We start from the raw sequence: 115343 nt of genomic DNA, 5'->3' as shown, positions 1-115343 counted from the left end.
AAATTTAAGGTGGTTTAATAATTCAGGGCTTAGCCTCGACAGAATGATCATTAGAAATGATACTAAAAAGGATTGGGTTGAGCAGGCGATTTATATTCAAGAGCATTTAACAGATGAAGTTATTGAAAAGGCGTTTTCTAAACTTCCAAATGAAATTGATAAAGAAAGAACTCAAAAATTAATTTCAATTTTTAAAGCACGTCTTTCTAAATTAACTGAATATGCTGAGGAGTATTATGATATATTAAATTCAATTTCTGTGCTTATAGCAACCGATAAAGATGACTTTATAGATGTGTATCGGGAAGAGGATGGGGAGACAAGAATCGTAATCACTCGAAATATACAAGGAGAGCGAAAGTATACCATAGTGGACAAAGTGTATAGTCCAAAAGAGACCCAGGAGGTATGGATCTATGGTTTAGGTGATGAAGATACCTTTACAGTATCGGGTCAACACCCAACCAAAATAAAAGTGAGATTGATAGGAGGGCATGATGATGATACATACTTCATTAAATCGGGCAAAAAGATAAGGGCTTATGACCATAGATCTATAGAAAATTCTGTCGAGCTTAAAAATGGAGGTAGGGTTGTGAGAACAGATGATTATGTCATCAATACCTTCGATAAGGATAGAAGTGTAAGCCATACCAGTTCATTTTTGCCGCGTATTGGTTTTAATCCAGATGACGGGCTGCTGTTTGGCGTACAAACTTCTTTTGGGTATAACGGGTTTCAGCTTAATCCCTTTACCTATAAACATAATTTAAGGGCTGGAATTTATACCGCTACCGGAGGTTTTGATTTTGGTTATGAAGGCGAATTTGCCAACATCCTTGGTAATTATAATTTGTTTACTAGCTTAGAATATTCAAGTCCAAATTTTGCCAGAAACTTTTTTGGTTTTGGAAATGGAACCGATAATCCTGAAGATGTTTTGGGCAGGGATTTTAACAGGGTTAAAATCAGAAGAGCAGAATTTGAAGTTGGAATGAGAAGGATCTCTGATTATGGCAGTACGTTTGAGCATAAGCTGTCCTATCAGAATTATAAAGTAGATAGGACCGAAGATAGGTTTATAGACATAATAGGTGATCAGCTTATTGCAGATGATTCTGATTTCTTTGATGCCAAAAATTTCTTTTCTTATCAGTCCTCATACCACTATCACAGCTTTGATGACGAACTCAACCCAACTAGGGGTATGGATTTCAAAGTTGAATTAGGAGGGACGATGAACCTCACCAACACAGATCAAATTTTTATTTTTCTGAATCCGCATTTAGAATTTTTTAATGCCTTATCAAAAAATAAAAAGTGGATTTTAAGAACAAAAGCCTCTTCTCAACTTATGTCTAATAACGATTTTGAGTTTTATCAAGGAGCAACTTTAGGTTCTCGAAATGGTTTGAGAGGGTTTAGAAGGGATAGGTTTATAGGAAAAGAAAGTCTTGTGGGTAACATAGATTTGAGATATAGCTTCAACGAGATCAAAACGAATGTTATTCCACTACAGTTTGGAGTTTTTGGAGGATTTGATGTGGGGAGAGTTTGGACGGAAGTCCCGGAATCTAGTCAGTGGCAGAACAACTATGGCATAGGCTTTTGGATCAATGGTGCCGACTTATTCTCGGGTACTTTCAATTTCTTTCAAAGCGATGATGGCTTTTGGTTCTCGTTTGGGTTTGGAGCCTCCTTTTAAACCACTTTCTTAATCACTCTTAAGTTATGTGAATAGCGGTTTGTATCCACATTGAAAATCCCGGAATGATCTATACGATCTATCCTCACCTGTCCGTGTGCATGGATAATATAGTTCTCTTTCATCATGATCCCCACATGAATAATTTTTCCTTCTTCATTATCAAAAAAAGCAAGATCGCCAGGTTCGCTTTCTTCAATAAAGGAAAGGGCTTGACCTTGTTTAGCTTGCTCATAAGCATCACGAAAAAGGTGGATTCCGCTAATTTTATAAACCATTTGTACAAACCCACTACAATCTATTCCAAAAGGAGATTTTCCACCCCATAAATAGGGTGAATTAAGGTATAACATAGCTGTATCTACGAGATCTCTTTTGGAAAAGTTATGATTATTGGCTCCATCAAATTTATGACCCAGTAGTTTGGATGCCTCGATAGAAGAACCAATACATACTGGCATCAAATGACCATGTTTAGTCGTCATTAAACTTAACAAGTCTGTTGAGAAGCTTCGAGTTGTGTTGAGATTTTCATAAGTAGTTTCATCAATTTCAAAAGCCTGCTTCACATCTAGCCAACCTTCGTAATCATCAAAAGCTATACGGATTTTGATCCATTTTAATTTGTTTTCGATCACCTCAAAGTGGTCCCCGTAAAGAAGTTGGGTTACCATTTCTGACGCATCGCTAGGCTCAGCTCTTACAGCCACCACACTTAGAGGACAAATTCCGTATAGCATCTTAATAAGTTATAAATAGATTAACGTTCCAGTACCATAGCTGAAGCACCACCACCTCCATTGCAAATCGCAGCAGCACCTAGTTTAGCCTGATTTTGCTTCATGACATTAATGAGTGTTATCAAAATTCTTACACCAGAGCAACCTAACGGGTGTCCTAGAGATACCGCACCTCCATGAACATTAACTTTATTGCTATCTAAACCGAGTAGTTTAGTGTTGGCAATTCCAACAACCGAAAATGCTTCATTAAATTCAAAGTAATCAATATCCTCTTTAGAAACATTAGCCTTTTTTAAGGCAAGAGGTAATGCTTTAGCAGGCGCAGTGGTAAAGCGTTTAGGCTCTTGTGCTGCATCCGCATAACTTTTTATAGTGGCTAATACTTCTAAACCTAACTCCTCTGCTTTTTCTTTACTCATTAATATTACAGCTCCCGCACCATCATTTATAGTTGAAGAGTTCGCTGCTGTAGCAGTTCCGTCTTTGCTAAAAGCTGGTCTTAAAGCTGGAATTTTCTCAAGCTTAATGTTTTTAAATTCCTCGTCCTCATTCATGATTTTAGGATCTCCCTTTCTCTGAGGAATTTCTACAGGAACGACTTCATCGTTAAATTTTCCAGCCTTCCAAGCTTCTGCACTTCTTTTGTAGGATTCTTTGGCAAATTCATCTTGTTCTTCTCTAGAGATATTGTGTTCTGTGGCACATAAGTCTGCACAAACTCCCATAGCATTTTGATCATAAGCATCTACAAGACCATCGCGTTGAAGTCCATCTACCATTTGGGCTGGTCCGAATTTTTGTCCTTTTCTTAGGTGAAGGTAATGAGGAATCATACTCATGTTTTCCATTCCACCTGCAACTACGATTTCGGCATCACCTAGCGCAATAGCCTGTGCTCCTTGCATCACAGCTTTCATCCCACTAGCGCAAACCTTGTTCACAGTTGTACAGGGTACAGAGTCTGGGATACCAGCTCCCAAAGCAGCTTGTCTTGCTGGCGCTTGTCCATTATTAGCCTGGACAACGTTACCCATTAGCACTTCACTTACTAATTCAGGATTTAAGTTTATTTTAGATAAAGCGCCTTTAATGGCAATTTCTCCAAGCTTAGTAGCTGGAATTGAAGATAAGCTACCAAGAAAACTACCAATTGGTGTTCTTGCTGCACTTACTATAACGATTTCTTTAGACATAATTAAAATTTTTAATTGCAGCGAATTTAAGAATTTAAAGCTAATCAGGTTTCAATTATTGAGACCTTAAATATATTTTTTGATATTCCATTTTTGATTTTTTTGATGAGGCCTCTGCTAAACTAAAAAATAAGAATGTATCCTAAGACTATATATTTTCATAAATTTGAGCAATCTTAAGCTATGAATAATCTTTTAGACAACTTATATAAGAACCAATCGATCATCTTTAAGTTTTTTCTTCTAGCTTTAAGTGTTTTTTTTATTGTTTATTTCTTTCCTACAGGTGGTCAATTCAAATACGAAATTATAAAAGGTAAACCCTGGCAATATGAAAATCTTTATGCTCCTTTTGATTTTGCAATTTTAAAATCTGACGAAGAAATTGCAGCTGAAAAATCAAAAATAAAAAAGACACATATTCCATATTTCAATTTTGATGTCTCGACTGCACAAGATGTTAAAGACAACTGGAAAGATAAAATTGATGCTTCAGAGGATTCCCTCATTAAAAGTAGACCTGTTTTAGAAAATTTCATCTCACAAACCATCAATCAGATATATGAAACCGGAATCAAAATACAAGATGATAGAGAACAAAATTCCAGTATCGCTTTCTTAATCAAGTCTAAGCAAGTAGAAGAAGTCCCTTACAACGATTTACTTACTCAGGAAGATTTGAAGCCTTTTCTAATCGATAAAATAGAAAGTTCCGATCTTTCGGAAGTTCGAAATTCAATATTAGAAATATTTTTTGAGGTTCTGAAAGTGAATGTAAGTTATGACCAGGATCTGAACGAAAAACAAATTCAGTCTAAGTTCGACCAGATCTCTTATACTAGAGGCAGAGTGACTAAGGACAGTAAAATTATTGCGAAAGGAGAAATTATAGAAGGAGAGAAATTAAGAATTCTAAAGTCATTGAAGCATGAATATGAATCTCAAAGTCTTGAATCGTCTTCTTATGTTGTAGTTATTACTGGCTATACTTGCCTCGTGGGCCTTTCTTTATTGATGCTACTTCTGTTCATTAGACAGTATCGACCAAATATATATGATAACAATAATAAGATCACTTTTATTTTCTTTAATATTCTTTTCTTAGTTTTCTTAACCCTCCTGGTTTTGAAGCTGGATACTGATTATATCTATGTTGTTCCTTTGTGTATATTACCACTAACGCTTAAAGCCTTTTTTGATGCTAGGCTAGGTCTTTTTACTCATATGATAACCGTGCTTATTTTAGGGCTAATTGTACCTGATAGTTACGAGTATATGTTCTTACAGATTATAGCAGGCATAGTCACTATTCTTACGGTTTCAGAATTATATAAAAGAGCTAACTTATTTCTCTCTGTGGTGCAAATAACACTCGTATATATCTTTGCCTACTTCGCTTTTAATATGATTAAGGAGGGAAGTATATCGGAAATAAATTATAATAATTTTATTTATTTCCTTTTAAGTGGTGTGGGTTTACTTTTCGTTCAGCCACTGATTTATGCATATGAGAAAATTTTTGGCTTGATTTCAGATTTGTCTTTACTTGAATTATCTGACACAAATTCAAAATTACTTAAAGAACTTGCTAATATCGCTCCCGGGACATTTCACCATTCATTAAATGTAGCCAACCTTGCAGAAGCCGCTGCAAACGAAATTGGAGCTAATTCGCTGTTGATACGTGTGGGTGCGCTATATCATGATATCGGTAAGATGAAAAATCCTATTTATTTTACTGAAAATCAGACCACCTCAGTTTCCCCACACGACGAATTATCACCAAAGGAAAGCGCTGAGGTTATCATAAATCATAGGCTCGAAGGAATAGAGATTGCGAAACGAAGAAACTTACCAGATCGAATAATTGATTTTATTAGGACTCATCACGGAACGACGACTGTTTATTATTTCTATACCAAGCAGAAAGAAGAAGAGGAGGAAGAGGATATAAATCCTGAAGATTTTAGATATCCAGGCCCAATTCCTTTCAGTAAAGAGACCGCTATCTTGATGATGTGCGATTCTGTTGAGGCGGCTAGTAAATCACTAAAAGAACCAAGCACTCAGCTTATTGATGATTTTGTTGAAAAAATTATTGATAAACAAATTCAGGAAGATCAATTTATAAATGCCAACATTACCTTCAAAGAAATTCAATCTATAAAAAAGATTTTAAAAGCAAAACTCAATAATATTTATCACCTCAGAATCGAATACCCAGACTAATATGAATTCAATAGTTATTGCCATTGATGGCCATTCTTCTACTGGTAAGAGTACAGTAGCAAAGAAACTGGCTAAAGCCTTAGAATATAAATATGTAGATACTGGAGCCATGTATCGGGCGGTAACTTTATTTGCTTTGCGTAACGGGTGGATACATGATGGAGAAGTCAATACTTCTCAATTGATTTCTTATCTTCCAGAAGTGAATATAGATTTTGAATATAACGCAGAAAATTTTTCCAATGATGTTTTTCTCAACGGAGAAAACGTAGAACAAGCTATTAGATCTATGGAGGTTTCTGAGAACGTAAGTTTTGTAGCTAAAATTGATGAAGTGAGGGAAAAGCTAGTTCAACTTCAAAAAGAATTTGGACATGAAAAAGGTATTGTGATGGACGGTCGTGACATTGGAAGCGTTGTTTTTCCAGACGCAGAGCTAAAAATATTTATGACTGCCACGGCACAAATTAGAGCCCAAAGACGCTTTGACGAGCTGAAAAGTAAAGGTGAGAATATTAAATATGCAGAAGTTCTTCAAAATGTGAAACATCGCGATGACATCGACTCCAATCGGAAAAATTCTCCACTCATACAATCAGATGACGCCATTAAAATTGATAATAGCGAATTGTCCCAAGAGGAACAGTTCAATATGATTTTAAAACTTGCTGAAGACAGGATTGAAAAAGCTTAACCCATCTTTAATATAAGATCGATTAGTCGATTAGAATACCCTCTCTCATTGTCATACCACCCAATAAGCTTGATTAAGTTTCCTCCAATCACGGAAGTCATGCCAGCATCAAACACACAGGAATAGGGATTGCCAACCATATCGATACTCACTAAAGGAACTTCAGAATATTGTAAAATTCCATTCAATTGCTCCTTCGCCGCTTTTTGGAATAAAGCATTCACTTCTTCAATGCTAGTAGATGTTTTGACATTGAGTGTCATATCGGTAAGGGACCCGTTGGGAACAGGTACTCGTATTCCACAACCACCTATAACATCGCTTAGATCTGGAAATATTTTAGTTAATGCTTTTGCTGCTCCAGTTGTGGTGGGAATGATAGATTGCGAAGCCGCTCTGGCACGTCTTAAATCTCGATGAGGTTTATCATGCAGACTTTGGTCTGATGTGTAGGAATGAACTGTAGTAATGTAAGCCTGTTCTACTTCTAATGCATCGTGAATTACCTTTAGCATGGGTGCCGCGTTATTGGTGGTGCAAGAAGCATTAGAAATCATAACATCCTCCTCTTGTAAAACCCAGTCATTAACTCCTAAAACAATCATTTTTACAGAATCATCGCTAGGAGGAACGCTTAAAATTAATTTGTTGGCTCCAGCATCAAGGTGATGCTGCAACTCACTTTTGGTTTTGAATTTACCGGTGCATTCTATGAGGGTATCCACATTATATTTCCCCCAATTTAGATCTTGAAGGGCTGGAATGTTGACGAGAGGATATATCTGATCTTCTACTACAATTCCCTCTTGATTATAAGTGACTTCAAAGGGAAACTGTCCGTGAACACTATCATATTTAAGAAGATGAGATAAAGTTCTAGCATCTGCTAAATCATTGATGGCTACCACTTCAATCTGTGGGTGCTCATACAATAAACGAAAAAGGCTTCGGCCGATACGACCAAAGCCATTAATTCCTACTCTTATAGTTTTATTCATCGTTACTCTAAATGTTTGTGAGCTTTGTAAGAAGACCTTACGAGAGCTGAACTTTCTACGTGTCTAAAGCCAAGCTCCTTACCAATAGTTTCGTACTTTTTAAATTGCTCTGGAGTAATGAATTCTTGAACTGGAAGGTGTTGTTTACTTGGTTGTAAATATTGTCCTATCGTTACTACATCCACATCTACACTTCTCAAATCTTTAAGGGTTTGGATCACTTCTTCCTCTTTCTCACCCAAACCAAGCATAATACCTGATTTAGTTCTTCTGATGCCTTGTGCTTTAAGATACCTCAAGACTTCAAGACTCTTATCATATTTAGCTTGGATTCTTACCTCTCTAGTGAGACGTCTCACTGTTTCCATATTGTGAGAAACTACTTCAGGAGAAACTTCTATTATTCTATCAATATTTCTTGTGTTACCCTGAAAATCTGGTATTAAAGTTTCTAAAGTGGTATTAGGATTCATTCTCCTAATAGCTTTTACAGTTTCTGCCCAAATAATAGAACCCATATCTTTCAAATCATCTCTGTCAACAGAAGTGACTACAGCATGTTTCACTCCCATGATTTTAATAGATCTGGCTACCTTTTCTGGTTCATCCCATTCCACATCTTCTGGTCTTCCTGTTTTCACTCCACAAAAACCACAGGAACGAGTACATACATTACCTAAAATCATAAACGTTGCAGTGCCTTCACCCCAACATTCTCCCATATTTGGACAGCTACCGGAGGTGCAGATAGTGTGAAGATCGTATTTATCTACAAGCTTTCTAAGATTTCTGTATTTTTTTCCCGTTGGTAATTTTACTCTTAACCACTTGGGTTTACCTGTTCTGGTTTTAGTTTTATTTTCTGTTGTTGTCTTTTTTTCTAGTACTGCAGTTTCCATATCATGCAATTTTGTACAAAGGTAAGAAATATTGTATAGTTAAACTTTGCATTGTAACTCTCTTAACCTGTAATTTCAAAACTCTAAGAGAAATTTAACCTCAGTTCATTTATTAAAAATTAAAGGGGTAATATCCTATGAATTTGAAGTCATCTATCTATTGAAGACCTTACAACGATTTTTGATTTTATCAAATCCTTAGAACTGAGAAATAAATCATTAAAAAGTGGCAAAGACTTCCAAAGATTACAAAAACGTGCCAGATGACATGATTAAAAGCCAAAGATGTTTTGACGTAAAAGTAAATACCGGCAGTGTAGAAAAAGCCTCCTATAACGAGCATTGTAAATTCTAGGTTCGTAAAGTTTATTATTACATTTGGAGCATCAAAGATGATAAGACACCCCATAAGTAAGTACAATACAAGAGATAGAACCTCAAATCTTCCAGTAAAAAACAGTTTCAAAAACGTCCCTACCAGAGCAAATGCCCAAACAGAATAAAATAGGAGCATACCATTCCCTTCTTTTAGCAATGTTAATACCACTGGACTGTAAGTTCCCGCGATAAGAATGTAGATGCTGATATGGTCAAGTACTCTTAATCTTCTTTTAAGTTTATTGTCTTCTACAAAATGGTAGGCCGTAGAAGTTGCATAAAGAAGAAGTATCGAAATGGAGTAAAGTATGAGCCCGTATTTCAATAAATCATTATTAAGATCTGCAGTGAATAACAAAACTATAATTCCAATTGCTGATAAAATAAGTCCAAATCCATGAGTGAGGGTATTCCAATACTCTTCTGAAGCGGTTTGGTTATTTCTCATACTTTATGTTATTTCAACCACAAATTTAGAAGATAAAGAAATTTAAATTAAAAATCTCAATAGAAATTTATCCTATTGAGATTTATGGACTACTCTGGATGAAGTTATTTAATTTAATAGGTGAAACATCCACAACGATCCCTTCTATATCGCTCTTTAGCTCTAAAATTGATCATAAATGAATGAATTCCACCATTATATTGAGCAAAAGTGGCTATGGAGGTGTCGTAGGCATATCCAGCCATGATTTGATCTGTGATTCTTAAGCCAACAAAGGCTCCAGCGGTTACATTATGTTCGTAATTGGCACTGGCATAAATCTTATCCTTGTAGTCCAAATTAAATGAAACCAAAGCACTGTATGGAGCTCCGTTAGCAACTCTAGCCAAAACAGTGGGCTGGAGGTATACTTCTCTTTCCAGCTCGAACCTATAACCTGTCGTTAAAAAGTAATTGGGTGTTGTGTTGGCTAAGGTATTTCTAAATTCATCGATATATTCAGTAGTTAGAAAATTTGGAATCGATAGACCTACAAAGAAATTATCTCTGTGAAGAAAAACACCGGTTCCAAATATAAAACTGGTTCTAGAGATATCACCAAAGCCATTTCCAAATTCATTTTGATCTTCAATGGAAAGTAAATTATAATCTATTGAATAATTGGTGCCTCCAAGCTTGATGCCTGTTGATAATAGCCAGTTTTGAGATAACCTGAGGTGATAAGCTATATTTCCAACAACTCTGTTTTCGGTGCTAGCCCCAATTCTATCACTCAGAATGTCAAAGCCAGCCCCTAAATTGGTGATGCCAATTCTATCGTGTCCTGTCACTATCAATGTTTCTGGTGCGCCATCAAACCCCACCCACTGTGAAGTATAAAATCCTGTAGCGCTATAACCATCGGAGCTGCCTGCATAAGCTGGATTGTACATCAGCGGAGCAAAAACAAAGTTAGATAATTTTACATCTGTCTGAGCTTGACTATAAAAACCAAGACTCATCACGAAAAGGAGCGTTATGTTTTTAAGTAAGTTCATCATCTGTTATTATTATCAATTTGCACATATCCTTTCTTAATGTCATTATTACATGGTGATCTGTAATTCAAAATGTAGAAATAAGTGCCAGTGGGTAAAGAATTAGACTGACCTATCGTACCACCAACATTAGATTCTCCACGGAATGTATTGTCAGTATTGTTATATCCTGTAGTTTCCCAAACAAGTTTACCATAGCGGTTATAGATCAGCATTTCATTATCTGGAAATAATTCAATATTGACGACATTCAAATTATCATTCAGGTTGTTACCATTAACAGTGATGTAATTGTTTACATCTAAAATACCATCGATGATATCCACTTCTACTCTAAAGGTATCGCTGCTAAGACAGTTTAAATCGAGATCAAAATTTCTAGCATAAAGAATCATGTCATCTGTAATTAAAAAATCATCAGATAAAGCTTCCTCATCCATTGGTGATAAATACCACCTAACACCCTGTCCAGAAACATTAATATCACTCACTGTAGGTGCATCTTCTCTACAAAACTCTTGGAAGGGTTCACCTGTAGGGGGATCGATTTCGTTGATAAACTCTTGATCGATTTCGATTTCTAGAGCAACGCTACAACCATTATCATCCATAACCTCTATGTCGTATGTGCCTCGTTCTAAATTTTCGAAAAGAAAGGTTGAGTCTCCAGGTCCAAAATTAGAGGTGTAGGGAGGAGTTCCTCCTTCTACAAATAGAGTAATAGTTCCATCGTCTACTCCAAAACAGTTTACCTGCGTAGTTTGGAAACTCACTTCAAGTTGCTCTGGTTCTTGTATTTCTACTTCTACTGTTTTTTCACATCCTATGGCATCATTTACCACTAATGAATAGATACCAGCCTCTAAATTGCTAAGGTTTGGTTCTGTGCTGGTGAAGCCATCTGGGCCTGTCCAGGAATATTCATAAGATACAATATCTATGGGTCTACCGCCTTCTACTTCTATATCTATAAAGCCGTCTACTTCACCAAAACAGCTAATGTTTTCATGACTAGCAGATATTTCTATTGGATTAACCCCTTCAATGTCTACACTAACAGTATTTTTACAATTGAATCTGTCGGTGATTTCTGCAGTGTAAGTCCCAGGAGCTAAATTATTGATTATTGCTCCATTTTGTCCACTATCCCAAATGACATCATAAGGAGGAGTTCCTCCTTCTATGTCAAGTTCTATAGATCCGTCCTGGTTAAAGGCACAAGTTTCATCATCAGCATCAACCTCAATTTCAATTGGATCTGGCATGATCAGTTCAACTGTTTCTGAAGCAATACAATTCAAGTTATCAAAAACATCCACAGTATATAATCCTGGCCCAACTCCTGTCAAATTCTTTTCAGTCGAAATCACATCATCCAACTCATTCTTCCATTCGTACTGGTAGCTGAGTTCACCAGAACCTGATTGAAAAGGAGTTCCGCCTTGTACATCGATCGTGATAAATCCATCAAACTCATCTACAAGATTCTGCACATTTCCACTGCCCGGTATTACAATTTCATCTGAACAGACGATAGCAGACTTATCTAATACCTCAATTTCTATAGGCGTAGGCTGAGTTATTTCAAACTGTCTTGCTCTTGGTGGATTACAATTATTTTCATCAGTAACTATAAGGGTATAAATACCTGCGCCGATATTTAAAAGATCTTCTGTATTTGCAAAAATGAAACCATCTTTTAACCATTGGTAAGAGTAATCTCCGGTTCCTCCAGTCACTGTAATTAGAATTTCACCTGTTAACTCACCATGACAAAGGATATCTGAAAAACTATCATCTATCACAACCAATTCATCAGGTTCTTCCATTTCGTAACTGAAGTTGTAAACACATCCAAAATTATCTGTGATTTCAAGTTCGTAGGTCCCAGGTCCTAAATTGAATATGTCTTCCTGGTTAGAGGTGAATCCATTTGGACCGGTCCAATTGAATAAATAGGGCTGGTTTATTGAAATAGGGACGCCTCCTTCTGGAGAAATCTGTATACTACCGTCATTCGCGCCGGAACAGCTGATTTGATTTCCATTATAGTCTGAAACAACTGCATTATCTACTATTTCAGAAGCTACTGTAATCGTAAATTCGGTTACATCATTTCCACACGGATCACCACCAAAAATGCTTTGAGATTCAACTGTGATAGTTGCTGTTTGAGTAACCCCTGATGTATTAACAGCAGTAAACTCTGGAATATTTCCAACTCCGTTTGCAACCAGACCTATCGCTGGATTAGAATTTGTCCAGCTAAATGTATGAAGCATTGAAGGAGCTGTTGTAGAGAAATTGATTCTCGGAATGATATCCCCTGTACACACCTCAATATTATCTATTGGATTCAATTCTGCAAGAGGAACAACATTAAGTCTAGCAGGATCAGAACGTAAAGGACCACAACTTGAATTACTGAAATTTACAATGACATAATAATAAAATTCACCTTCGGAAGCTGTAGGAGGTAAATAGGTCGCTTGATTGGCACCAGCAATTGGAGTTCCACCCTGATTACTGTTTTCATCGTTCTCGTACCATTGATAGGTTGGAGTGCCTATTGAAAAGTTGACATTTACCGACATTAAATCTGATGCACCTCCTAAACATACTTCTTGAGCCTGAGGCTGTTGATTAATAACAGGTTGTGGTTCTACTCTAATTCTTGCAGGATTACTAGTTACTTCACACCCAGAGGCATTTTGTGAAATGACCACATAGTAGAAGTTTGTACCAATTTGATTGGTTGGTGGTGTATAGCTGTTGGTTACGGCATTAGCTATTGGTGTGCCAGTTGTAGTATCTGCAGTATCATTTACGAACCACTGGTAATTAAGCTGACCTAAACCACCAGAAGCTTGAACACTTAGTGTATTGGATGTAGCCCCTAAACAAAGCTCCTGGTTATTCATTTGCTGTACATTAATGACTGGATCAGGAACGACTTCAATAGTGGATAACTGACTTGTGACAGGAGCACATTGAGTTCCTAGGGGTTCTACCACAACATAATAGAAGTAAATGCCTGGCGTATCAAAAACTGGTGGCTGATAACTAGTGTCTGTAGCCCCAGAAATAGGGGTACCGCCAGTAGTAGATGCATTTGTATTTTCAAACCACTGTATAGACGTAGTAGAAGTTTGACCATCTATGAGCGTTATGTTTAACGGTTGGGGTTGTCCTCCAACACAAATACTTTGAAGAGGTTCTGGTTCTTGTTCAATATCACCAGCTCTTTCTAAGGTGACTAATAAGGTAAAAGGTGTTCCTATACAGTTACCTGAAACAGGAGTAACCGTATATTCTAAAGTAGCTATGTCTTCGGTCGTATTAGTTAAATTTTGACTTATAGAGGTTTGAGGGTCAGTTTCCGCACTTCCGCCCGTTACGGCACCAGGTGGGCTGCTAATCGGAGTACCCCAGGTGTAAGTAGTATTGGTTGGCACTATATCACTTCCGTTAGTTACTGGTATCACCTCAAATGTTCCCCCTGTACATACGCTTTCTTGAATATTATTGATGAACGGGGTAGGTTCTACAACAACATTGATAAAAAAGGAATCTCCAGAACAAGAGCCACTTTGAGGCGTGACCTCGTAAGTTACAGTCACATCTTCATCACTAGAATTAATAAGCGTCTGGCTTATGCCATTAAGTGGAATAGTATTTTCAGAGGCTCCTGAAATTGCTCCAGGATTGGATACAACTGGTGTTGACCAGGTATATCTAGTCCCTATTGGAACACTATTAGGCGAAATGTTCTGAGGGTTCACCGTAAATGTGTCTCCACTACATATCACCGGATCATAGTCTCTTACAATAGGTCTTGGTCTTAAAGTCAATTCTACATCAAAAGGATCTCCTGAACAACCATTTACGGTTGGAGTTACTGAGTAAACTACAGTGACTACACCATCCGTTGTATTGGTGAGTTGTTGATCTATCGAACTTACTGGAGTAGTTTGTTCGGTTCCACCAGTGGCTCCCCCGGCTGGAGTAACCGTAGGAGCAGACCAGGTATATAATGTTCCAGCAGGAATTTGATTTCCAGCTAAAGCTGCATCAGGAATTATCGAGAAGGAGTCACCACTACAACGATCTACCGGGATATTTTGAACAACAGGTTCTTCATCAAAATTGATAGTAAGCGTAAATGGGTCTCCCTGGCAACCTTCGCTAGAAGTAGGAGTAATAGTATAGGTGATGGTAGCCGTGTTTGGCGTAGAATTGGTCACCGTCTGAGAAATGCTGGTTTGAGGAGTGAACTCCGCGGAGCCTCCCGTAATGGCTCCTACAGGATTACTTACTGGTGTCGCCCAGGTATAGGTAGTGCCAGCAGGTAAAATATTTCCACCCCCGTTGGTTGGTGTGTAATCGAAAGTACCTCCGTTACACAAGCTCAATGAATCATCTTGAATGGAAGGCGACGGATTTACAGTAATTGTAAAAGTTTCTGGAGGGCCAGGGCAATTTGTGGAGCCAGATTCTACCACTGGCGTAACCGTAACCGTTGCAGTTACGGGCGTATCGGTCAAATTTTGAGCTTGAAAACTCGGAAGATCTCCAGTCCCACTTAAAGGTGCTAATCCAATATTTGAATCTATAGACCAGTCAAATCTAGTGGTCACTAAAGTATTAGAAGAAGCAAATTGAATTTCAGGCTGAGTTTCTAAATGACACACTGTAACGTCTGAAATGGGATTGACCTGACCCTCTGGTAAGACTTCCAATTCAACAAAATCCGAGATTGGTGGGCATAAACCAGCTCCTGTGTTGGTAGTAATAGTAAGTGTAAGAGTACCCACAAAACCAACAGGTGGTGTAAAAGTGGTATTTGGATTAGTAGGATCTATAAATGTTCCACCTCCAGAAGAGGTCCAAGTAATGCCTGTAGCAGTTCCACCAAAACTTCCATTTAAGCCAATACTTTCGTCCATACATATTGTTTCATCACTTCCAGCATTTACTCTTGCTCCCGATTCTATTAAAACACTGTGAGTGTCACTTGCATCTGAACAAAATATTCCAGTATTGTCTGAAGAAAAAGTGAAGGTAATTGTTCCATTATAGCCTAGTGGCGGTGTATAGGTAGGATCTATAGTCTGATCACTTGGTGTAAAAATTCCACCGGGAACACTAGCAGTCCATATGCCATTTCCAGATCCACCAGAAATAGTTCCATCCAAAAGGATATCTTCATCAATACATGAATCTACAGGACCATCGGCCTGCACAACTGAAGGCGGTCTGATTTCGATATTACCAGTAAAAGTTCTGTCTCCACATTCGTTACTTACAGTAAGTTCGTAAGTGTAATTCCCAGTAGTAGTATAAGAAATAGTAGGATTAGGATTTGTGGAATTAGAAATGGAGGCTGGTGGCGAAGCTCCAAAATCCCAACTAAAAGTAGTCGGGGTATCCGAATAACAGTCATAAATGATAGGGTCAATTGTAAAAGGTTCTCCCTCACAAGCAATCACATCATCTAGTTCAGCTTTGGGTCTATCTTTTATGGTGATGATCCTTTCAAAAACATCATCTCTACAGTTTTCTCCTGGTAGAATGTCTTCAATAAACAATTCTAATCTAATCGTATAAATCCCAGGAGCAGCGAATCTAAATTCAGGCTCTTCATCATTGGGTCCGGTACCGTTTGCAAACTCCCATCCGGGTGAAATGGTTGGTGGGCAGTCTGGATTAGATTGAGAGACAGTCCAGGTATATTGCGGCGTAATTCCACAACCACTAGCCTGAGACGTATTATCTGTCGATACAATTTGATTACTATCTAAACAAGCTTCATCCTGACTTAACGTAAATTCTGAAATAACTTCAGGAATGATACAAATCTCCTTCGTGATACGACTTTCGCCACAATTATTTCGAGTGACCAACGTAATATTGTAAACGCCTGGAGTGTCAAAAACGACTCCAAGAACCTCAGAACCATCCGTCCAAGAAAACCAATCGTCTGGAACTCCATTATCGCTTCCTAGCTGTCCCCCAGCAATTGTAGTTCCTCCTACTGGTGCAATTTCCCAGTATCTTCCATAGTTACTATTACATCCTGCAGAGGTTGTATTTTCACCACCAAAAGAAATATCTGTGAAATTAACTAAAGAATTCACACAAGCAATTTCAGCTGGTCTTATGAAGTCAGCATCGGTAGGCTCAGATACTCGTATAGGACCTGTCGATAAAAAATTACCAGACGTATTACAAGGATTGGTCGCAGTAACTGATATTGAGTAAGAATTGGCAAATGGAGAGCCGTTAATTGTTGAAGTTACTCCACAAGAAGTGTCAGTAAATGTATGGGAAAAGGTTTCGTTTATTGGCGCTCCAAAGGGATAATCTTCTGAATTAATAACTCTTGGGGCTGAGCCGTCGTTGAAACTAATAGTATAAGTATTTCCAGGTCGGTTATCATTTACACTGAATGTATATTCATATTCATTGGGTAAACAATTATCATTTTCAGACAAGGTGATGCTGGGTGCTGGAGGTTCGGTTCCCACAAATACTCTAAAAGTGTTTGATTCACTTGTTCCGTTTGGAAAAGTGACCGTATAAGTTAAGGTATAAATTCCAGGAAAATATCTATAGGTTGGTGGAATTGTAGTATCGGTTTCTCCAGCTTGTCCCCACTCTATTAAAAAGGTGGTCCCGGGGGGATAGGTGGCTTGGTTAGGATCTTCAAACTCGAAAAAACCACTAGCAAATTGGTTCGTGGTACATCTTAAAAAGGTTTTTACTCCATTTTGAATATCGGTTGAATAACCACCTCCAACATTATTGATTTCTAAATCTGGCGGAGGAAGCGCTTTGGATTGATCTGAGAAAATTTCAAAGAAAGAATTGATGGATTCTTTAGCATGTGAAGGTTTTTGATTTTGCTGCAAATCGGTATTTGCAATCGCCATATCGTTTTCTGCATCAGAACTAGTATCGGGTATAGTAAAAACAACTAATCCAACTATTAGTGAACATCCAATAAGAAGTGTAGAGAGTAGTTTTGTTTTCATCCGCTGTAGTTTACTCAGATTATCTACGAGAAATAAATTTTAAGGGTTTGCTTAAAATTTAGAATTCATTTGTAGAACTTTAACTACAATATTAATAACAATAATTAATATACGAAAGCAATAAATATGAAATTTTAATTTTTTATTAAGAGAAGTTGTTATTTGTTATTTATTTGACTGATTAAAAACAGTTTGAGTCGTCTAAATTACAAATCATTAAAGTATAAACACAAGCAATTATAATATAAATATTTAAAATCTAAAGTAAAAAGTTAATTTTATTTACCAATCTTGATCATTAGAGTTTATGTACTTGTACAATTCAAGGTTTAAAGCATTAAAAAAATTGCTTAATAAGTTTCGGCTATTTTCTAGATCATTTTTAATAACATCATCTTTAATTAAATTGATGTTGTTGATCACATATAGCTCTGTGTAGTATTTATAACTTAAAGAGGTGACCTCAAATCGGTATCTATTATCTTTTAAAGATAGTTTTAACTGAAAATGGAGTTCAGTAGGTAAGTTCTTTATCTCGAAAAATCGATCTTCTTTGGCGTTAATTCTAAATGTATCGTTCTCAAATTCACTGTTTATAAGTGAGGTATCTGTAAAATAATTATCGATCCACATTTCGATATTACTTTTTAAATAGGATTTATCTTTTCCTGGAGTTTTAACTACAACGGCTCTTGGAAAATCATAAGTTTCAAAATCCAGTTTTGGTATCTGAGGAGTTTGAGCAACAGAAGCAACTGAAGTGAGTAGGGTAAGAATGAGAGTTAATCTGAAAATCATGAGAAGTAGTTTAAACCAAATTTAGCTATTATTTGATTTATACCGTCTCAATTTCTTATTAAGCTTAATTATTTAACGCCCGTCAATCTTGTGACAAAGCCTTTACCTTCATGGTATTTCCCTTCATCTAACTGAATTTCAAGTTCCTCACCTTGGATTTTAGTCATATTTTGAAAATCTTTTTCAAGCATCTGAAGAGTGTAAAGCATGTCTTGGTTTTTAGGACCTCCTGATGTATAGTGTTGAGTTAGTTGATTAGGATGAAAAGCTTCAAGGACAAGCCTTCCACCGGGTTTTAAGCTTTTGAAAATATTCTGATGGAATTGATGTCTCCATTCAGGTTGAAGATGTGCGTAAATAAGAACAACCAAATCATAAGTATTTGGCTGATAATTATAGTCTTGAGCAGTTGAAATACTGTAGTTGATAGAAAATTGTTTCTTATTACAGAGTTGTTCTGCTTTTCTTTTTCCAGCTTCAGAATAATCGAAGGCATCAACTTCCCAACCCATGTTTGAGGCATAACACGCATTTCTTCCTTCTCCTTCCATAGGAAACAATGATTTTCCGCAGGAGTTGATACTATCTAATTGAGATTTAAAAAAAGTATTGGGTTCTTCACCATATATAAAATCCTCTTTCTCAAACCTATCGTTCCAAAATTCTTTCATAATAAGTAGCGCTGTTCCTGATACTTCATCAGGAACAGCTTTAAGTTAAGGTTATTTATAATTCTTCATACTTGTTTCTAGATCTTTATCCCCAGAAATCATTTCAAAAGAAGTGTTTTTTGTGCGTTCAAGTTCAAGTGCGTAAACAAGTGCTTTTGCGACATCTTCTCGAGGTATTTGTCCCATTTTTTTTAGCTTTTTAGCAATTTCAACCTTTTCAGTGCCTCTTTCATTGGTAAGTCCACCTGGTTGAACAATGGTATACACCATTTCAGATTCCCTTAGAAAATCATCTGCAGCTTTTTTCGACTTTAAGTATTGTTCTAAGCCTTCAACAGCCTGAGGATTATCAGTACCCATAGAGCTCAGCATCACAAATTTCTGTAATTTGTAAGCTTTTGCCAGCTCAATAGCTCTTATAGCTCCATTTTGATCCACGGCGATGGTTTTTTCATCACTTGTATTTCCTCCAGATCCAGCGGCAAAAATAACTTTGTCCATACCTTTAAAGGCTTCAGAGAAATCCTCTTCTAAATCTCCAAGCCGTGTTTCAATTCCTTGATTTTCAAAGAAAGGTTTTTGTATGTCTTTTCTCACCATCGCAAAAGGCTTATGGTCTGTAGAGTCTTCTAAAATTTTTGAGACTAATCTTCCTGTAGTCCCATTTGCTCCTATAACTAATATGTTTTGCATAATCTTAAATTTATAACTCCAAAAATATGTTTTTGTAGATCGTTTTAATCTAATATGAAATTAAATAATGATTAACTTAAGTTAAATATTATTAAAATATTTAATTTAATAAAAGCCTAATTGAAGCGCGTATTCTTCAATTATGACATTGAGTTTTACATATAAGTATTTGTATTTAAGTGAATTATAATATAACATCAAATTTAATTTTGGGTGTTTTAACCTTAGCTTATTTAACTCTGATTAAAAATTCTGAATTCGAAATACCAAATAATTGTAACGCAAGCGAAATGATAACGTATTTATAATGAAGCAATTTTAATAAAACATGCCGGTGTGTTTACTAACCAATTAATCGAAGACTGTAAAAAAGGTAAGCGGAAAGCTCAGCTTAAGCTATATCGCAACTACTGTGATGCTATGTTATGCATTGCCAGGCGTTACCTTAAACAGCAAGATTTGGCAGAAGATGCAGTTCAAGAGGCTTTTATTAAAGCCTTTAAACATATTGAAAATTATAATGGAAATATCACTTTTGGAGCATGGCTAAAACGAATCGTGATCAATCAAAGTATAGATTACCATAGACAACTGAAGTATCACGAAGATATCGATAGTAATGTTTTAGATATAGCAGAGCAAGAAAGTAATTCTTGGAAGGTGAAAGCGCACATCTCAACAGAAGAGGTTCAAAACTGCATCGAGAAATTACCCGGAAAGCATGCCACCGTTCTTAAATTGTATTTGATGGAAGGCTATGATCATGAGGAGATCTGTGAAATATTAGGGATTAAGCCCAACAATTCAAGAATACTTCTTCATAGAGGAAAAAAATTATTAAAAGAAGAACTTAAAAAATTTGATCATGAAAGATTTGCGTAAAGATTTTGATTATGCATCCAAGTCTTTTAAAATGTCTAAAGGACATGAAAAGAAATTTGAGCAACGATTGCACAAAGAATTTGGATCAAGCTCTAAAAAGAATTTTAGTAAGTTTTACAAATATGCTGCTGTTGCCCTCATTGCTGTTTTGTCTACAATCTTAATGATTAATCAGACGTATATAGTTTCTGAAAACAGTGCTCAGAACCCTTCTCAGGAATCAACAATGAGGCTTGGTGATGTGTCAGCAGATTTAAAGACTATTGAAAACTATTACCTTACTTCTATAAAGCTGGAGTTAGCTACTTTAGAAACACCTCAGGATCATGAAGCTATGGTGAACAGTTACTTAGAAGAATTAAAGATCATTAATGATGCTTATAAAGAATTAGGACAGGACCTCAATGAATATGGCGTGACAGAAGAGATCGTCAATGCCATGATAGATAATTTACAACTTAGATTAGAATTGCTTCAAAATCTAAAACAAAAGTTGAATCATTTAAACAAAAAACAAAATGAAAACAATCTCGTTTATCAAATTTAGCTTGTGCCTCTTATCGGTCTTTTCTGCTTACGCACAAACTACGAAAACTTTTAAAGAAAGTTTTGAGGTGAATAAGGATGTAGAAGTGTTCCTTAATGTAGATGACGCTGAAATTACCATTGAAACGTGGAATAAGAACCGAGTAGATATTGAAGCTACATTTAGCATTGACATTAAAGAGGAAGACCTAGCCAATGAGATTTTGGAAAACACTGGGTTTGAAGCATTAGGTAATTCTAGAAAGGTTGAAATTTCTTCTGCTACGAAAAGCCCTCGATTTATGTCAAATAATATTTATTATGAAGAAAATGATAATGAAATCCTTACTGAAGATGTCAAAGGAATTGCACCACCATCGCCACCTTTACCACCACTTCCGCCTTCAATTAAGAATATAGACCTAGACTTTGATATGGAAAGATTCAATGAAGAAGGAAAGGCCTATATTGCTGAATTTCAAGAGGAAATTAAGGAAATGTTTAAAGAGTCTAACTTTAAGGAAGAAATGCAGGAGTGGAAGGAGAAGTTCAATGAAGAAATTGAAAAAAGTGGTTTTAAAGATTCCATAAGAGTCATGACTTATAGATTAAAAGAGCAAATGAGACCAGCTTTAAGAGAAATGAGAGAAAAATTAAATGAAGCAAGATCTGAATTACAGGAAGAAAGAAAAATTTTGAAAGGTTTACGTGCTAATCGAAAAGTAAAAAAGAAAATCATCATAAAAATTCCACGTGATGCTAAATTGGACTTGAATGTGAAACGTAGCCAGCTTAAAATAGCAAGCCTTAATGAAATCGATGCAAACCTGAACTACTCAGGTTTGCAAATTGATGAATTAAGAGGAGAAGCCTGTAACATTACGGCCAACTATTCTGATATAGATGTCACGAAAGCTAAGGCTTTAAATCTAAACTTAAAGTATGCGAAAAAGGTTCACATTGGAGAGGTCAATGAATTTGCGTCAGTGTCCAAAACGTCTAACTTAACTATCGATAGAGTTAATCAAAAAGCAGTGATTGAGGGCTCTTTTGGAGAACTGACAGTAAACAATATCAGTAAGGATTTTACATTTATTGATATTAATCTCAAGAACTCTACAGCAAAACTCAGCCTGCCTGATGTAGTCTATAATTTCTATATCAATTCTAAATCTTCAGAATTCGATTTAGCTTCAAAACTGAATTATAAAGTGAATGAGGCTTTCGACTCTAAAATCTATCAAAATAAAACTGCCTCACTTTCTTCTAAAACCCTCAATATTAAAGCTGATTATAGTACTGTGAACCTTAATTAATTGATCCACAGATACCTGTAATGTCACTTTTTATTAAAACATTAGACTTTAGATTATAGTTTACCTAAAGCTTTGACTTCTGTTATTTACCATAAACAGAGCATTCGCAAAAAACAGTTTTCCGTTTTCCCAGAACGATCGAAACATGACATCATCCACAAAATAGATAACACTACCGCGACCGAGACGTTGTTCTCCAAAAACTAAGGATTTGGATATCTTTTCAGCCGCTTTTTCACCAACAAAACCACTTAATCGACGGCTAGACTCATCCATATAGGCAACGTTAAATCCTTTATCTAAGTATTTATAAGCAGAAGAGCTTGTTTTTAAAGAGGCATAGGTATCTTGATAACCGAATGCTAAGGGATGGGTGTTATCCACTTTTACTTGAAAAATAGCTCCAGTGATATTGTTTTTAGTCCTTTCCATTTCACGATCAGCGTAAGGAATAAGCTTGTTGTTGGTAGAGTCTTTTTTGACTTCAACACTCTCTAAGCCAAACCCATCTTTTCCTTCAAAAAAAGAAACAGCATTAGCTAAAGCAATTACTTTTCCTCCATTTTTTATCCAATTGGTTAAAGAGTTTAATTGCTTACCTTTAAGCAGAGATGAGTACCTGCCACTTGGCAAAACCAGCACATCATAATCTTCTAAATCTATGCGGTTGAAATCATCTGTGGATACTGAGATGATAGGGTAGTTCAGCTCCTGTTCAAAGAAATACCAAAGCGAACCGTAGCTTAAAGATGACGTGCCATCTCCTCTTAATACAGCAATACGCTGCTTGTGGACTTTTTTCACGTCTGGGGATCCAAAATCTGTTCCTGAGTCTGAGAATCCAGTGGCAACAGAGGTGAGGTTCACACCCATCTCAAAGGCGGTATTGATGATTAAAGAATCCAAATTAGCTTGCTGATTGTTAGTCTTAGTAATGACTAAGCTTCCTCGTTCATAGGATTTCCCTTCAATTTTAAAAGGTTTGTTGGTGGCTCTTACTGAGATATCATGAGATAAAAGGCGAGCTAAAAATTTAGCATCATTCATGCTTTTCCAGGGCGCAACATATCCTACTGTGTTATCATTTATAAAAGCTTTATTAATTTCTTGAGCTTCAGATGTTGTTTCGATATTTCCATCTACAGTATAGATGTCGACGCCGTGCGCTAAAGCCAGATTCCAGGAAGTGATATCGTAGGTAAGAGGAGTAGATAAATTGGGATCTGCTTCAAATAAAACCTCTAACATTTTAGCTTTAGGTTGATTTGCAGGAAGAACTAAGGCATTTTTAGCATTGAATTTTTGGGAGGAATTGCTGAACATATGTTTTCCCTTTATCGTTTCCTCTGTTGAAAATTTAAACTCATACTCATGCTTACTAAATAGTTCGCTTAGTGTTTTCAGCTTTTGTGGATCACCTGTTAATACATAATAATCAAAACCGGGGGAGTGTTCGAAATAGGTTTTGAATTCTGAATTCAGTTCCTTAGCATTTTCAGAAGAAGTCTTTACAGTTGAAAGCCCGCTGACGACATGGTGCTTCACACGATCTACAAGAGTGAGTTCATAGTCTTCATCGGTATAAATACCAAGTCCGGCTCTCCCGTTTCCAGCCTGCTCATAAGTCATTCCAATCGCACCATTATAGGTAGGGTAGGTGTCTCCGTAGCTTGGATAAAATAAATCAAAGCGTTCACGAGTAAAATACGACCAGCTTTGATCATCAAAAGCTTCAGCATTATTTTTACCAATTCGGGTTTGAAAGTCTTTTTGGAAATCTGTAATAATATCATGATATGGTTTTGCTGCAGGAGCAAAATAATAGGGTGAATTGATTCCCTGTTCGTGAAAGTCTACGTGAACATGAGGCATCCAGTCATTATAAAGTTTAAGCCTTTGCTGAGTTTCTACCTGTGTGGCCCACATCCAATCTCGATTTAGATCGAACAGGTAATGGTTTGGTCTTCCACCCGGCCAGGGCTCATTATGTTCTACAGCGTCCTGGTAAGGGGAATATGGGGTCGCCTTCACTTGATTATACCAATTCACGTATCGATCTCTTCCGTCTGGATTCACACAGGGATCTATGATAACTATTGTATTTTCTAAAGTAGATTGGTGTTTTGTAATGAGTTCATAAGCAGTGACCATAGACGCCTCTGTACTAGAGGCTTCGTTTCCATGCACGTTATAACTTAACCAAACAACAGCTGTTTTCGAATCTGAATCCCCATCAATAATCCCAGTTTGTTTTAAATGATTGACTCTATGAGCTTCAACGGTCTCAAGATTCTTTTTTGAAGAGATTAATGCATAACTAAGGACTCTGTTCTCATTGGTTTTACCATAAGAAGAAAAATTAATGCTAGTACTATTATCGGATAAGTAATTGAAATAATCAACTACTTTATAATGTCTGGTAAATTCTGTTCCTATGGGATAGCCAAGAAATTCTTCTGGTGACTGAATTGTCGTTTGGCCCTCACAGATGCTTATCAAACCAATGAGAACTAATGCTAATCTAAATTTCATCGAGTGGAGTTTTGGTAAAAATAAAGCAAAACTCTAAACTCTGATGTGTTTAATAGATCAAATTATTTTTTTTGAAGGTCCCTTTGCTTAACTCTTACTTTTTCCATTTCAGACTTATGGTAATCCACTGGACTTCCAAAAGCCATCTGGAACGCCTGTTTGACAGATTTTGCTCTGGTCATGTCTTTAAAAAGGGCAATCCACTCATGAAACACAAGCATGAATGGGTTATAAGTGTTAATGGGTTTAGTAATCCCATACACAGGTTTTTCATCCTCTTCTTCAAAAGTGCCAAAAATCCTATCCCATATAATCAAGGTAGAACCATAATTCTTATCTAAGTACTTTTCATTCTTAGAGTGGTGAACACGATGATGTGAAGGCGTGGTGAATATATATTCGATAGGTTTTGGAAGCTTAGTGATGTACTCGGTATGAATCCAGAATTGATATAAAACCTCTAATTGATGGATAACCAGAAACACAAAAGGATGAAATCCCATCAAAATAACAGGCAAAAAGAAAACAATTTTAAGGTTTTGAGTCCAGGATAATCTAAAAGAAGTCGAAAGATTGTAATATTCAGAATTGTGATGGACAACGTGTGTAGACCACCAAAAGCGTTGTTCATGAGCAATTCTATGAGACCAATATCTTATAAAATCTAAGGCTAGAAAGCAAAGAATATAAGACCACCAAGTGTGAGGAATATAGAAAGGAGTTAAATTATAAAAAAAGAGAAAAAACGCGAAAACCCCAAGTTTCATCACACCATTCAAAAGAATATTAACTACTCCAATAAAAGTGGAAGCCATAAAATCTTTTCCCTCATACAGCTTTTTGTTCTGTTTATAGCTAAAATAAGATTCTAAAGCTACTAAAGTAAACATCACTGGTGCAGCAATCCAGATTATGGTTGTAAAGTCTAAATTGGCAACATCTTCGAGGCTTAATTTTACTTTCTCCATTTATTTTTTTTGCAAACATAATTAATGGAAGGTATTATCCTTACAAATTCATATAATTTTGTCAGAACAGGGTCAAATTTTAATGCATGTTTAAGTTTGTTCTCTTTAAATGTATTGATTAATCTAAAACAGCGATGGAATTTATCAAATCGGTTATTTGCTGAGCAAGCTCTTTTTTCTTCTTTTCTAATATGCTAGCTGATGAAATATTTGATGATTCAATGCTTACAGCAAAATTTGAAAGTGAGTTTGCACCAAGATTGAGAGCCGTGCCTTTAACTTTATGTGCTAATTTTTTTAAATGCTCTTCTTTATTTATTGTTTCCAATTCGACTAAAGCCTCAGATAATGTTTGATCTGCCAATTTGATAAGTTCATTATAAAATTCTTCATTATGGCCTATCATCTCCATAAGATGAGATTTATTCAAAGAATTCTGAAACATGGCAGCATTTTTATCTTTTAGAGGTTCTTTAATTAACTCTTTACTTTTATTAACTGAGTGTTTTGAAATAATTGTTTTTATGGCTTCCTGCAAGATAGGCTTGGAAATATAATCGTCCATTCCAGCCTCAAGGCACTTTTCTTTTGTTCCTTTTACAGTTCCAGCAGTAATAGCTATTATTGGAATATCTTTTCCTTTACGATGATTTCTAATGGCCTTAGTTAATTCATAGCCATTCATGTTGGGCATTTGGATATCTGTAAATACTAAATCTGGTAAATAGGTTTTAAATAATTGAAACGCATTGACTCCATCTTCCGCATCGTAAATTATAGCATCACTATAGATATTTTTCAAATATGATTTTATCAACTCCATGTTGATGAGATTATCTTCAGCAACCAGAAACTTCATCCCATTGGCCTCTTTTTCTTCAGCATTAATGTTATTGACTTTTGGTTGTAATTCACTTTTTTGTTTTTGTTTTATCAATATTTCAATTAAGTCTTTGCGTTTGATTGGTTTAGATAAAATTTGATCGAAATATTTAGTGACATCAGGATTCTTAATATCCTCTATAGAGCTGGACTTGCTGAGTAAAATGAAGTGTACTCCTTTAGCTTTAGAATGCGTTTTTAATCTTGATACAATTTCACAGGAATCATCTTTAGAACAGTCCTGGTCGATTATAATAACATCAGGAATAAAATTAATCATCTTATCTGCAACATGCTTAAGGTCGCTTACATGCTCAGTGGTAATGTCATAAGCATTTAAATGATAATGAATAGTTTCAAAATGTTCAACTGTGGTTGAAACGAGAAGCATTCGCTTAACTCCTTCAAGAGGTGAACTCTGATGTTTTTTAATTGATTTTGATTGTAGAGCAACTTTAAATGAAAAATGACTTCCAACCCCCAATTTACTTTTGAGCTTCAATTCACTTCCCATTAGATTCAATATTTTGTCGGTGATGGCTAGGCCTAGTCCAGTTCCTCCATATTTTTTAGTGACCGAGGTATCCTCTTGTATAAATGCATTAAAAATTTTCTTTTGGTTCTCTTTTGCAATTCCTATTCCCGAATCTTCGACTGAAAAGACCAAATTGGACAAATTATTGCTCTTGCTTTGAAATGAAATTCTCAGCTTTACAAAGCCTTCTTTAGTGAATTTTATTGCATTGCTAATTAGATTCATTAAAACCTGCTTTAATCTTACAGGGTCTATCCAAACATAATCAGGCACATTTTCTTCAACGATAAGCACTAATTCTAGTCCCTTTTTATGTGCCTCATACTTCGATAAATCTGAGACTTCCTCAACAATATCCAGAAGTTTGGTTTTAATCGTATCTAACTGTAATTTACCCGACTCTATTTTTGAAAAATCTAAAACATCATTGATAAGATCCAACAATATATTAGCAGATTGAAATACAGTACGCATATACTGATGCTGCACTTCATTTAGCGGTGTTTTCATCAACAAATCAGAAAATCCAATCACGCCATTTAGTGGAGTCCTCATTTCATGACTCATGTTGGCGACAAACTCTGATTTAGCCTTACTCGCTTTAATGGCTTCAGTTTTTGAGTTTTGGAGTTTCTGCTCTGTCTTTTTCTGTTCTGTAATATCTTGAAGTGTAGCAATTACAATGCGCCTTCCAGCTTCATCAAAATGAATTAATCCATTAATTACGGCCGTTATTATCTGTCCAGACTTAGTCTTGAGAACCTTTTCCATCGGACCAAATTTGGATAAGTTTTTCAGTTTATTAATTTCCTGCCTATCTTTTTTTGTAATGCTTTTTTCTGGAGTAATTGTCCAAATGCTCATTCCAAGAATTTCATCTTCTGTATATCCAACCATATCCTGCATGGCTTTATTGACGTCCAGAAATATACCAGATGCAAAATCAGTAATTACAATACCTACTGGTGAGAGTTCAAAAATATTTTTAAACTGCAGCACGTTTTGCTTTAAGTTCTTTTCAAGCGTTTTCTTTTCAGAAATGTCCTGATGGGTTCCAAACATCCATTCGGGTTGGCCATCATCTGTCCAAGAGATAACCTTACCCTTATCCAACACCCAAATCCAGTGGCCTTGTTTATGTTTTAGTCTTAATTCCTGCTGATAAAAATCTGTGTTTCCTTTAAAGTGTTCGTTTAAAGCATCATCACTTAATTTTAAATCCCCTGGATGGGTTCTTTTATTCCAAACATCAATAGAATTATTTAAAGGAATTTCCATTGTTGTATGGCCTAAAATCTCTACAAACCTTTTATTGAATGAAGCTTCACCAGTTTGAACGTTCCACTCCCATGTGCCCAAATTGGTAGCGTTAATGATGTTGTTAAGTCTACTTCGCTCTTGCTTGAGTTTCTCTTTCGTCTTTTTAACTTCAGTGATATCTTGAAAAGACCCGTAAATTCCAACACATTCTCCATCTACAATTTCAGGTTTTATATTAACCAAAGCCCAAATAGGCTTATTTTTAGCAGTGACCACTTCAAACTCTCCAGTATAAGAGGTTTTTTTCATTATGGAATCGATCACCTTTTCTGTGATTCGTTCCAAACTTTTTCCTTCTTTAAAAAACAATTTAGCTTCTTCGATGCTCGGTTGAACATGACTTTCAATTTCAGCAATTTCTTTTAAAATAGGTGTCCAAAACAATTCCTTTTTGAGGACATCATAACGCCAACCTCCAACTCTTGCAAGGCTTTCCGCTTCGCCAAAAAGATTATTGATGAGTTTGAGTTTTTTTTCCGTGTTTTTCCGGTCTGTATTTTCTCGAATCACGCAGAGAATTTCCGATTCTGAATTTTCCCTTTGAATGACAGTTACGTTCATGCTGAACCATTTTTGTACGCCATTTCTAATAATGTCATATTCAACAGGAATACTAGAATGATAGAGTTTACTAGCTTTAACAGCAAGCTCAATTTGGTGAATCAGCTTAGATGATAAATCGATTTCTCTTATAGTTTTGCCTATAAAATTTGCTCTTTCTAATAATAAATTCTCTTCTTTTCCATAAAACTCGATAAACGTCAACTTTTCATCCATAAGAAATACCATGTCTCCTGTATTGTTGAGCAAAGTTTGGAAGCGGCTCTTACCATCAGCAATACTTTCGTTGAGTTCATTTAACTCTAAGTGTTCTTTATGAGAGACTATTTTTTCCATTGCTTCAAGCGACAGGTCTTTAAGAACCCTTTTTTGCTTATCGTCTAGCTGTTTTGGTTTGCTATCGTATACACATATAGTCCCGATAGCATAACCATTTTCATCTATGATAGATTGTCCAGCGTAAAACTTGACGGAAGGATTTTTGGAGGCTAGGTATTTAATTTTTTTACTTGTTGATTTATCAACGTTTGGAATGACAGTGGTTTCTTCAGGCTGTTCTATCGTTAAATTACAAAAGGTGTCCTTTCTGGGATAGACCTTACCTTCCACATTATAACTGGATTTTAGCCAAAGCCTGTCTTTATCTACAAAACTTATATGTGCAAAAGAACAATCACAAATTGTGGCAGCAATTTCTGCTAACCTATCGAAACTCTTATCGTTTTTGGTGTCAATAATCTTATAACTATAAAGCGCTTTAAGCCTTTCCTGTTCCATCAAACTATTTTTATATAAATTTAAGATTTTAATGTAATTTGAGCAATAAATAAAAAAGCAATTAAAATTAATTAATTGCTTTGTGTAGAATTTAAAATTGTCTTCCTAAAATTAGATCGTTTGTAAGTTTTCGCTCAATGTCGTAATGAATTTTTTAATTGGATTCTTAATCATCATCGCCATCATGCTATTAAACTCTCCTTCGAAAATAAGTTGAACCTGAGAGCTTGTGTCATCAATAGGCTCTATAACTCCTTTAAGAGTGAAAGGTAACTTATCACTAGCAGCTGCCAAGATGACTAAATGATGAGGCTCTGTTTTTTCTAATTTTAATTTGATAGTGGGCATCCCTTTAAGTTGAAAAAGAAAGCTTTGCTCGTTGAGCATCTCAAACTTTTCAATGCTTTCTGGCATCAATTTTTCAAAATTTTCTACATTCTTTAGAAATTCAAAGGTTTCCTCTTGACTTTTATTGACTGTTTTTTTATCGCTTTCTATGTGCATCGTTTATATATTCCAGTTGGCAGGATCTTTCCTCCAGGTTTTTAATAATTTTAATTCGTCTTTATTTAAATAATTGGTTCTATAGGCCTCTTCTAAAAGAATATCATAATTGCCTAGAGTGTAGACATCTAAGTGTTCTTTCTTAAAAGCTTCCTCAGATTCTTTAAAGCCGTAGGTAAAAATAGCCATCATTCCTTTTATGTTGGCTTGTCCTTCTTCTTTTAAGGCTTTTACAGCATTAAAACTACTTTTTCCAGTGCTAATAAGATCTTCTATAACCACTACATTAGCATGCGCATCTAATTTTCCTTCTATTTGATTTTTTCTGCCATGTTTTTTAGGTTCTGGTCTTACATAGACAAATGGGAGACCTAGATAATCTGCAATTATAGACCCTATTCCGATAGCTCCTGTGGCTACTCCAGCAATGACGTCTGGCTTGCCAAAAAGAGTTTCTATTGGTTTTGCTAATTCTGCAACAATATAATTTCGAATTGGGGGATAGGATAATACGATTCTATTATCGCAGTAGATAGGAGATTTCATGCCACTTGCCCAAGTGAATGGTTCTTGTGCATTCAATTTAATTGCGTTAATTTGCAGGAGAAGTTCGGCTGTTTTGTGAGCTGTATTTTCGTTTAAAATCATGTCGCAAATGTATAAAGTTTTCGTGAATGATGTGCCAATTATATTGTCTACTCAGAAAAATATTGGTTCTAATTACACAAATATCCCAATAAAAAAGGCAAAAATCAAAAGACTAATCAAGCAGATTGAAGCCGGCGAGCTCTTATATTTAAACCTTTATCACAAGAAAGAAAGAAAACTTCTTAAGCATCTAAAAAAGCAATTAAAGGTTGTGAAAGCAGGAGGTGGTTTGGTCCTAAACCCCAAAAACGAAATACTTTTTATTTATAGAAATAAAAAATGGGACCTACCTAAAGGCAAGATGGAAAAGGGAGAAAGCATGGAAGAGACGGCTTTAAGGGAAGTTGAAGAAGAGACTCACGTGGAAGGTTTAGAGATTCATTCTTTTTTACAAATCACTTACCATATTATCAATAGGAATGATAAGTATAAACTGAAAGAGACACATTGGTATGAAATGAAAACAAGTTTTGATGGGAAGCTTATTCCCGAAACTTCAGAGGGTATCAAAAAAGCCAAATGGAAAAATTTTGAACAAACTCAAAAAGCCCTCAAAAAGTCTTATGCCAACATCAAATTACTTTTCCCTCAAGAATACCTAGTTCAGCACCCTAACGATAGGATAGGTTAAGTGTGCATATTCATAATACTTAGATTGCTTATGAATCCAATCTAATTGTGCATACCAATTGTTTGCAAAATCAGTATCTTTTTTCTTCTTTTCTTCAAATCTTAATTTAAGGGCATCATCATTTTTTAAAATTTCTAAAGCTAAATCCTCAAACACGTAAGGCGAAAAACCTTCTTTTTGCTGAAGAATGCTATCAAAAAAGTTCCAATTGAAAAATGAGTCTACTGCTATGGGCTCTAAAGTCTCGATGATATAACGCATACCTGGTTGGTCCACCTCTACAAAGACGTCTCCCTGTCTTACTGTTTTGTCTAAGGTTTTAGCACTTACTTTAGTGTTAGAATGGAGATAATGGCCTTCATAAGCAGAACTTCTTGTTTTAAAACCTTCAATTTTATATTGTTCGACCTGCATAACAGTATCTTCTGCAAAACGCTCATAACTAATATTATTCCACTTCAAAAGTTCAATAACATTGGTCCATTGTTGAGGTATGATATAGCCTTTAGCTATTCTTACAGAATCTGAGGCAGAAAAAGTATTGTAATATTGAGTTGGCCTTTCATAGGTTTGGTCACGATTGAATTTGATTCTTGGTAGTCCAGTGATTTCACTTGTCATGTTTTCGAGTTTATAGCCTAAAAAATTCATCTGCTTGTAGGTTGATGAATCTACTTTAAAATTAAGTGGGTAGTGCTCTGCGTCAGAAAACATATTAAAAGATGCTCTTCTTGTTTTTTGTATTTCACCTTTTTGTTGAGATGATACGTCAATCAGGGTTTTAAGCATCTCAAAAGTACCTTCAACACGTTTAGGATAGGGTTTTAGCATGTGGGTTTCTATCATTAAACCAAGTGTATTCCATAAGCTAGTGTAGCCAGAAGAATATCTGGGAGAATCATTAAACTGGGTAAAGCCTTTTTCAGGACTTTCATTAAAAACATTCACATAGGGTGTAATGGGCCAGCCTTTACTTAACAAATTTTCTTCAACTGAAGGAATAAATTTGTTTTCTAAATGTTTGCCAAGAGGCCCTCCCAATTTATTATATTGTGTAAAAAGGTGAGTTAAGGTGTATTGGTAGTCGGCGCCGTTACTCACGTGTGTATCCACAAAAACATCAGGTTGAACCTGATGAAAAATACTAAAAAATGATTTACTATTTTTAGTATCAGACTTAATGAAGTCACGATTTAGATCATAATTTCTGGCGTTTCCTCTAAAGCCGTAAGCTGCGGGACCATTTTGATTGGTCCTAGAATTAGAATTTCTATTGAGGGCTCCACCGACGTTATAAACTGGAATGGTAAAAAGTTGTACTCCTTCAGGAAGTGTCCAATCATTTTTGTACAAGTCTTTGAATAGCAACATAGTAGCATCAATCCCATCAGATTCTCCTGGGTGAATTCCATTATTGATCATTAATTTCAACGGGTTTTCCACTAATTCGGTAGGTGTAAACGTAACCAGATGCAATGGCTCACCGCTATCGGTCTCATAAATTTCTTCGATGCTGACCCTCTCATCCATGTCAGATAATTGCTTATAAAACAAAATAACCTCTTGATAAGTAGAGGTAGAGTCGCCTTTACTTCTTTCAAAAGCAATTGATGTCAACTCAGAGTCTTCATCAATTGATTTTTTTGAAGATGATGATTCGCAGGCTACTATCAACAGGATAATTAAAGAAAAACTGAGGCATCTAGACATTAGTATTTTTTTAAAATGATTGTTTATTTATTCAACTACATTTGAAATCCTAAAATTAAGCACTTGAAACAGTTTAGCATCATTATCTTTTTTATTTCTGGAATTTTTTTCACACAAGCCCAATCCGATACTACCAATCTGGAAGAAATTAGATTGAAAACCTCTTTGGATATTGAAAAGTCTTATCAATCTGCTTCTAATATTTCTCTCCTCGAACGAGAAGAACTTCTGCAGTCTAATCAAACTACTATCACCCCAATTTTAAATAAAATACCAGGTGTATACATGCAGCAAGGCGGTGTAAATACGACCAAAATCAATATTCGTGGAATTGGTGCCAGGGCTCAATTTGAAACTAACAGACTTAAACTTTACCTCAATAATATCCCGCTGAGCACAGCTAATGGTACTTCAATCTTACATGATATTGATTTAACGACGCTTTCTGGTGTTAAGGTGATCAAAGGGCCTCAAGCGACCAAGTATGGAGCAGGATTAGGTGGTGTGATTCAGCTTAATTCTGTTCTAGAAGATCATACTTATGCAAATTCTGAAATTCTCTTCGGTAGCTACGCTCTACTCAAGCAAAATTTTAGTCTAAATGTATCTGAAGGGAATAAAAAAGTAAACCTTACTTATAATAACCTGAGTTCTGGTGGATTTAGAGACAATAGTAACTACCAGCGAGAATCCTATTTTCTAAATTCAGAGTGGCAAATTTCTGAAGCTTCCAAGCTTCAATTAGTAGGGCAGGTTGTTCAGCTTAAGGGTTTTATCCCGAGTTCCCTAAGCAGGACAGATTTGGAAGAAGATCCCACACAGGCTGCCTTTACTTGGGGACAGGCTAGGGGATACGAATCTTACACCAGAGGAATATTTGGATTGAATTTTTCTACACAGCTTAGTTCTTCTATTACTCAAAACACTTCCGTATTTACAAATATTAGAGATGCGTATGAGCCCAGACCTTTTGATATACTAGATGAAAAAAACACTGGTGTAGGGCTAAGACATACTTCCGAAATTGAATTTAATCTTTTTGGTAGGTTATCCAATTTGACCTTAGGTGGTGAGTTTTTAAGAGATGATTTCGATGTCTCTACTTTTGATAATCTCTATCAGCAAAATGAAGGAAGAGGAGCATTGCAAGGTGATTTATTTTCAAACCTTTCTCAAGTTAGACAGTATATTGAAGGCTTTGTAACCCTAGATATGCCTTTGTCTAATCGTTTGGATGTAAAATTCGGTTTGGCGACCAATAAAACCTTTTATGATATTGAAGACTTATTTTCCACCCCAGAGAATTCTCAAACAGGGGAGTACGATTACGACCAGGTATGGCTGCCGAATCTTGTTGGAACTTATAACTTAAAAGAAAATCAAAAGCTAACTGCTTCTATCAGCAGAGGGTTTTCTGTTCCTACAGTAGAGCAAAGTCTTACAGAAGATGGAACTTTCAATACCAGGCTTCAACCAGAAGTAGGTTGGAATTATGAGTTAGGCTATAAAGCTAAATGGTTTAAAGATCAGCTGCTTACAGAAGTAAATGCCTATTACATGGATGTTCAAAACTTACTTGTAGCGAGAAGAGTAGCAGAAGATCAATTCGTAGGTATCAATGCAGGCTCAACCTCTCATCCAGGAATTGAGTTTTCCGTTAAATCTAATCTAAACATTCAGTCCTGGCTTACTATGCAGCCCTATTTCAATGGGAGCTTTAACTTTTATGAGTTTGATGAGTTCACAGATCAAGGAACTTCTTACGATGGGAATCAACTGACTGGTGTTCCTTCGGAACAGTTCAGCTTTGGGGTAGACTCACAAGTAGGAACTCATTTTTTCTTTTACTTCCAGACCAATGCCGTTTCAGAAATACCAGTCAATGATTCTAATTCAGTTTATGCAGAATCTTATGCCTTTTCCAACTTGAAAGCAGAATATAGATTGTCCCTTTTTAATGCTATTACGGCTCGGTTTAATTTTGGCGTTAATAATCTTTTTAATGAAAAGTATTCTTCCAGCATTGTCACCAACGCAGTTGGTTTTGGTGGAAGTGAACCCAGGTATTTCTACCCGGGCGAACCCAGAAATTACTTTGGCAGTGTAGGCTTACAGTATATGTTCTAAGTTTACTTGTTGAGGTAATCAATAGCTAATTGAGTCATGCTCTTGACGCCTAATAACATGCCCTCATCCTCTACCATAAAATCGGGGGTGTGATGCGGATAAGGCGTTTTGTTTCCTGGTTCCATTCCGCCTAAGAAAAAATAAAAACCAGGAACTTTTTCCTGGAAAAACGAAAAATCCTCACCACCAGTAGTAGCTTTAACGAGTTCAACATTTTCTTCTCCAGCAAGTGATTTTAAAGTAGGAAGCATTTCTGCTGTCAATTCTAAATCATTGTAAGTAATTGCTGTATTGTTTTGGAATTCTACTTCAGCATTTCCACCATAAGCTTTCGCAATTGCTGGTGCCATTTCTTTCATTCGGCTAATAACCATAGCTCTCATATCTGGATCCAAAGTTCTTACTGTACCAATCATCTCTGCAGTTTCAGGTATCACATTAAAGCGAGTTCCTGCTGTGATTTTACCCACGGTAATGACTGCTGGTTCCTTAACCAGTTCAGCCTCTCTACTGATGATGGTCTGCAGACCATCAATTATTTTTGCTGAAATCAAAATAGGATCAACTCCGCTCCATGGCGCAGATCCATGTGACCCTTTTCCTTTTACCTTAATTACAAATCGCTCCACGGCAGCCATGGTACCTCCGGGTTTGTATTTTATTGTTCCGACAGGTGTTGCAGAATTAATATGCAAACCAAAAATAGCATCCACATCGGGATTTTGAAGCACGCCTTCGGTTATCATTAAGCTGGCTCCTCCTTTCTCTCCAGGAGGTGGTCCTTCCTCTGCTGGTTGAAAAATAAATTTGACATTCCCATTCAGTAAGTGTTTGTTTTTGGTTAGTACTTCAGCAACTCCCATTAAAATCGCAGTATGAGTGTCGTGACCACAGGCATGCATGACACCAGTTTCAGTGCCTAAAAATTCAGTTCTAACTTCACTTTTGAAAGACAAATCGTTACGTTCAGTGACCGGTAGGGCATCAATATCGGCCCTTAACGCAACTGTTTTTCCCGGATTATCTCCTTTTAAAACAGCCACAACTCCAGTATGTGCAACTTCTGTGGTTACATCTAAGCCTAAACTCCGTAAATGTTTTGCAATCTTTTTCGCAGTCTCAAACTCTCTGTTGGACAGTTCTGGGTTTTGATGAAAATCATGTCTCCAGTCTATAACTTTATCCTCAATGGCCTCAATATCTTTTTGAAGTTGAGCATCCATTTGAGAGTTAGCCTTAATAAAAGAGAAAATACATAAAAAGCTGATGAGAAATTTCATAGTGTTTATTTTAAAAATTAATAAGCGTGTACCCATTTTTGTCTAATGTGATATGAGCAGACATGGCTGAAAGGGCTATTTTGACCTTAGGGTGAAGTTCCTGCTGGTCGACTGATCTGTGGTTTGAAGTCTGACCACATAAAATAATATCTACATCATATTCTGATAATACAGTTAAAAGATCATAATTAGGATTGATTAGATCTACTTTCTGATGATACTCTGCATAAGCAGAATGAGAAAGCAAATCAAATATTGCGGAGCCATGGACAATCAATGCAGCCTTTACTGAATTTCTTTTAAGATTTGACTTTTGATGTAATCTTAAAAATCGAGCCACAGTGACAAAGTTTTTATTCAATTGACCTTCCTTTTCAGCCTTAGTTGAAACATCAAAAACAGCCTTAATTTCTCGATTTAAATCCGTCTCAAAATCAGGATTTGAGATTTCATAAACAGGTCCGTAGTAATCTAAATCTGTAGTATTTTGTGAATAGCTATAAACGGTAGCTATAAGAAATAATATAAGTAAATTAGTTTTCATTGATCTATTTTGATTTTACTACAACCCCTTCTGGGACCAGACTCGAATAATCTCCGTTGTGTCTAATCACATCCCTTACGATAGAGGAAGAGATGTAACTTTTTCCGCTTGAAGTAAGAAGGAAAACAGTTTCTATCTTTTCTAGCTTTCTATTGGTATGCGCGATGGCCTTTTCAAATTCAAAGTCTGCAGGATTTCTTAATCCTCTTAAAATGAAATTGGCATCCATCTCTTTACAGTAATTGACAGTAAGTCCCTTGTACGTATCCACCTTAATTTTAGGTTCATTGTTAAATGTATTTTCTAAAAAAGCTTTTCTCTCCTCCAGGGTAAACATGTATTTTTTTTCTGAATTCACACCGATGGCCAAAATGATTTCATCAAATAAAGTAAGACCTCTGCTGATGATATCGTAATGTCCTATCGTAACCGGATCGAATGAACCAGGAAAAACTGCTCTTTTCATAAATTAAAATTTGCTCTAAGATACTTAAAAGTGATTTAGCCTTCAAAATTATCAATAGCAACTTCCACGGCATAGCTAAATAAACGTTGAAGTGAAATACCAGCTGCTTTAGCCTGCTGAGGTAATAAGCTTGCTTCAGTAAGGCCAGGGCAGGCATTGCATTCCAGAAAATGTGGTTGATCATTATGAAAAATAAATTCTGAACGTGTAAGGCCTTTCAGTTTTAAAAGTTTGAAAATTTTCACAGCTAAATTTTGAACTTCTTCGGTTTGCTCCTTGCTTAAATTTGCTGGGGTAATTTCCTGTGACTTACCCAGATATTTTGCTTCAAAATCAAAGAATTCATTTTCAGAAATGATTTCTGTTACAGGTAAAGCTTTCGCTTCTCCGTCAAAATTAATGACGCCAACGCTAACTTCGGTTCCATCCAGAAAAGATTCAATAATCACCTCTTCATCTTCCTTAAAGGAGTGTTCCAGAGCAGACATGATGTCTTCAACCTTTTTTACTTTGGAAATTCCGTAGCTACTTCCGGCTCGGTTAGCTTTTACAAAGCAAGGTAAGCCAACGAGGTTTACTATTTTCTCAGGATCAATGTCATCACCCTTATTTACATAAACATTTTTAGCAGTTTTGATCCCATGAGCTTTAAGTACAGAGATACAGTCTCTTTTATTAAAGGTTAAGGCTGCCTGATAATAATCACAAGCGGTTTGTGGAATCTTAAGGGTTTGAAGATAACCTTGAAATAACCCATCTTCTCCTGGGGAGCCGTGTATTGTATTAAAAACGCAATCAAAAAAGATGCTTTGACCGTTTATGGACACAGAAAAATCTGATTTATCTATCGGGATCTCTTCTCCAGAATCTAATTTTACAAACCAATTGTTTTTGAGTATGTGAGCTCTGTAAACGATGTAATTGGAGACTGATGATAAATGCTGATAAACAACCTCACCACTTTTAATCGATATATCGGCTTCGCTAGAATAACCGCCCATGGCTACGGCTATGGTTTTTGTCATGATTGAATTTTTCCTCAAATATAAGTTTTCAATTGAGAATTAGTTCTGGCAATTATCCCAGATAACATCCTTTGGAGGGTTTGCATCAAAAGTAATCGATTCTTTTTTGACGGGATGAATGATGGTCAAAGTTTTAGCGTGAAGATGAATACTTCCATCCTTATTACTGCGGTCGAAGCCGTATTTAAGATCACCCTTGATAGGGCAGCCTATGGCAGAAAGCTGACTTCGGATTTGATGGTGTCTTCCGGTTTCCAGGGCTATCTCTAGTAAATGATAATTATCTAGAGACTTCTTAATTTGATAGGAAAGAATAGCTTTCTTGGATTCAGGAACAGCATTGATATGGGCATAAGATTTATTCTGTTTTGTATTGCGTTTAAGGTAATGCTCGAGTCTACCAGACTCTTGCTGAGGCTTTTGTTTAACTACTGCCCAATAGATCTTTTCGGTTTCTCGATTAGCAAAAGCTTTATTGAGTCTGGACAATGCCTTAGAGGTTTTAGAAAACAGAACGATACCACTTGTGGGTCTGTCCAAGCGATGTACTACACCCAAATAGGCTTCACCAGGCTTATTATATTTATCCTTTAAATAGTGTTTCACGACCTCACTTAAGGGTAAATCTCCAGTCTTATCTCCCTGTACAATATCTCCTGGCCGTTTGTTCACGACAATTAAATGATTGTCTTCGTAAATAACCTTGAGATTCTTAGGAGTGGAGCGAGTCATTCATATTAGTTTGCTGCAATGTATTAGATATTATTGGATTTTTGAAATATCAATTTTAATTATTTAACAGCAATTAATAAAAAATTAGTATTTTATTAATATTGATTTAATACGCTTAATGTAAATTAACAAAAATTTAATTTTATGAAAAATATTTACTTAGTTATTACATTATTAACAGGGTTCATTGTAAATGCTCAAGGCCTATCAGGAGAATTTACTGTTGGAGATCTAGATTCTGATTACGAGACTTTTACACAAATGATCTCAGATCTTCAGGAGGAGGGAATCGGAGAAGGTGGAGCAACTTTTACTATAGTTCCAGGTTCTTATTCTGATGCATTAGTTTTTGAAGCCATAGATGGATTATCAGAATCTTCTCCGCTTATCATTACTGCTGAACCGGATACTGTATTTTTTAACATTATTGGTACATCTTCATCTTCTGATGCGGCTATTTCAGTTAATTCGTTAAGTTATATTACGTTTGAAAATATCAACATTACAGATATCGGGACAGCTGGGAATGAATTAGAAAGAGGATTTAATTTTGCAGGATCTGCTACTCAAGGGTGTTCTTTCATTACCATTAGAAATTGTTCAATTTTTCTTGGAACAAGTGGAGATAGACCTCTTTCTTCCACACGTGGTATTAGATTTACATCAGATGCCAATAGTCAAGAAGCGACCAATAGTAATAATCTAATTGATAACGTAGCAATAGATAATGTTGGGAGTGGAATTCAATTTTTGGCCTCTGCCGATTTTTTTGGAAGGGTTGATTTTGAAGATGAAAATAATCAAATTATCAACTGTACGTTCGGAAGTCTGGCCAGCCTGGGTCATGATGAAAGTAGTGGAGCATTTGCAATCAATACATTAGGTAATAAAGACATGATTATAAGAAATAATGTGATTGATAGCATAGCTAATTTAAATTCTTTTCCTTCTTTACCAGTAAGTACAAGTGGTATAAGTATAGATTCTGGATCTGGTGAAATAAGCCAAAATTCAATCAATTATATTGAAAGGGAAGGAACCCCTGGAAGTGTATTTGGAATAAGAGTAAGCACAATCTCAGAAGATTCTACAGTTATTTCCAATAATAAAATTTCAGGATTAGTGAGAAGTGAATTCGTGGGTCCAATTTCAGACCCCTCTATTTATCTTAACGGGATCTGGATTTTCGAACAAGATGGTAATGTAGGATTGGCAAGAGTACTTCATAATACAATTGTTCTCGATAGAGAAGATCCTGTAAGTTACCCTTCAGCTGCGATTCAGCTAAGAAGTGGTTCAACAGGACAGCCTCCAGCAGAAATTTTTAATAATCTATTAAGTAATTCAATTTCTACAACAGATCCTATCTATAGATCATATGCCTTAGTAGATGGGAATCTTGAACGAGGTATAATGGAAGCAGACTTCAATTTACTAGTGGCTGATGGAGACAATGGTTTTTTAGGTTCTATTGGAAGACGCTTAGGTGAAGAGGAAGTTTTTACTAACGATTTGGATGAGTTTATTTTAATTTCAGAAACTAATAACAATAGCGTGAATTTTATTCCTGAATTCGTGAATATTCAAACCAATGATTTCAGTATACCAAATGATGTGGTAAATCCTTTAGATTATGTGGTTCCAAGAATACCCGAAATTGATGTCGATATATTAGGGAATAATAGAGAAGTAGATGAAACCTACTTAGGAGCTTACGAAGGAACTGTTTTTTTATCTATCTCTTCAGAGCAATCTGACATCGAATTAAGTGTCTTTCCGAATCCTGCAACTAATTTTATTTCATTGGAAATTCCAAATTTAAGCAATGATGCTAGTCACACATTACAATTGTTTAATCTGACGGGTCAATTGGTATTTGAGAAATCAATTACTTCTGAATCCGAACTTCAAAATATCGAAGTCAGTAATCTGAAAACAGGATTATATTTACTTAAATTATCAAATAATGACCAAAGCTTAACTAAAAAGCTAATGATTAATTAATATCAAATCAACTCAATAAAAAAGAGCGCATTGTATTTAGCAATGCGCTCTTTTTTATTTTCAATTTTGATAGCCTAGGTTTGAATCACCCCCAAATTAAAATCTTTGGTAATCGGAGCATGATTGGCCACTTCAATACCATTAGAAATCCATTTCCTGGTGTCTAGTGGCTCTATGACAGCATCCGTCCACAACCGAGCAGCTGCATAGTATGGGCTGGTTTGCTCATCGTAATTATTTTTAATCTTATCGTATAATTCCTTTTCTTTCTCTTCGGTGATTTTTTCCCCTTTAGCTTTTAGTCTTGAAGTCTCAATAGAGAGTAAAACTTTAGCAGCAGAGTTTCCACTCATCACGGCCAGCTCTGCACTAGGCCAGGCAAAAATTAATCTTGGATCGTAAGCTTTACCACACATGGCATAATTACCAGCACCGTATGAATTACCAACTACTACGGTAAATTTTGGTACCACAGAATTACTCACAGCGTTCACCATTTTAGCTCCATCTTTTATGATCCCACCGTGTTCACTTTTACTACCCACCATAAAGCCGGTCACATCCTGTACAAACACCAATGGTATTTTCTTTTGATTACAGTTAGCAATAAAGCGAGTAGCTTTGTCTGCAGAGTCGCTATAAATTACGCCTCCAAACTGCATCTCACCATTTTTGGTTTTGACAATTTTACGTTGATTAGCAACAATACCTACAGCCCAACCGTCTATTCTGGCGTATCCAGTGATGATCGTCTGGCCATAGCCAGCTTTATATTCGTCAAATTCTGAATCGTCTATCAATCGCTCGATAATAGGCATCATATCGTATTGGTCGCTTCGTTTATCGGGTAATAAACCATAGATTTCTTTGGGATCCAGCTTTGGTTTTTTAGGTTTAACTCGATTAAATCCTGCCTTATCAAAATCACCAATTTTATCGATAATCCGTTGAATTTTGGTCAGTGCATCTTTATCATCGTCCGCTTTGTAGTCTGTTACACCACTAATTTCACAGTGCGTTGTCGCTCCACCTAAGGTTTCGTTATCTATACTTTCGCCTATGGCTGCTTTCACCAAATAACTCCCTGCTAAAAATATGCTTCCCGTTTTATCCACGATCATGGCTTCATCGCTCATAATCGGCAGGTAAGCACCTCCAGCAACACAACTACCCATAACGGCAGAAATTTGAGTGATTCCCATGCTACTCATCACGGCATTATTTCTAAAAATTCTGCCAAAATGTTCTTTGTCTGGAAATATCTCATCCTGCATAGGAAGGTAAACTCCTGCACTATCCACGAGGTAGATGATAGGTAATCTGTTTTCGATAGAAATTTCCTGAGCTCTCAAGTTCTTTTTGCCAGTAATCGGAAACCAGGCACCAGCTTTTACGGTGGCATCATTAGCCACCACGATCACTTTCTTTCCAGATACTTTACCGATCTTCACCACAACACCGCCGCCGGGGCAGCCTCCGTGTTCTTCGTACATGCCTTCACCAGCAAAAGCTCCTATTTCAATAGCATCAGACGCATTATCTAAGAGAAAGTCGATGCGCTCTCTGGCGGTCATTTTTCCCTTGCTATGGTGCTTTTCAATTTTCTTTTCGCCTCCGCCAAGCTTTACTTTTGCAAATCTGCTTCGCAAGTCTGAAACTAATAATTTGTTATGATCTTCGTTTTTATTGAATTTTATGTCCATTAAATATGTGCTATAAGATGAGTCGCTAAAATACAAAACCAAACCCATATAGCTTAATCGTTTTCGTCGACTCTTATTTTAAATTTCATGTTGCTGCGTATTCATTATAATTTTGAAATGACTTATTTAACTTAATTTAAACGTCTTAAAGCTTTTACAACTAATCTGTTATTCTAAATTTGACCTTTATTTGAAAGTGTGACCGAAACCCAACCCAAAAAGCGATCGATATTCAGAAGAATTCTTAAGATATTTCTTAGAATAGCATTAGCGCTTTTTATCATCTTTATTCTACTTGTACTTTTCATCAGAAGTCCATGGGGACAGGATCTGATTGTTGAAAAAGTAACCAACTACGTAAGCGATAAAATTGATACTGAATTTGATATCGGAAAGCTATACATCACTTTTTCAGGCAATGTGACTTTGGAAGACTTATATCTTGAGGATAAAAGCCAAGACACTTTAGTGTATTCTAAATACCTCGAAGCTAATGTACCTTTTAGGCCACTTCTGCTTGGTGATGAAATCAAAATAGACTTTGTAAACTGGAGAGGACTAAAAGCTAACATCAGTAGAGAAGATAGTATTCAGGGTTACAACTTTCAATACATCGTCGATGCTTTTGCCTCTGAAGAACAGCCTCAACAGAAAAATGATAGTTCCACAACTTCATTTTCAATTGGGAGTATTTCATTTTCAGACTTTAAGCTAAGCTTTGATGACCGAGTTATAGGGATTAATTCTGATCTTGATCTCGGTCAGCTTGAAATTGAAAGTAATGCAATTGATCTTCAAAATTCAAAATTTGATCTAGATCAAATTCATCTGAAAAATACTACTTTAAATTATACGCAATCAGCAACCACTGCACCTGAAGAAAATTCTGAAGAATCTTTACTACCTTGGATTCTAATTGAGGATTTGAGCCTAACCGATGTGACGGTAAATTACGAATCTATTCCTGATAAAACCACAGCAGATGTTTTTATCAACAAGTTTGATCTCAACGAGTTGGACGCCAATTTGAATGCTCAACAAATCACTTTAGATAAATTTGTCTGGAATGATAGTAATGTAAAGGTTGAATTAAATTCTACTAACCAAAGACAAGAGGATGAGAAAAGTACAGATACGTCAACAGCTGCTTTAAATTGGCCTAAATGGACTGTAAATATTAATGAGATTGATTTTGAGAATCATGATCTCGAACTGTTTCAAAACGATCAAAAGCCTGTTAAAGGTAAATTCTCTGCAGAAGCCCTAGCGCTGAGCTCTGTTTATCTTAATCTGACTGATATCCATTTTTCAAAAGACGAATCGCTGAATTTTAATCTCAACGACTTCCGATTTCAAGAAAAAAGCGGATTGAATTTGAAAGAACTTAAAGTCAATTCCAGCTTAACTTCAGAACAATTACTATTAGAAGGTTTACGGTTCGAGCTTAATAACAGTTTGCTTTATGCAGATTTGCAGGTAAACTACCAACAACTTCAGGCACTTCTCAATACTCCTGGGGCATCTAGTTTCAATTTAAATGTGAGCAGGCTTAGAGCCGACTTAAATGATGCTTTTGTATTTTCTGAAGACCTGAAAAAAAATCAACTTTTTCAACAATTATCTGTGCATCAATTTGACGCTAATTTTATCGCACAGGGAAATCTACAGCAATTGAAAGTTCCTGAATTTGATTTGGATTGGGGAGAATCCACCCATCTCAATTTTGAAGGTGAATTAATTAGTCTAGATGAGCCAGAAAGGCTAGGCTTAGACATAACAGCTTTCGAGGCAAATTCAACGCAGAAAGATCTATCCCGTTTTGTATCAGAAAAAGATCTTGGAATTGCATTACCTTCAGATTTGGCTTTAACTGGATCTCTTAGAAAAGATAGCGATAATTATCGAGTTGATACCCAGCTTAAGAGCTCATTTGGGCAGGTGCAGTTAAAAGGGTTTTTTAGAAATGACAATAATATCAGCTACAATGTTGATTTTGATATAGAGGCTCTAAAATTAGATCAACTGCTCAAAAATGATCAGCTTGGTAGTTTGAATATGCAGTTATCTTCTCAGGGAGAAGGCAATTCAATTAATGAATTGAATGCAGAATTAACTTCGAAAATCGATAGTGTAAGTTGGAAGGCTTACACGTTTTCTGGTCTAGAGATTAAAGGTGATCTTAAAAATGGGAAGGGCCAACTGGCCTCTGATTATAAAGACAAAAACCTTCAATTTAGTCTAGACTCCGAAATTAAATTAGATTCTGTTTCTCCTAGCGTTGATATGACTCTTAATCTTGAGGGTATTGCTGCTCAGCAGTTAGGTTTAACCAGAAAAGACATAAGAGCTAAAGTTTTGGCGAATATATCATTTCAAGGAAATACCAATCGATTTGATTTAAAAACTCAGTTGAAAGAAGGGCAAGTCGTTTATGATGACAGACCTTACTATTTGGGAGATGTTGATGTTTCTGCTCAAGTGGATAGCACAAGAACTAAGGCCTCTGTAACGAGTTCATTTTTAAATGGAGAATTAAAAGCTAATAGCGATATTGCTGGAATTACTGAGGCACTTCAGAATCACTTCAAATTATATACTAAAGACTCAACTTCAGTCAAAACAACTAAGACTCCGATCGATTTAGATTTAGAATTAGCTTTTGTGGATGTGCCAATTATTTCAGATGTATTTGTAGATGGGATTCAACAAATGGACTCTTTGCAGGTTTCAATTCATTTTCATGAAGCACAGGATGAACTAACCTCAAACTTAAATCTACCATATTTGAATTATAAAGATAATGAGCTAAATGGGCTCCAATTAAAAATTAATTCTAATGGAAAAAGCGCAAATTTCAATTTTGGCTTCGATAAGATCTCAGCAGGTCCTCTGGAAGTTGCAACAACTAAAGTGGAAGGTGTTTTTAAAGATCAGTCCTTGAACCTTCAATTGGATGCCTTTAAGGGGGATAAGGATTTTTTTAATTCCTCGGTGTCTGTAGAGTTTGAAGAGAATAACCAATACCGGATAAACATTTCACCAGAGGAACTCATACTCAATGGGACAAGCTGGAACATCTCGTCTGAAAATGAGATTATTTATCAAAAGGATAGTATAAGGGTAGATGATTTTAGATTGACCAGAAATAACCAGAGTATTCAACTGAGGGATGATTTAGAGTTTGAGAAAAATCATATTGGTGTTGTATTTGAGAATTTCAAGTTATCCACTATTACAAATTATTTAAATCCAGAGGAAAAAATAGCGGCAGGGAAACTGAGCGGTAGAGTTGTAGTTTTAGAGCCTTTAGTTACAAATGGTTTGATATCCAACTTAAATATTGAAGATTTGAAATTGACAGAAGTTCCTTTAGGGAATTTAGCTTTAAAGGCAGAAGCCAATTCTGAAGATGATTATCAGTTGGATCTTAGCCTAAATGATGCAGGTATTGAACTAATAGCTGAAGGTCTTTACCATACCAATGAAGTAGAAACCAATATCAATTTGAATTTTGATTTAAAAAAGCTGGAGATGAATACTCTTGAGAAGTTTGCAACAGACTTTATCCAAGAATCTAAAGGCAAGCTTGAAGGAAAATTAGAAATAAAAGGATCGCCAGGACAACTGGATTACGAAGGTCTTTTGGGATTCAATGCTGTTGAATTGAATCTCAAACCCCTTAATACATTGCTTCAGCTTCAAGATGAAACGATTAAATTGAATAATAATACAATAAATTTCGACTCTTTTACCATAAGAGACGTTAAGGGCAATACATTTACAACCGATGGTTCTGTTGATATTGAGAACCTAACCAATCCTGAGTTTAACCTGACTTTAAACGCTAAGGATTTTCTGCTTTTAGATTCCAACATTGAAGATAATGATCTTTATTTTGGAAAATTGATTTTTGATGCGGATGCGGATATCACTGGAGAACTTGACTTTCCAAAAGTTAATTTGGACCTGTCTATCAAAGAAGCTACTGATCTTAACTATATCATACCAGAATCAACAGCAAGCATAGATGAACGAGATGGTGTTGTGGTCTTTGTGAATAAAGAAAATCCAGACGATATTTTAACTCAGCGTGACAAAAAAGATTTTGAAGTGGTCCTTACAGGTGTAGATCTTGATAGTAGCATTAAGATTGATAATAAAGCTAAAGTAAAAGTTGTTTTTAATAAAAGATCTGGAGATAACGTCTTAGTTCAGGGAGGTGGGGATTTTAAATTTGATATTTCCAGAACCGGTAAGATGGATCTGGTAGGTAAATATAAAGTGTCTAAAGGAAGTGTAGAACTCAATCTTTATAATATCGTAAAGCGAAAGTTTAATATTGCCTCTTCAAGTTCAGTGACCTGGAGCGGAGACCCTTATAATGCCAAGCTAGATTTAAGAGCTATCTACAATATCGAAACCTCTGCCAGCGCACTAATGGCTTCTCAAACTGCCGGAGAAAGTGTCGCTGTACAAAACAGATACAGACAACAACTTCCATTTGAAGTCTACCTGGATGTTGGTGGAGAACTTACATCACCTCAACTCAGTTTCCAATTAGACATGCCAGAAAGCCAGAGAGGAGCAATAAATGGGTCTGTCTACGGGCGACTATCTCAAATTAATCAGCAGGAAGATCAGCTCAACAAGCAGGTATTTTCGTTACTTGTTTTAAATAGATTTTACCCTGATGCCGGGAGTGATGGAAGTAGAGGAGGTCCTGCAACAATGGCAAGAGATAATCTCAATCAGGCACTTTCAGACCAGCTCAATGCATTTTCTGATAAATTGACTGGCAATACAGGTATATCTTTAAACTTTGATGTGAATAGTTATACAGATTATCAAGGAAGCACCGTACAGGATAGAACTAATGTGGATGTCACTGCTCAAAAAAAACTACTGGATGACAGACTGGTTGTCGAGGCAGGTAGTTCTGTGAATGTTGAAGGAGGTCAACGACCGGGAGAAAGTCAATCTGTAGTTGGGAACGTTAACGTAGAATACTTGCTTACAGAAGATGGACGCTGGAAATTGAGAGGATTTCGCAAAAGTGAATACGAAAACGTGATCGATGGACAGGTCTTCGTTAGCGGTATTGCTCTCATTTTTACCAGAGAATTCAATAAATTTAAAGTCCTTTGGAACAAGGCTTACCGAGAGTCACTTAAAGAAGAAGAAATAGAGGTTAAAAACGAAAAAACTGAGACTGAAGATGATAAAAATTAAACAGGTATACATATCGATTACTTTTATCTCTGTAGTATCTGTTTTGATCACTTCATGTAGTGTGGAAAAATTCATCCCAGAAGATAAAACCCTCTACACAGGTTCTGAAATTGAGCTAAATAATAAGGAAGATAAAGACTATGATGAGCTGGAAGCTAGACTCAATTTAGCTATAGCTCGAAAAACCAATACTAAATTCCTGGGTATGCGACCTGGTCTTTATTTTCATTTTAAAGCTAATAGGGAAAAGCCTGGTTTTATCAACAAATTTTTGAATAAGCAATTTGGTGAAGACCCGTATTATTTCGAAAGTATCGACGTTGCAGGGGCAGAAAAGATCTTAAATAACCGGCTGGAAAACAGCGGTTATTTTGGGAGTATTGTCAGGTCTTCTATCCAAAGAGATTCATCGGATGTATCTACTTCAGTTGATTATACAATTGAATTGACTGAGCCCTACACCCTAAAGTCATATCAACTCAACAAAACCTTGGAAGACAGCTTAAGCATTTATAATGATATACAGGCTTCTTTAAAAGAAACTAAAATTGAAGATAACAGTCTCTTTAATTTTTATGATCTCAAATCAGAACGGGAACGCATAGACCAGTACTTAAAAGCAAGAGGTTACTATAATTTCAATTCTGATTTTTTAATTTTCGAGGCCGATACCAATGCCTATGAAAAAAGAAAATTTGATCTCTTTTTAAGATTTAAATCAGAAGTGCCAAAAAAATCACTGGTTCCTTATGTAATCGATGAGGTTAATATTCACCCCAATAGGAGCTTTACTGATGAGGAAAAAGCAAAAGATACATTAAACTACGAAGGATATAACTTCATACAGGATTCAGTATTCTTTAAGCCGAAATACCTCAAGCCCTATGTGCTTATAAAACCCGGGGACACCTACAGTCCAAAATTATCGAGTTATACCAGTAGGAGATTATCTTCCATCAGTACTTATAAATTTGTGAATATCGACTATGAAGAAAAAGATACTGTAGCAGACGAGCAGGGGAGAAGACATCTTATCTCCAATATCTATTTATCACCCTTAAATAAACGTTCTCTGAGATTGGAATTTCAGGCAGTTACAAAGTCTAATAATTTTACCGGACCTAATATTGGGGTAGTATATTCCAATAGAAACTTATTTAAAGGTGGAGAATTATTGAGGATTTCATTAAATGGAGGCTATGAACAACAATTTTTTGGAAGGACAGGAGACCAGGGGTTGAGCAGTATTCAGGCTGGATTAAATGCTTCTCTTTTATTTCCCAGACTTATTTTCCCTATAGACCTCAATGAAAGTTTTGAATATGCTATCCCCAAAACGAAAGTCAGCTTAGGTTTTGATCATCTTAATAGAACACAACTTTACACCTTGAGTTCTGTCTCTTCATCTTTTGGATACATCTGGGAAGGGAATAGCTACGTGACTCATGAGCTGAGACCTATTAATTTAGAGTTTGTTAGCCTCGGGAATACTTCAGAAGAATTTGAAAATATTCTTGATAATAACCCCTTTTTAAGACGAAGTTTTGAGCAGCAATTTATAGCGGGATTGACTTATAATTTCACTTATAATGAAATCAAAGACCAATCGACGAGTCAAGGTCTTTATTTCGGTTTCAATTACGATATGGCCGGGAACGGACTTAATCTTTTAGGTTCTGAAAATCAGGAAGGCAACAATGAATTTTTAGGCCTGGAGTACGCGCACTATTTTAAGGCAGACATAGATTTGAGGTATCATCTCAAATTAGATCAGAAAAGGCAAAAACTGGTCGCAAGGGTTTTCGCTGGTGCAGGACAACCTATGGGCTCAACAGAGTCTCTCCCATTCGTCAAGCAATATTTTTCTGGAGGTCCCTATAGCGTTAGGGCTTTTAGAATTAGGTCTCTGGGACCAGGAACCTTTTCTCCGGAAGATGGAAGCAATTCCTTTTTTGATCAATCTGGAGATATTAAACTGGAAGCCAATTTGGAATATAGGTTCCCTATTTCAGAATATCTTTTGGGCGCTTTTTTTGCAGACGCCGGGAATGTCTGGTTAGTGAATGAAAACGATGCCACACCAGGTGGGCAATTCAGTTCTAATTTTATAAATGAATTAGGGGCTGGATTTGGATTTGGTTTGCGAGTAGATATTCAGGGATTTGTGATTCGTTTAGATTTAGCAACTCCAATAAAAGAACCTTCTACCTCGTGGAATTTTGATTCTGCCAATCCGGTTCTTAACTTTGCTATTGGTTATCCGTTTTAAATTAGCGTTAACCCTTTCCAATGCTGAATTTAATACTGCTCTTTTTCATTCGGGAACTGTTTAGCTTTTACATCTTCGTTATAATTTTGAACAGCTTCTGTCATGATCGACTCTAAATCAGCATAACGTCTTAAGAATTTAGGGCTAAACTCTTTATTCATCCCTAACATATCGTGTGCGACGAGTACCTGTCCATCTACACCACTACCAGCTCCAATTCCAATTACTGGGATGTTGACGCTTTTAGCAACCTCCTCAGCCAGTTTAGCTGGTACTTTTTCTAAGACTATTGAAAAACAGCCTATTTTTTCCAGCATCAAGGCGTCTTCTTTCAGCTTTTGGGCTTCGTATTCTTCCTTGGCCCTTACGGTATAAGTTCCGAATTTATAGATAGACTGTGGAGTAAGGCCCAAATGTCCCATCACAGGGATTCCTGCTTTCAATATCCGTTTGATAGATTCTTTTATTTCGCTTCCTCCTTCCATTTTAACGGCATGGGCGCCACTTTCTTTCATAATTCTTATAGAAGACCTCAAGGCTTCTTTAGGATCACTCTGGTAACTTCCAAAAGGTAAATCTACAACCACGAGTGCTCTCCTTACTGCCCGAATGACCCCACAGGCATGATAAATCATCTGGTCTAAGGTAATTGGCAGAGTGGTCTCATGACCAGCCATGACGTTAGAAGCGGAGTCTCCAACTAAAATCACGTCAATGCCAGCTTTATCAACGATTTGAGCCATGGTGAAGTCATACGAGGTCAGCATGGAGATTTTTTCCTCATTGGCCTTCATCTCAATCAAGGACTTAACCGTGATTCTTTTGTATTCTTTCTTGGCTACTGACATAATTTTAATTTTATTTGAATGGCTAAATTACTTAATTTTAAACTCACGCTCAAAGATTTTAGCGTTGTACTATTCAAATTCACAACCTTATGAATATCATTCTTTTTGACGACCATCTTCGTTCTCAATTTCTACCCTTAACTTACACCAGACCAATTGCAGAACTGAGATTTGGAATTTTAACCCTAAAGGAAAAATGGGAAAACATCAGTCAAGCCAAACTATCTGTTAAAACAGAAGCTTATTTATCTAAAAAATATCCAGAAACGCTTCACCAAGAAAATACCTACGTCAATGCCAGATACTTAGCTTCTGAAGCCTTTCTAAATGAAATTCAAAATCTTGAACATGATGAAGTTTTAAAGCATGGGGATGTAATTTTAGCCTATAAGCTTCGAAGGGATGAGGAGTTAGATCTTAGCAAATTGAAAAGCACACAAGTTACAAACTCCGTAGATTCAATAACTCATATCACAGACTTATTTTCTAAAAATCATAAAGCCATCGAAGAGGATTTCGAACTGATAACGGCCAATAGAACTTCGCAACCTATTCCAGATACTGTAACTTGTTTCAATAAGAATCAAATTTTTGTAGAAGAGGGAGCAAAACTGTACAACGGTACGCTGAATGCCAATGAAGGGCCGATTTATATAGGAAAAGATGCAGAAGTAATGGAAAATTCTGCTATAAGAGGACCATTTGCCCTATGCGACCATTCCACAGTAAAAATGGGTGCTAAAATCTATACGGGCACTACTATCGGGCCGCATTCCAAAGTAGGAGGAGAGGTGAGTAATTCCATGATATTAGGCTACTCCAATAAGGGTCACGATGGTTTTTTAGGTAACTCAGTCTTGGGAGAATGGTGTAATTTGGGAGCAGATACCAATACGTCGAATCTGAAAAATAACTACGCTGAGGTTAAACTATGGGATTTTGAAACTTCCAGATTTAAAAACACAGGCCTGCAGTTTTGTGGCTTAATCATGGGAGATCACTCCAAGTGTAGTATCAACATGATGTTCAACACAGGAACCGTTGTAGGTGTAAGTGCTAATATTTTTGGAGCAGGATTTCCACGAAATTTTATACCCAGCTTTGTGTGGGGTGGGAGCCAGGGGACCATTACCTATAAACTCAATAAAGTATTTGAAGTTGCACAATTGGTGATGCAACGAAGAGGGCTTGAGCTTTCAGCTGAAGATCAACATATTTTAGAATATATTTTTGAAGATACCAAAGTTTATAGAAAAGAAGCCTAACTGAGTGTTCACTTCAATTTAGTATTAAATTTTACTAAAGCTTAGTTCATTAGACCCATTGACCTTTACTTTTGTTCATACATGAAAGTGATGATAAAAGAAAAGATCAATTCTATTTTAAGGAAGAAGTACGTAAAGGTTCTTGTAGATACCATCAAAGACTTTACCTCCAATGAGTCGATGAATTTTGCGGCGGGTACTGCATTTTACACCATTTTTAGTCTTCCTGCTTTTTTGATTATCATCTTAAACCTGGGAGCAAGCCTTTACAATAAGTCAGAAATACGGGAGGAGTTGTTTACCCAAATTACCAACCTTTCAGGTGAAGAAACGCGCAAGACGCTTGAAAGCATTTTAGAGAACTTTGCCATCAATTCAGATAACACTCTATCGGCGACCATTGCTATTGGCGTATTGATTTTTAGTGCGACCACGGTGTTTGTAAGCTTGCAAAAAGGCATTAATCACATCTGGCACATTAAGCCAAAGCCCAATCGGGGATGGTTAAAGTTAGCGATAGATAGGTTGTTGAGCTTTTCTATAGTGCTTGTGATCGGTTTTATTTTGATCATTTCTTTAGTATTAGATGCTATCGTTTCCTTTTCGTTTGGAAAATTAGATGGAATTTTTCCGGAAATCAACCTCAAGTTAATTTCCATTGTGGAAATCACTATCTCACAACTCATCATGATCGTTATTTTCGCTCTCATGTATAAAATCTTACCCGATGCCCGTGTGAAGTGGAAAGACACCTGGGCCGGAGCCATTATTACTGCCTTGCTCTTCATTTTAGGTAAATTCCTGATCGGCATTTATATGGGGACTAATGATTTAAGTTCTACTTACGGCGCCGCAGGGTCTTTAGTGATTTTACTGGTTTGGATTTACTATTCGGTGGTTATATTTCTTTTCGGGGCCCAGGTCACGTATTATATCGCCAAGAACATCGGAGGTGGTATCAAACCCAAATCCCAGGCGGTCAGGATTGAAGAACGAGAATTAGAAGCCTAATATCTCATTACTTTTTTTAAAAGTAAAACAAGACAAGATATAAATTGTCCCTTTTGTTTAATACAATAGTCATTGAAACACATTTCAGCTGACTTGAGGATTCATTTATATTAGGCATTTTCTCAATGACCTTTACTTTGTGATAGATTATAGCATTAAGGATAAAATAATAAAAACATGCGTTTATCCCGTATCTGTTTCAGATAAACGTGTAATTTTATATGGATATAACTTGTTGTAGCGCATTTGAAAATGACGACTTTCCAGGTAAATAACATTAGACGATCTTATCAAGAGAATCAAAACCTTGAGAAGGAATACCTTGACGTCCTGACAAACATGGAATGTGACTTTGTACTGGAAATCGATCGACAAAAGATATTAAGTGTCGTAGGTTGGAATTTGGTTGAGTTCTTAGACCAGTTAATTAAATGGAGAAATGACGGTATGACGACTTCTTTTCATTATGACTGTATGGACAGTGATGAAAACCTATTTGATCTGGAAAAAGAACATGATGGTTTCCATTTCCATTCGAGCTGGCAAGAAAATGGTAAAGCACGACCGTTATCTCGACACGAAATTTTGGATTTTATCGAACGACTGAAAACTGAAACCCTCGACAAAGTAAATCGCACCTTCAAGGTGGACCTGACCGCAATTAAAGAATTAGAAATGAAATAAAAACGCGCTACAACAACGCATATAGCTTATGGCGGGTGAACGGCTGCCAGCAAGGCTTTCGCTTCGTAGCCAGCTTTGGTTTCGATGGACAGGAAAGTGCTTCAAAACCGCCACAAGCCATATGCAAACCGTTGTGCCTCATTGAGAACAATAAACCCTCAAGAAAACATTGAGGGAGTTTTTTGAAAATATATGACTTAGAATTAGTCTAAATAAAAACACATCCATATCTTTGCGCAAAAATAAAATAACCTAATGTCAAAAATATCTGTATTAGCCTTACTGGTATTTTTTTTACAAATGGCCAATGTGCAAGCACAAAATTACGCCTCGGTATCAGGTTTTGTAAAAGACGCGAAAAATAACGGTATACTTGGTATTACGGTACTTTTAGAAGGAACTCAGACAGGAGCTGCTACGGATGAGATAGGGTTCTTTGAGATTAAAAACTTGCTGCCTGGCAATTATATTTTGGTTATCTCTGGCATTGGATACAAGCCACAAAAACGTGCTATTGCTTTATCACCTACACAAGGTTTAAACTTAGAAATAGTCTTGGAGGAAGATGCTCAAGGCTTAGATGAGGTCATCATAACCAGTAAAAGCACAGCAAAAGAACTTTCCGAACAGCCTATCACCATCAGTTCGTTAGCTACCCGACCCCTGCTGGCTCAGGCAATGGGTGCAGAAGAATTGCTCAAAACGACTACCGGAGTGGTAGTTCGTCAGAATGGGGGGCTGGGCAGCAATTTTAATATCAACCTCAACGGACTCACCGGGCAGGCGGTGCGACTCTACTTTGATGGCATTCCTATCGAAGTATTTGGTGGGGGCATTTCGCTCAATACCATCCCCATAGATGCACTGGAACGCATTGATGTCTATAAAGGTGTGATGCCAGTAGCAGTCGGTACGGATGCGTTAGGCGGGGGCATTGATTTAGTCCCGCTCAAAAAAGACATGGATTATCTTTCCACTTCCTACACAATTGGTTCCTTCAACACCCACCGCTTTACTTTCAGTGGCAATAAAAGATTAGGAGAAAAAATTTCATTGGCTACCCTCGCTTACTTCAACTACTCTGACAATGACTACAAGATGCGGAACATCCGCAACATCACCGAGCAAACCCTTCCCAATGGCAGCATAGTACCAGGTCCGGAGGAGATCATCGAAGCCAGACGCTTTCATGACCGGCACATTTCAGGGTATGCAGAAGCTACCCTGAGACTAAAGCAACTGAAATGGGCTGACCAACTGGAAATCACTGCGCTCTATTCCCAGCGAGATGATCAAATACAAAATGGTGCCTTCATTTCAAATACTTCTGTAGGAGAAGCCACTACTGGAGCACGCACTTTTGCTCAGCGCCTTGATTATAGAAAACAGCTTTTCAATGACAAACTAAGTCTTCGCTATTTCGGGGTGTTTTCTACCACTCGAAACGAAGTGAATGACAGCACCAGAATTTTCTACGACTGGCGCGGCAACCGCTTGCAAATTGTCAACAACGTGGGTTCGGAACTCTTCGCTCGACCCACCAGCCGTGTAGGAAACGACATTGGCACTGCACACCGCCTGATGGCTACTTACAAAATCTTGCCCAGTATTGATTTTACGGTATCCGAGTATTTTGGCTACGCCCAAATCAAAGGTGAGGATCCCATCGGGCCACGACTCTCAATAAACGGTGAACCGATTGACCCCAATACCATTCCTTCATCATTGACCAGGAATATAGCAGGAGCGGAATTAAAGGGCAGCTTTTTGGACAACCGACTCGTACCGGTTCTATTTTACAAAAATTACTTTTACAACTCCGAAGCCATTGACATTTTGGCGGTGAATTCCACGCAAATCCCGGTGCGTTCGGTACGTGCCAGTGAAAACGGTTACGGCATGGCATTGAAATATCAGATCTTTCCCTCCTTTTTTGTAAGAACGAGCTTTGAACGGGCGGTCAGGATACCGACCGAACGAGAAATCTTCGGGGACTTTGCAGCAATTCGCCCAAATTTCGAATTGCGCCCTGAAAAAAGTAAAAACCTGAACATAGGACTGCAATTTGAGCCGAAGATGAGCAATAACCGCTCTCTTTTTATTGGTATTGACGCCTTTATCCGCAACCAGGAAGACCTGATTCGCCCGGAGCCTTTTGGTTTCGAGAATATTATTTTTATCAATGAAGCCTTTGTAAGAGGGCGAGGCGTAGAGTTTGCCACGAGGTTTAGCCCCCTGAAAACTTTGAGCCTGAGCGGGAATTTTACTTACCAAAGCAATATCATCGAAGAGACGGGCAATCAAGTGCCCAATATCCCCCGTTTGTTTTTGAATGTGGGTGCGAGATATGCTTTTGAGGATGTCTTTGTCAAAGGCAATACTTTGGAATTATTTTGGAATTACTTCTTTACCGACCGTTTCAGTATCAACGAAGTAAATGACTTCAATACTGCCAATCCTACCTTCATCATTCCGTCACAAAATGTTCATAATACGGGGGCGGTGTATCGCCTAAGTGATGAAAAATGGTCTTTTTCTTTCAATCTTCAAAATGTATTCAATACCGAGGTCTTCGACAACTTCCGAGTTCCGAGACCTGGTATTAACTATAATCTAAAAATCAATTATTCACTTTAAATTTCAACACAATGATTCGTAAAATCACTTCAATGGCTATTGTAGCCACGCTGTTTTTCACCTTTTCAGCTTGCGAAAATGATGACCCTGTAAATCCTACCCCGAACGATAATCGGAAGTCCACCGGCTTTGTGGCCGTTGTCAGCACCTCAACCGGTTCGGCTATTGCTAAATATATTGAGGAACTTCCCGCGGATGGAGGCACCATTAACGTGGCTGAAAACGGAACAGATTTTCAGCAGTTTTTCCCGACATCTTTGGTTAATTCTGCGCTATTCATGAGACGTTCTGACGGTGCAGCTGGCTTCTCGAAGTATGAGGTCAATGGCAATGGTGAACTGATCGAAACAGGTGTAATTCCCACCGCTGCGGCCAGTTCTTTCCGAATTGATGCTCGAGATGCTGATGTAGGAGTCTTCCACGACCGAGCAAATCCAGACCAAATCACGGTGTTCAATCCTACCACGATGCAAATAACGGGAACGATCGACATGACCGCTGCACCAGTACCGGGTGATATCCCTCAGCGCTATCAAAAATTCTTTTTCAGGGGTAACGATGTTTTCGGATTTATCAGAGGTGAGGATGGCTCGGAATTTACCTCATTTGTAGTCCATCAAGCCAACTTATCAAGCAATACCTACGTGGGTAGCACCCAGCGTGATGGCAATGGATTTAGCTCCATTTCTGGTATTTCTTCCTTTGGACAAAATGTAATCGATGGTGCTGGTAACCTTTACATCGCAGATGCCGGAAACCTGAATGGTTCAGGCTTGCCTGCTTCCCTTAATAAAATCCCTGCAGGCAGCAATACCTTTGATGCTTCTTATCAGTTCTTCCCGGCTCAGGTTTTAAACCCAGCCAACTTTGCTTTACCAATATTTGACAATTTTTTCAGCATCGGTGGGAACAGAGCCATCGCTAAAGTAAATGCTGAAACACCTCAGGAGGTAATAGATATTGTCACAGCCGCAGGAGGCGTTCAAAACTTATCTCCGGACCAGCTTAACCAAGTCTTTGAAATTCTCTTTACAGCAGAATCTGCCCAATGGTGTGTACTTGACCTGGCGGCTAAATCCGTAACTCCTATCACCGGCATTCCTAATGTGGGAGCATTTTCGGCAGGCGGTACAGGCGGTAGTAGAGGCGGTAGTTTCCGTCACAATGGGGAGTTTTATCTGGCTGTACCTACTGCTGGCGAACAAGCCTATTACCGCTATAATGCTAATACAGGTTCGGCAAGTAAAGCTTTTACCGTCACCGGAGGAAATCTGACAGGGGTTTATAACCTTGCAGAGAATAATTAAGATTTAAAAAGAAAAATTATCAAGTAGGCGGTTCCTTGGGACTGCCTACTTGTGATAAACGTGACCATGTATTCGCTATCTATTATCACATCAGCTCTTTCTGTGCTATGCCTTTACTCGATTGCAAGGAAGGTAGAACTACAAATAAGTGGAATTATCCTTTACTTATCCAAGCGAAAGAAAACATCGCAGGTGCTTTCTGTTGTTTTTTTTCTGTTAAGTGTAATTTTCCTTTTACCTAAAGTAGGTATAGCCTCAGGTATCATCGGTGTAGTAGTGCTATGGACGCTTTTGGCGAGTTCTATTTTGTTATTGTTGCCGTTTAATTGGGTGAAAGCAAGCCATGTGCTGTCGCTTTCATCGGGCATTTTACTTATTGAGTTGGTTTTAAACTTCACCTAATATGCCGGCTAACAAAAAGTACCTGATAAAATCGGGCTGGGCAAAAGCCAGTAAGGTAATTGATGCTATTTTGGGCAGTTTTGTGGCTTCCATGGCACTTAAAGGCTTTATTGTTTATTTAAAACGTACAGAGAAAAAACGAAAAGAAAAACCAAAATTTATTGAACTCAAGCCATTGCTATTACGTTGGACCTATGGTATGCTTGCCTTTATTTTATTAATGATGGTGCTCGGGCTTTCATTTGGTGTTGTTGTTCCATCTTTGGTTGTTATCATAAGTCTTTACGGTACATTAATAGTTTTGCTTATTCGTGCTTTGGTTTTATTTATAAAGCGAAAACTATTTTCTAAAAAAGTAGTGATATGACCACAAAGGAACGCTTACATAAAATCAATGAGTATTTTTTAATTCCTATACTATTTGTAACAGGTACATTTTGTTTAATGGGATTAATTTATTTTGTTAATGAGTATTTTAAATCAGAAGATTATTTTAAAGATTATTTTCAGTTTGGTATAAAAGATATAGAATCGTACAAATCCAAAATGCTCAACTTTGTCAGTATATTAACAGGAACCCTGTTATTAAAGGCAATAATTATAAAATATTAGCACCGGATATTTTCAATAGTATTGATTATTATTCAAACATTAGTAATTGTTATTTTCATAAAACAACATTAAGTGGTCATTTTATGTTCCTTATTAGCTGTGATTTTTGGATACAGTACTTCAAAATACTTCCCAAAGGATGTGCCTTTTGTTTCGCATCTTAACTTGAATAAGACCATTAAAAATATCATAAGTGTTAGTCTGTATGGATTAGCGCTAATAATGTTTATTTTAGAATATGGAATTGCAACAGGCAGTTTGGTTTGGTTGTTTACTATAACGTTAATCTTGAGCCTAGTTATTTTAGCTTTACCATATAATACTAGACTAATCTTTACATTTCTAAGTATTGGACTAATTTTTTTATTAATAGATATGATAGGTTATGCCAGCTAATAAAAAGTACTTATCAAGTCCAGGGCAACGTGTGTTAAAAATCTCAGCCGGAATATTAGGTGGTTACTTGCTCACAATGCTATTTCATAATGCAATAGGAATTCATCTCAACTATAAAGGTGCTATTGCATTAACGAGCGCATTTAGCGCTTTCTTTATGTGGGTAGCGCTAATGATTTTTGCGTTTGTGAGCAAGAATGGTTGGAAGATTTGGGGCATTTATTTGGCGCTAATTTTAGTTTGTGGAATCATAATTTATTTAGGTTTATGAAATTAAAAGCTTTAAATCCGAGGTTGCACAACATTATATTCCATACGCATACAGTTGCTGGTATCGTCATTAGTTTTGCACTGTTTATAATCTTTTATGCTGGTGCTTTTGCATTATTTAGAGATGAATTATTCATTTGGGAAAACCATCAATCACGCTCAGTAAAAGTTGAAGAAGTTTCTACAGAAACAATACTAGATAAAGTAAGAGCACATTATCCAGATTTTAAAGAAAGTGGTCAAACAAGTATTGTCTATAATAGTAAAAGCCAACCTTACATACAATTTTATGCTGACTTAAACCCAAAAGATGATAAAGCCTACAGACGTATACGTGCACTTATAAATCCTGAGACTTGGGAAATTACAGACAACGAAAATCCTAAAACATCAGTTGGAGAAACCTTATATCATCTGCATTATTTTGACCAAATTCCTCAGTTTGGTATTTGGATATCAGGTTTAGTGTCGCTTTTCTTTCTATTCGCTATTGTTACTGGTGTTTTGGTACATTGGAAAAATATGATTCGGAAGTTTTATTCCTTTTCCTTAAAGAAAAAAATTAAGAATATTTGGACAGATGCACATACAATGTTGAGTATTATTGGCTTGCCATTTCAAGTTATTTATGCCGTAACAGGATGTTTATTTGGACTGTTGACTTTACTTCTAGCACCATCAGTTGTGTTAATGTTTCAGGGAAGTACAGATCCTATTTATGAGAATATTCAGCCACAACGTACCATGCAACCCAATGAGGATGCTAAATTGGCAAATATGATATCTATTACTGATATTTATAATGATATCCAAGATGAATTTCCAGAACATACAATTCTAAATGCTGTGACCATTCATTATGGTTATGAAGATGCCACGGTTAGTTTTAATATCGACGATGGAAAAGGTATTGTTAATGATGGAAATTTGGTTTATAGCTTGGTTTCAGGTGAACGTATAGCAGAAATCTTGCCAAATGACAAAACCTATACACAAACGGTCTACAACCTAATGACCAAATTACACTTTGCAACTTTTGGTGGTGTTTTGTTAAAAATTATTTATTTCATTTTAGCAATGATTACCTCTTTTTCAATCATCAGTGGTGTAATGATTTGGAAAACAGCAAGAGATAAAAGTAATTACACAGATAAACAAAAAAGATTCCATCATAAGGTGACCAAGTTTTATCTGGCTATATGTTTAGGTTTATTTCCAGCTACAGCATTGCTCTTTATTGCTAATAAAGCAATTCCTTTTTCAATTGAGAATAGAGCATTTTATGAAAACTCAGTGTTTTTTGTGGGATGGCTTATTCTAACTTTGATTGGTTTATTCTGGAACAACTTAAGACAATTAAACATTCGATATTTAATTTTAGGTGGAATTGCTTCTTTAACTATACCTATTATTAATGGTATAGTTACAGGCGATTGGTTTTTTATTGCCTTGTATAATGCACATTATATTGTTGGGTCAATAGATATATTTTGGTTACTAACAGGAATTGCTGCAATAAGGGTGGCAAATTTATCCCGAACAAAAGAAATTTTTTGATATAATAATTTTATATGTTTTATCAAATAACTACTCATGATATCTGATATGTTTAAAGCCAGTTGCCAACACCGGTAACCGTTGCACAAGCCATTAAAACTCTAAAAAATGAGTTGTTTTAAGCCCTTTTCAGGGCTTTTGTATTTTAGATTAAGTTGGATTTACCTCAGATTTAGAGGGCTTAAATTGAAGCTAATCAGGTTTAGGTAAGTAACTATTTCATAAAACAAAGACCGTAGAGCTTTTGCTCCACTTTTTGCCCGGTTTTGAGTGAATTTAAGGTATTTTTTGAGGTTACAAGCCATGGCTGAGAGGTGCATCACCCCTGCCCGTACCGAGCGGTACGTTCGGGCGGGTTGTTAGCTTGCTGTAGCCCGATAGTATTGATCTTTCTTAAACCCATAAATTGAGTAAGAGTGCCGATCCCGATAGCTATCGGGAGGTTCCACTGTACTTTGACGTTTGGCTTTCATGTATCTGCCTTGTTTGCTTTCTACCCGCTCTATGTTTCGATCGTATTCTTCTTTGTAGTAGGTCACGGAGAACTTTTTTCTTTAGCTGTTCTGCCTAAACATTCAGCTTGCAAAGATCAGCCTTTACACTGTTTACTGGAGCTTCGGTATTCCTTTTTTAAGGTTGCTGTTCTGTAATCTTTAAACACTATCTTGAAGGGAATGATCTCTCCCTGGGGACAGATGTAATGATCTTGTTCTTTATTATAATCAAAGTCCTTAGGACCGCCTCTGTAAGTCCTCCCAGATAAGTCGGGACAGGCTGTGAGCTGGAATAAAACTCTGCAAGCCTTTTTGCTCTAGGTAAGCATAATTCTCTCCGCTACTGTATCCAGCATCGGCTATGCAATTTCTCCATAGCATTCCTGTTTTGTGCAAGCGAGGTTGTAATCGACCTACAATATCTTGTAGATACTGATTGTCTTTCTTATCTGCATGATAGGCTCTGATATCGGTAATGACATGATGACCAGTATCCACACTGAGCTGACTTAGGTAATTCAGCTTTCTGGCTTTGTTGTGTCATCCTCTCGTTATCACTCGGCGGTGACAGGAACACTAATGCGAGCGCCTGCCTGCCAAGGCACGCAGGCAGGTCTGGATCTGTTGGACTGTCTTGCCTCCGACGAGTTCGCTTTTAATAAAAGCGTTACGAGAGGAAGGCATCATTACTGGTATAGCGAGCCCCTTTGTTTTTTGCTCCTGGACGGTAGTCTTGATCTTTAGACCATTTTTTGTTTCTTGACTTTAGCGCTGCAAGCTCTTGCTTATTAGCGCTGATGCTTTGTTGTTCCTTGCTGGCTTTGTTCTCTTTTGCTTTTCTATAAACTTCTTTGTCTCGGTGTCTAATGTGACGAACTTCTGCAAGATGACCCTCCAGATCCTGCTCAGGTACTTTGAGTTCCAGGCTGTCCATAGAAGCACCTGCCTGCCAAGGCACGCAGGCAGGTTGGCTTTGACTGGTGCAGAGTCTATAGCCTGGGTATGACCACTCACCATACCTTTATCAATTCACACCTTCAAAACTTTAGTGAAGACTTCTTCAAATATCTCTTCAGGTAAAAGCTGACGGGTTCTGCTGATAGTAGAGTGCCAGGGCAATTCATCATCAATATCGTAATCGATAAAAAAACAAAATGTCCAAGCACATACTACAATGCTCAATCAGTCTGCGATCACTGATAATGTTCTGTAAATACCCCACCAAACAGAGCTTAAAGAATACTACTGGATCAATGCTTTTCTGACCGCTTGAACCATAATAAGGCTTAGTTAATGTATACAGATAATCTAAGTCTAAAACCGACTTTAATCTGCGATAAAAATTGTGCTGCGGGACACGTTCACTGAGTAAGAATTTAGAGAACAGTTTCTCTTGATACTCCTTTTTTTCTTGCATTACTAAAGATAATCAATTCCAAACTTTTCAATGCCAATCAACCCGCCTGCCGGACGGGCAGGTTATATATATTTACAAGGAAAAAAAAGTTGTGCAACAGACACAACTTGTATAATTAATTACTTTGGTCGTTGCCAACTTGGAAAATTCCTTCGGAATTTCTCGCGTTCGTTTTTGTTTACTAAATTAGATGCTAAAAACACGCATCTAACCATACACAAAACAGTTATAAAGCATAAAAAACCTCACTTGGAAATAAGATCTTCAATACATCATTATACATACATTGAACATTCCAGAAGTTTGAAAATGGCGGCAGACAAAAATATCAAACTAGTAGTGGATTCTATGGGTCATTGGAAATCGGACCATGACAGAATTGAAGAATTAGGTTTTTTCGCGCAGCTAGTTTACTTTACGTTGTATCTATTGAATTAATATTAAAGGCTCGTGCTTTATTTATTGAACGTGAAAAAATTAAAAATGGAGAAATCAAAACTTTCGCTGATTTTATAAAAATCTGAAAGGGTAATTCCAGTGGTCATGATTACTTTTACATCATTGAGCATTATGATATCTCAATTAATTCTGAGGAAAAAAGGTTGCTTAAAAATTTTTCAGACTATGCAGTTTGGGCAGGTCGATTTCCCTATCCTTACAAAGAAGATAAGATAATAAAAGCTGAAAACTCAAATAAAGGTAGTAGTTCTATTGGATTAAGTGATGTGGAATTAGTTGAGAATTTTATTCAAAGGCAATTGCAAGAAATGGAGTTGTAACGCTTTAAACAAAGAATTCAGGCTAAAACAACACGTTTCTTCATTAAATCAAGACAACATTAATAAAGAGTCATTATTTTACCCTTTTAAGTCTTCCAGGCCTTAAATTAATTTATGAACTAAGGTTTTGATTATCAAAAAATAACTGTATTTTTGCAATCCTTTTGAATGCAATTCAAGAAACGTTTAAAAGGTTGATTTTAAATAATTTAATCTCTTCTGCGAGTTTTGCTAAGTTTCTTGGACAAGCAGAATACAAATTTTTAATCAGCATATGGCTGAAGATAAAACAACTAAAGAGCAACAAGCTGTTGCAAACTCTGAAGATTCAACTCCTAAAGTCGCTCCTTCAGAGCAACAAGAAAATCCTAAACAATTTTTAAAAGATTTCAACTGGCACAAGTACGAAGAAGGTATTGATGAAGTTGATGATGAGCAGTTAGAGCAATTCGAAAAATTGGTTGAGGAAAACTTCGTCGATACACTTCATAATGAAGTAGTAGACGGAACTGTAGTTCACCTTACAGATCAAGATGCGATTATCGACATCAATGCGAAAAGTGAAGGTGTCATCTCATTAAACGAATTTCGTTACAATCCAGATCTTAAAGTAGGAGATAAGGTAGACGTTCTCATCGACGTAAAAGAAGATGCAGAAGGTCAACTCATCCTTTCTCATAGAAAAGCGAGAGTGATCCGTGCCTGGGAGCGTGTCAACAAAGCTCAGGAAGACGGTACTATCGTAAATGGTTTAGTAAAATGCAGAACTAAAGGGGGGATGATCGTTGATGTTTTTGGCATCGAAGCTTTCTTACCAGGTTCTCAAATCGATGTGAAGCCTATTCGTGACTATGATGCTTACGTAGGCAAAAACATGGAATTTAAAGTAGTGAAAATCAACCACGAATTCAAAAACGTTGTTGTTTCTCACAAAGCGCTTATCGAAGCGGATATCGAAGAGCAGAAGAAAGAAATCATCGGTCAGTTAGAAAAAGGACAAGTCTTAGAAGGTGTAGTGAAAAACATCACGTCTTACGGAGTCTTTGTTGACCTTGGTGGTGTAGATGGATTGGTTCACATTACAGACCTTTCTTGGTCAAGAATCAACCATCCAAACGAGGTTGTAGAACTAGATCAAAAATTAAACGTTGTTATTCTTGACTTTGATGAAGACAAGACAAGAATTCAACTTGGTTTAAAACAATTACATAAACATCCTTGGGATGCTTTAGATGAAGGTCTAAAAGTAGGAGATGTCGTTACTGGAACAGTTTCAGTAATTGCAGACTATGGGGCTTTCATTGAAGTTGAAGAAGGAGTTGAAGGATTAATTCACGTTTCCGAAATGTCTTGGAGCACGCACTTAAGATCGGCTCAGGATTTCGTAAATGTTGGTGATAAAGTAGAAGCCAAAATCCTTACTCTTGATAGAGAGGACAGAAAAATGTCACTTGGTATCAAACAAATGACTCCAGATCCATGGACAGATATTACAACTAAATACCCAGTAGGCTCTAAGCATGTTGGTGAAGTAAGAAACTTTACAAACTTTGGAGTGTTTGTTGAACTAGAAGAGGGTATTGACGGATTGATTTACATTTCAGATTTATCTTGGACTAAGAAAATCAAGCACCCATCAGAATTCTGTAAAGTTGGTGACAACTTGGATGTTGTCGTTTTAGAACTTGATGTAGAAGGCCGTAAATTAAGCCTTGGACACAAGCAAACTGAAACGAATCCATGGGATAAATATTCAGATGAATTTGCTGTAGGAACTAAGCATAACGCTTCTATCACCGAAATCGTAGATAAAGGTGCTACTGTAGAATTCAACGAGGATGTCACAGCATTTGTTCCACAACGTCATCTTGAAAAAGAAGATGGAACTAAATTAGCTAAAGGTGAGGCAGCAGAATTTATCATTATTGAATTCAACAAAGAATTCAAGCGTGTAGTTGCTTCTCATACCTCTGTCTTTAAAGAAGAAGAAGCTCAGATTGTGAAAAAGGCTGCTAAAAAGTCTCAGGAAGAATCTAAGAAGACCACTTTTGGAGATGCTAATGCAGAATTGCAAGCGCTTAAAGACAAGATGGAGAATAAATAAGTGTTTATCACTTGATTATATTTAAACCCTGCTTATTCAAGCAGGGTTTTTTTATGCTCATGGTTTTGGTTAAAATTTTAAAAATTCAAAATTGATGTTTCTGATTTTTTATAATTTAAAAGAAAAATTATTATGAGTGAATTGAATACATCATCTTTAGAGAAATCAAAAGCCATAAAATTAGCCTATAACGACTATGGAACTGGACAGCCTATTATATTGATTCATGGCTGGCCATTAAATCGGTCGATGTGGGAATACCAAATAGAACCTTTAGTAAGTGCTGGTTATAGAGTGATTTCTTACGATCGAAGAGGCTTTGGAGAAAGCTCTAAACCATGGAGTGGTTACGATTATGATACACTGGCCAAAGATTTAAAAGATCTTATAGAAACTCTTAAACTTGAGAATGTCATCCTTGTTGGATTCTCTATGGGTGGAGGAGAAGTGGCTCGATTTATAGGAAATTATGGAACTAAAACAGTTGACAAAGCCGTCTTAGTTTCTGCAGTCACTCCTTTTATGCTTCAAACAGAAGATAACGATGCTGTAGATGCCTCGGTGTTTGAAGGTATGAAAGAAGGTATTGCTAAGGATAGACCACAATTCTTTAAAGATTTCGGTAAGAACTTTTATAATTACGAGGAATTTGGAGGCGATAGAATTTCAGAATCTTTCCTCGAATTGACCTGGAATCTCGCCATGCAAGGCTCACGAAAAGCAACATTAGACTGCGTGGATAGTTTTGGTAGAACCGATTTTAGAGACGACTGTAAAACCTTTGATATCCCAACATTGATTGTCCATGGTGATGGCGATCAAATTGTGCCGATAGATGTTTCAGCGAAGAGAGCGCAAAAGTTAATATCCAATTCCAAGTTTGAAGTGATAAGAGACGCTCCACACGGTTTGTTTGCGACGCATCATCAAGAATTCAATTCTATTCTGCTTAAATTTTTAGCTGAGAAGTGAACTAAATTATAGCTTTAAATAAAATTATATTATCAAAAAGCCGTCCAGATGAGTTTCCGGGATGGCTTTTTGATTTTTTAGCGTTAAGATTTAGGTTTAACCTGACTTATGCAACAGGAAGCTAAGAAAGAGCAGAACTACTTGTATTTAGACAGGGTTAACACCGAGTTAGAAAATCACCATTTTGGTGTTTTGCAGAAACATCGAGATGGTAGAATTTTCTTATTCGATTATTCATTAGAACTAGTTCTAATGAATAATTAGGGTTTTAAGAGGTCTGGAAACCTCACTTTAAATCGTGTAAATCTTGGAACAGATACATTCTGTATGTAAGGATTGTTGGGGTTTTTCTTTTTGTAATCCTGATGGTATTCTTCCGCCATCCAGAATTTATAGATGTTAAAGTTTTAAGACTAATAAGATTTTCGCCTAACTTTACTCAAAACTAGTTAATTATGAAACAACTATCCACAATTTCGAAGAAATTTTTTATCTATTTAATTTTATTCTTCACTTACTATTCATACTCGCAGGAGTATAAAGAATATTACATTGTAGAAAAAACTTTAGGAGCATTATCCTCTCAAAGTAAATCTTTAAATGCTGACGGCTCTCTGTCATTAATTTTTCAAGACACAGACTTTGAAAATTATTTAGCTTCCAAAAAGGTTTATAAATATGAAAAAGCTTTCTCAGGGATAATGACAGACCTATTAGAAAGAACTTATATTATTCAAATAGATAAACAAGCAGACTTAGAAAATTTATCCCATTTAAGTGCTGTAGATTTTATTGAATTTATTCCAGAACCTCTGTTACTGGAACACCCTAATGATTTTGAAACTAGCAGCTTATATCCAGACGGCATACAATCTAGTGCTTTAGATTTAGTAAGGGCACCATTTGCCTGGCAAGTTACCAAAGGGGATGATCCCAACGTGATGATTGGGATCGTAGATAATACAGTCAATATCAGTCATGAAGATTTAGCTGACAACATTTTTTTGAATGTAGGTACATCCACTACAAATCCTTCACACGGTACCCGGGTTGCAGGATATGCATCTGCCGCATCCGATAATGGGATTGGTGTAGCTTCAATAGGATTTAATACTAAATTAGTAACTTCAAATGGTAGAACACCCAGAGTACATGAAATTGCACAAATACCAGGTGTAAGAGTAATTAATACAGCATGGGTCTCAAGTTGTCCTAATGAGAGACGAGTCGATAGAGAGGTTTATCGACAAGTCTGGGAAGATTTCGGAGTTATAGTAGTATCTGCGGCAAGTAATGGAAACTTACAAAATACTTGTGATGGTAATCCTTCGACTCTTGTATACCCTGCTGCTTACCAGCATACCGTTTCTGTATCTTCCGTAAGTTCTACTTATGAAAGAGTATTTATGTTAGAGGATTCTCAAGGTCAATTTGGAGCCTTATGGAATGATCTGCATGAACCAGATCTTAGAAATCCAGGAGTAACTCATCAGCATAACGCTAAAGTTGACCTTGTGGCTCCTGGATACGATGTACCTGGAAATATAGATCATGATAATGGATTTTATCGCTATGGTACTGGTACTTCGTATGCTTCACCACAAGTTTCTGCAGCTGTAGCACTGATCTTAAGTGTTAATACTTCACTTACACCAGATGAAGTGAAAGATATTCTGTTAAGTACCACCGATGATATTTATTGGATACCACAAAATCAACCTTATGTAGGTTTGTTAGGCTCTGGACGACTTAATGTGTTTAGAGCGGTTAAAAAAAGCGCAATGCATGATTTCTGAAGATGAACCAGAACTTGATTTAATGATTGGAGATTCCCAAAAGGATTTAGGGATTGAACCCAATACAGAAACTCCAAGAATGTGGGAAAGCTCAGATATATGGATTAGAAACCAAGATGATGGTAAATTATATCCGATTCACCAAAACCCAACTTACCAAAATGGAAATGGGCTTAATTATGTTTACGTAAGAGTTAGAAATTTAGGTTGCCAAACCTCTAGTGGAGCTGACACAGTAAGTCTCAACTGGGCTAAAGCCAACACAGCCTTGAATTGGCCAGAACATTGGGATGGTTCTCTAGTTGTTAGAGGTGTGACCATGGGAGGTTATATTGGCGAGGTTAACATTCCGTCATTAGAACCAGGAGAAGAAACCGTTGTTAAGATACCCTGGAATGTCCCTAATCCAGATGATTATTCTGGTATTAATGAAAATCCCTGGCATTTTTGTTTGATCGCTAAAGTTAATTCGATAGACGACCCTTTGTCATCTCCAGAGACGTCTAATCCTAATATCATGGTAAGGAATAACAATAATTTAGCCTGGAAAAATGTAAGTATTGTCGAGATTGACCCAGATAATACACTCGATGGATCACTAAGTGAAAAAATAACGGTAGCCGTTGGTGTAACCAATCCATTAAGTTCTCAAGAAAACTATGACTTTGAATTTTTCGCAGAAACTAACGAGAGTGGAAAAACCATCTATGATGAAGCAGACTTAAGCATTGACATGGATAGTGTTTTTTATAGTGCTTGGGCAGCCGGAGGAAACCAAAACAATGGTCTTACAAATTATGCAGTGAACCAAAAACAATTAGTAACTGCCAATAATGCTATACTTAGCGATGTTGAATTACAAGCTCAATCATACGCAACACTCAGCTTAACATTTAATTTTTTAGTGAAAGAACTTACAGATAAAAGACATTTTAAATACCACCTTATTCAAAAAAATTCGTCTACAGGAGAGGTTATTGGCGGTGAAACCTTTTATATCCAAAAGAAAAACAGAGAATCCTTTTCTGCTATTGCCCAGCAAAGTCCATCAAATATAGACAATACATCTATAACCCTAACAGCAGAACAAATTTTTGAAGCCGCCATTTACAATTGGTATGATTCTGACGGGAATTTGATTTACTCAGGACAAAACTTTGAAGTGACCCCAGATATCACTAAAATCTACAAACTTGAAGTTATTGCAGAGAAAGATGGTTTTAAAGATTATACTGATATTGTTGTACAAGGCATTCCAATTGAAATCAAAAGTTTATCTCCAAACCCTGCCACTCAAAATGTCCAAGTCAATTACCATGTAGCTAGCGATTCTTCATCATATTTAATTCTAACAGACTTGAGTAATGCCCAATCCAATAACTATATATTGAACTCGAACGCCTCTGAACTAACTATTGACCTTTCCAATTTTCAAGCTGGTACTTATGCCATTACTTTAGTATCTAATGGAAATGTGATTGAATCTAAAAATCTAATTAAAAACTAATCCCTATGAAAACTTTTAAATTCTTACTTTTTACCCTGATAGTATATTCATTTCAAACTAAAGCCCAAACCCAGGATCTCCTGGACAATACCTGGTACTTGGAGAAGGTAGTCATTGTTGGCGATGATATATTTGTTCCTAGTCTTGGCTCAACGCCAATAGCATATGCAGAATTTAATTCTGATTTTTTATTCACAGAATATTGTAATTCTTTATTTGCGGATATTCAATATAGCGATAATATGAATTTTACTCTTTCTGGGCAAGGATTAACTTTTGAAGGATGTTTTGTTGAAGAGTATGATGCTTTTGATACAATTTACTATAATAATTTTTTTGGTTTTGTAGAAGGATTTTTTCAACCTTTCACTTACGAAATCACACAAGAATCTTTCACACTTAAAAAACTAACGATCACCAATACTAATGGAGACCAGGCAGTGTATTTTTCACAAACCTTATCTATTCAAGATGAAAACGAATTTGCTTCAGTACAACTCTATCCTAATCCCGCTCAAAACAAATTTTCGATAGAGAGTGACTTGAGTATTGAGCAAGTTAAAATCTATACCCTTACAGGTAAGGTTGTAGCGAAATTTCATTCAGAACCAAAATCATCCACCTATGATATTTCTTTTTTATTGAGTGGAATCTATTTTGTTGAAGTCACATCATTAGAGGGTAAAAAGACAGTGACAAAACTGATTAAAAACTAATCCTTATGAAAACCTTAAATCTTATATTATTTTGCTTCTTATTAAGTTCAATTCAACTCAAAGCACAATCTCAAGATCTCGTCGACAATACTTGGTATTTAGAAAAAATAGTAATTAATGACATTGAGTTTTTACACCAGATAATGAAGAAATCAATCAAGTTACTTTAGAGTTTGAAGTTGATTTTATTAATTCATTTCCATTACCATCTGTATGCTTTGGTTACACTGGCGAAATTATATTTGAGAATAATTCTAATTCATTTTCAACTGATGATGCTTCTCCTACATTCCCTGAATGCACTCTTCAAGAAAATATTGATTTTTATACACAGTACATAGATGAATACTTTTGGTTAGATTTTGGCAATGTTACTCAAGTTTTATCTTCGAAATCACTGAAGAATCTCCTACGCTTAAAAAACTAACGATCACCAACACCAACGAGGATCGGGCAGTGTATTATTCAGAAACTTTATCCATTCAAGATGAAAATGAATTTCGTTCTCTAAAACTTTACCCTAACCCAGCACAGAATAAATTTTCAATTGAAAGCAACGTAAATATCGAGAAAATTAAAATTTATACCCTTATTGGTAAGGATATAGCAGAATTTCAGTAAGAAACTGAGTTATCTACCTTCGATATTTCCTTTTTATCTTCTGGAGTTTATATTGTTGAAATATCATCTGCTAGCGGAATGAAAACTGTAAAAAAGCTGATTAAAAACTAATCCTAATGTTGTAATATATAAATTAGAACATTACATAAATTAAAAAGCCGTTCCTGAATTAATAGGGATGGCTTTTTTTGATGCTTAGCGTTCTGATTTTGGCTTAAGGAGTTCTGGAAATCTCACTTTAAACCGAGTATACCTAGGGACAGAAACATTTCTGATGTAAGGGTTGTTAGGATTATTAACTTTATAATCCTGATGGTATTCTTCTGCCATCCAGAATTTATCAAATTCCTTGACTTCTGCAGCTATTGGTCTATCGTAGTCTTTTGAGAGGGCTTCTACTTTTTGCTCAATAATTTCCTTTTCATCCGCATTTTGGTAGAAGATAATAGAGCGGTATTGAGAACCTATGTCTGGTCCCTGTCCGTTTTGTTGAGTGACATCCTGTGAGCCAAAATAAACGTCGACTAAAGTGCTAAAGCTTACCACTTCTGGGTCGTAAATCACCTCCACAGCTTCAGCATGCCCCGTTCTTCCCGTGTTGCTGGATTCATAGGTTGGATTCTTAGTATGACCACCTGAGTAACCAGAGAACACTTCTTCTACGCCTTTTACGCTTTCATAAATGGTTTCTACACACCAAAAACATCCGCTAGCAAAATAGGCTCTTTCGTATTTTTCATCATCAAAATTTTCTGAGGCAATTTCACTAGGCGACTTTGAGTTTTGTGCTTTCCCGCAACTCACAAAGAGGATTGAAAGTAAGGTTAAATGCAATAATGATTTCATGTTTTTTATTTCAAAAGTAGGGGATTATGCAAATGACATCCATTAAGAGCTAGTTAAAATTTAGACATTAAAAAAGCTCAAGTTTTTACTTGAGCTTTTTTAATTATTTGGTCTAGTGCTTACGCTAGTTTAGTAAACATCTTTTCCATTTTTTCTTCTTCTTCTTTAGCGAGTTCCTGGTCGACAAGAATTCGTCCACTGTGTTCGTCGATGATCACTTTACGTCTGGCAGCGATTTCAACCTGAACTTGTGGTGGGATAGTGAAGAAAGATCCTCCAGAGGCTCCACGTTCAATTGTCACTACAGCCATTCCATTCTTAACGTTCTTACGAATTCTGTTATAAGCTTTTACCAGACGCTCTTCAATATCTTTCTTGAACTTTTCAGATTTTTCCGCTAAAGCTGTTTCTTCTTTTTCGGTCTCTTTTAAAATATTGTCCAACTCAGATTTTTTGTGGTCCAAGTGATTTTGACGTTCAGCTAACTTTTCCTTGGTTTCTTCAATTACAGCTGTTTTGTGCTCGATTTGAGCTCCATATTCACGGATATGCTTTTGAGCTAATTCAATTTCTAATTCCTGAAACTCAATCTCTTTGGTTAACGCATCAAACTCTCTGTTATTTCTAACATTGTCTTGCTGTCCTTTGTATTTTTTGATCATAGCTTCTGCTTCTACTATGAACTGCTTTTTGTCTTTTATCTTTTCTTCAGTGACGGTTAGATCAGACTCCAACTTTTCAATTCTTTTGGTAAGACCGGCCACTTCATCTTCCAAATCTTCCACTTCAAGAGGTAGCTCACCTCGCATATTTCTTATTTCGTCAATACGTGAGTCTATTAGTTGTAAATCGTATAAAGCTCTTAATTTTTGCTCTACAGTAACCTCTTTTTTCTTTGCCATAATCAATAGTATTGAATGGGGTTGGTATTAATATTAGATAAAACGAGTGCAAAATTAGGGAATTTTTTTGTAAGAAAAGCATGGATTAAATCTTTTGTATACTGTTCACTCTCATAATGGCCTATATCGGCTAGAATGATTTGATTTTCAGCTTTATAAAAGTCATGGTATTTCAAATCTGCTGTAATGTACAGATCAGCTTTAGCTGCTTTTGCTTTATCGATGGCAAAAGCGCCGCTTCCTCCTAATACTGCTATTCGTTTTATAGGTTGATCATTCAACTCTGAATGTCTTATGCATTTTGTTTTAAAAACTGATTTTACAAACGATAAGACTTCTGTGATACCCAACGGTGTTTCCAATTCACCCACCATGCCAATCCCTCTGTTTTGATCCAGGTTTTCCAGGGTTTCTACCTCATAGGCTACTTCTTCATAAGGATGGCTATCAAAAAGAGCATTCAAAATACTTGATTCTAAATGAGAGGAAAAAGTCATATTGATCTGAATTTCCTTTTCAAACTGAGTTTCACCAGGCTTACCAAGAGTAGGGTTGGAGTTCTCATTTCCATTGAAGGTGCCAATCCCTTCCAAGTTAAAACTACAAAAATCGTAATTGCCTATACTTCCTCCACCAGCTTCAAAGAGAGCATTTCTGACCTTTTCTGCATCATTTACAGGAACATAAGTCGTTAATTTTTTGATGGTTTTTTGCTTTGGTATGAGTACCGAAGTATTCTTGAGGCCTAGTTTTTTACACATCATGGCATTGACTCCATGAGACACATTGTCTAAAGCTGTATGCATTGCATAAATCGCAATATCATGTTTAATGGCCTTATACACAACACGCTCGACGTAGGTCTTATTATTGAGTTTTTTTAAGCCTGAAAATATAATGGGATGAAAACTAATAATAAGGTTGCAATTTTCTGCTATGGCTTCATCCACTACACTTTCCAGGGTGTCCAGGGTAATCAATACGCCATTTACCTTCATTGTTTTTTCCCCAACTAATAAGCCTGTATTGTCGAAGTCTTCAGCATATTGTGTTGGAGATAACTCTTCAATAGCTTCAATAAAATCGTTTACTATCATCAAAAAAAATGTTTTAAAGTCTAAATTTAAAAATTATAATTTCGCAGTCATGAAATATCTACGTTATTTACTCTTTCCGTTTTCAGTTCTCTATGGCTGCGTGATGTCTTTGCGTAATTATTTGTACAATATAGAGGTTTTAAAATCGAAAGCCTACTCTGTCCCTGTTCTTTGTGTTGGTAACCTGAATACTGGAGGCACCGGAAAATCACCGATGATAGAATTACTGATTAGAACTTTACATCCTAATTATAAAATAGCGACTTTAAGTAGAGGATATAAGCGAAAAACCTCTGGATTTCTGGAAGTATCAAGCTCCCATACGAGCTCAGAAGTAGGGGATGAGCCGCTTCAGTTTAAATTGAATTTCCCTGAATTAATTGTCGCTGTAGATGAAAATCGGCAAAGAGGTATCGAGTCCTTACAAGAGCTATATCCTGATTTAGAAGTGATTTTGCTAGATGATGCCTTTCAGCATAGAAAAGTAAGGCCGAAGGCATCTATTCTTCTTACCACGTTTGAGGATTTATATACCAGAGATTTTGTTTTGCCAACAGGCAATCTAAGGGAGTTTCAGACTGGTGCTAAACGGGCAGACTTAATCATCGTGACCAAATGTCCCAAATCTTTGACATCAGATGAACAGTTGAAGATTAAAAACCAACTCAACCCTAAGCCTTATCAACAACTTTTGTTTTCTACAATAGATTATTCTGATTATGTATTGAGTCAAGATCACAAGGAGCTACTTGAAAACTTTGATGACTTTACCTTAGTCACTGGAATTGCTAATCCAAAGCCACTCGTAAGCCATTTGAAGTCATTGAATAAACATTTCGATCATCTTGAATATGGGGATCACCATGAATTTTCTGAAAAGGATTTGAATTTACTTCAGCAAAAAGAAGTTATTCTTACTACTCAAAAAGATTATATGCGACTTAAAGCAAAACTGGATAAAAAGCAGCTATATTACCTTCCTATACAGACTAAGATTTTAGATCAACCCGAAGCCCTTGAAAATTTCCTGAATGAAAGCCTAGTTTAGACCCTAAAAATCTTGTATAAATTCTAATTAATTGTTTGTGTAATATAATCTTTTAGTTAAATTTGCAACCTGAAATAAATTAAGTAAAGACGTTACGATGAAAAAGGGAATACATCCAGAAAATTATAGATTAGTAGCATTTAAAGATATGTCTAACGATGATGTATTTTTAACTAAATCTACGGCTCAAACCAAAGAAACTATCGAACTTGATGGTAGTGAATATCCTTTAATTAAACTTGAGATCTCAAGAACATCTCATCCTTTTTATACTGGTAAGACTAAGCTTGTAGATAGTGCAGGACGTATCGATAAGTTCAAGAACAAATACAAGAAATTCAAGAAATAAAAATCGTTATATTATAGTTTTTAATATTAAGCCTTCTTTTCAAGAAGGCTTTTTTTATATCCCATTTTTAGCAAATGTGCATAAAATAAAAAAGCCCTCAAGATATAATCCTAAGGGCTATTTCAATCGAATGATTTAATATCGATTTTTTATCTTTCGTCTACAATAGAATTTAAGGTAGCACTAGGTCTCATTTTTGTAGTCACAATATCCTCATCAGGGAAATAATATCCGTTGATTTCCTGTGCATCTCCCTGAGCCTTTAAGAGCTCCTCGCTAATCTGATCTTTATGCTCTTCTAAGTAGTTGGATACTTTTTCAAATTCAGATTTCAGGCTTTTATCTTCGTCCTGTTCTGCTAGAGCTTTAGCCCAGTACAATGCCAAGTAGAAATGAGTTCCTCTGTTATCGATCTCATTCACTTTTCGAGAAGGAGATTTATCGTTTTTTAAATACTGACTGTTTGCTGTATTTAGGGTTTTAGCGATCACTTTTGCTTTGTCATTGTTGGTTTTATCTGCAATATCCTCAATAGACACAGCTAAAGCCAAAAATTCTCCTAAAGAATCCCATCTTAAATGGCCTTCCTTGACAAATTGCTGGACGTGCTTTGGAGCAGAACCCCCTGCACCTGTTTCATAAAGGCCACCGCCAGCAAGTAATGGAACGATAGATAACATCTTGGCACTGGTTCCTAGTTCTAAGATTGGGAATAAATCGGTTAGATAATCTCTTAAAACGTTTCCGGTTACAGAGATCGTATCTTTTCCTGCTTTTACTCTTTCCAATGTATACTGCATTGCCTCTTTTGGACTCATGATTTGAATATCAGCACCTGTTAAGTCATGATCCTTCAAATAAGTGTGTACTTTTTGAATCAAATTGCTGTCATGAGCTCTATTCTCATCCAACCAAAAGATAGCTGGATTTCCAGTATTTTTTGCACGTTTTACCGCAAGACCTACCCAATCTTTTATAGGTAAATCTTTGGTTTGACACATTCTCCAGATATCTCCTTCTTCCACTTCATGAGACATCAAGGCATGTCCTTCATTATCTAAGACATCAACTCTTCCTTCTTTAGGAATGATAAAAGTTTTGTCATGAGAACCGTACTCTTCTGCTTTTTTAGCCATCAAGCCAACATTAGAAACATTACCCATGGTCTTGACATCAAAAGCGCCGTGTTTTTGACAAAAGTCAATGACTTGTTGATATATTCCAGCATAACTACGATCTGGAATAACAGCCTTCATGTCTTGAGTCTCGTCATTTTTGTTCCACATCTTTCCGCCAGACTTCATCGCCGCCGGCATTGAAGCATCTATAATGACATCACTAGGCACGTGAAGGTTGGTAATCCCTTTAGATGAATCCACCATAGCTAAATCTGCTTTCTGCTCGTAAATAGCATCGAGATCATTCAGAATAGCTTTAGCCTTTTTTTCTGGAAGTTCTGATATTTTGTTGTAGACATCGCCTAAACCGTTGGTTGGATCTACACCTATAGACTTAAATTCTGATTCGTATTTATTGAAAACCTCTTCAAAGAATACAGTTACCGCGTGACCAAATATAACAGGATCTGATACTTTCATCATCGTAGCCTTCAAGTGAATTGAGAATAACACTCCTTTTTCTTTAGCATCCTTGATTTCTTCGGCTAAGAACTTTCTCAAGGCTTTTTTGTTCATTACTGAAGCGTCGATAACTTCATCTTTCTCTAGTGGTGTACTCTCTTTTAGAGTCGTACTGTTACCTTCTTTATCAAAGTGAACAATTCTTACATCGTTCTTAGCTTTCATGACGACAGATTTCTCACTACCGTAAAAATCACCCTCAGACATGGCAGATACGTGTGACTTAGAGTCATCACTCCATTCAGCGAGTCTATGCGGGTGAGCTTGAGCGTATTCTTTAACAGGTTGGGCTACTCGTCGATCTGAGTTTCCTTCTCTCAATACTGGATTTACTGCACTACCCAGTACTTTAGCATATCTCTTTTTGATAGTTTCTTCATCTTCATTTTTAGGATCTTCCGGGAAATCTGGTACCTTGTAACCTTTACTTTGCAATTCTTTAATGGCTGCTGTAAGTTGAGGAACAGAAGCGCTGATATTAGGTAATTTGATGATGTTAGCCTCTGGTGTTTTTGCAAGTTTTCCTAAGTAAGCTAAGTGATCTTCTATTTTTTGATCTTCAGTTAAATAATCACTGAAGTTGGCTAAAATTCTTGCTGCCAAAGAAATATCTCTAGATTCGATATTTATTCCTGCACTTTCTGTAAATCTTCTTACGATTGGTAAGAATGAATAGGTTGCTAATGCGGGTGCTTCATCGGTTTTGGTATAAATAATCTTGGTACTAAGATCTCCCATATTTTAATTTATATTTTTTAATTGTGTTCGAAAAAATTAACTCTCAAAGATAAAGATTAGACTAATAATAACCTTAAAGTTTAGGTTATAACCCTGTTAAAAACAAGAAAACCTTCTATCAAATATGAAAGAAGGCTTCTTTGTTTTAAAGAGATTAACTTAATTAACTCTTTTTTCTTTAATTCTTGCTTTTTTACCAGTCAATTCTCTGAAGTAATAAATTCTGGCACGTCTAACGCTACCTCTTTTATTAATTTCAATTTTCTGAATGGCTGGCATGTTGATAGGGAATATTTTTTCTACTCCTACAGTTCCACTCATTTTACGAATGGTGAATGTTTTTGAAACACCAGAACCTTTAACTTGTATCACCACTCCTTTGAAGAACTGAGTACGAGTTTTCTGACCTTCTTTAATTTCGTAATACACAGTGATAGTATCACCTGAAGAAAACTCTGGAAAGTCTTTCTTTTCTACGAATTCGTCCTGAACAAATTTTACTAAATCCATTTTATTTTAGTTTTTGCTTTTACCTGAACCAACATTCACGGATTTCGTCAGAGGTTGATTTAGCGAATGCAAAATTAATCAAAAAATAAATATGTACAAGTTTCTAGTCGTTTTCTTCCAATAAATCTGGACGTCTGTTTTGAGTTCTTTCTAAGGCTTTCTCATCTCTCCACTCATCAATTTTCCTCTGATGCCCGCTTAATAGTATTTTTGGAACCTCCAAACCCTTATAATTAGCAGGTCTGGTGTAAATGGGTGGGGATAGAAGATTATCCTGGAAAGCATCTGTAAGCGCAGAAGTCTCATTACCCAAAACGCCTGGAATAAGCCTTATTATAGAGTCGCAAAGTACTGCAGCAGCGAGCTCACCTCCAGATAAAACGTAATCTCCAATAGAAATTTCTTTAGTAACAAAGAGATCCCTTACTCTTTGATCGACCCCTTTGTAATGCCCGCAGAGAAGAATTAAGTTACCTTTTAAAGATAACGTATTGGCCATCACCTGATTTAATACTTCCCCATCAGGAGTGAGGTAGATCACTTCATCATAATCTCTTTCAGACTTCAATTTGGTAATGCATTTATCGATTGGTTCTACCATCATGACCATTCCAGCTCCTCCACCGTATTGATAATCATCGACTTGCTTATAATTTGAATTGGTATAATCTCTCAGATTATGAAAATGAATTTCAACTAAACCCTTTTCTATGGCTCGCTTTAAAATGGAGGCCTCAAAAGGACTTTTAAGTAAGTCTGGAACTACGGTGATTATATCTATTCTCATATTCTAGACCTCTTTTAATTTGAAACTTAGTAAAATACACCCCACCAATAATAATAGAAAAAACCAAAATTGATAAGTAAGTCCAAAATACTCTGCAACGATTCCAAAGGATGCTGCAAAAATAGTAAATAAGCCAATTAACGTATTGGCTACTGAAACATAAGTAGGACGCTCGTCTTCTGGTGCATAGTCAACTAAATACGTCTTTCTGCTTAGTCTTGCACCAGTGTAAGCGATGCCGTTAAGCAAGATGACTGGAATAAACGCATAGAAATTCAGTAAGTCATGATCAACATAAATAAATACCAAAGCGTACAAAATACTCACTATTGATAATCCAGCTGAAATTCGCATAAGCAGAAGACTAGAACGATCGGCTAACCTGCCCCATAGTGGACTACTGAGTACCTGAGCAAGGCTCCCAATTAAAATGATTACTCCGAGAAAATTCCAGTTTTCTTCACTTACCTTTTTAGCTAAAATGATAAAGAAAGGGGATAAGAGAGGAATGGTCATGAGTAAAGCTCGGGTGATAATGAAATTTCGGTAAGACGTATCAGTTTTTAGTAGGCTTTTCCCAGTCTTAAGCTCTTCTATAGGCGTTCTGCCTCCCTCGGTAGCGCCTGGTTGTTCTTTTATAGCTTTGAATAGTAACGAAGCTGTAATCCATAACAATCCAGCTAGGGCGAATAGGCTAGAGTAAAGCCATTTGCTTTCCTGATCTTTGAGTATAAATACTAATATACCTCCGGCAACTAAAGCTAAAGCACCTCCAATCGTAGATCTGTAACTCAACATCTGACCTCGCTTACCTTTGGGTACTGTTTTTCCTGAGACATCCTTAAAGCTCACAGAGCCCACCCCTGAAGCTATGCTAAATAAGAGAAGCAAAGCAACAATACCATAACTGATGATCAAACTGTCATCTAGCGTAAAAAGTAATACAGCAGAAAGTAGTAGACAAAAGCCTTGAGTTAAGCCGGCACCTACCCAATAAGGTTTTCGCTCTGGTTTCGCCCTAAGTTTTCCACTGATGAGCAGTTGTGGTAAAAGAGAACCTACGTCTTTGATAGGGACAAGCATACCGATTAAAAAAAGAGGAGCTCCAAGATAACTCAAGATCCAGGGTAGGGTGAGTCCAGGGCTGATTAATTTTTCAGCTAATTTGGTTAGGCTGCCGTTGAGGACGTTAAGGGTAAAATTTTTAGGAATACTACTGCACTGAGAATCAGGAATAGCTTCACAAGATCGTGTTTCTGAATCCTCAGTCAAAAACTCATAAAATTCCTCGCTGAGTTCAGACATTTATTTGCCTTTATTCAGTTTTTGATTTTTATTCTTTTCGTCTTGTAGCTGTCTTCCTAATTTTTGCTGTTTCTCCAAGGCAACACGTTTGTAATTTTCGTAATCAGCATCCAGATTTTTAAGATTTTGCTTTGCTTCTTTAGTCAATAAGTTACTTCTATTGAATTTGAAGATAAAAAATAAGAGTAAGACAATGAGCACCCCTATGATCGACCAAACCAGTGTGTTGTATCCAGATTTTGAAAACGCCATGCCAAGAAAAAGAATTTCGTCTTTTTCATTTTGAAGATTGGTGAGTTCTGTATTTAAACCAGAGACTTCCTTTTTCAAGGATTGAATCTGTTGATCCTGAGATTGGATACTGTCTTTTAATTCTGAAATCTCTGCAGTTAGAGCTTCATACTCTTCAAAAACTCCTCTAATAGCAGAGTTGATTTTCACTTTTTCGATAACCTTGTATTCTTCAAAGTTATTAGCCTTATCAACAACTGTTTTTAATTTCTGAGCTGCTGAAGGTTCCTGTTCCTGAATCTCATCTGAGTTGTCTTGTGCAAAAGATAAACTCGAAAAAAGTAAGGCAAATAAGAGAAAGTGCAATGATTTCATAAAAACAATATTTACCACAAAAGTATTTAAAATGCAATTAATACAGATGTTTTTCAAAAAATAAAATCCTCAAGAATTTGAGGATTTTATAGGTGACCATAAAGGTCGAATAGGATAGCTTTTAATGTAGTCTAATCGGTAAGGCGTTACATCTTTAAAAGCATTTACCAGAGCTGTTTTTTAATTTTAATAATAAGTAAAACGCCTTACTTCAGAAATATATTTCGCGAGACGAATCACCTGATGGCTATACCCAAATTCGTTATCATACCAAATATAAAGGACTACAGAATTTGTATTATCATCTGATATCGTGGCATGGCTGTCAAAAATAGCTGGAGCAGATACTCCTACAATATCAGAAGACACAAGTTCATTGTCTATAGAGTATTTGATTTGTTCGACCAACTCTCCGTTGAGGGCTGCATCTTTTATTTTGGCATTAAGTTCTTCTTTGGAGGTCTTAGTCTTTAAATTCAAATTTAAAATAGCCAAAGACCCATTGGGTACAGGAACTCGAATCGCATTCGAAGTCAATTTACCTTCTAGTTTTGGAAGAGCTTTGGCAACCGCCTTACCAGCACCTGTTTCTGTGATAACCATATTCAAAGCCGCTGCACGGCCTCTTCTGTATTTGTTGTGCATGTTGTCCACCAGATTTTGATCATTGGTGTAGGCATGAATGGTTTCCAGGTGGCCGTGTTCAATTCCGTAGTGATCTTCCACAGCTTTAAGCACTGGAGTAATAGCATTGGTGGTACAGGAAGCCGCAGAAAAAATCGATTCTTTTTTAGGGTCAAAATTCTTATGGTTAACCCCGTGAACAATGTTTGGAACTCCCTTTCCTGGAGCAGTTAATAAGACTTTATCAGCTCCTTTAGAAGATAAGTGTCTCTGCAGGGCCTCCTGATCCCTAAAGGCTCCCGTATTATCTATAATTAATGCTTTATTAATGCCATAAGCGGTGTAATCAATATCCTCAGGCTGATTAGCAGAGATCATTTTCACTGTAGTATCGTTGATGATAAGAGAAGAGTTCTCAAGATCCACTTGAACAGTTCCATTGAAATCTGCGTGAATTGAATCATTTCTCAATAAAGAAGCTCTTTTTTCAAGAATTTCAGGAGTGATTTTGCCACGGGTCACAATAGCTCTAAGCCTCAATTGGTTTCCTTTACCCGTTTTGGCCATGAGTTCTCTTGCCACGAGTCTTCCTATTCTTCCAAATCCGTAGAGAACGACATCTTTTGGAACTATTGAATTGAATTGTTCTGAGGCTTTGAGTTTGTTGGAAAGAAAACTCATCACATTTTGATCGCCATTGCTATTTTGCAAGTACTCAAAAGTCAATTTTCCAATGTCTAATTTTGAAGGGGGAAGATTCAAGTTTTTGATACCCTCAGCAATTTCAGTTGAATCAAAAATGGAGATGGGTTTGTCTACAAATTTTCCAGCGTATTCATGAAGTTTCAGAATTTCACCTACGTTTTTATTGATCAATGAGTTTCTGAATAGAACTAACTCGATGGATTTTTCATACCATAGATCATTGACTATGCTAATGAATTTAACAGATGCACGACGTCTGTCTGCCTGAAACGAAAGTTCCTTTTCATAATTTTGAGATGGATTCTTCACGGATTTGAATTTTTTAAAATTTTCGGCAAAAATAGAAAACTCAATCGTTTTCGCTCTTCTTTTTTCAGGAATAAATTATTAAAAATAGGTTGCTATTTTCATTAAAAAAATGACTTGTAAATTTTAATTAAAATTGTCTATTATTTTGCTTGTGGGTATTGTCAGTCAGAAAATTAAAAATACTTTTGCAAACTTATAAAATGCTTTCAAATAACTAATAATGACAGAGTTAATCGCGTTTGGGGTTTTATCGTTTACAACTTTTTTTACCATTATTAATCCATTAGGAGTTATGCCAATTTTTATGACCATGACTTCAGAACTGGATAAGGAAAGTAGAAAATCGACAGCTAAAAAAGCTATTTTGGCTTCATTTGTTACGATTTTGCTTTTTGCCTTTTCCGGTCAGATTTTATTTAAGTTTTTTGGCATTTCGGTCGACAGCTTTAGAGTGGTAGGAGGTATTATCTTTTTTCTCATGGGCATGGATATGCTGCAAGCCAGGCTGGGGAAAGTAAAAGTCCAGGAATCTGAGATCAAAACCTATGTTAATGACATTTCTATAACGCCCTTGGCCATTCCTATGATTTGTGGCCCTGGAGCCATTACTAATGCTATTGTATTAATGGAAGATGCCGGATCTGTTGAAATGCAAGCCATACTTATAGGAGCTATAGGCCTGGTGATGGGAATTACACTCGCCATTCTATTGAGTGCAGGAAAAATTATAAAACTTCTTGGTCAAACCGGAAACAATGTGTTGATGAGACTCATGGGATTAATCATCATGGTCATCGCCATAGAGTTCTTCCTGAGCGGATTTAAGCCTATTTTTCAGGATATTATCGCTGGAAGCTAGAACTTTAGTAGGAAAGTTTTTGAGTCTGTGAGTCTTTTGGAAAGAAGAATTATAATTGATCTATAATCATATGTAGCTTTAATATAATTTTTAATTGGAAAATTCACCCATTAACCACAATCAACTTCTTCTTCTAATCTCCTAATTCTGATATCTCACTTCTAATATCCAATCCTCACAAAGATTCCTTTTTGATCAATAGTATTATCATCCTGAAAGAATCTAGGATTATCTTCTGAATTCAAACTAGCTACGCAAAGTACCATGGCATCCAGAATATCATCGGGTTTGACTTTAGATTTCGTAAATGTGTTTTGAATGGACTCAAGGAACTGCTCAAGCTCTGGATAGGAATTGGTCAGGATTTCAAAACGCTCCTGAAATCCTTCAGGAGTTGATTTTTTGGATTGGATCACGTTTTCGTTATTGAGGTATTTAAAACAGATTTCAGGATGACTTTCAAAAACGTCCAGATGTTCTTGTTTTGATTCCAAAAACAGATCGACTTCTTTGATCTTTTTTGAAATATTATAACTCTGGATGGATACACTTTTACCTATGATTTGTTTATTGATTTCTCTGGCCTCATCATAATTGGAGGCATACACCGCTTTTCTGCAAGCTGGACTAAATATCGTTGAGGACCTGTTTCCCAGCTCTTTTCTCAGTTTGGACTCGATGGTTCTTGTAAAATGATCAGACGAAAGGCCGATGGGAATATCAATAAAAATCCTCTCTAAGTCTGAATGAATTTTCACCAGCTCTTCAATTGATTTTACAGCCTCATACTTAAATGTCTTAGAATCGTGAATTATAGCAATCCACCCCAGGGGACAGGAATCCATACCAGCTACCTTCATGTTTGAATACTTTAGATGAACGAAACATACGATTTTATTTAGACATCATTCAAGCATGCTCTATGCAAGGGCGGAGCATAAAATTACTTTCAGCTTAAAACTAGCTAACTTAAAGCTTGAAAGCTAGCCTGCTCAAAATCAGAATAAAAAAAAGCCGATACAATTTGCATCGGCTTTGATATAAACTTCGTTCTTATTTTAAACATGTAAGGCACGGTCACCTGTTGCAGCTAGGGCTGCTTCTTTGACTGCTTCTGCATAAGTAGGGTGAGCGTGACTCATTCTTGCAATATCTTCGGCACTAGCTCGAAATTCCATCGCGGTGACCGCTTCGGCGATCAAGTCAGCTACTCTAGCCCCAACCATATGTACACCTAAAACTTCGTCGGTTTCCTTGTCTGAGAATATTTTTACAAATCCATCTACATCTCCACTGGCTCTGGAACGACCTAGGGCACGCATTGGAAATTTACCGGTATTGTATTCGACATTAGCTTCTTTCAGCTGATCTTCATTTTTGCCTACGGACGCCACTTCTGGCCAGGTGTAGACGACGTTAGGGATCAAGTTGTAGTCAATATGTGGTTTTTGTCCCGCGATCACTTCAGCGACAAAAGTACCTTCCTCTTCAGCTTTATGGGCCAGCATAATCCCTTCAATCACATCTCCAATAGCATATATATTTGAAGCAGAGGTTTGAAGCTTCTCATTGACTTTTATTTTTCCGTTGTCTTTCACTTCGACTCCAGCTTTATCAGCATTTAGACCATCGGTATAGGGTCTTCTTCCCACAGATACCAGGCAATAATCGCCTTTAAACTCAACCTCTTTACCGTTTTTATCATCAGCTTTGACAATAACCTCGTCACCTTTTCTTTCTACTGACTTCACCTTATGTGAAAGCATGAATTTAGCTTTTTGCTTTTTCATGGCTTTCATCAATTCCTTACTCTGGTCTTTATCCATGCCAGGAATGATGCGATCCATATACTCGATCACGGTCACTTCTGCCCCTAATCTTTTATAGACTTGTCCAAGTTCCAGTCCAATAACTCCACCACCAATCATAATAAGATGCTTAGGAATCTCTTTTAATGAAAGGGCTTCCGTAGAAGTGATGATACGCTCCTTATCAATGTTTATGAAAGGCAAGCTCGAAGGTTTACTTCCAGTGGCTATGATGGTATGTTTGGCTTCAATTTCAGTTTCTTTTCCGTCATTATCGGTAATGATGATGTGAGTGTCATCCTTAAAAGACCCAACACCTTGGTAAGATTCAATATTGTTTTTATCCATCAAGAAGTCGATGCCTTTGGTGGTTTGATCGACCACACCAGACTTACGCTTCATCATGTTTTCTAAATTGACTTTCACGTCTCCAGAGATATCGATGCCATGCTCTTCAAAATGCTTGATCGCATCTTCATAATGGTGTGATGAATCTAAAAGAGCTTTGGAAGGTATACAACCTACATTGAGGCAGGTTCCCCCTTTGGTGGCATATTTTTCTATAATAACAGTTTTCATACCTAGTTGAGCGCAACGTATGGCTGCAACATATCCTCCAGGTCCAGAGCCGATGACGGCTACATCATATGTATTCATAAAATGAAATTTGATTCTAAAATAAGTTTTACAAATTTACACCTTCTCTCGCAAAAGGCAATTGAATCCCTTCAATTCCTTGTTAAATTCTTAATGAGATCCTATTTAGAAGCTTAAGACCCAAATATTTTTGGATTCAGCCTCTCGAATTAGCTCAGGAGTTAAGCTTTCATGATGTTATTTTTAGCCTATTCTACTTTTTAAAATTGGTGGATTGCTTTGTGAATTTAGTAACAATATTGTAACATTACATCGATTTTAAACCTTTGACATGAGTGATTCCTCGAATATAACTGAAGAAGACACATCCCAAACAAAAATTCGACTTAGTATTTGGCAGGCCCTTATCCCTGTGCTAGCGCTTATAGGGATGCTGGCTTACAACGTATTTGTTTATGGTGATGATGCCTTAGCAGGGTCCAATCAATTTATACTTTTAATGGGAGCTGCAGTGGCAGCAGTAGTGGGAAGTGTTAAAGGAGCTAAGTTTGAGACTATGATCGACGATGTGGCTAAAAACATAAAATCGACAACAGAACCTATTTTGATTTTACTGATGGTTGGTGCTTTGGCAGGGACGTGGTTGTTGAGTGGTATTATTCCGACGATGATTTATTATGGACTTCAAATTTTAAATCCTACTATATTTTTGGCGGCTTGTGTCATTATTTGTTCTGTTATTTCTGTAGCGACAGGGAGTAGCTGGACCACTTCAGCTACAGTAGGTATAGCTCTCATAGGTATAGCGGATGCTTTAGGCGTATCTGTGGCAATGACCGCAGGAGCGGTGCTATCAGGCGGTTATTTCGGTGACAAGCTTTCACCTATGAGTGATACGACTAATCTGGCTCCAGCTATGGCCGGAACAGATTTGTTTACCCACATCAGATACATGACGATTACAACTGTTCCTACTATTCTTATTACTCTACTCGTGTTTATCATCATTGGTCTTAACCTGGATACTTCAGGTCAAACCAATCCTGATGAGATTTTAGGCAGTATTGAAGGATCTTTTAACGTCTCGGGATGGTTATTTGTAGTCCCTGTACTGGTGATCTTGCTTATCATCAAAAAAACACCACCGCTTATTGCCTTACTGATAGGGACCCTTTTAGCAGCTGCTGCAGCACTTATTTTCCAGCCAGACTTAGTGAAGATGATTGGAGGAGGAGAAGTGCTTACATTTGAAACGGCCTATCGTGGAATTATTGATGCGATTACCGTGGATATCACGATTCCTACTGAAAACGAATCTTTAAAGGATCTTTTTTCTGCAGGTGGGATGTATGGAATGCTAGGAACAATATGGCTCATCATATGTGCGATGGTCTTTGGTGGGATTATGGATGCCATCGGAGCTCTGGAACGAATCAGTGAAGCTTTACTGAATTTATTCACCTCTACCTTTGGACTCTTTTTTAGCACCGTGTCCAGCTGTTTAGCTTTAAATCTTACAGCTTCAGATCAGTATCTGGCTATTGTAGTTCCCGGAAAAATGTTTGCAAAAGCCTATGAGAAAAAGGGGCTCGCCCCAGAAAATTTGAGTCGCACGCTTGAAGATTCCGGTACAGTTACCTCGGTTTTGATCCCCTGGAACACCTGTGGCGCTTATCACAGTGGCGTTTTGGGAGTTCCCGTAGTAGATTATTTCTTCTATGCCATTTTTAATTATTTAAGTCCGTTTGTAACTTTACTTTTTGCTGCTTTTAATATTAAAATCAGACAACTGACAAAACAATAGATTTATGAAGTTAGATATACTTGCGATTGGGGCACATCCTGATGATGTAGAATTGAGTTGTTCAGGAACACTAGCTAAAGAAATAAGCAGAGGTAAAAAAGTGGGCATATTAGACCTTACCAGAGGAGAATTGGGAACACGAGGCACCGCTGAAACCAGAGATAAAGAAGCAGAGGAAGCGGCTAAAATTCTGGGTGTAAGTATGAGGAAAAATTTAGAATTCAGCGATGGATTCTTTTCCAATAATACCGCGCATCAGCTGGAAATCATTAAAGTCTTAAGAAAATACAGACCTGATGTCATTTTTTGTAATGCTATACATGATCGACATATCGATCATGGAAAGGGTAGTCGTTTGGTAAGTGATGCCTGCTTTTTAAGTGGACTCAAAAAGATTGAAACCATTTGTGAAGGAAATGCGCAAAAAGAGTGGCGACCAAAACTAGTCTATCATTACATCCAATGGTATGATATCGAGCCAGATGTTGTGGTCGACATTACCGGGTTCATGGATAAAAAGATCGAATGCGTTAAAGCTTATAAGACGCAGTTTTATGATACTCAAAGTAAAGAACCACAAACGCCAATTTCAAGTTCTAATTTCTTTGACAGCATTACTTACCGGGCAAGAAACCTGGGGCGAATTATCGGTACCGAGCATGCAGAAGGCTTCACTGTGGAGCGCTATCCAGCAGTAGATTCAATTTTCGACTTGATCTAAATTATCGAAACTATTTCTTAGATCCTTTACTTTTAAGTAAAGGGTTTTTTTATATGTCAAATTTTAGTTTTGAAATCAAGTCTCGTATATATTGTGCTAAATTAGTATATTTATGCTAAATTAATATATATGAAATTCTGTCCTCAATGCCAATCATCTCAAATCGTTAAAAGTGGAATAGTAAATCAGCGTCAGCGCTACAAATGTAAGTCCTGTAATTATTTTTTTACCGTCAATAAACTTGGAAAAAAAATTGATCAATATTATGTCACCAAAGCGCTTCAGCTTTACTTAGAGGGATTAACTTATCGTGAAATTGAACGAATATTAGGTATTTCTCATGTGAGTGTGATGAACTGGGTGAAAAAATATAATGTTCATAAAGTCCAAAATTCAGAAGTACATCCTACTTATAAAATACTAAGCCAGTCTGAGCTTGGATCCTATTTTTCTACGCCTGAGAACACCAAGGGTTCTGGTATGATTGTTACGGAATTAGGGGATAAATATATGGTGATCAAATGGGAGAGATTTAAAGATTAGCTATATGTGTTAACAATTATATATATTTAATTTTATTTAACAATTTTATTATTTGAAGTTCGTGACAAGTTATAAGCAACATATGCTTAGTAAAAACTAAAACTTGTTGAGGAATGAATAATAAATTTAGACTTTTTTTGATAGTTTGCTTGATAGGTTCTTTTTTGAACGCCAATGCCCAAGGCTCTCCTAATTACAAAGGAGGATTCAAAATTGAATTCGACAAAGAACAGCCAGGTAAGTACCTTAGAATAATATCCTGGGCTCAGGCTCAGTTCAATTATCAGGATGAGGTTCCTGAAGATGTCAGTTCTACCAATTTTTTACTTAGAAGAGCCAGGCTCTTATTTATTGGCCAGATTTCCGATGATTTTTTAATTGTTTCCCACATTGGGCTTAACAATTTGAGTTCACAAAATATGGATCCCTTAGGGACTGGAGATGGATCGCAGGTTTTTCTTCACGATGCCTGGGCTCAGTATAATTTAAACGAAAGTCATTCTGTTGGAGCAGGCTTACATTACTTTAACGGTATTTCGAGGCTAAATAACCAGTCTACGCTCAACATGATGACTTTGGATAATAACAGATCCTCCTGGTCTACCTTGGGCTTAAGCGATCAGTTTGCTCGTCATCTTGGTGTATTTGCCAAAGGGAATATTGATAAGCTTCAATATCAGGTGGCTATCAATAATGCAATTAGTGATGGACTTGATTCCAGACTTATCAACCCTAATGAAGCCACCTATACTGGACTCAATAATTTGGGTTCAGCCGAGGCTCTTTATAACTACGCCGGGTATTTTTCTTATCATTTTTTGGATCAGGAATCCAATTACCTTCCTTACAAAGTGGGATCCTACCTGGGAGGGAAAAAAGTACTGACCATTGGAACAGGATTTTTTTCTCATCCTAACGGTAGTGCAATAGAACGTAATAATCAAGCCGTTGGAGAAGATGTTTTTCTGTATGCTTTTGATGTATTTTACGATTCTCCTATTGGAACTAGAAATGCTGCTTTAACCGCTTATGCTGTTTATCAGCAGAATGATTATGGTGAAAACTACCTCTTTGGTCCCTATGGAACTGGGTCTTTTCTTTACGGCCATGCCGGTTTTGTGTTACCTGGTGATAATCAGGATTTCAAACTACAACCCTATCTCTCTTACGCTTTACAGCAATATGATGTCACATCAGACAACCAAAGCATCTTTGGTGTTGGTTTGAATGCCTTTTTCAGTGGTCATCATTCAAAGTTAACCCTGGAGTACAAATCAGAATCTTTTGGACTTATAAATCAGAATATAATCAGCCTTCAGGCTATGATATACCTATAATTATGAAAAAACAAAATGACAAAAAGCAAAAGCACGCAACGGCTTACTGGAAAGAGAACCTGACCTACCTAGCCATATTATTACCCATTTGGTTTCTCGTTTCATACGGAGGAGGAATTCTATTAAAAGATTGGTTAGATCAATTTCAAATTGGTGGGTTTAAACTCGGCTTTTGGTTTGCGCAACAAGGTTCTATTTACGTATTCATCATTCTGATTTTTGTTTACGTAGGGTTAATGAACAAACTAGATAAAAAATACGGATACGATAAATAAAAAACTATGGATTCTCAAACACTTACTTATATTTTCGTTGGCATTTCATTTGCTATTTACATCGGCATAGCGATTTGGAGTCGAGCAGGCTCAACTAAAGAATTTTATGTTGCCGGCGGAGGAGTCTCGCCTTTAGCAAATGGAATGGCTACAGCTGCCGACTGGATGTCTGCTGCATCTTTTATTTCCATGGCAGGTATTATTTCATTTATGGGCTACGATGGCTCTGTATTTCTTATGGGGTGGACTGGAGGATTCGTTCTACTTGCACTTCTGCTTGCACCTTACCTTAGGAAGTTTGGAAAATTTACGGTTCCCGATTTTATAGGAGACCGCTATTATTCGAAAGTGGCACGCTCAGTGGCTGTAATATGTGCGCTACTCGTCTCCTTCACCTATATAGCAGGGCAAATGAGAGGTGTTGGGGTAGTATTTTCAAGATTTTTAGAAGTAGAAATTGAAACCGGCGTGATCATCGGTATGATCATAGTTCTATTTTATGCAGTTTTAGGCGGTATGAAGGGTATTACCTACACGCAAGTTGCACAATATTGTGTACTTATTTTTGCATTTCTTGTTCCAGCCATTTTCATCTCATTTCAAGTTACTGGAAACCCTATTCCTATGTTTGGAATGGGTGACACTTTAGCTAGCCAGCCCGATACTTACATGCTTGATAAATTGGATGGCTTGAGCCAGGAACTTGGATTCAGCGCTTATACGGAAGGCTCCAAAGATATTATAGATGTCTTTGCCATCACCTTAGCTTTAATGGTAGGAACTGCAGGTTTACCGCATGTGATTGTGAGATTTTTTACAGTAAAAAAAGTAAAAGATGCCAGAAAATCGGCTGGGTATGCCTTATTGTTTATTGGAATTCTTTACATCACAGCTCCTGCAGTTGCCTCGTTTGGCAAATTGAACATGCTAGAGACAGTCAATGAGAAAGACTATGTAGATATGCCAGAATGGTTTACAACCTGGGAAGATTTAGGGCTATTAGCTTGGACAGATAAAGATCAAGATGGTAAGATTAAATATTTAGGAAAAGCCAAAGAAGGTGGTAATGCACTTACTGGCATTCCTGCTTTTCAAGAAAAAGGAAGGGGAGAAAATGGAGAGCGTGTGGTGATGAATCCATCTGATAACAAAAACGAATTGTACGTTGATCAGGACATCATGGTCTTGGCCAATCCTGAAATCGCAAATTTACCCAACTGGGTCATTGCCTTAGTTGCAGCAGGTTGTCTCGCTGCGGCTTTATCTACTGCAGCTGGTCTGTTGTTGGTGATTTCTTCTTCGGTTTCTCATGATCTGATCAAAAAAATGGTGTATCCAAAAATTACTGATAAGGGAGAATTGATCGCTGCTCGTTTATCATCTGTAGCCGCTGTGGTCGTCGCAGGTTACTTCGGAATTAATCCCCCCGGATTTGTAGCCGCTGTGGTTGCATTAGCCTTTGGTCTTGCGGCAGCTTCTTTTTTCCCTGCTATCATTCTAGGTATTTTCTACAAGCGAATGAATAAGGAAGGGGCCATAGCTGGTATGGTCGTCGGGATCTCATTGATGATATTTTATATGATGAAATTCAAATTTGACTTCTTCGGTGGAGGTACAGCAGAAGACTGGTGGTTCGGGATTTCCCCAGAAGGATTTGGGTCTGTTGCCATGCTCGTCAATTTTACGGTTTCTATTGCCATCAGCAAGTTTACACCTGCACCTCCTCAGGACGTTCAGGAAATGGTGGAAAATGTGAGAATACCTAGTGGAGCTGGAGAAGCTTCAGGACATTAAAATTAAAACCTATTCTAAATGAGAGTGGAGTTGGATAACGCACTCTCATTTGAATTTTGCTAAATTTATAGAATGAAAAAACGTCATCAGCAAAAATTAATTTTTTTAAGCCTGGGTTTAATTCTATTATTAAACCTCCCCTTAGTATTTGCTTTCAATCAGGTGGATTCAGTAGCTGGATTTCCCTTGTTTTATTTTTCAATTTTTTCAATTTGGTTGGCTAGTATTTTGATTTCATTTCTCATCCTTAAAAAATATTCAGAGTAATGAGTAAGACTGCTCTCATAGCGTTGATATTTATCTATTTGGGACTTTTATTTCTCATTGCCTTTTTGGCAGAAAAAAATAAAGGGTCAAGATTGGTTTCACATCCGGCAGTCTATGCCCTTTCCTTGGCTGTATATTGTTCGGCCTGGACCTACTATGGCAGCGTGGGAATGGCCGCTACCTCTGGAATAGAGTTTCTTACGATATACCTAGGCCCGGTGATTGCTGCACCTTTATGGATTATTGTACTGAAGAAAATCATCCAAATTTCTAAAGTGTATAATGTATCTAGTATCGCAGATTTCATTTCGCTTAGATATGGTAATAGTAAATCTTTAGGAGCTTTAGTGACACTGGTCTGTGCTGCGAGTATTATTCCATACATTTCTTTACAATTAAAAGCGGTTTCAGAAACATTTGAAGTAGTATCTACTTCTACCATAGGAATTGAGGGCACTTCAGTGCTAACAGATTCCACGTTTTATATCGCTATCCTTCTTGCGGCTTTTGCTGCATTTTTTGGAACCTTATCTTTAGATGCCTCAAGAAACAGAACGGGGGTGATGTTTTCTGTAGCAGCTGAATCTGTTTTAAAATTGATTTTTTTTCTTATTGTAGGTATTTATGTCACCTATTATGTGTTTGATGGAACTTCTGATATTTATACTCAAGCCGAGAATCAAATAGATCTTAAGAGCTTAAGTTCCATAGATGGTCTGGAAGGTGGGGTCAACTGGTACTTTAGTATTATACTTTCATTTTTAGCGATCTTTCTTTTACCACGTCAGTTTCAGACCTCTGTGGTAGAATTTAGCAATCGTAAGCAATTGAAAACTTCGATCTGGTTATTCCCACTTTACCTGTTGCTCTTCAATGTGTTTGTCATTTTTATAGCCTGGGGCGGACTTTTAGTTCTTGGAGAACAGGTGAATGCAGATTATTTTACACTTCTCATTCCTATAGCATTTGGAGATTATTGGTTAGCTACACTCGTGTTTTTGGGAGGGCTTTCAGCAGTGATTTCTATGGTGGTGGTCTCCACCGTCGCTTTATCAACCATGCTGAGTAATAACCTGATTATTCCTTATGGATTTTTAGAAAAACTCACCAAAAGCAAATCGGTTAATAACACTAAAACGATCAAATCCATTCGAAGAATCTCAGTGTTTAGCTCTATCATTCTCGCTTATGGGTTGTATTCTGTTTTTGACCCTAAGTTATCCTTGTTTTCAATTGGATTGATTTCATTTTTGATAATAGCACAATTAGCTCCCAGTTTTTTCATCGGTTTATTTTGGAATCGGGGTTCTGCCTTGGGTTCCAAAATTGGAATTGTTTCAGGCTTGCTCATTGTTGGCTATACTTATTTACTCCCCTTTATTACTGAAAATATTCTGAGTGATAATCAATTTGTGGATGAAGGATTTTTGGGCGTTGAAATGCTTAAGCCTTACGCCTTGTTTGGCATTGATTTACTTACCCCTGTAAATCATGCCCTGTATTGGAGCTTAATTCTGAATACGGGCACTTATTTAGTGCTTTCTGTAGTTAAAAAAGGGAATTATAGAGAGCGTAATTACGGAGAGATTTTCGTGAATAGTCAAAAAGTTGTTGACCTAAAAGAGAATGCTTATGTCTGGAAGGGCGAGGCTTATGTGGAGGATATTCAAAATTTATTGATTCGATTCTTAGGACAGAGTAAAGCCGATAAAGCTTTAAGAGTTTTTAGAAAGCGATATGCGGTAAATCCAGAAGAACAATTAGCGGATGCCAGATTTATTAATTTTTCTGAGCGCTTACTAACAGGTGCTGTGGGAAGTGCTTCGGCTAAAATACTAATTTCCAGTGTCGCCAAAGAAAAGCCAGTTTCTCTAGTAGAAGTGCTTAAAATATTAGAAGAGAATAAAGAAACCCTATCTCTGAATAAGTCCTTAGAGGAACAAAGCCAGAAGCTGATGAAGCTTACTTCAGAATTAAAATCAGCTAATGAAGAACTAAAGGTCCAGGATCAGCTGAAAGATGATTTTTTAGACACTGTGGCTCATGAGTTGAAGACACCCATCACATCAATTAAGGCGAGTTCAGAAGTTTTATCAGAAGATGAGGAGATGCCCGAGAAGCTTCAGAATCAATTTCTCAGTAATATTATTCAGGATACAGAACGTTTAAATGTTTTGATCAATGATATTCTAGATCTCGAAAAAATGGCTTCAGGCCGGGATGAGTTAAACCTAAAACCTCATAACTTGACTGATTGCGTTGAAGATGCTATCCACGGAATCAGTAGTATTGTTCAGCAAAAACAAATCAAAGTTGAGTTTCAATCCTCTAGTAGTGTTATAACTGAATTTGATTACAGCAAAATGCTTCAGGTCATTACCAATTTGCTATCTAACTCTATAAAGTTTGTAAAGGAAGGAACTGGAAAAATTGAAATACATCTGGATTCAAATTCAGAAGAAATTTACCTGAAGGTTAAAGATAACGGCAAGGGCATCCCCGATGAAGATTTACAACTGATTTTCAAAAAATTCTATCAATCAAAACATCAGACCTATAAAAAGCCTCAGGGGAGTGGCTTTGGCCTAGCTATCTGTAAGCAAATTGTTGAGATGCACGGAGGTCAAATTTATGCCAATGCTGATCTTGAGATTGGTGCAGAAATTATAGTGAATTTACCAAAACCTAAACTATGAAAAAGATCTTACTTGTAGACGATGAGCCTAATATCATTATGGCATTGGAATATAGTTTAAGAAAAAACAATTATGATATTTTCATTGCCAGAGACGGTGAGGAAGCTATCAACTTAATCGAAAAACTAGAACCCGACCTGGTGGTTTTGGATATTATGATGCCCAAAGTGGATGGGTACGAAGTTTTGGAATTTTTACAGCAACACGAAGGATTAAAAAACAAAACTCAAACTATTGTCATCAGTGCAAAACATAAAGAAAGTGACGTTCAAAAAGGCTTTGAACTCGGAGCTAAGGACTATATTAAAAAGCCTTTCTCCATGAAAAAACTACTACATAGAATCAATGAATTACTAACCGAAAAACAATAAAAATCTTTAGTTATGACTTATAAAGACACTTACCAAAACAGCATTGATCATCCAGAACAATTCTGGATGGAGGAATCAAAAAAGACTAACTGGTTCAAAGCCCCAACCAAAGCCCTGGAGCAAACAGAAGAAGGTATTTACCACTGGTTTCCAGATGGAGAGACAAACTTAAGCTACTTGTGTTTAGATCAGCATGTTGAAAATGGTTATGGAGACGAAGTGGCCTTAATTTATGACTCTGCGGTGCGACAGAAGCAGGTAAAATATACTTACAATGAGGTTCTAGAAAAAGTTTCTAAGCTGGCAGGAGGACTTAAAGAGCTAGGCGTTGAAAAAGGTGATCGCGTGATTATTTATATGCCTATGATTTCGCATTCGTTATTTAGTATGCTGGCCTGTGCAAGAATAGGCGCCATACATTCGGTTGTTTTTGGAGGCTTCGCACCAGACGAACTAGCCATGAGGATCGATGATGCAAAGCCAAAAGTCATCATTACGGCAACTTCAGGAATAGAAGTGGATCGTCTTATCGAATATAAGCCTATGGTGGATGAAGCTATAGAAAAGGCCAAGCATAAGGTTGAAAAAGTAGTGGTCTTCAACAGAAAACTGGGAGTTAAATTTGAAACAAAAGCCTATGATGTTGATTATTTAGAATTAACTGATAAGGCTACTCCTGCTGAAGCTGTGGCCTTGAAATCTAAAGATCCTTCCTATATACTTTACACTTCTGGAACTACTGGATCTCCAAAAGGAGTGGTTAGAGATACAGGTGGTTATGCTGTAGCCCTTAGATACTCAATGGAAAATATTTATGGGACTCAACCAGGGGATGTTTTTTGGGCGGCTTCAGATGTAGGCTGGGTTGTTGGGCATAGCTATATAGTGTACGGAGCTCTTATCCATAGGAATGCAACTGTAATTTATGAAGGAAAGTCAGTTAAAACTCCCGATGCAGGTGCGTTTTGGAGAGTGATAGAAGATCATAAGGTAAATGTTATGTTTACAGCTCCTACTGCCTTTAGAGCCATTAAAAAAGAAGATCCTGATGGAGCGTTTATCAAAAAATACGATCTATCCTCTTTGAAATATCAGTTTTTAGCAGGCGAACGTTGTGATGAAACTACCTTAAACTGGGCAGAAGAGCATTTAAAGATTCCTGTGATCGATCATTGGTGGCAAACCGAATCCGGTTGGTCTATCGTTGCTAATTTTATGGGACTGGACCCTTTACCCGTAAAACCAGGTTCTGCGGGAAAACCTGTACCGGGATATGATATTCAGATTCTTTCGGAAGATGGAGAGCAGTTAGGTCCTAATGCGGAAGGTTATATCTGTTCTAAATTGCCTTTGCCTCCTGGTTTCATGCAAACCCTTTGGCAAAATCATGAGCGCTATAAAAACGGATACCTCAGTAAGTTTCCTGGTTATTATTTTTCTGGCGATGGTGGGTATGTTGATGAAGACGGCTATGTATTTATAACAGGAAGAATAGATGATGTGATTAATGTGTCAGGACATCGTCTCTCTACAGCGGCATTGGAGGAGGTAGTATCTCAGCATTCTTCGGTTGCAGAATGTGCCGTAGTAGGACTTACAGATGATTTAAAAGGCGAAATACCTCTAGCAATCGTAGTCCCCAAAACAGGCGAAGAAGATTATGAATCTTACAAAATGGAGACCGAAATTGTCCAGTTAGTCAGAGATAAAATTGGTCCTATTGCTTCCTTAAAAACAGTGGTGATGGTTAAACGCTTACCAAAAACACGAAGTGGCAAAATATTAAGACGAACCTTAAGAAAATTAGTGGCAGGAGAGCCTTACAAATTACCATCTACCATTGAAGATCCCATGGTGATTAGTGATATTATTGAAACTTTCAATCAAAAAAAGATCGGAGCGTTTAGTAAGAATAAAGATCAGGTGACTCAATCTTTAAAGGCGCTTACCAAAAGCTATTACAACATAGATTCGTTAGCTAAGTACATGGATGTGTATCGCATATCTCAAAACGATCCTGAGAATTTCTGGAACACTATTGCAGAACGAAATTTCGAATGGAAACGAAAATGGGATTCGGTTTTAAACTGGAACCCTGAAGAAGCAAAAGTGACCTGGTTCGAAGGGGCAAAACTCAACATTACCGAAAATGCGATAGACAGACACCTGAAGACTAGAGCAGATAAAACAGCGATAATATGGGAACCTAATAATCCAGAAGAAGAGGCTTTGCACATCAGCTACGGGGAACTGTCTAAGCGGGTTAATAAAATGGCAAATGTGCTCAAAAAGAATGGCGTACATAAAGGCGACCGTGTTTGTATTTATCTGCCTATGATTCCTGAACTGGCTATCGCTACTCTGGCCTGCGCTAGAATAGGTGCGGTGCACTCCGTTGTTTTTGCTGGATTTTCAGCCTCTGCACTCGCTTCCCGAATTAATGATTCTGATTGTAAAATGGTGATTACTTCAGATGGATCTTATCGTGGAGCTAAAAGTATTGATCTAAAAGGTATTGTAGATGAAGCTTTAGAAACGACACCTTCAGTTGAATCTGTGTTGGTGGCTAAGCGAACATTTGGTAAAGTGGATATGGTCGATGATCGAGACGTTTGGCTTCATGACGAATTAAAGCAAGTCGACAATACTTGCGAAGCTGAAGTCATGGACGCAGAAGACATGTTGTTTATTCTATACACCTCTGGTTCAACCGGAACACCAAAGGGAATGGTACATACCACTGCTGGATACATGGTTTACTCAGCCTTTTCATTCAAAAACGTGTTTCAATATCAGGAAAATGATGTGTACTGGTGTACAGCAGATATAGGGTGGATTACAGGACATTCTTATATTGTTTATGGTCCATTATTGAATGGGGCTACAACCCTAATGTTTGAGGGGGTGCCTTCTTATCCAGACTTTGGTAGATTCTGGGAAATTGTAGATAAGTATAAAGTAAATCAGTTTTATACGGCTCCTACAGCAATAAGAGCTCTAGCTAAACAGGATATTGAGCATGTCAATAAATACGATTTATCATCTCTGAAAGTTCTGGGAAGTGTAGGAGAGCCCATTAATGAAGAAGCCTGGAACTGGTACAACGAAAATATTGGAAAAAAAACTTGCCCCATCGTCGATACCTGGTGGCAAACAGAAACTGGAGGTATTATGATCTCACCAATACCTTTTGTGACTCCAACCAAACCAACTTATGCCACGCTTCCATTACCTGGTATACAACCATCACTGATGGATGAGAATGGAAATGAAATCGAAGGGAATTCGGTTTCAGGTCGACTCTGCATTAAACATCCCTGGCCTAGTATGGCAAGAACCGTTTATGGGAATCATAAGCGATATAAGGAAACGTACTTCTCCGCCTTCAAAAACGTTTATTTTACGGGGGACGGTGCTTTGAGGGATGAAGTCGGCTATTATAGAATTACGGGTAGAGTAGATGACGTTATCATTGTATCTGGACATAATTTAGGAACTGCCCCTATAGAAGACGCCATCAATGAGCACCCAGCGGTCGCAGAATCAGCTATTATTGGATTCCTACACAATGTGAAAGGAAATGCCTTAGCGGGTTTTGTCATCTTAAAAACAGATGGAGAATCCAGGAATAAAGAAAACTTGAGTAAGGAAATCAATCAGTTAATTGCCAGTAAAATAGGCCCTATTGCCAAACTGGATCGCATTCATTTTGTCTCTGGACTTCCTAAAACCCGAAGTGGTAAAATCATGCGTAGAATTATGAGAAAGATTTCATCTAACGAAGGAGACCAAATCGGGGATGTATCCACTTTATTAGACCCTAGCATCGTTGAGGAAATCAAAGAGAAAGTAGAGCCTTATCTCGAAAAGTAGAAGCTGATAACTCTATAAATGAAGGACTTATCAAAATCCCGCTCAATATCACGTTGAGTGGGATTTTTTATCGCGTAGAATTTTATTCTATTTTATGGAAAAGGTTTTGTAGAACGCAATTTTATATTAAATTTGCATCGTCTTTTGAGACAACTGGTGGATGTAGCTCAGTTGGTTAGAGCACTGGTTTGTGGTACCAGGGGTCGTGGGTTCGAGCCCCATCTTCCACCCAAAAAAAAAGGTCTTATCATTTTCGATAAGACCTTTTTTAGTATGTTGATATTTTTCTAACGTAGAAATAATAACATCTTTCCATATTAATCTGGCACCCTAATACTCCTTTTATAAAATTTAAATTCAGTTCAGGCAACTTCAAGAAAGAAAATGGTGTTATTAAAAATAAACGGGTAAGAGAAAAAGCATTTGGAAATTATTAAAATCATTGATGGATGTAAATCCGGTAATCAATTTGCTGAAAATGTCTTGTTTGAGATGTATTATAAACATATGTACAATATATCAAGACGTATACTAAACAATCACAATGATGTAGAAGATGTACTCATCAATTCTTTTACGAAGATCTTTAAAAACATTGAAAAGTTTGAATTCCGTGGCGAACCTAGCTTCACCAAATGGATCAAAACAATTGTGGTAAATGAATCGATAAGATTTGTTAAGAAAAGAAACCGTATTAAATACGATGATAATATACCAGAACTCACTGTAGACTCGGAATTTGATTCTAATTTGAATGATATTGACATTGAACAGATTTACTTCATCATTGAGAGAATGCCTACTGGATATAGGTTAGTGTTTAATTTATTTGCCATTGAAGGATACTCGCATAAAGAGGTATCAGGTTTGCTAAATATTTCTGAAAACACTTCAAAATCACAACTTAGAAAGGCCCGACAACACATTATAAAGAAAATAGAAAAAATAAAGAGCAATGGAAAAGTATAAACTAGATGCATTGATAAAGAAAGCCCTAAATGAATCTAATGATTTCTACGATTCTGATGCAGAATTAGCCAAAGAAAGGGTATGGAATAAAGTTAAAACCGAAAAGAAAGTTGTACCACATTTTTATCGATTGCTGTCAGCAGTCAGTATTTTACTTTTAATTTTTCTATCCGTTTTGTCATATTCTAACCTAAAGTACAAATCTTCAGTTGAAAAACTATTAGAAGCTAATCAGCAATTGAAATTAGACAATCAAAACTTGCAGTCAATTAAGGATCTTAGCCTGAATTTAGCTAGCCAAAGAACTGATACCGTTTATATAGAGAAAAATCAGTCTGAAACTAAATCACTTGTAACTACCAAGTTTATTAAGGATACGGTGTACCTAAAACAGATTGTCTATGTTGAAAAAGACACCGACTCTCTATCGAATACATCAATTGCGATTGCACAACGTTCAGATTCTAAGAGTGAAAAAGACAGCAAGAGTACAAATGCAACTGAAGTTTTATCAAATACAATACTCAAAGGTAAATTGATTGAGAACGCTTCTGAGTTAACCGAATTTAGTGCTAATATAAATGATGTAAAAAATTTAAAATTGAGTTTTCAAAAAAACATCATTATAAAAACAGAAGAAGTAAAAAAAAACCAGGATACAAAAAAATTAAGAATACAATTTGGACGTAAAAATTCAAAATCAAAAGAGGAGGTCATAGCGCTAAGTAGCAGCTTTTCTAATTAGTTAACTACTATTTAATATATACCCACATTATTAACTTAATAAAATAAAAATGAGAAATTTAAAGCAAACATTCATAATTACGTTCCTTCTTCTATTAACTAATCTTTGTTTCGCACAAAAACCATCTATTGATTCTCTAATTGTTGAGATTGATAGTCAAGTAGTGGTACAAATGAGTATATATAATTACTCTGACTTGAAGAAAGATGTTGGTGAGGAATTGAAAAGACTACAGAAAATTTTGAAAGTCAATCAAGATTTACCTAAGAATTTACCCTACAAGATCACTTATAAACCGAATGAAAAGCTAACGATTAAAACTGAAGAAAAAGCTGAAACAATAATTTGGGAAAACGGTGAATATAAGCCCTATCAATTTGATAATATATGTCAAGTGTTTTCAGATAAATACTATATATCCATCGAATTTGATGATCAAGAAAATCTAATTTCAAAAAATTTAATTACCAAGGTAATACAAGCCCTTGATGATACTAGTGCCAGACGCAGTAGAAGATTGAAGTTATTCAAATATGCGTTTGAAAAAGATAGTCTTATTAAAAAGGAGGATTATAGAATTGGCACAACTGGTGAGTTACTATTTCTAAAGGTTGGTGTAGGTGTTAACCTAATTAAAAATGATCCAGTGATTGATTTTACAGGTGAGATAGGATTTGGTTTCAATAAAAAAGACGTACTTAAAAATCAATATTATTTATCTTATAATTTACTCTACGATTTTAATGATAACTCGTCTGCAGACATCAATAGCCTATTAAGCCTGGGTTACCGACGTAACTTTTCAACTAATAAAGACAAAAGCAATTGGGTAGGTCTAGAATTTGGTTACTTGATTTCTCAAAACGGCGATATGTTTGATGACGATACATTTAGATTTGGCGTGAATTGGGAAGCTGGTAATTATATTACAATTTCACCACAACTTTATATATCCTCAGAACAAACCTATCCGGCCATTAGAATTGGTTTTGGATTTTAAACAAAAAAAAGGTCTTATCATTTTCGATAAGACCTTTTTTAGTATTTAAGGTTTTCAGTTTACCTCATAACTTTGCTAGGGAAAACCACTACACTCTCGTGTCCGTTTTTTCCTACAGCTGCCACTCCAAAGTAGAAGTTGTCGATAACGATTCCATCTAAAGTGACTTTGTTAACATCCTCTACGTATTTGAAATGATCCCAGGTTGGTGAGGTTGTAGACCTCCAGTAAACTTTGTAGCCTACTACATCATCCGGTTGTTCTTGCTTCCAGCTTAGTTTTGCAGAAGGTTCTACCATACCACCTATTGAGACTTCACTAGGGGCGGGTGGAGCCCAGGCTAAACTAGCCAGATTAATCGCATTTACCGCTGTCAATTTTTTGACGTAATCAAAATTGACGTGCTCAATCACATCCCCATAGTCGATTCCATTTTCAGTTCTTATATCCTGATGTTGCTGAGTGTAATTTTCATGAGCCTCCATGATTCTAATCCCTGCATAACCCAAATCATTAAAGGGCTTATGATGACCGCCTCGTCCAAACCTATCCAGGCGATAAATCATCATTGGATTCATCTCTGGCATGTAGGTTTGAGTGGTTTGATAAACGTATCTGGCCAACTGTCTTGAATTCCCATCTACTTCACCACCGTAATAACGCTTCATCTGTCGCTCCCTATCCGTTTCAGTGGGGTTGTAAGCTTCACTGAAAATTCTAAAGGTTCTATTGTCGATCACTCCATCCACACCTTCAATGTTTCCTATCATATCATTGTTGATGATTCCAATGACATTCCAATTCTTTTCTTTCGCATATTTAGCAAGAAATTGACCACCAAATAAACCTTGTTCCTCACCACTTAAACCTACATAAACGATACTGTGATCAAATTCATATTGAGACAGAATTCTTGCGGCTTCCATGGTACCCGCCATACCTGTGGCGTTGTCATTGGCGCCCGGTGCATCAGTGGTAAAGTCCTGAGTATCCGAAGCTCTGGAGTCTATATCTCCACTCATGATAATATAGGAATTAGGATATTTTTTACCTTTCTGTACGGCTACCACATTGAGTATTTCAGCAGTTTTTGGGACTCTTCTTCCGTCCTCTGGAGTGACTGTCTCACCCTGGAAAAAAACTTCTAGGCAATTATTGCAGTTGGACGATATGGATTCAAATTCAGATTTAATCCAGCGTCTCGCTGCTCCAATACCACGCGTGTTACTTTCGGTTTCGCTAAAGGTGTTTCGAGTTCCAAAATCAACGAGTTGCTGAACATAAGTCTCCAGTTGATTAGATGATACATCATCTATAATATCGTAAATCCTGGTGTCTACCTGTGCATAAAATAGACTTGAAAAACTCAAACATAAAATAGTAAGTATCGATTTCATATAAATTATTTTTGAGCTAATTTACGTTAATTTAAGAGGAATAAAAATTTTATGAGCTAAGTGGGTTTCTTATCTTTGCCGGCTCTATAGATATAAATTATGAAGATTTCTTACAACTGGTTAAAGCAATTTGTGAATACGAAGTGGACTGCTGCAGAGACAGAAGTTCTGCTCACTGATCTCGGTTTGGAGGTAGAAGGGATTACCAATTTTGAATCGATTAAAGGAGGACTAGAAGGCATAGTTGTAGGACACGTTGAGTCATGCGAGCCTCATCCTAACGCAGATCGCCTTAAAATAACTAAAGTTAATATAGGAGAAGAAGTACCACTTTCTATTGTTTGTGGTGCTCCAAACGTCGATAAGGGACAAAATGTACCTGTAGCCACCATTGGAACAACGCTTTACGATGATAAAGGTGAAGCCTGGAAAATTAAAAAAGGTAAGATCAGAGGAGAAGTAAGCGAAGGTATGATCTGTGCTGAAGACGAAATCGGTTTAGGCAAAAGTCATGATGGGATCATGGTCTTAGATAAGAACTTAATTCCTGGTATTCCCTTAAATCAGGTGTTCACTGTTGAAAAAGATCAGGTTTTTGAAATAGGCTTAACGCCAAATCGTGCCGATGCGATGAGCCACTGGGGTGTAGCCAGAGATTTGAGAGCGGGATTGATTCAAAATGAAATCAATATACCACTGGACACTCCTTCTGTGAGTAGTTTTCATGTGGATAATAGAAGTTTAAAGGTTGGCATCGATGTAAAGAATTCAGAATTAGCTCCAAGATATTGTGGTGTAAGCTTGTCTGGACTTGAGGTTAAGGAATCTCCAGACTGGTTAAAAAATAAATTGAAAGCTATTGGAATCAATCCTAAAAACAATGTTGTTGATGCTACCAATTATGTGTTGCACGAATTAGGACAACCACTTCATGCTTTTGATTTAGATAAGGTAAAAAACAATAAAATTGTGGTAAAAACCTTAAAGGCTGGGACTAAATTCACGACCCTGGATGGTGTAGAACGGGAACTTCATGAAGATGATTTAATGATTTGTGATGCTGAGAAGCCACTGTGTATTGCGGGTGTTTTTGGTGGTTTAGACTCTGGAGTGACCACAAGTACCACTGATATATTTTTAGAAAGTGCTTACTTCAACCCGGTGAGTGTGAGAAAAACAGCAAAGCGTCATGGACTCAATACCGATGCTTCATTCCGTTTTGAAAGAGGTATAGATCCAAACATTACTGAGTTTGCTTTGAAGAGAGCTGTAATATTAATTCAGGAAATTGCTGGTGGTGTAGTCTCTAGTGATATCGACGATTTCTATCCTAAAAAGATCGAAGATTTTCAGGTGTTTTTAACCTTCGATAAAATCAATCAATTAATTGGACAGGAAATAGATACAGGAATAATTAAAACTATCCTGACTTCTCTGGATATCAAAGTCAATAATGTTTCTGAGAGTGGCTTAGGTCTTACAATTCCTGCTTATCGAGTTGACGTCCAAAGAGAAGTAGATGTGATAGAGGAAATTTTAAGAGTTTATGGTTATAACAGCATCGAGTCTGATAGCAAATTCAATGTGTCTGTAGCGAATTCTTCGATTTTCGATGATTATAAGCTACAAAATAAAATAGCTAACCAACTGGTTTCACAAGGGTTTTATGAGATTATGTCTAACTCTCTTACGACCAAGGCTTATGTAGAGTTGGCAGAAGATCTCAAAGAAGAGCACAATGTTGATATTTTGAACGCGCTAAGTACCGATCTCAATGTGATGAGGCAATCGATGTTGTTTTCTGGATTAGAGTCCGTGAGCTATAACATCAATAGAAAAACAACAGATATCAAGTTTTTTGAATTTGGAAAAACTTACCACCTTATTGACGGAGCGTACAAAGAATTTAAACACTTATCGCTATTCATCTCTGGCCATAAATCATCAGAAAGCTGGGTTTCGCCTCAACAAAAAACTAATTTCTTTGAATTGAAAGCTTATTTAGAAAGAATTTTTGAAAAACTAGGACTAACTGGTTTGGAATACCAAGCAGCTGAATCTGACTCTATTGCTGAAGGTTTAACAGGTCAATTGAAAGGAGATACAGTGGTAGATTTTGGAAGGGTAAAACAAAATGTATTGAGTCATTTTGATATCGAGCAAGACGTTCTTTATGCAGATCTTCATTGGGACGCTATCTTAAATTGCCTCCAGAAAAAGCAACTTAAGGTGAATGAGATTCCTAAATTCCCATCTACTCAGCGTGACTTTGCGTTATTGCTAGATCAGAATATCAAATTTGACGAGCTTAAATCATTGGCTTTTAAAACGGATAAAAAAATCCTTAAAGCAGTTGATTTGTTTGATGTATATGAAGGTGACAAATTACCCGAGCAGAAAAAGAGTTATGCGTTAAGGTTTAGATTTATGGATGATAAAAAAACGTTGACCGACAAGCAAGTCGATAAAGTGATGAAAAAGCTTCAGAATCAATTTGAAACAAAATTTGGAGCTAGCCTGAGATAGAAAATCTCAAAAAACAAATAGTTTTTATATTTAATCTCTGAAGCTAGTGCTTCGGAGATTTTTTTGATCAATAAAATTTAATCAATGGATTTAAAGGATGATTTTGTAAAGCGAATGATTGAAGATATTGTTCCTATCCACAAGTTTTTAGGGCTTCAATTGCTTCAAATAGAAAAGGACTTTGTAAAGGTAAAAGTTCCTTTCAGACCAGAAGTGGTTGGTGATATTCGCTCCAATAGGTGGCATGGAGGAATCATTACCACTGTGATGGATTCTGTAGGTGGAATTGTAGGCGGTACGCATTTGACCTCAATTAAAGATAAAATGGCGACTATCGATATACGCGTCGATTTTCTTTCTCCAGCCTATGCTGAAGCGATTATTGTCGAAGGTAGAACCATGCGATTGGGTTCTCGCATTTTTGTAGCAAGCATGAAAGCCTATCTAGAATCTGATTCTGAAGAAAAGTCAATTGCAGAAGGTAGGGGAGTTTACAACTTTATAAGGCTTAATCCAGAGGCTTAGATGTATTGAATTAATGCTTAACTGGTGTTAAAATTTGATTTTCTAATTGTTTGAACTTAACTTACTTATTACTTTTATATCGAATGTAGAAAAAGATATATGATGCTTCCAAGAACAAACCTCAAGACACAACTGAACAAGGCAAAATTTAAAACGACTTCCAACGAGGAAATTTTAAAGCAGGTTCAGAACGTCCTTCAATCAGTAGACGATAGAAATGATGAAATATTGAATGAGGTAGTTAAGGGAGAAACTACAAATTCAAATGATTTCAATTTTGATAAATTAGAGTCTAGTGAGATTTATCATATCGATCAAATTGAAAAGATTTGTGTGAATTATAGACTAAGATTCCTTGATTCTAAATACTTCAAAGGTAAGTTACCATATGAAGCGCTTTCTAAAATAAAAACACTTGAAGAAGAGCATGAGACCACGCTTAAAGGCTTTAAGATTATGGCTCCTTCAAAATTGTTCAAACTAGAGAATGCAGACGATCCGTTATTATTTGCTCCCATTGGTAATGACTATTATTACTTAATTCACAAATGGGGTAACGACTTAAGTCCTTTTAGAAGGTTAATGATGTGGCCTTTTAAAACCTTTGAAAACTTTATGTGTTTTGTATTATTATCTGCACTGATTTGTACTTCACTTGTCCCTAGCGGATTTTTTATGAGCGAAGACAATATGACGACAGAATTCTTTCTACTCTTTATATTTATGTTCAAATGGATAGGTGGTATAGCCTTATATTATGGTTTTGCCAAAGGAAAGAATTTTAATACTGCCATTTGGAGAAGTAAATATTACAATGCCTAAACTTTAAAGATGATCATTCTACAGTTTATAGTTCAACAACTATCTCCCGCAAAATTTTGCGGGTTTCTTTTGAAATCTTCAAAAGCGAAATTCAAAAAGGCTCTTTTTTCTAAAGCTGTTAAGTTGAAGAAAAAGAAAATAGCTAAATCTTGTGCTATTAAATCTAAACTAAGCGTCTAGACTCCTATTCAAATATGTTTCTTATTTTAGCCGGATTGAAATTTCAATTCGAAACCAATTAGTATTTAATTTTTATAAAAATGACACACGCAGACCTTTTAAAAGTGGCTCAGCAACACGGTAGCCCTGTTTATGTTTATGATTCAGAAAAAATTATTCACCAGTATAAACGTCTTACAGGAGCTTTTAAGAAGGTCAAACATCTACGACTTCATTATGCTGTAAAAGCTTTATCAAACCTCAGTATTTTGAGGCTATTTAATCAATTAGGAAGCGCTTTAGATACGGTATCTATTCAGGAAGTGAAATTGGGAATAGCTGCAGGATTCGATCCTTCAAAAATCATCTTTACTCCAAACGGAGTGTCTATGGAAGAGCTTGAAGAAGCCGTTGAACTCGGTGTCCAAATTAACATCGATAATTTATTAATACTAGAACAGTTTGGTGCTAAGCATCCCAATGTTCCCGTTTGCATTCGTATCAATCCGCATGTGATGGCAGGTGGTAATACCAATATATCTGTTGGTCATATCGACTCTAAGTTTGGTATTTCTATACACCAAATGCCTCATGTTTTAAGAATTGTTGAAAATACGGGAATGACTATCAACGGCATTCATATGCATACAGGTAGTGATATTCTGGATATAGGCGTCTTTCTTCATGCTGCAGAAATTTTATTTGATGTGGCTTCCAAATTCGAAAATCTTGAGTTCTTAGACTTCGGTAGTGGTTTTAAGGTGCCTTATCATGAAGGTGACATAGAAACCAACGTCGAGGAATTGGGGACCAAACTTACTAAACGCTTTAATGAATTTTGTAAATCTTACGGAAAGGAGCTCACTTTAGCTTTTGAACCTGGTAAGTTTTTGGTAAGTGAAGCAGGATTCTTTTTAGCTAAAGTTAATGTTGTGAAGCAAACTACCTCTACAGTGTTTGCTCAAATTGATTCAGGGTTTAATCATTTAATCAGACCGATGTTTTATGGGTCTAATCATGAAATTTTCAATATTACACATCCAGAACGCAACAAGAGATTCTATTCAGTCGTTGGCTATATCTGTGAAACCGATACCTTCGCTAACAATAAGATGATTTCTGAGATTAGTGAAGGGGATGTATTGGCTTTCAAAAATGCAGGAGCTTATTGCTACTCCATGGCCAGTAATTACAACTCAAGGTTTAGACCCCCTGAAGTGCTTTGGCATAAAGGCGAGGCTCATTTGATTAGACAACGGGAAACATTTGATGACATTGTGAGAAATCAGTTGGAAGTAGCGCTGTAAGACTCGACACTTAATCTAAATACTCAAAAAAGATAAAACTATTCAGTTTTATCTTTTTTGTTTTTATAGTTTTCTAATCCTGTTTCCAGCCAACTGAAATAGGCTTCAGAAGAGGGCTCGTAAGCAATGGTTTCATTGAGCAGTTCCAAATTTGGAGATAATAAGACGTAATAAGGCTGCGAGTTATTTTTAAAATTTAAAGTTTGGAACGTCGCCCATTTGTCACCTATGGTGCGAATTTTTTTCACAGAACCATTTGCTCTTTTAAAGTTGAATCTCTCTTCATCACTTAACTTTTCTTTATCGTCCACGTAAAGTGAAATTAGGATATAGTCATTTTTTATAGTCTGATAAACATCAGAGACGCTCCAGACCTGTTCTTCCATCTTTCTGCAGTTGACACAGGCCCATCCTGTAAAGTCTAGCAGAATTGGCTTGTTTTGTGCTTTGGCAGCTTCCAGACCCTTGTCAAAATCTTTATATGCTTTCAGACCTAAAGGCCCTTCAGTCTCTTTCTCATAAATGCTATAAAACAGTGGAGGAGGGAAGCCACTTAAAAGTTTCAGATTAGCAGAGGAGCTATTGGTTAATCCCGGAATGAGGTAGATCACAAAAGCAAGTGTAAGTATACCAATAAAGACTCTCCCTTTACTCAATTTACTTACAGGTCCATCGTGAGGAAATCTAAGTTTTCCAAATAGGTATAAAACCATGGCAATTCCGATTAATATCCAGATTCCAACAAAAACTTCTCGTTTTAAGATGCCCCAATGTTCAACTAAATCTGCGTTAGATAAGAATTTGAAAGCCAGTCCTAACTCTAGGAAACCCAACACTACTTTAACCGTATTTAACCAGCCACCACTTTTTGGTAAAGAATTGAGCCAGTTGGGGAACAGAGCAAATAAGGCGAAGGGTAAAGCTAATGCCAATCCAAAGCCACCCATCCCAAAGCTTAGCATCGTAGCTCCACCATCAGCGGTGAGAGAACCACCAAGTAAGGATCCTAAGATGGGGCCGGTGCAGGAAAACGACACCAACGCCAATGTGAGTGCCATGAAAAATATACCTACGATTCCACCTATGCTAGTTGCCTTTTGATCCAGTTTACTGCTCCAGGAATTTGGAAGGGTGATCTCATAATACCCAAAAAAGGAGAAGGCAAACACCATAAAAATCACAAAAAAAATGATATTCAAAATGGGATTGGTTGAGATATTATTTAGGATTTCAGGATTTACAGAATCGATGAGATGAAAGGGTAAACTGAGTAATACATAGATCAAAAAGATAAAGGCTCCATACATGATGGCGTTTATTAGTCCAATTTTTTTAGTTCTGGCTCCTTTAGTGAAAAATGAAACCGTTAAAGGAATCATAGGAAATACACATGGAGTTAATAAGGCGATAAGACCTCCTATAAACCCCAAGAAAAATATGGTGAAGTTACTGTCTTCACCTTCTTCTGAATTTAATTTGAATTCACTCTTGCCTTTTAAATCTAACTTTAAGGCTTCAGTTCTAATTTTGTCTTTGCTCTTTACTTCGATAGCTTTCGTCTCAGCAACGGATAATTCACCTTTCTGAATTTTAAAATTAAATCGTTTTTGATCTTGGGGTAGACACATTTCATCATTACAAATCATAAACAGAATCTCCAGGTCTAAATCTCCTTCTAAATCGAGCACTTTAAAACGCTGTGAAAATCTAGCTTCATTTTCAAAGTAGGTCAGTTCTGTTTTGAAAATTTCATCGAACTTGGTGATGCCTTCCGGCTCGGTCGTCATCCCCAGTTTTTTTATTTGGGTAGTGTCATAATCAAAATTAAACTCTGTAGGAGTAGGGCCATTTTCATCTTCTTTTAGTTCAGTTTGAGAGGGGAGATGCCAAGTGTCTTCAATTTTAGCTGAAATTATAACTGAATAGATACTGTCCGATTCTTTTTCGACTTTGGCAGTCCAGCTTGAAGGATTTTCAGATGTATTTGGCTGTTCAAACCCAAACTGTCCCCAGCTTGCAGTCGTCATCACAAGAAAACAGATAGTAAAAGTGAAATATTTTATCATTTCAGATATTCGATTTTTAAAATTTTATCAGTGGCTTGATCCACTTTGTAACGATTGTCAGTTCTTAAACTTAATACCCAGATGATATCATCGTTCCCATTGCATAGGACTAATTGATTCGATTTTTTGTGAGGGCTTACTTTTTCGTCTTTAAGAAAATCACTAAGCTTCTTTTTGCCTTTCATTCCAAAAGGATAAAAGAAATCTCCCTTATTTACAGACCTTAAACTTAAGGGAAACTTAAGTTTGGCATAATCAAAATAGGCCAGGTTAGAGTCCAATTCCCCTAGCTTATCAACTTTGGAGAATTTTAATTTGTTACCGTTCAATTGAACTTCAGATTGGTCTTCGTCAATGTCTATCGACTGGAACTCTTGAGTAGAGTTTGCAGATAAAACCAATTGATTTCGGTTTTTAAATAACGTATGTGTTGGCGATTCTACATGCTTCCCAGTTTGGGCATCCATCAAGTTGTATACATCATTCCACTCTTTAAAACCGAAGCTTTCCAATAATTGATACAAAATTGCTCTTTGATTGGGGTATTGTTTTAATTTTTCAATGTCGATTTCGTAGTGGTCTTCCTTTTCTTTTATAAGTGCTTTGAAAAGCAAATTTGTATAGTCTTCTAAAAGTGACTCAGCATCTTTAATCTTTTGAAGGCTAGAATCAAAATTGTTTAGAAAATTTGGAGTAAGTCCCATCAATTCTGGTACAATTTGATGTCTTATTTGATTTCTTAAATACTTAGTGCTTGTATTGCTTTGGTCTTCTCTCCATTCTATATGATTTTCAATTGCAAAATCTTCAATTTCTTTTTTGCTGAATTTTAATAGAGGTCTACGAATGTATTGGTTTTGGCTTGGAACCCCAGTGAGACCCTTGATCCCTGTAGACCGACTTAAGTTGATAATAAAGGTTTCCAAACTGTCATTAAGATGATGAGCAGTGAGCAGAAATTTGTAAGACGTAGTTTTAATGAGTTCTTCAAACCACTGGTAGCGTAAATGTCTCGCAGTAATTTGAATGGATTCCTTTCGCTGTTCGGCAATAGCTTCAGTTTCAAAATCCTTTTTGAAAAGCTCACAATTTAGATTTTCGGCAAGCTTTGTTACGAATTTTGCATCCTCTTTACTATCACCTGCCCTAAGTTTGAAATTACAATGGGCCAGGGCAAAGTTTAATTTCAAGTTAGAACATAAATGGGCTAACACCACAGAATCAACTCCGCCACTTATGGCAATAATAAATGGAGATTCTAGTAATTCTGGAAACTCAACTTCAATATGTTTGTGAAAAATATCTTGCATATTCCTGAAACCGCAAAATTAAGCTTTATTGGGTTAATCTTCTGTAACTCCTGTAGCATTAACAACATATTGTAGAGCTTTTCCTTTAACAAGACATTCCTTGTATTCTCGTTCTGGATCAGCTTGAGCAGTTAAGGCACTACCCACCATATAAGAAAGGTGTTTGTGTTCTGAATTATAAAGTAAAGTCCTAATGACCACATTAAAATCGAAGTCATGATCAGGAGTGATATAGCCAATGGAGCCACTGTAGAGCCCCCGTTTTGTAGATTCGTAAGTTTCTGCAATTTGCATAGCCGATAGTTTAGGAGCACCCGTCATGCTTCCCATAGGGAATAGGGATTTTATAACTTCTGACACCGAGACCTCTGGCTTTACTTTGGAAGTTATGGTCGACACCATCTGATGCACCTGCTCATAAGTATATACTTTGCATAGCTCTTCAACCTCGACCGAGCTTTTGGCAGCAGTTTTTGACAAGTCATTTCTTACCAAGTCGACGATCATCACGTTTTCTGAAATCTCTTTAGGGTCTTGGCTCAGTTTCTGTTTCAGAAGATCATCTTCAATATCTGATTTACCACGTTTTGATGTTCCTTTTATAGGTTGTGAAATCAATTTATCACCTTGCTTTTTAAGAAATCGTTCTGGACTGGCACAAAGGGCATGAATGTTTTCCAAACGTAGAAAACTGGAAAAGGGGGCCTTAGATTTTAAATTGAGATGCTCAAAGGTAGAGTAGGGGTCTATATTTGAATCATTCAAATGAAATTCCTGACAAAAATTGACTTCATAAATATCACCGCGATGAATGTGTTCCAGGATATTTTTGGCTTTATCAATGTATTCTTCTTTAGTCCATTGAGGGGAAAATTGATGCCAGGTGTAATTTGATTTGGCTTGCTTTGTTTCTAAGATGGCTTCAAAATCAGATTCAATTTCATCTTCAACCAAGTTGAGATAATGGGCTTCGACCAAATCTTTTTTAATGATCCAGATCTTTTTAGGTTGGATAAAATACAATTCTGGAAAATTAAGCTGGTCATCATTGTTGGAAGAAATTGCCTCAATATTGTTTTTCAGATCGTAACTTAGGTATCCGAATAACCAGTCATTTGTAGTAGTTTGATATTCTTCAAGCCGATCAAAAGCAAGATGCTGATCTGTTTTTAAAGCTGTAAAAGCATCAACAGCCAATATAGCTTCAAAGTCACTATACAGATGATGGTTTCGGTTGGAGTCCAGAAAGACAACTTCTTTAAATTGTTTCCCCCAGCGAAAAAGTTTTTCTTTAAACTTAGGTTCTTCTGAAATTGAAAATGTAGTGATTCTTCTCAATCTTATTTCAAATTATTTTCAAACGTAGTGACAGAAGTCATGAGGTCTTCTTTAAATGCTTTTGAGAGTTCTCCGTCTTGAAAATGATCTTGAAACGATGGAAGGCTGAAGGTTTGATCAATTTGTCCGCCAAATTTCTTGAAATTAGCAATGGTGTATTCCAAGCAATTTCTGCCAGCGCCCTGACCTGGAGAACTTGATAGAAGTAAGATGGTTTTACCTTCAAGATAACTTCCTGTACGAGATAACCAGTCGGTGATGTTTTTGAAAAAAGCAGACATCGTTCCATTATGTTCATTGACGGCCACCACTAAGGCATCACTAGCGTCAATAGTAGATCTTAATTTTTTGATAGAATCTGGAATCCCGCTTTCTTTTTCTATATCCTCAGAATATATAGGAACACTTAAGGCTTTAAGATCAATATATTCAACACTATGGTTTTTAAAATGTTGTAGGGAGTATTTTAAAAGTTGATCGTTAATAGAGGTAGATGAATTCGATCCTGTAAAGGCTATGATTTTCGACATTTAGCTTTTTAGGTAAAGGTAAGCATAAATCAAAAATCCACTATTTTAAAACCTTAAAATAATGGATCTGAAAGAACGGTTAGAAATTTTTAATCCAAATAAATCATACACTGCTTTAGAGAAGGATTTGTCTGTGTAAGTCTTATGATAAAG

General features: G+C 36.6%; 91 protein-coding genes, 1 tRNA gene and 2 pseudogenes (2 of these 94 running past the window's edge). 49 read left to right on the top strand and 45 right to left on the bottom strand.

The window, feature by feature from the left end; genetic code table 11:
• Positions 1 to 1705, top strand: the 3' portion of a protein-coding gene (locus tag F598_RS0112115) for a metallophosphoesterase (protein ID WP_026302700.1). 2021 nt of this gene lie to the left of the window's left edge; the window shows 1705 of its 3726 coding nt (coding positions 2022-3726); the start codon falls outside the window, past its left edge; its stop codon occupies positions 1703 to 1705.
• On the opposite strand, the gene F598_RS0112110 is transcribed toward F598_RS0112115, so the two are convergent.
• Positions 1702 to 2445 carry a C40 family peptidase gene (locus tag F598_RS0112110; protein WP_019039329.1) on the bottom strand — a complete coding sequence of 248 codons (744 nt, stop codon included), beginning with the start codon at positions 2443 to 2445 and terminating at the stop codon, positions 1702 to 1704. The two genes, F598_RS0112115 and F598_RS0112110, sit on opposite strands and share 4 nt — an antisense overlap.
• A gap of 20 nt (positions 2446 to 2465) precedes the next feature.
• Positions 2466 to 3641, bottom strand: a complete 1176-nt coding sequence (locus F598_RS0112105; RefSeq protein ID WP_019039328.1) for an acetyl-CoA C-acyltransferase — start codon at positions 3639 to 3641, stop codon at positions 2466 to 2468.
• A 183-nt stretch (positions 3642 to 3824) separates the two neighbouring features.
• Here F598_RS0112105 and F598_RS0112100 point away from each other — a divergent pair, with 183 nt between their 5' ends.
• Positions 3825 to 5870 (top strand): HD family phosphohydrolase, encoded by a 2046-nt coding sequence (locus F598_RS0112100; RefSeq protein WP_019039327.1) that lies wholly within the window; start codon positions 3825 to 3827, stop codon positions 5868 to 5870.
• A 1-nt stretch (position 5871) separates the two neighbouring features.
• Positions 5872 to 6564: a (d)CMP kinase gene (gene cmk / locus F598_RS0112095; RefSeq protein WP_019039326.1), complete on the top strand. Its 693-nt coding sequence runs from the start codon at positions 5872 to 5874 to the stop codon at positions 6562 to 6564.
• On the opposite strand, the gene gap is transcribed toward cmk, so the two are convergent.
• The 8 genes from gap to F598_RS0112055 form a co-directional block, all read right to left on the bottom strand.
• Positions 6561 to 7562: a type I glyceraldehyde-3-phosphate dehydrogenase gene (gene gap, locus F598_RS0112090; RefSeq protein WP_019039325.1), complete on the bottom strand. Its 1002-nt coding sequence runs from the start codon at positions 7560 to 7562 to the stop codon at positions 6561 to 6563. The genes cmk and gap overlap by 4 nt on opposite strands.
• A gap of 2 nt (positions 7563 to 7564) precedes the next feature.
• Positions 7565 to 8461 carry a lipoyl synthase gene (gene lipA / locus F598_RS0112085; protein WP_019039324.1) on the bottom strand — a complete coding sequence of 299 codons (897 nt, stop codon included), beginning with the start codon at positions 8459 to 8461 and terminating at the stop codon, positions 7565 to 7567.
• A gap of 190 nt (positions 8462 to 8651) precedes the next feature.
• Entirely contained in the window at positions 8652 to 9287 is a 636-nt protein-coding gene (trhA, locus tag F598_RS0112080; RefSeq protein WP_019039323.1) for a PAQR family membrane homeostasis protein TrhA, read from the bottom strand.
• A 113-nt stretch (positions 9288 to 9400) separates the two neighbouring features.
• Positions 9401 to 10327 carry a PorP/SprF family type IX secretion system membrane protein gene (locus F598_RS0112075; protein WP_033408667.1) on the bottom strand — a complete coding sequence of 309 codons (927 nt, stop codon included), beginning with the start codon at positions 10325 to 10327 and terminating at the stop codon, positions 9401 to 9403.
• On the bottom strand, positions 10324 to 17358 hold the full coding sequence (locus tag F598_RS0112070) for a PKD-like domain-containing protein (RefSeq protein WP_019039321.1): 7035 nt from the start codon (positions 17356 to 17358) through the stop codon (positions 10324 to 10326). Before F598_RS0112070 ends, F598_RS0112075 begins: the two co-directional genes overlap by 4 nt.
• A 282-nt stretch (positions 17359 to 17640) precedes the next feature.
• Positions 17641 to 18156, bottom strand: a complete 516-nt coding sequence (locus F598_RS0112065; protein WP_019039320.1) for a DUF4468 domain-containing protein — start codon at positions 18154 to 18156, stop codon at positions 17641 to 17643.
• Between the two features lie 68 nt (positions 18157 to 18224).
• A complete protein-coding gene (locus tag F598_RS0112060) occupies positions 18225 to 18827 on the bottom strand; it encodes a class I SAM-dependent methyltransferase (protein ID WP_019039319.1) in 603 nt (200 codons plus the stop codon).
• A 51-nt stretch (positions 18828 to 18878) separates the two neighbouring features.
• Positions 18879 to 19520 carry an SDR family oxidoreductase gene (locus tag F598_RS0112055; protein ID WP_019039318.1) on the bottom strand — a complete coding sequence of 214 codons (642 nt, stop codon included), beginning with the start codon at positions 19518 to 19520 and terminating at the stop codon, positions 18879 to 18881.
• Positions 19521 to 19856: 336 nt separating this feature from the next.
• Here F598_RS0112055 and F598_RS0112050 point away from each other — a divergent pair, with 336 nt between their 5' ends.
• From F598_RS0112050 to F598_RS0112040, 3 genes are read left to right on the top strand one after another with little or no spacing between them, the layout of a single operon-like run.
• Positions 19857 to 20402: an RNA polymerase sigma factor gene (locus F598_RS0112050; protein WP_019039317.1), complete on the top strand. Its 546-nt coding sequence runs from the start codon at positions 19857 to 19859 to the stop codon at positions 20400 to 20402.
• Complete coding sequence (locus F598_RS0112045; protein WP_019039316.1) at positions 20386 to 20949, top strand: hypothetical protein; 564 nt, start codon at positions 20386 to 20388, stop codon at positions 20947 to 20949. Before F598_RS0112050 ends, F598_RS0112045 begins: the two co-directional genes overlap by 17 nt.
• Positions 20921 to 22243 carry a hypothetical protein gene (locus F598_RS0112040; protein ID WP_019039315.1) on the top strand — a complete coding sequence of 441 codons (1323 nt, stop codon included), beginning with the start codon at positions 20921 to 20923 and terminating at the stop codon, positions 22241 to 22243. The genes F598_RS0112045 and F598_RS0112040 overlap by 29 nt, the downstream gene beginning before the upstream one ends.
• Positions 22244 to 22303: 60 nt before the next feature.
• On the opposite strand, the gene F598_RS0112035 is transcribed toward F598_RS0112040, so the two are convergent.
• From F598_RS0112035 to pyrE, 5 genes are all read right to left on the bottom strand, one after another.
• The gene (locus tag F598_RS0112035; RefSeq protein WP_019039314.1) at positions 22304 to 24775 is read right to left on the bottom strand and encodes a M14 family metallopeptidase; all 2472 of its coding nucleotides are present in this window, start codon (positions 24773 to 24775) and stop codon (positions 22304 to 22306) included.
• A gap of 62 nt (positions 24776 to 24837) precedes the next feature.
• Positions 24838 to 25743 (bottom strand): sterol desaturase family protein, encoded by a 906-nt coding sequence (locus F598_RS0112030; RefSeq protein ID WP_019039313.1) that lies wholly within the window; start codon positions 25741 to 25743, stop codon positions 24838 to 24840.
• Positions 25744 to 25861: 118 nt separating this feature from the next.
• On the bottom strand, positions 25862 to 29818 hold the full coding sequence (locus F598_RS0112025; protein WP_019039312.1) for a PAS domain S-box protein: 3957 nt from the start codon (positions 29816 to 29818) through the stop codon (positions 25862 to 25864).
• A 111-nt stretch (positions 29819 to 29929) separates the two neighbouring features.
• Complete coding sequence (locus F598_RS0112020) at positions 29930 to 30322, bottom strand: hypothetical protein (RefSeq protein ID WP_019039311.1); 393 nt, start codon at positions 30320 to 30322, stop codon at positions 29930 to 29932.
• 3 nt (positions 30323 to 30325) lie between these two features.
• The gene (pyrE, locus tag F598_RS0112015; RefSeq protein ID WP_019039310.1) at positions 30326 to 30970 is read right to left on the bottom strand and encodes an orotate phosphoribosyltransferase; all 645 of its coding nucleotides are present in this window, start codon (positions 30968 to 30970) and stop codon (positions 30326 to 30328) included.
• A 7-nt stretch (positions 30971 to 30977) separates the two neighbouring features.
• On the opposite strand from pyrE, the gene F598_RS0112010 reads away from it, so the two are divergent.
• Complete coding sequence (locus F598_RS0112010; RefSeq protein WP_026302698.1) at positions 30978 to 31601, top strand: NUDIX hydrolase; 624 nt, start codon at positions 30978 to 30980, stop codon at positions 31599 to 31601.
• Here the strand turns inward: F598_RS0112010 and F598_RS0112005 are convergent.
• Positions 31569 to 33311 carry a M14 family metallopeptidase gene (locus F598_RS0112005; RefSeq protein WP_019039308.1) on the bottom strand — a complete coding sequence of 581 codons (1743 nt, stop codon included), beginning with the start codon at positions 33309 to 33311 and terminating at the stop codon, positions 31569 to 31571. The genes F598_RS0112010 and F598_RS0112005 overlap by 33 nt on opposite strands.
• A gap of 63 nt (positions 33312 to 33374) precedes the next feature.
• Between F598_RS0112005 and F598_RS0112000 the strand changes: the two genes are divergently transcribed.
• Complete coding sequence (locus F598_RS0112000) at positions 33375 to 35438, top strand: TonB-dependent receptor (protein WP_019039307.1); 2064 nt, start codon at positions 33375 to 33377, stop codon at positions 35436 to 35438.
• A 2-nt stretch (positions 35439 to 35440) separates the two neighbouring features.
• Here the strand turns inward: F598_RS0112000 and F598_RS0111995 are convergent, their stop codons facing one another.
• From F598_RS0111995 to F598_RS0111975, 5 genes are read right to left on the bottom strand one after another with little or no spacing between them, the layout of a single operon-like run.
• Positions 35441 to 36718 (bottom strand): amidohydrolase, encoded by a 1278-nt coding sequence (locus F598_RS0111995; protein WP_026302697.1) that lies wholly within the window; start codon positions 36716 to 36718, stop codon positions 35441 to 35443.
• Positions 36719 to 36728: 10 nt separating this feature from the next.
• Entirely contained in the window at positions 36729 to 37262 is a 534-nt protein-coding gene (locus F598_RS0111990; RefSeq protein ID WP_019039305.1) for a DsrE family protein, read from the bottom strand.
• A gap of 4 nt (positions 37263 to 37266) precedes the next feature.
• A complete protein-coding gene (coaD, locus tag F598_RS0111985) occupies positions 37267 to 37728 on the bottom strand; it encodes a pantetheine-phosphate adenylyltransferase (RefSeq protein WP_019039304.1) in 462 nt (153 codons plus the stop codon).
• A 35-nt stretch (positions 37729 to 37763) separates the two neighbouring features.
• Positions 37764 to 38753 (bottom strand): D-alanine--D-alanine ligase, encoded by a 990-nt coding sequence (locus tag F598_RS0111980; protein WP_019039303.1) that lies wholly within the window; start codon positions 38751 to 38753, stop codon positions 37764 to 37766.
• Between the two features lie 39 nt (positions 38754 to 38792).
• Positions 38793 to 39485, bottom strand: coding sequence for an RluA family pseudouridine synthase (locus F598_RS0111975; protein WP_019039302.1), 693 nt, complete (start codon positions 39483 to 39485; stop codon positions 38793 to 38795).
• A 144-nt stretch (positions 39486 to 39629) separates the two neighbouring features.
• Between F598_RS0111975 and F598_RS0111970 the strand changes: the two genes are divergently transcribed.
• Positions 39630 to 41489, top strand: coding sequence for a T9SS type A sorting domain-containing protein (locus F598_RS0111970; protein ID WP_019039301.1), 1860 nt, complete (start codon positions 39630 to 39632; stop codon positions 41487 to 41489).
• Between the two features lie 74 nt (positions 41490 to 41563).
• Here the strand turns inward: F598_RS0111970 and F598_RS0111965 are convergent, their stop codons facing one another.
• Positions 41564 to 43192: an acyl-CoA carboxylase subunit beta gene (locus F598_RS0111965; RefSeq protein ID WP_019039300.1), complete on the bottom strand. Its 1629-nt coding sequence runs from the start codon at positions 43190 to 43192 to the stop codon at positions 41564 to 41566.
• 198 nt (positions 43193 to 43390) lie between these two features.
• Between F598_RS0111965 and F598_RS0111960 the strand changes: the two genes are divergently transcribed.
• Both F598_RS0111960 and tamL read left to right on the top strand, forming a co-directional pair.
• On the top strand, positions 43391 to 48421 hold the full coding sequence (locus tag F598_RS0111960; RefSeq protein WP_019039299.1) for a translocation/assembly module TamB domain-containing protein: 5031 nt from the start codon (positions 43391 to 43393) through the stop codon (positions 48419 to 48421).
• Entirely contained in the window at positions 48408 to 50690 is a 2283-nt protein-coding gene (gene tamL / locus F598_RS0111955; protein WP_019039298.1) for a translocation and assembly module lipoprotein TamL, read from the top strand. Before F598_RS0111960 ends, tamL begins: the two co-directional genes overlap by 14 nt.
• A 29-nt stretch (positions 50691 to 50719) precedes the next feature.
• Here the strand turns inward: tamL and panB are convergent, their stop codons facing one another.
• Positions 50720 to 51538, bottom strand: a complete 819-nt coding sequence (panB, locus tag F598_RS0111950) for a 3-methyl-2-oxobutanoate hydroxymethyltransferase (protein WP_019039297.1) — start codon at positions 51536 to 51538, stop codon at positions 50720 to 50722.
• An 89-nt stretch (positions 51539 to 51627) separates the two neighbouring features.
• Here panB and F598_RS0111945 point away from each other — a divergent pair, with 89 nt between their 5' ends.
• The 10 genes from F598_RS0111945 to F598_RS0111900 all read left to right on the top strand — a co-directional run bounded on the left by F598_RS0111945 (position 51628) and on the right by F598_RS0111900 (position 61679).
• Entirely contained in the window at positions 51628 to 52803 is a 1176-nt protein-coding gene (locus F598_RS0111945; protein ID WP_019039296.1) for a GlmU family protein, read from the top strand.
• A gap of 90 nt (positions 52804 to 52893) precedes the next feature.
• On the top strand, positions 52894 to 53814 hold the full coding sequence (locus F598_RS0111940; protein WP_026302696.1) for a YihY/virulence factor BrkB family protein: 921 nt from the start codon (positions 52894 to 52896) through the stop codon (positions 53812 to 53814).
• 252 nt (positions 53815 to 54066) lie between these two features.
• Entirely contained in the window at positions 54067 to 54498 is a 432-nt protein-coding gene (locus F598_RS0111935) for a DUF7878 domain-containing protein (protein ID WP_019039294.1), read from the top strand.
• A 255-nt stretch (positions 54499 to 54753) separates the two neighbouring features.
• Positions 54754 to 57135 (top strand): TonB-dependent receptor, encoded by a 2382-nt coding sequence (locus F598_RS0111930; protein ID WP_019039293.1) that lies wholly within the window; start codon positions 54754 to 54756, stop codon positions 57133 to 57135.
• Positions 57136 to 57413: 278 nt separating this feature from the next.
• The gene (locus F598_RS0111925; RefSeq protein WP_157595014.1) at positions 57414 to 58442 is read left to right on the top strand and encodes a hypothetical protein; all 1029 of its coding nucleotides are present in this window, start codon (positions 57414 to 57416) and stop codon (positions 58440 to 58442) included.
• A gap of 66 nt (positions 58443 to 58508) precedes the next feature.
• Positions 58509 to 58844: a hypothetical protein gene (locus tag F598_RS15370; RefSeq protein WP_157595013.1), complete on the top strand. Its 336-nt coding sequence runs from the start codon at positions 58509 to 58511 to the stop codon at positions 58842 to 58844.
• A gap of 1 nt (position 58845) precedes the next feature.
• A complete protein-coding gene (locus tag F598_RS0111915) occupies positions 58846 to 59211 on the top strand; it encodes a hypothetical protein (protein WP_019039290.1) in 366 nt (121 codons plus the stop codon).
• On the top strand, positions 59208 to 59456 hold the full coding sequence (locus F598_RS0111910) for a hypothetical protein (RefSeq protein WP_019039289.1): 249 nt from the start codon (positions 59208 to 59210) through the stop codon (positions 59454 to 59456). Before F598_RS0111915 ends, F598_RS0111910 begins: the two co-directional genes overlap by 4 nt.
• Positions 59457 to 59841: 385 nt before the next feature.
• On the top strand, positions 59842 to 60123 hold the full coding sequence (locus tag F598_RS0111905) for a hypothetical protein (RefSeq protein ID WP_019039288.1): 282 nt from the start codon (positions 59842 to 59844) through the stop codon (positions 60121 to 60123).
• Positions 60120 to 61679 (top strand): PepSY-associated TM helix domain-containing protein, encoded by a 1560-nt coding sequence (locus F598_RS0111900; RefSeq protein ID WP_019039287.1) that lies wholly within the window; start codon positions 60120 to 60122, stop codon positions 61677 to 61679. The genes F598_RS0111905 and F598_RS0111900 overlap by 4 nt, the downstream gene beginning before the upstream one ends.
• A gap of 359 nt (positions 61680 to 62038) precedes the next feature.
• On the opposite strand, the gene F598_RS15475 is transcribed toward F598_RS0111900, so the two are convergent.
• The 4 genes from F598_RS15475 to F598_RS15655 form a co-directional block, all read right to left on the bottom strand.
• Positions 62039 to 62218 (bottom strand): hypothetical protein, encoded by a 180-nt coding sequence (locus tag F598_RS15475; RefSeq protein WP_169334105.1) that lies wholly within the window; start codon positions 62216 to 62218, stop codon positions 62039 to 62041.
• Between the two features lie 192 nt (positions 62219 to 62410).
• A complete protein-coding gene (locus F598_RS15365; protein ID WP_169334107.1) occupies positions 62411 to 62671 on the bottom strand; it encodes a transposase in 261 nt (86 codons plus the stop codon).
• A 169-nt stretch (positions 62672 to 62840) separates the two neighbouring features.
• Complete coding sequence (locus F598_RS15660) at positions 62841 to 63131, bottom strand: hypothetical protein (RefSeq protein ID WP_019039286.1); 291 nt, start codon at positions 63129 to 63131, stop codon at positions 62841 to 62843.
• Positions 63132 to 63299: 168 nt separating this feature from the next.
• Positions 63300 to 63590 (bottom strand): transposase, encoded by a 291-nt coding sequence (locus F598_RS15655; protein ID WP_281163578.1) that lies wholly within the window; start codon positions 63588 to 63590, stop codon positions 63300 to 63302.
• A gap of 249 nt (positions 63591 to 63839) precedes the next feature.
• Between F598_RS15655 and F598_RS15360 the strand changes: the two genes are divergently transcribed.
• The 3 genes from F598_RS15360 to F598_RS0111860 all read left to right on the top strand — a co-directional run bounded on the left by F598_RS15360 (position 63840) and on the right by F598_RS0111860 (position 67445).
• A complete protein-coding gene (locus F598_RS15360) occupies positions 63840 to 64028 on the top strand; it encodes a hypothetical protein (protein ID WP_157595011.1) in 189 nt (62 codons plus the stop codon).
• Positions 64029 to 64643: 615 nt separating this feature from the next.
• Positions 64644 to 66473: a 30S ribosomal protein S1 gene (rpsA, locus tag F598_RS0111865; RefSeq protein ID WP_019039281.1), complete on the top strand. Its 1830-nt coding sequence runs from the start codon at positions 64644 to 64646 to the stop codon at positions 66471 to 66473.
• Positions 66474 to 66605: 132 nt separating this feature from the next.
• A complete protein-coding gene (locus F598_RS0111860) occupies positions 66606 to 67445 on the top strand; it encodes an alpha/beta fold hydrolase (protein ID WP_019039280.1) in 840 nt (279 codons plus the stop codon).
• Positions 67446 to 67705: 260 nt separating this feature from the next.
• Here F598_RS0111860 and F598_RS15150 read toward each other — a convergent pair.
• Positions 67706 to 67837 (bottom strand): annotated as a pseudogene (locus F598_RS15150) (peptide-methionine (S)-S-oxide reductase MsrA); the annotation flags it as partial.
• Positions 67838 to 67900: 63 nt separating this feature from the next.
• On the opposite strand from F598_RS15150, the gene F598_RS0111850 reads away from it, so the two are divergent.
• The 5 genes and pseudogenes from F598_RS0111850 to F598_RS15830 form a co-directional block, all read left to right on the top strand.
• Positions 67901 to 69241, top strand: coding sequence for a S8 family peptidase (locus F598_RS0111850; RefSeq protein ID WP_019039278.1), 1341 nt, complete (start codon positions 67901 to 67903; stop codon positions 69239 to 69241).
• Entirely contained in the window at positions 69231 to 70748 is a 1518-nt protein-coding gene (locus tag F598_RS0111845) for a T9SS type A sorting domain-containing protein (RefSeq protein ID WP_019039277.1), read from the top strand. The genes F598_RS0111850 and F598_RS0111845 overlap by 11 nt, the downstream gene beginning before the upstream one ends.
• A 5-nt stretch (positions 70749 to 70753) precedes the next feature.
• Positions 70754 to 71464, top strand: a complete 711-nt coding sequence (locus F598_RS0111840) for a T9SS type A sorting domain-containing protein (RefSeq protein WP_019039276.1) — start codon at positions 70754 to 70756, stop codon at positions 71462 to 71464.
• 351 nt (positions 71465 to 71815) lie between these two features.
• Positions 71816 to 72085 carry a hypothetical protein gene (locus F598_RS0111835; protein WP_019039275.1) on the top strand — a complete coding sequence of 90 codons (270 nt, stop codon included), beginning with the start codon at positions 71816 to 71818 and terminating at the stop codon, positions 72083 to 72085.
• 21 nt (positions 72086 to 72106) lie between these two features.
• Positions 72107 to 72196: pseudogene (locus F598_RS15830) on the top strand (T9SS type A sorting domain-containing protein); the annotation flags it as partial.
• An 84-nt stretch (positions 72197 to 72280) separates the two neighbouring features.
• On the opposite strand, the gene msrA reads toward F598_RS15830, so the two are convergent.
• The 3 genes from msrA to F598_RS0111820 form a co-directional block, all read right to left on the bottom strand.
• The gene (msrA, locus tag F598_RS0111830) at positions 72281 to 72931 is read right to left on the bottom strand and encodes a peptide-methionine (S)-S-oxide reductase MsrA (RefSeq protein WP_019039274.1); all 651 of its coding nucleotides are present in this window, start codon (positions 72929 to 72931) and stop codon (positions 72281 to 72283) included.
• Between the two features lie 119 nt (positions 72932 to 73050).
• Positions 73051 to 73833: a zinc ribbon domain-containing protein gene (locus F598_RS0111825; protein ID WP_026302694.1), complete on the bottom strand. Its 783-nt coding sequence runs from the start codon at positions 73831 to 73833 to the stop codon at positions 73051 to 73053.
• A gap of 2 nt (positions 73834 to 73835) precedes the next feature.
• Entirely contained in the window at positions 73836 to 74930 is a 1095-nt protein-coding gene (locus F598_RS0111820) for a Nif3-like dinuclear metal center hexameric protein (protein WP_019039272.1), read from the bottom strand.
• Positions 74931 to 74979: 49 nt separating this feature from the next.
• Here F598_RS0111820 and lpxK point away from each other — a divergent pair, with 49 nt between their 5' ends.
• A complete protein-coding gene (gene lpxK, locus F598_RS0111815) occupies positions 74980 to 75978 on the top strand; it encodes a tetraacyldisaccharide 4'-kinase (RefSeq protein WP_026302693.1) in 999 nt (332 codons plus the stop codon).
• Between the two features lie 97 nt (positions 75979 to 76075).
• Positions 76076 to 76327, top strand: a complete 252-nt coding sequence (locus tag F598_RS0111810; RefSeq protein WP_019039270.1) for a type B 50S ribosomal protein L31 — start codon at positions 76076 to 76078, stop codon at positions 76325 to 76327.
• A 149-nt stretch (positions 76328 to 76476) separates the two neighbouring features.
• Here the strand turns inward: F598_RS0111810 and F598_RS0111805 are convergent, their stop codons facing one another.
• From F598_RS0111805 to F598_RS0111780, 6 genes are all read right to left on the bottom strand, one after another.
• The gene (locus F598_RS0111805; RefSeq protein ID WP_019039269.1) at positions 76477 to 78705 is read right to left on the bottom strand and encodes an NADP-dependent isocitrate dehydrogenase; all 2229 of its coding nucleotides are present in this window, start codon (positions 78703 to 78705) and stop codon (positions 76477 to 76479) included.
• Between the two features lie 159 nt (positions 78706 to 78864).
• A complete protein-coding gene (rplS, locus tag F598_RS0111800) occupies positions 78865 to 79215 on the bottom strand; it encodes a 50S ribosomal protein L19 (protein WP_019039268.1) in 351 nt (116 codons plus the stop codon).
• A gap of 103 nt (positions 79216 to 79318) precedes the next feature.
• Complete coding sequence (gene trmD / locus F598_RS0111795) at positions 79319 to 80002, bottom strand: tRNA (guanosine(37)-N1)-methyltransferase TrmD (protein ID WP_019039267.1); 684 nt, start codon at positions 80000 to 80002, stop codon at positions 79319 to 79321.
• Positions 80003 to 80005: 3 nt separating this feature from the next.
• On the bottom strand, positions 80006 to 81307 hold the full coding sequence (locus F598_RS0111790) for an MFS transporter (protein ID WP_019039266.1): 1302 nt from the start codon (positions 81305 to 81307) through the stop codon (positions 80006 to 80008).
• The gene (locus tag F598_RS0111785) at positions 81308 to 81913 is read right to left on the bottom strand and encodes a DUF465 domain-containing protein (protein WP_019039265.1); all 606 of its coding nucleotides are present in this window, start codon (positions 81911 to 81913) and stop codon (positions 81308 to 81310) included.
• 186 nt (positions 81914 to 82099) lie between these two features.
• Positions 82100 to 83551: a glyceraldehyde-3-phosphate dehydrogenase gene (locus F598_RS0111780; RefSeq protein ID WP_019039264.1), complete on the bottom strand. Its 1452-nt coding sequence runs from the start codon at positions 83549 to 83551 to the stop codon at positions 82100 to 82102.
• A gap of 220 nt (positions 83552 to 83771) precedes the next feature.
• Here F598_RS0111780 and F598_RS0111775 point away from each other — a divergent pair, with 220 nt between their 5' ends.
• Positions 83772 to 84410 carry a MarC family protein gene (locus tag F598_RS0111775; RefSeq protein ID WP_019039263.1) on the top strand — a complete coding sequence of 213 codons (639 nt, stop codon included), beginning with the start codon at positions 83772 to 83774 and terminating at the stop codon, positions 84408 to 84410.
• Positions 84411 to 84571: 161 nt separating this feature from the next.
• Here F598_RS0111775 and F598_RS0111770 read toward each other — a convergent pair whose 3' ends face one another.
• A complete protein-coding gene (locus tag F598_RS0111770) occupies positions 84572 to 85270 on the bottom strand; it encodes a DUF429 domain-containing protein (protein ID WP_019039262.1) in 699 nt (232 codons plus the stop codon).
• 198 nt (positions 85271 to 85468) lie between these two features.
• Entirely contained in the window at positions 85469 to 86875 is a 1407-nt protein-coding gene (gene lpdA / locus F598_RS0111765) for a dihydrolipoyl dehydrogenase (RefSeq protein ID WP_019039261.1), read from the bottom strand.
• A gap of 271 nt (positions 86876 to 87146) precedes the next feature.
• Here lpdA and nhaC point away from each other — a divergent pair, with 271 nt between their 5' ends.
• The 13 genes from nhaC (at position 87147) to F598_RS0111695 (ending at position 103210) form a co-directional block, all read left to right on the top strand.
• A complete protein-coding gene (gene nhaC / locus F598_RS0111760; protein WP_019039260.1) occupies positions 87147 to 88619 on the top strand; it encodes a Na+/H+ antiporter NhaC in 1473 nt (490 codons plus the stop codon).
• Positions 88620 to 88623: 4 nt separating this feature from the next.
• Positions 88624 to 89340, top strand: coding sequence for a bacillithiol biosynthesis deacetylase BshB1 (gene bshB1, locus F598_RS0111755; RefSeq protein ID WP_019039259.1), 717 nt, complete (start codon positions 88624 to 88626; stop codon positions 89338 to 89340).
• Positions 89341 to 89469: 129 nt separating this feature from the next.
• Positions 89470 to 89883: a transposase-like zinc-binding domain-containing protein gene (locus F598_RS0111750; RefSeq protein WP_019039258.1), complete on the top strand. Its 414-nt coding sequence runs from the start codon at positions 89470 to 89472 to the stop codon at positions 89881 to 89883.
• 113 nt (positions 89884 to 89996) lie between these two features.
• Positions 89997 to 91220: a hypothetical protein gene (locus F598_RS0111745; RefSeq protein WP_019039257.1), complete on the top strand. Its 1224-nt coding sequence runs from the start codon at positions 89997 to 89999 to the stop codon at positions 91218 to 91220.
• A 2-nt stretch (positions 91221 to 91222) separates the two neighbouring features.
• Positions 91223 to 91495, top strand: coding sequence for a DUF4212 domain-containing protein (locus F598_RS0111740; RefSeq protein ID WP_019039256.1), 273 nt, complete (start codon positions 91223 to 91225; stop codon positions 91493 to 91495).
• Positions 91496 to 91501: 6 nt separating this feature from the next.
• Complete coding sequence (locus tag F598_RS0111735; protein ID WP_019039255.1) at positions 91502 to 93289, top strand: sodium:solute symporter family protein; 1788 nt, start codon at positions 91502 to 91504, stop codon at positions 93287 to 93289.
• A 266-nt stretch (positions 93290 to 93555) separates the two neighbouring features.
• Positions 93556 to 96252 carry an ATP-binding protein gene (locus tag F598_RS0111725; protein WP_019039253.1) on the top strand — a complete coding sequence of 899 codons (2697 nt, stop codon included), beginning with the start codon at positions 93556 to 93558 and terminating at the stop codon, positions 96250 to 96252.
• Positions 96249 to 96623 (top strand): response regulator transcription factor, encoded by a 375-nt coding sequence (locus tag F598_RS0111720; protein WP_019039252.1) that lies wholly within the window; start codon positions 96249 to 96251, stop codon positions 96621 to 96623. Before F598_RS0111725 ends, F598_RS0111720 begins: the two co-directional genes overlap by 4 nt.
• Positions 96624 to 96635: 12 nt before the next feature.
• On the top strand, positions 96636 to 100496 hold the full coding sequence (gene acs, locus F598_RS15140) for an acetate--CoA ligase (protein ID WP_019039251.1): 3861 nt from the start codon (positions 96636 to 96638) through the stop codon (positions 100494 to 100496).
• Between the two features lie 155 nt (positions 100497 to 100651).
• Positions 100652 to 100727 (top strand) — tRNA-His (locus tag F598_RS0111710).
• A gap of 192 nt (positions 100728 to 100919) precedes the next feature.
• Positions 100920 to 101465: an RNA polymerase sigma factor gene (locus tag F598_RS0111705; RefSeq protein WP_157595010.1), complete on the top strand. Its 546-nt coding sequence runs from the start codon at positions 100920 to 100922 to the stop codon at positions 101463 to 101465.
• A complete protein-coding gene (locus F598_RS0111700) occupies positions 101452 to 102210 on the top strand; it encodes a hypothetical protein (protein ID WP_019039249.1) in 759 nt (252 codons plus the stop codon). The genes F598_RS0111705 and F598_RS0111700 overlap by 14 nt, the downstream gene beginning before the upstream one ends.
• A 172-nt stretch (positions 102211 to 102382) precedes the next feature.
• Positions 102383 to 103210, top strand: coding sequence for a hypothetical protein (locus F598_RS0111695; protein WP_019039248.1), 828 nt, complete (start codon positions 102383 to 102385; stop codon positions 103208 to 103210).
• A gap of 59 nt (positions 103211 to 103269) precedes the next feature.
• On the opposite strand, the gene F598_RS0111690 is transcribed toward F598_RS0111695, so the two are convergent.
• Positions 103270 to 104607, bottom strand: coding sequence for a M28 family peptidase (locus F598_RS0111690; protein ID WP_026302692.1), 1338 nt, complete (start codon positions 104605 to 104607; stop codon positions 103270 to 103272).
• Positions 104608 to 104706: 99 nt separating this feature from the next.
• Here F598_RS0111690 and pheT point away from each other — a divergent pair, with 99 nt between their 5' ends.
• The 4 genes from pheT to lysA all read left to right on the top strand — a co-directional run bounded on the left by pheT (position 104707) and on the right by lysA (position 109946).
• Entirely contained in the window at positions 104707 to 107133 is a 2427-nt protein-coding gene (gene pheT, locus F598_RS0111685; RefSeq protein ID WP_019039246.1) for a phenylalanine--tRNA ligase subunit beta, read from the top strand.
• Positions 107134 to 107217: 84 nt separating this feature from the next.
• Positions 107218 to 107658, top strand: coding sequence for a hotdog fold thioesterase (locus F598_RS0111680; RefSeq protein WP_019039245.1), 441 nt, complete (start codon positions 107218 to 107220; stop codon positions 107656 to 107658).
• A gap of 99 nt (positions 107659 to 107757) precedes the next feature.
• Positions 107758 to 108480, top strand: a complete 723-nt coding sequence (locus F598_RS0111675; protein WP_019039244.1) for a hypothetical protein — start codon at positions 107758 to 107760, stop codon at positions 108478 to 108480.
• A 260-nt stretch (positions 108481 to 108740) separates the two neighbouring features.
• The gene (gene lysA / locus F598_RS0111665) at positions 108741 to 109946 is read left to right on the top strand and encodes a diaminopimelate decarboxylase (RefSeq protein ID WP_019039242.1); all 1206 of its coding nucleotides are present in this window, start codon (positions 108741 to 108743) and stop codon (positions 109944 to 109946) included.
• A gap of 38 nt (positions 109947 to 109984) precedes the next feature.
• Here the strand turns inward: lysA and F598_RS0111660 are convergent, their stop codons facing one another.
• The 5 genes from F598_RS0111660 to F598_RS0111640 all read right to left on the bottom strand — a co-directional run.
• Positions 109985 to 112012, bottom strand: a complete 2028-nt coding sequence (locus tag F598_RS0111660) for a protein-disulfide reductase DsbD family protein (protein ID WP_019039241.1) — start codon at positions 112010 to 112012, stop codon at positions 109985 to 109987.
• On the bottom strand, positions 112009 to 113322 hold the full coding sequence (tilS, locus tag F598_RS0111655; protein WP_019039240.1) for a tRNA lysidine(34) synthetase TilS: 1314 nt from the start codon (positions 113320 to 113322) through the stop codon (positions 112009 to 112011). Before tilS ends, F598_RS0111660 begins: the two co-directional genes overlap by 4 nt.
• Positions 113323 to 113355: 33 nt before the next feature.
• A complete protein-coding gene (locus F598_RS0111650) occupies positions 113356 to 114660 on the bottom strand; it encodes an anthranilate synthase component I family protein (RefSeq protein ID WP_019039239.1) in 1305 nt (434 codons plus the stop codon).
• Between the two features lie 2 nt (positions 114661 to 114662).
• Complete coding sequence (locus F598_RS0111645) at positions 114663 to 115190, bottom strand: NADPH-dependent FMN reductase (RefSeq protein WP_019039238.1); 528 nt, start codon at positions 115188 to 115190, stop codon at positions 114663 to 114665.
• A gap of 89 nt (positions 115191 to 115279) precedes the next feature.
• Positions 115280 to 115343, bottom strand: partial view of a hypothetical protein gene (locus tag F598_RS0111640; RefSeq protein ID WP_019039237.1) — the 3' end only. It continues 131 nt past the right edge of the window; 64 of the gene's 195 nt are visible here — the last part of the coding sequence; its start codon lies off the right edge, out of view — the gene reads right to left on this strand; its stop codon occupies positions 115280 to 115282.

It is taken from the genome of Psychroflexus tropicus DSM 15496 (genome assembly GCF_000378765.1).
GTDB lineage: Bacteria > Bacteroidota > Bacteroidia > Flavobacteriales > Flavobacteriaceae > Psychroflexus > Psychroflexus tropicus.
Note: the sequence above shows the minus strand (reverse complement) of the source record. Positions and strands in the feature narration are given on the sequence as shown.

Bases quoted from the DNA above. Each gene is read 5' to 3' on its own strand.
- F598_RS0112110 (WP_019039329.1), bottom strand. From the start codon at position 2,445: ATGCTATACGGAATTTGTCCTCTAAGTGTGGTGGCTGTAAGAGCTGAG.
- F598_RS0112105 (WP_019039328.1), bottom strand. From the start codon at position 3,641: ATGTCTAAAGAAATCGTTATAGTAAGTGCAGCAAGAACACCAATTGGT.
- F598_RS0112100 (WP_019039327.1), top strand. From the start codon at position 3,825: ATGAATAATCTTTTAGACAACTTATATAAGAACCAATCGATCATCTTT.
- cmk (WP_019039326.1), top strand. From the start codon at position 5,872: ATGAATTCAATAGTTATTGCCATTGATGGCCATTCTTCTACTGGTAAG.
- gap (WP_019039325.1), bottom strand. From the start codon at position 7,562: ATGAATAAAACTATAAGAGTAGGAATTAATGGCTTTGGTCGTATCGGC.
- lipA (WP_019039324.1), bottom strand. From the start codon at position 8,461: ATGGAAACTGCAGTACTAGAAAAAAAGACAACAACAGAAAATAAAACT.
- trhA (WP_019039323.1), bottom strand. From the start codon at position 9,287: ATGAGAAATAACCAAACCGCTTCAGAAGAGTATTGGAATACCCTCACT.
- F598_RS0112075 (WP_033408667.1), bottom strand. From the start codon at position 10,327: ATGATGAACTTACTTAAAAACATAACGCTCCTTTTCGTGATGAGTCTT.
- F598_RS0112070 (WP_019039321.1), bottom strand. From the start codon at position 17,358: ATGAAAACAAAACTACTCTCTACACTTCTTATTGGATGTTCACTAATA.
- F598_RS0112065 (WP_019039320.1), bottom strand. From the start codon at position 18,156: ATGATTTTCAGATTAACTCTCATTCTTACCCTACTCACTTCAGTTGCT.
- F598_RS0112060 (WP_019039319.1), bottom strand. From the start codon at position 18,827: ATGAAAGAATTTTGGAACGATAGGTTTGAGAAAGAGGATTTTATATAT.
- F598_RS0112055 (WP_019039318.1), bottom strand. From the start codon at position 19,520: ATGCAAAACATATTAGTTATAGGAGCAAATGGGACTACAGGAAGATTA.
- F598_RS0112045 (WP_019039316.1), top strand. From the start codon at position 20,386: ATGAAAGATTTGCGTAAAGATTTTGATTATGCATCCAAGTCTTTTAAA.
- F598_RS0112040 (WP_019039315.1), top strand. From the start codon at position 20,921: ATGAAAACAATCTCGTTTATCAAATTTAGCTTGTGCCTCTTATCGGTC.
- F598_RS0112035 (WP_019039314.1), bottom strand. From the start codon at position 24,775: ATGAAATTTAGATTAGCATTAGTTCTCATTGGTTTGATAAGCATCTGT.
- F598_RS0112030 (WP_019039313.1), bottom strand. From the start codon at position 25,743: ATGGAGAAAGTAAAATTAAGCCTCGAAGATGTTGCCAATTTAGACTTT.
- F598_RS0112025 (WP_019039312.1), bottom strand. From the start codon at position 29,818: ATGGAACAGGAAAGGCTTAAAGCGCTTTATAGTTATAAGATTATTGAC.
- F598_RS0112020 (WP_019039311.1), bottom strand. From the start codon at position 30,322: ATGCACATAGAAAGCGATAAAAAAACAGTCAATAAAAGTCAAGAGGAA.
- pyrE (WP_019039310.1), bottom strand. From the start codon at position 30,970: ATGATTTTAAACGAAAATACAGCTCACAAAACAGCCGAACTTCTCCTG.
- F598_RS0112010 (WP_026302698.1), top strand. From the start codon at position 30,978: ATGTATAAAGTTTTCGTGAATGATGTGCCAATTATATTGTCTACTCAG.
- F598_RS0112005 (WP_019039308.1), bottom strand. From the start codon at position 33,311: ATGTCTAGATGCCTCAGTTTTTCTTTAATTATCCTGTTGATAGTAGCC.
- F598_RS0111995 (WP_026302697.1), bottom strand. From the start codon at position 36,718: ATGAAATTTCTCATCAGCTTTTTATGTATTTTCTCTTTTATTAAGGCT.
- F598_RS0111990 (WP_019039305.1), bottom strand. From the start codon at position 37,262: ATGAAAACTAATTTACTTATATTATTTCTTATAGCTACCGTTTATAGC.
- coaD (WP_019039304.1), bottom strand. From the start codon at position 37,728: ATGAAAAGAGCAGTTTTTCCTGGTTCATTCGATCCGGTTACGATAGGA.
- F598_RS0111980 (WP_019039303.1), bottom strand. From the start codon at position 38,753: ATGACAAAAACCATAGCCGTAGCCATGGGCGGTTATTCTAGCGAAGCC.
- F598_RS0111975 (WP_019039302.1), bottom strand. From the start codon at position 39,485: ATGACTCGCTCCACTCCTAAGAATCTCAAGGTTATTTACGAAGACAAT.
- F598_RS0111970 (WP_019039301.1), top strand. From the start codon at position 39,630: ATGAAAAATATTTACTTAGTTATTACATTATTAACAGGGTTCATTGTA.
- F598_RS0111965 (WP_019039300.1), bottom strand. From the start codon at position 43,192: ATGGACATAAAATTCAATAAAAACGAAGATCATAACAAATTATTAGTT.
- tamL (WP_019039298.1), top strand. From the start codon at position 48,408: ATGATAAAAATTAAACAGGTATACATATCGATTACTTTTATCTCTGTA.
- panB (WP_019039297.1), bottom strand. From the start codon at position 51,538: ATGTCAGTAGCCAAGAAAGAATACAAAAGAATCACGGTTAAGTCCTTG.
- F598_RS0111945 (WP_019039296.1), top strand. From the start codon at position 51,628: ATGAATATCATTCTTTTTGACGACCATCTTCGTTCTCAATTTCTACCC.
- F598_RS0111940 (WP_026302696.1), top strand. From the start codon at position 52,894: ATGATAAAAGAAAAGATCAATTCTATTTTAAGGAAGAAGTACGTAAAG.
- F598_RS0111935 (WP_019039294.1), top strand. From the start codon at position 54,067: ATGACGACTTTCCAGGTAAATAACATTAGACGATCTTATCAAGAGAAT.
- F598_RS0111930 (WP_019039293.1), top strand. From the start codon at position 54,754: ATGTCAAAAATATCTGTATTAGCCTTACTGGTATTTTTTTTACAAATG.
- F598_RS0111925 (WP_157595014.1), top strand. From the start codon at position 57,414: ATGAGACGTTCTGACGGTGCAGCTGGCTTCTCGAAGTATGAGGTCAAT.
- F598_RS15370 (WP_157595013.1), top strand. From the start codon at position 58,509: ATGTATTCGCTATCTATTATCACATCAGCTCTTTCTGTGCTATGCCTT.
- F598_RS0111915 (WP_019039290.1), top strand. From the start codon at position 58,846: ATGCCGGCTAACAAAAAGTACCTGATAAAATCGGGCTGGGCAAAAGCC.
- F598_RS0111910 (WP_019039289.1), top strand. From the start codon at position 59,208: ATGACCACAAAGGAACGCTTACATAAAATCAATGAGTATTTTTTAATT.
- F598_RS0111905 (WP_019039288.1), top strand. From the start codon at position 59,842: ATGCCAGCTAATAAAAAGTACTTATCAAGTCCAGGGCAACGTGTGTTA.
- F598_RS0111900 (WP_019039287.1), top strand. From the start codon at position 60,120: ATGAAATTAAAAGCTTTAAATCCGAGGTTGCACAACATTATATTCCAT.
- F598_RS15655 (WP_281163578.1), bottom strand. From the start codon at position 63,590: ATGCAAGAAAAAAAGGAGTATCAAGAGAAACTGTTCTCTAAATTCTTA.
- rpsA (WP_019039281.1), top strand. From the start codon at position 64,644: ATGGCTGAAGATAAAACAACTAAAGAGCAACAAGCTGTTGCAAACTCT.
- F598_RS0111860 (WP_019039280.1), top strand. From the start codon at position 66,606: ATGAGTGAATTGAATACATCATCTTTAGAGAAATCAAAAGCCATAAAA.
- F598_RS0111850 (WP_019039278.1), top strand. From the start codon at position 67,901: ATGAAACAACTATCCACAATTTCGAAGAAATTTTTTATCTATTTAATT.
- F598_RS0111845 (WP_019039277.1), top strand. From the start codon at position 69,231: ATGATTTCTGAAGATGAACCAGAACTTGATTTAATGATTGGAGATTCC.
- F598_RS0111840 (WP_019039276.1), top strand. From the start codon at position 70,754: ATGAAAACTTTTAAATTCTTACTTTTTACCCTGATAGTATATTCATTT.
- msrA (WP_019039274.1), bottom strand. From the start codon at position 72,931: ATGAAATCATTATTGCATTTAACCTTACTTTCAATCCTCTTTGTGAGT.
- F598_RS0111825 (WP_026302694.1), bottom strand. From the start codon at position 73,833: ATGGCAAAGAAAAAAGAGGTTACTGTAGAGCAAAAATTAAGAGCTTTA.
- F598_RS0111820 (WP_019039272.1), bottom strand. From the start codon at position 74,930: ATGATAGTAAACGATTTTATTGAAGCTATTGAAGAGTTATCTCCAACA.
- lpxK (WP_026302693.1), top strand. From the start codon at position 74,980: ATGAAATATCTACGTTATTTACTCTTTCCGTTTTCAGTTCTCTATGGC.
- F598_RS0111810 (WP_019039270.1), top strand. From the start codon at position 76,076: ATGAAAAAGGGAATACATCCAGAAAATTATAGATTAGTAGCATTTAAA.
- F598_RS0111805 (WP_019039269.1), bottom strand. From the start codon at position 78,705: ATGGGAGATCTTAGTACCAAGATTATTTATACCAAAACCGATGAAGCA.
- rplS (WP_019039268.1), bottom strand. From the start codon at position 79,215: ATGGATTTAGTAAAATTTGTTCAGGACGAATTCGTAGAAAAGAAAGAC.
- trmD (WP_019039267.1), bottom strand. From the start codon at position 80,002: ATGAGAATAGATATAATCACCGTAGTTCCAGACTTACTTAAAAGTCCT.
- F598_RS0111790 (WP_019039266.1), bottom strand. From the start codon at position 81,307: ATGTCTGAACTCAGCGAGGAATTTTATGAGTTTTTGACTGAGGATTCA.
- F598_RS0111785 (WP_019039265.1), bottom strand. From the start codon at position 81,913: ATGAAATCATTGCACTTTCTCTTATTTGCCTTACTTTTTTCGAGTTTA.
- F598_RS0111775 (WP_019039263.1), top strand. From the start codon at position 83,772: ATGACAGAGTTAATCGCGTTTGGGGTTTTATCGTTTACAACTTTTTTT.
- F598_RS0111770 (WP_019039262.1), bottom strand. From the start codon at position 85,270: ATGAAGGTAGCTGGTATGGATTCCTGTCCCCTGGGGTGGATTGCTATA.
- lpdA (WP_019039261.1), bottom strand. From the start codon at position 86,875: ATGAATACATATGATGTAGCCGTCATCGGCTCTGGACCTGGAGGATAT.
- nhaC (WP_019039260.1), top strand. From the start codon at position 87,147: ATGAGTGATTCCTCGAATATAACTGAAGAAGACACATCCCAAACAAAA.
- bshB1 (WP_019039259.1), top strand. From the start codon at position 88,624: ATGAAGTTAGATATACTTGCGATTGGGGCACATCCTGATGATGTAGAA.
- F598_RS0111750 (WP_019039258.1), top strand. From the start codon at position 89,470: ATGAAATTCTGTCCTCAATGCCAATCATCTCAAATCGTTAAAAGTGGA.
- F598_RS0111745 (WP_019039257.1), top strand. From the start codon at position 89,997: ATGAATAATAAATTTAGACTTTTTTTGATAGTTTGCTTGATAGGTTCT.
- F598_RS0111740 (WP_019039256.1), top strand. From the start codon at position 91,223: ATGAAAAAACAAAATGACAAAAAGCAAAAGCACGCAACGGCTTACTGG.
- F598_RS0111735 (WP_019039255.1), top strand. From the start codon at position 91,502: ATGGATTCTCAAACACTTACTTATATTTTCGTTGGCATTTCATTTGCT.
- F598_RS0111725 (WP_019039253.1), top strand. From the start codon at position 93,556: ATGAGTAAGACTGCTCTCATAGCGTTGATATTTATCTATTTGGGACTT.
- F598_RS0111720 (WP_019039252.1), top strand. From the start codon at position 96,249: ATGAAAAAGATCTTACTTGTAGACGATGAGCCTAATATCATTATGGCA.
- acs (WP_019039251.1), top strand. From the start codon at position 96,636: ATGACTTATAAAGACACTTACCAAAACAGCATTGATCATCCAGAACAA.
- F598_RS0111700 (WP_019039249.1), top strand. From the start codon at position 101,452: ATGGAAAAGTATAAACTAGATGCATTGATAAAGAAAGCCCTAAATGAA.
- F598_RS0111695 (WP_019039248.1), top strand. From the start codon at position 102,383: ATGAGTATATATAATTACTCTGACTTGAAGAAAGATGTTGGTGAGGAA.
- F598_RS0111690 (WP_026302692.1), bottom strand. From the start codon at position 104,607: ATGAAATCGATACTTACTATTTTATGTTTGAGTTTTTCAAGTCTATTT.
- pheT (WP_019039246.1), top strand. From the start codon at position 104,707: ATGAAGATTTCTTACAACTGGTTAAAGCAATTTGTGAATACGAAGTGG.
- F598_RS0111680 (WP_019039245.1), top strand. From the start codon at position 107,218: ATGGATTTAAAGGATGATTTTGTAAAGCGAATGATTGAAGATATTGTT.
- F598_RS0111675 (WP_019039244.1), top strand. From the start codon at position 107,758: ATGATGCTTCCAAGAACAAACCTCAAGACACAACTGAACAAGGCAAAA.
- lysA (WP_019039242.1), top strand. From the start codon at position 108,741: ATGACACACGCAGACCTTTTAAAAGTGGCTCAGCAACACGGTAGCCCT.
- F598_RS0111660 (WP_019039241.1), bottom strand. From the start codon at position 112,012: ATGATAAAATATTTCACTTTTACTATCTGTTTTCTTGTGATGACGACT.
- tilS (WP_019039240.1), bottom strand. From the start codon at position 113,322: ATGCAAGATATTTTTCACAAACATATTGAAGTTGAGTTTCCAGAATTA.
- F598_RS0111645 (WP_019039238.1), bottom strand. From the start codon at position 115,190: ATGTCGAAAATCATAGCCTTTACAGGATCGAATTCATCTACCTCTATT.